Source organism: Streptomyces sp. NPDC089919 (genome assembly GCF_040684615.1).
Lineage (GTDB): Bacteria > Actinomycetota > Actinomycetes > Streptomycetales > Streptomycetaceae > Streptomyces.
Map to the genome: position 1 here is coordinate 55,518 of NZ_JBFBGK010000001.1, position 115,343 is coordinate 170,860.

The window sequence follows — 115,343 nt, forward strand, 5'->3', positions numbered from 1 at the left end:
GCCGACGGGGACGGGCTCGCGGCGGGCTGGGCCGTGGCGTCCTTCTTGTCGAAGACGCCGGCGGCGACGGTCGCCACCACGGCCGCGACCACCACCGCCACGGCCGAGCCGATGACGGCCGCCCGCTTGCGCGCCTCGCGCTGGGCCTTGACCCTGCGCTCCTGCTGGCGCTCGAACTTCTCCCTGGCGTTCTTCCGCCGCTGATCGCTGCTGACCACCGGGTCGTCTCCTTGTGGCTCTCGGGTACCGCTGTCCGGGCTGGGTACGCCGTACCGTATATGGGTTACCTGTGAGATGAGCAGCGCCGGTAGGCTCTGACCTGCTGCCATCACCAGCGCAGGCACCAGCCGATGACGATCTAAGGACGAACGTGCTCATTGCCGGGTTCCCCGCCGGGGCCTGGGGGACCAACTGTTACGTGGTCGCCCCCGCCGCCGGTGAGGAGTGCGTGATCATCGACCCGGGCCACCAGGCCGCCCAGGGCGTCGAGGACACGCTGAAGAAGCATCGGCTCAAGCCCGTCGCGGTCGTCCTCACCCACGGCCACATCGACCACGTGGCCTCGGTGGTCCCGGTCTGCGGGGCGCACGACGTCCCCGCGTGGATCCACCCGGACGACCGCTACATGATGAGCGACCCCGAAAAGGCCCTCGGCCGCTCCATCGGCATGCCGCTGATGGGGGAGCTGACCGTGGGGGAGCCCGACGACGTCCGTGAGCTCACGGACGGCAGCAAGCTGAGCCTCGCCGGTCTGGACTTCTCCGTCGCGCACGCGCCCGGGCATACCAAGGGGTCGGTGACCTTCCGGATGCCGGAGGCCGCGGACGTCCCGTCCGTGTTCTTCTCCGGCGACCTGCTCTTCGCCGGCTCCATCGGACGCACCGACCTGCCCGGCGGCTCCCACGCCGAGATCCTCGAGTCGCTGGCCCGGGTGTGCCTGCCGCTCGACGACTCGACCGTGGTGCTGTCCGGCCACGGTCCCCAGACCACCATCGGCCGTGAGCGCGCGACCAACCCCTACCTGAGGGAAGTCGCCGCCGGCCTCGGAGGCGGCACCGCCGCTCCGCGACGAGGAATGTGACGAGACTTCCGTGAGCACCTTCAAGGCCCCCAAGGGCACGTACGACCTGATCCCGCCGTACTCCGCGAAGTACCTGGCGGTCCGCGAGGCCATCTCCGGCCCGCTGCGCCGGTCCGGGTACGGCTACGTCGAGACGCCCGGCTTCGAGGACGTGGACCTCTTCGCCCGCGGTGTCGGCGAGTCGACCGACATCGTGACCAAGGAGATGTACACCCTCACCACCAAGGGCGGGGCCAGCCTGGCACTGCGCCCGGAGGGCACCGCCTCCGTGCTGCGCGCGGCGCTGGAGGCCAACATGCACAAGGCCGGCGGGCTGCCGGTCAAGCTCTGGTACTCCGGTTCGTACTACCGCTACGAGCGCCCGCAGAAGGGCCGCTACCGCCACTTCTCGCAGGTCGGCGCCGAGGCCATCGGGGCCGAGGACCCGGCGCTGGACGCCGAGCTGATCATCCTGGCCGACCAGGCGTACCGCTCGCTGGGTCTGCGCGACTTCCGCATCCTGCTCAACTCCCTGGGCGACAAGGAGTGCCGGCCGGTCTACCGCGAGGCGCTGCAGGGCTTCCTGCGCGAGCTGGACCTGGACGAGGAGACCGTCCGCCGGATCGAGATCAACCCGCTGCGGGTGCTGGACGACAAGCGCGAGGCGGTGCAGAAGCAGCTGACCGGCGCGCCGATGCTGCGCGACTACCTCTGCGAGGCCTGCAAGGCCTACCACGAGGAGGTCCGCGAGCTGATCACGGCCGCCGGGGTGGTCTTCGAGGACGACCCCAAGCTGGTGCGCGGCCTGGACTACTACACCCGCACCACCTTCGAGTTCGTCCACGACGGCCTGGGCTCGCAGTCCGCGGTCGGCGGCGGCGGCCGCTACGACGGCCTCTCCGAGATGATCGGCGGCCCCGCGCTGCCGTCGGTGGGCTGGGCGCTGGGCGTGGACCGCACGGTCCTGGCCCTGGAGGCCGAGGGCATCGAGCTGGACATCCCGCCGACCACCGAGGTCTTCGCGGTGGCGCTGGGCGACCAGGCGCGCCGGGTGCTCTTCGCCGCCGTCACCGAGCTGCGCAAGGCGGGGGTCGCGGCCGACTTCTCGTACGGCGGCAAGGGCCTCAAGGGCGCCATGAAGGACGCGAACCGGTCGGGGGCGCGGTTCACCGTCGTCGCCGGGGAGCGGGACCTCGCCGAGGGCGTGGTGCAGCTCAAGGACATGGAGTCGGGCGAGCAGGTCTCGGTGCCCGTCGCCGACCTGGTGGCCTCGGTCCGGGCCAGGCTGGTCTGACGCGTCCGGGCCGGCCCCGCGGGGCCGGCCCCGGCCGTCCGACCTCGCCGTACGGCACAATGGCCGTGCCCGGCACGGGCCGGCCACCGATACGGACGGGGAACGACGCACGCCATGAGCACAGCAGGGGTGGAGACCAGAAGGACCGTCGGCGGCAGCAGGGCGCTGGCCGTACTGCTCCTGATCACCGGCGCGGCGGGCCTGCTGGCCGCCTGGGTGATCACGATCGACAAGTTCAAGCTGCTGGAGGACCCGGACTTCGTCCCGGGCTGCAGCCTGAACCCGGTCGTCGCCTGCGGCAACATCATGAAGAGCGACCAGGCCTCCGCCTTCGGCTTCCCGAACCCGATGCTCGGCCTGGTCTCCTACGGCATCGTGATCTGCGTCGGCATGAGCCTGCTGGCGGGGGCCCGCTTCGGGCGCTGGTACTGGCTGACCTTCAACGCCGGCACCCTCTTCGGCGTGGCCTTCTGCACCTGGCTCCAGTACCAGTCGCTGTACAACATCAACTCGCTCTGCCTGTGGTGCTGCCTGGCCTGGGTCGCGACGATCTTCCTCTTCTGGTACGTCACCGCGCACAACGTCCGCCACGGCCTGCTGCCCGCGCCCGGCTGGCTCAGGTCCTTCCTGGACGAGTTCGCCTGGGTGCCTCCGGTGCTGCACGTCGGGATCATCGGCATGCTGATCCTGACCCGCTGGTGGGACTTCTGGACCTCCTGAGCCGGTCCGCCGGGGACGGGCCGGGCGGGGTTGTCGGACCCCTGCAATAGGCTCGTGGGTGTGGAACCCGATCTCTTCACCGCAGCTGCCGAGGACCGCCAGGAGAAGGACCCGGCGAGCTCCCCGCTCGCCGTCCGCATGCGCCCCCGCACCCTCGACGAGGTGGTGGGCCAGCAGCACCTGCTCAAGCCCGGCTCGCCGCTGCGCCGCCTGGTCGGCGACGGCAGCGGCGGTCCGGCCGGCGCCTCCTCGGTGATCCTGTGGGGGCCGCCCGGGATCGGCAAGACCACCTTGGCGTACGTGGTCAGCCAGGCCACCCAGAAGCGGTTCGTGGAGCTGTCCGCGATCACCGCGGGCGTCAAGGAGGTGCGCGCCGTCATCGAGGGCGCCCGCCGGGCGGCCGGCGGGTACGGCAAGGAGACCGTCCTCTTCCTCGACGAGATCCACCGCTTCAGCAAGGCCCAGCAGGACTCCCTGCTGCCGGCCGTGGAGAACCGCTGGGTGACGCTGATCGCGGCCACCACCGAGAACCCGTACTTCTCGGTGATCTCCCCGCTGCTCTCCCGCTCCCTGCTGCTGACGCTGGAGCCGCTGACCGACGAGGACCTGTCGGGGCTGATGCGGCGGGCGCTCACCGAGGAGCGCGGGCTGGGCGGCGCGGTCACCCTCCCCGCGGACGCGGAGGCGCACCTGCTGCGGATCGCCGGCGGGGACGCGCGGCGCGCGCTGACCGCGCTGGAGGCGGGGGCCGGCTCGGCGATCGCCAAGGGCGAGCCCGAGATCACCCTCCAGACGGTGGAGGAGGCGGTGGACCGGGCCGCCGTGAAGTACGACAAGGACGGCGACCAGCACTACGACGTCGCCTCCGCGCTGATCAAGTCCATCCGGGGCTCGGACGTGGACGCCGCGCTGCACTACCTGGCCCGGATGATCGAGGCGGGGGAGGACCCCCGCTTCATCGCGCGCCGGCTGATGATCTCGGCGAGCGAGGACATCGGCCTGGCGGACCCGACCGCCCTGCCGACCGCCGTCGCGGCGGCCCAGGCGGTGGCGCTGATCGGCTTCCCCGAGGCCGCGCTGACCCTCTCGCACGCCACCATCGCGCTGGCGCTGGCGCCCAAGTCCAACACCGCCACGACGGCGATCGGGGCGGCCCTGGCCGATGTCCGGGCCGGGCTGGCGGGGCCGGTACCGGCGCATCTGAGGGACGGGCACTACAAGGGGGCGGCCAAGCTGGGCCACGCCCAGGGGTACGTCTACCCGCACGACGTGCCGGGGGGCATCGCGGCGCAGCAGTACGCGCCCGACGCCGTCCACGGCCGCCGCTACTACGAACCGACCCGCTACGGCGCCGAGGCCCGGTACGCCGACGTGGTGGAGCGCGTCCGCACCCGTCTCCGGGGCGAGACGCCCTAGTCGAGCGCCGGCGGGGCCGGATCTGCCCCCGGTGGGCTGGATGGGGGAGGGCCTGGTTGGGGGGTGGGGGGAGGGGGAAGCGGTGTGCGCATGGGAATCGGGTGCACCCGGTGGCGAGCCGTGGTCGGGGTGGTGGTCGTCGCGGCGACCGCCGGGTGCCAGCACGGCGGCCCCGCGGACGCGGCGCGGGCATCGGCCGCGGCGCTGGTCGGCCGGGTGCCCCTCAAGAGCGCGGGCTTCCCGCCGGACGCCCCCGAGGCCCGGGCCCAGCTGGCCGGGCTCACCGTCGCCTGGGGCAAGAACTGGCAGACGTACCGGCGCGAGGAGTTCGGCCGGACCTGGTCCGACGAGACCGATGCCCCCGGCGGCCGCAACGGCTGCGACACCCGTGACGACGTGCTCCGCCGGGACCTGGCGCAGCTGAAGGTCGGCGACCGCAACCCCTGCGTGGTCCTCTCGGGCGTCCTGCACGACCCGTACACCGGCAAGGAGCTGCCGTACTCCTACCGCCGCGCCTCCCAGATCCAGACCGACCACGTCGTCGCGCTCGGCGCGGCCTGGCGGGCCGGGGCCTACGCGTGGACCCCCGCGCGCCGGCTGACGTACGCCAACGACCTCGACGTCCTGCTCGCCGCCGACAAGCAGACCAACTACGACAAGGGCAGCCTGACCGCGGACAAGTGGCGCCCGCCGCGGCGGGCGTACTGGTGCGAGTACGCCCGCCGGTACACCGGGATCAAGCACAAGTACGCGCTGAGCGTCACGCCCCCGGAGAAGACCGCCCTCGCCGAGCTGCTGGCCACCTGCCCGTAGGGCCCGGGCGGCTCAGGCGGACGCCGCCTCGAAGAGCTGGTGCATGGCCCGGCGCAGGCCGTGCACGTCCCGGACCGGCTCCGGGAAGTCGAAGCGGGCGTCGAAGGGCCGGTCCCCGGTGAGCCGGACCCGCAGTCCGAGGCGGTCCAGGGCCAGCGGCACCGCGCGGCGCCCGCCGCCGTCCGCCCGGCCGCCCAGCAGCGCGCACAGCCCCTGCATCCGGTCGCCGTGCGCCGCGGCCAGGTGCTGGAGCAGCTCCGTCTCGTAGGGGGACAGCGGATCGGGCTCGGCCGCGGCCAGCTCGCCCGGGTCCACCGTCTCGGCGCCCCACAGGTCGTCGACCGTGATCTCGCCGACCTCCAGGCGCAGCAGCCGCCACGGCGGCCGGGGCCCGTCCGGGTCCAGGTCCAGCAGTTCCTCCACCGGGTGCCGGTCGGCCAGCAGCGCGGCGGCCACCGCCCGGTCGTCCCCGCGCACCGGGGTCAGCCATCCGGCGAGCACCGCACGGGCCCGGATACGATGGGGCACGGACACCGGCGCCACGTCCGTGATCTCGATCACGGCCGGGAGGTCGTCGTCCTGGGCGTGAGCGGCCGCCCTGGCAGCCGCGGATTCCCCTGGCACAAGGAGAATCACGTCCCCGTCCGGGGTGACGGTCCGTGTGGCCCGCATCCCTGTCCCGAGGTCTTCCAGCTCACGGGCGCACCGCGCGTCACGAGCACCCGGCAGAGTGAGGGATACTGAGGCGTTGGACTCAACGAGGGTTCGTACGCGCTCGGCTCCGGTGAGCTGTCGAGCGCCTTCCCTGGGACGCGGCTGACCTTGCTTAACGTCGTCGTCAGCGGACGTGGATACAAATTCGTCCGAACTGCGATGCGCACTGGGCAGGGGGATCCCATGTGGTCGAGACATTACGTCCTCCTCGCTAAGGTAAGCCTCACCTAACTTACATGGAGGTAGGTTCCCCGTGAACCAGAAGCGACCCAAGGTCAAGAAGTCTCGCGCCCTCGGTATTGCTCTGACGCCGAAGGCCGTCAAGTACTTCGAGGCTCGCCCCTACCCGCCGGGCGAGCACGGCCGCGGCCGCAAGCAGAACTCGGACTACAAGGTCCGCCTGCTCGAGAAGCAGCGTCTGCGCGCTCAGTACGACATCTCCGAGAAGCAGATGGCCCGCGCGTACGACCGCGCGAAGAAGGCCGAGGGCAAGACGGGCGAGGCGCTGGTCGTCGAGCTCGAGCGCCGTCTCGACGCCCTGGTGCTGCGTTCGGGCATCGCCCGCACCATCTACCAGGCCCGTCAGATGGTCGTCCACGGCCACATCGAGGTCAACGGTGGCAAGGTCGACAAGCCGTCGTTCCGCGTCCGTCCCGACGACATCGTGACGGTCCGCGAGCGCAGCCGCGACAAGCACCCGTTCCAGGTCGCCCGTGAGGGTGGCTACGCGGGTGAGGGCGAGACCCCTCGCTACCTGCAGGTCAACCTGAAGGCCCTGGCCTTCCGCATGGACCGCGACCCGAACCGCAAGGAAATCCCGGTCATCTGCGACGAGCAGCTCGTCGTCGAGTACTACGCCCGCTGATCACCCGCTGATCGAGGGGCACCCCCCGGCTCCGGCCGGGGGAGTAGCACTCACCCGTCAAGCCCGTCGGCTCCCTTCCCGGGAGCCGGCGGGCTTGCCGCTTGTCGGGGCCCCGCCCACCCGTGGCGCCGGCAGCGGCGAGCTCCGCCGGGGCGGGCCGTCCAGGGCCCGCGCCACCAGCGCGTCCAGCCCCAGCCCCCGGCCCTCCCGGGCCAGTGCGGCGTACCGCTGCGCGCCCAGCGCCTCGCCCGCCTGCTCCTCGCAGGCCAGCCGGGGCGCGTTGAAGTACCCCGAGCCGAAGAGCTGGAGCCCCACCGAGCCCCAGACCGGCTCCGCGCCGCCCTGGAGCACCGCGGCCTCCGCCGGATGCCCCTCGGCCACCGTCACCAGGGCCAGCAGCTCGATCGCCAGCACCAGCCCGAGCAGGTCGTGGAAGGCGTGGTTGATGGTCACGCACTCCGCCAGCAGGCTCCGCGCCTCGCGCAGCTCCCCGGCGGTCAGGGCCGCGTACCCCAGCACGTAGAGCGCGTACGCCCGGCTCCACCGCTCCCCGCGGTCCTCGCAGATCTCCCGCACCTCGTGGCACAGCCGCAGCGCCTCGGGCATGTCCCCCTGGAAGGCCAGCGCCATCGCCAGCTCCACCTGGCACATCAGCACGTTGCTGTTGAGCTCGCCGATCTCCCGGTACTGCACCAGCGCCGCACCCAGCAGCTCCCGGGCCCGCTCCATGTCGTCCGAGACCAGTGCCAGGCAGCCCATCCGGTGCACCGCGTACGCCGTCGCCACCCGGCTGCCGCTGCGCGCCGCGCCGTCCCGGCACTCGTGCAGCGCGCTCAGGGATGCCACCGCGTCGCCCTGGAGGGCGGCCACGTACCCCAGCACCCACAGCGCCTTCAGCCGCGAGCCCTCGTGGTCCGCGCCGCACTCCAGCGAGCGCTCCAGCCAGTGCCGGCCCTCGGTCAGCCGCCCGCAGCCGGCCCAGTAGAACCACAGCGTGCCGGCCAGGTACTGGCCGAGGTGGGCCTCCTGCGGATCGTCCAGGCAGTGCTCCAGCGCCAGCCGCAGGTTCGGCAGCTCGGCGTCGACCAGCGCCGCCACCTCCTGCTGCCGGGGGCTGAACCAGTCCAGCTCGCACCAGGTCGCCAGGCCCATGTACCAGTCCCGGTGCCGGCGCCGCAGCCGGTCCGCGTCACCCTGCGCGGCCAGCCAGCCCGCCCCGTACGCGCGTACGGTGTCCAGCATCCGGTAGCGCAGCCCGGCCGGGGTCTCCTCGCGGACCAGCAGGGACTGGGCCAGCAGCTCGGCCAGGACGTCCAGCACCGCGTCCGAGGGCAGGTCCGGGCCGCCGCAGACGTACTCCGCCGCGTCGAGGTCGAAGCGGCCGGCGAAGACCGAGAGCCGGGCCCACAGCAGCCGCTCCTGCGGGGTGCACAGTTCATGGCTCCAGCCCACCGCCGTGCGCAGCGTCCGGTGCCGCTCCGGCCCCCCGCGGGCGCCGCCGGTCAGCAGCTGGAAGCGGTCCTCCAGCCGGACCAGCACCTGCTCCACGGACAGCGCGCGCAGCCGGCCCGCCGCCAGCTCCAGGGCGAGCGGGATCCCGTCCAGCCGGGCGCACACCTCCGCCACCGTGCGTTCGTTCTCCCGGGTCACCGCGAAGCCGGGGGCCGCCGCCGCGGCCCGGGCCGCCAGCAGCTCCACCGCCTCGTCCCGGGCCAGCGGCGGCAGCGGGAAGAGCTGTTCACCGTCCAGGAGCAGCGGGCGCCGGCCGGCGGCCAGCACCCGCAGCCCCGGGGCCCGCAGCAGCAGCTCCCGGACCAGGCCGGCGCAGGGCTCCACCAGCTGCTCGAAGCCGTCCAGCACGAGCAGCAGCTCCTGCCCGGCCAGGTGCTCGGCCAGGACGGTGCGCAGCGGGCGGGTGGTGTGGTCGGTCAGCCCCAGCGCCCCGGCCAGGGCGAGTTCCAGCAGCTCCGGGTCGCGCACCGCCGACAGGTCGGCCAGCCGGGCGCCGTCGCAGTAGCGTTCCTGCACCGCGTGCGCGGCACGCAGCGCGAACCGGGTCTTGCCCACCCCGCCGACACCGGTCACCGTCACCAGCCGCCCGCGCTCCAGCAGCCGTGCGGCCTCGGCGAGTTCGGCACCCCGCCCGACGAACGCGTTGAGCTCCGAGGGAAGATTGCCGTACGTCCTTGCTCGCATGGGACACGGAGCGTACTGCTCCGGATGCGCTGCGTACAAGGCGGGCCCCGCGCCCCCGGAATTCCGGTAGGGCGGCGGACCCCCGGCGCGATAGGGTCGGGGGACGAGTTTTCTTTGATCAGGGAGCGGTGGAACGTGTCCGGTGGAGAGGTGGCCGGGATCCTGGTGGCCGTCTTCTGGGCGATCCTGGTCTCGTTCCTCGCCGTGGTTCTGGTGAGGCTGGCCCAGACGCTCAAGGCGACCACCCGGCTGGTGGCGGACGTGACTGAGCAGGCCGTCCCGCTGCTGGCGGAGGCCTCCACGACCGTCCGCTCCGCGCGCACCCAGCTCGACAAGGTCGACGCCATCGCAAGCGACGTCCAGGAGGTCACCTCCAACGCCTCGGCGCTCTCCTCGACCGTGGCCTCCGCCTTCGGCGGCCCGCTGGTCAAGGTGGCCGCCTTCGGCTACGGGGTGCGCCGGGCACTGGGCCGGACGGATGAGGTGCCCCCGCGGGCATCCCGGCGTACGGTGATCGTCGGACGCACCGTCCCGCCCGCCCGGCGCCGGAAGCAGAAGGACTGAGACCGCGATGTTCCGCCGTACCTTCTGGTTCACCGCAGGCGCCGCCGCGGGCGTGTGGGCCACCACCAAGGTCAACCGCAAGATCAAGGCGCTGACCCCCGAGAGCCTTGCCGCCCAGGCCGCGGACAAGGCGCTCGAGGCGGGCCACCGCCTCAAGGACTTCGCCCTCGACATCAAGGCCGGTATGGCCCAGCGCGAGGACGAGCTGAACGACGCACTCGGCCTGCACCACGACCCGGAGCAGGCCCGGGAGCTCCCCGGCCCGCGGCGACGCGCGGCCATCGATTCGCCCGCGGCCGGGCGCACCGCCCGCCGCGAGGGCGCGCAGTACCCCCGACTGGATTCGTACAACCGGAATGAGGACCACTGATGGAGTCGGCTGAGATTCGCCGCCGCTGGCTGAGCTTCTTCGAGGAGCGCGGTCACACCGTCGTCCCTTCGGCGTCGCTCATCGCGGACGACCCGACTCTGCTGCTGGTCAACGCGGGCATGGTCCCGTTCAAGCCGTACTTCCTCGGTGAGACCAAGCCGCCGGCCCCCCGGGCCACCAGCGTCCAGAAGTGCGTCCGCACCCCGGACATCGAAGAGGTCGGCAAGACCACCCGCCACGGCACGTTCTTCCAGATGTGCGGCAACTTCTCCTTCGGCGACTACTTCAAGGAAGGCGCCATCAAGCTCGCCTGGGAGCTGCTGACCAGCTCCGTGGCGGACGGCGGCTACGGCCTGGAGCCGGAGAAGCTCTGGATCACGGTCTACCTCGACGACGACGAGGCCGAGACGATCTGGCGGGACGTCGTCGGCGTCCCCGCCGAGCGGATCCAGCGCCTGGGCAAGAAGGACAACTTCTGGTCCATGGGCGTCCCGGGCCCCTGCGGCCCCTGCTCCGAGATCAACTACGACCGCGGCCCCGAGTTCGGCGTCGAGGGCGGCCCGGCCGTCAACGACGAGCGGTACGTGGAGATCTGGAACCTGGTCTTCATGCAGTACGAGCGGGGCGCCGGCGACGGCAAGGAGGACTTCCCGATCCTCGGCGACCTGCCGTCCAAGAACATCGACACCGGCCTCGGCCTCGAGCGCCTCGCGATGATCCTGCAGGGCGTGCAGAACATGTACGAGACCGACACCCTGCGCGTGGTCATGGAGAAGGCCACCGAGCTGACCGGGGTCGCCTACGGCGCGGCCAAGGACACGGACGTCTCGATGCGCGTGGTCGCCGACCACATGCGCACCTCCGTGATGCTGATCGGCGACGGCGTCACCCCGGGCAACGAGGGCCGCGGCTACGTGCTGCGCCGCATCATGCGCCGCGCCATCCGCAACATGCGCCTGATGGGCGCCACCGGCCCGGTCGTCCAGGAGCTGCTGGACGTCGTCATCGACACGATGGGGCAGCAGTACCCGGAGCTGGTCACCGACCGCAAGCGCATCGAGACCGTCGCGCTCGCCGAGGAGGCCGCCTTCCTCAAGGCCCTCAAGGGCGGCACGAACATCCTCGACACCGCCGTCACCGAGACCAAGGCCGCCGGCGGCACGGTCCTCTCCGGCGACAAGGCCTTCCTGCTCCACGACACCTGGGGCTTCCCGATCGACCTGACCCTCGAGATGGCCGCCGAGCAGGGGCTGTCCGTGGACGAGCCCGGCTTCCGCCGCCTCATGCAGGAGCAGCGCGACCGGGCCAAGGCCGACGCCAAGGCCAAGAAGACCGGCCACGCCGACGTCTCCGCCTACCGCGAGATCGCCGACGGCTCCGGCGCCACCGAGTTCACCGGCTACGGCACCACCGAGGGCGAGTCCACCGTCGTGGGCCTGCTGGTCAACGGCGTCCCCTCGCCCGCCGCCTCCGAGGGCGACGAGGTCGAGGTCGTCCTCGACCGCACCCCCTTCTACGCCGAGGGCGGCGGCCAGCTCGCCGACCAGGGCCGGATCCGCCTCGACAGCGGCGCGGTCATCGAGGTCCGCGACGTGCAGCAGCCGGTCCCGGGCGTCTCCGTGCACAAGGGCTCGGTCCAGGTCGGCGAGGTGACCGTGGGCGCCGCCGCCCACGCCGCCATCGACGTGCGCCGCCGCCGGGCCATCGCCCGCGCCCACTCGGCCACCCACCTGACCCACCAGGCGCTGCGCGACGCGCTCGGCCCGACCGCCGCCCAGGCCGGTTCGGAGAACTCCCCGGGCCGCTTCCGCTTCGACTTCGGCTCGCCCAACGCCGTGCCCGGCACCGTCCTGACCGACGTCGAGCAGAAGATCAACGAAGTCCTCTCCCGCGAGCTGGACGTCACCGCCGAGATCATGAGCATCGACGAGGCCAAGAAGCAGGGCGCCATCGCCGAGTTCGGCGAGAAGTACGGCGAGCGGGTCCGCGTGGTGACCATCGGCGACTTCTCCAAGGAGCTGTGCGGCGGCACGCACGTCGGCAACACCGCCCAGCTGGGCCTGGTGAAGCTGCTCGGCGAGTCCTCCATCGGCTCCGGCGTGCGCCGCGTCGAGGCCCTGGTCGGCGTGGACGCGTACAACTTCCTCGCCAAGGAGCACACGGTCGTCGCCCAGCTCCAGGAGCTGGTCAAGGGCCGCCCGGAGGAGCTGCCCGAGAAGATCTCCTCGATGCTGTCCAAGCTGAAGGACGCCGAAAAGGAGATCGAGAAGTTCCGCGCGGAGAAGGTCCTGCAGGCCGCCGCCGGGCTCGCCGAGGGCGCCCAGGACATCCGGGGCACCGCCCTGGTCGTCGGCCAGGTCCAGGACGGCACCTCCGCCGACGACCTGCGCAAGCTCGTCCTGGACGTGCGCGGCCGCATCCCGGCCGACCGGCCGGCCGTGGTCGCCCTCTTCACCGTGGCCAACGACCGCCCGCTGACCGTCATCGCCACCAACGAGGCCGCCCGCGAGCGCGGCCTGAAGGCCGGCGACCTGGTCCGTACGGCCGCCAAGACCCTCGGCGGCGGCGGTGGCGGCAAGCCGGACGTGGCCCAGGGCGGCGGCCAGCACGCCGCCGCGGTGCCCGAGGCCATCGCCGCGGTCGAGCGCCTGGTCGTGGAGACGGTCTGAGATGAGTCTGCGCCGCGGTCGACGCCTCGCGATCGACGTCGGTGACGCCCGGATCGGGGTCGCGTCCTGCGACCCCGACGGGGTGCTCGCCACCCCGGTGGAGACCGTGCCGGGACGTGACGTCCCGGCCGCCCACCGGCGGCTGCGCCAGCTGGTCGAGGAGTACGAACCCCTCGAGGTCGTGGTCGGTCTGCCCCGCTCGCTCAGCGGACGGGAAGGGCCGGCCGCGGTGAAGGTCCGCGCCTTCGCCGGCGAACTGGCCAAGGGCATCAAACCGGTGACGGTCCGTCTGGTGGACGAGCGGATGACCACGGTCACCGCCGCCCAGGGCCTGCGGGCCTCCGGCAAGAACGCCAAGAAGGGCCGCTCGGTCATCGACCAGGCAGCCGCTGTGGTGATCCTCCAGAACGCTCTTGAGACCGAACGGGTATCAGGTAATCCGCCCGGCGAGTGCGTCGAAGTGGTCATCTGATCGCGATACGGTAACGTTCCGCGCCATGTGGCGGCTTTCGAACAGCCGTCGCCCATGGATGAGGCGGACCGGAAGCCGCGGCAACCACGCCGCGGCCACCGTCTCGCGGCTCTAGGGGACCGATGACTGAGTATGGCCGGGGCACGGGCCCCGAACCGTGGCACCCTGACGACCCGCTGTACGGGGACCAGGGGTGGACCGGACACCACGCCCAGACCGGACACCACGCGCAGCCCGGGCAGCCGGCGGCCGGCGGCCAGGGCAGCTACCCGCAGCCCCAGCAGCCCCATCCGTATCCGGATCAGCAGCAGTACCCGCAGTACCCGGAGCAGCAGTATCCGGACAGCGGGCAGTACCCGGACCCCGCGCAGTTCCAGGGGTATCCGCAGCAGCCCCAGCACCCGCACCAGCCGCTCCAGCAGCCGGGCCACCCGCAGTACGCCGAGCAGCACCCGACGTACGCGGGCGGCCAGCAGTACCCGCAGGCCGACTGGCAGCAGCAGCACCACCCGGCCGACACCGGCACCGGGGCCTGGCAGGCCGCCGCGGCGGACCCGTACGGGCCGGGCCCGGCCGGGTACCCGGAGGAGACGCCCGACCCGTACGCCACCGACGGGGCCTACCCGCCCCCGCAGCCGCCGGGGCGGCGCCACCTGGTGCCGGAACCGGCGGGGGAGTGGCAGGAGGAGCAGGAACCGGCCACGGACGCGGACGCTCCGGATGCCGCGCAGGACGACCACGCCTTCTTCGCCGGCGGCGGGGACGACGACGGCGACGACGACGCCACGGGCCGCGGCGGCCGCAGCCGCCGCGGCGGCCGGGGTGGCGGTCGCAAACAGAAGAGCCGCAGCGGCGCCGCCTGCCTGATCGTCTCCCTCGTCCTGGTCGGCGGGGTCGGCGGCATCGGCTACTACGGCTACGACTTCCTCAAGACCAAGTTCGGCCCCGCCGGGGACTACGCCGGCGAGGGCAGCGGCTCCGCCGAGGTCGTGGTCAAGCCGGGCTCCGGGCTGGGCGAGATCGGCCGGGCCCTGAAGGCCGCCGGCGTGGTCAAGAGCGCCGAGGCGTTCGTCTCGGCCGCCCAGAACAGCGAGAAGCCCGTCCAGCCGGGCACCTACAGCCTCCGCAAGGAGATGTCGGGCGCCGCCGCCGTCAAGATGATGGTCAGCGGCGAGGCGCAGAACGTCGTCATGGTCAACCCGGGCATGCGCAACGCCGACGTCTACAAGGCCATCGACACGCGCCTCAAGCTCGCCCCGGGCACCACCGCCGGGGTGGCGAAGAAGCAGGTCAAGAACCTGGGCCTGCCGAGCTGGGTGCTGGGCGCCAAGGACCTCAAGGACCCGCTCGAGGGCTTCCTGTACCCGCAGCGCTACGACCTCAGCAGCGAGGAGAGCCCGGAGAAGCTGCTCAAGCAGATGGTCGCGAAGGCCGTCTCCAACTACCAGAGCCTCGGCTACGACGACGCGAAGGCGAAGTCCCTGGGCCTGAAGTCGCCGCTCGAGCTGATCACCGTCGCCAGCCTGGTGCAGGCCGAGGGCAACAACAAGCCGGACTTCGACAAGATCGCCCGGGTCGTCTACAACCGCCTGAAGCCGGGCAACACCGAGACCTACGGGCTGCTCGACTTCGACTCCACGGTCAATTACATCCGCAACTCCAGCACGCTCAACGTCGGTTCCGTGGACGAGATGCGCAAGGTCCACGACCCGTACAACACGTACTGGGTGCACGGCCTGCCGGCCGGCCCGATCGGCAACCCGGGCGAGGAGGCCCTGCACTCCGCCGTCAACCCGGCGACCGGCCCGTGGTACTACTTCGTCTCACTGAAGAACAAGACCCTGTTCGCGGTGACCAACGAAGAGCAGAACCGCAACCGGGCCCAGTACCAGCAAGAGCAGCAAGGCAGCGGAGGTTAGACAGGTGCGGCAGGCAGCCAGGCGGGCGGCGGTTCTCGGATCCCCCATCGAGCACTCCCTCTCACCGGTGCTGCACCGCGCCGCCTACCGGGAGCTCGGCCTCGACGACTGGTCCTACGACCGCTTCGAGGTCGACGAGGCCGCGCTCCCCGCCTTCGTCGGGGAACTGGACGCCAGCTGGGCGGGCCTGTCCCTGACCATGCCGCTCAAGCGGGCGGTCATCCCGCTGCTCGACTCGGTCAGCGACACCGCCGCCTCCGTCGAGGCGGTGAACACCGTCGTGCGCACCGGCGACGGCCGGCTCGTCGGCGACAACACCGACATCCCCGGGATCGTCGCCGCCCTGCACGAGCGGGGCGTCGAGAAGGTGCCGGCCGCGGCGATCCTCGGTGCCGGGGCCACCGCCTCCTCCGCGCTGGCCGCCCTCGCCCGGATCTGCACCGGCGAGGTCACCGCGTACGTCCGCAGCACCGCCCGGGCCGAGGAGATGCGGCAGTGGGGCGACCGGCTCGGGGTGGCCGTCCGGACCGCCGACTGGGCCGACGCCGCCGACGCCCTCGGGGCGCCGCTGGTGATCGCCACCACCCCGGCCGGTACCACCGACGCCCTCGCCGAGCGGGTCCCCGACGCCCCCGGCGTCCTCTTCGACGTGCTCTACGACCCCTGGCCGACGGCGCTGGCGGCCGCCTGGGACCGCCGCGGCGGCCGCCTGGTCGGCGGCCTGGACCTGCTGGTCCACCAGGCCGTGCTCCAGGTCGGGCAGATGACCGGACGGCCCGGCCCGCTGGCCGCGATGCGGGCCGCGGGAGAGCGCGCGCTGGCGGAGCGCTAGGTTCCCCGGCCGGCCCCGCCCGAGACGGGCGTCCGATAGCTGGACCGGTGACCGGTGCCGCACCCGGGACGTGGGAGGATCAGGGGAGGCGGGCCAGGGCCGCGCACCCGGCCGCGCCACAGCAGTTCCAGGCGCGAGCATGAGGAGCATCGTTGAGCAGGTTGCGTTGGCTTACCGCTGGGGAGTCTCACGGACCCGCGCTGGTCGCGACGCTGGAGGGACTTCCCGCCGGCGTCCCGGTCACCACTGAGCTGGTGGCCGACCACCTGGCGCGCCGCCGCCTGGGCTATGGCCGCGGTGCCCGCATGAAGTTCGAGCAGGACGAGATCACCTTCCTCGGCGGGGTCCGGCACGGGCTCTCCCTCGGCTCCCCGATCGCGGTCATGGTGGGCAACACCGAGTGGCCCAAGTGGGAGAAGGTCATGTCGGCCGACCCGGTCGACCCGTCGGAGCTCAAGGAGACCGGCCGCAACGCGCCGCTCACCCGCCCCCGGCCCGGCCACGCCGACCTCGCCGGCATGCAGAAGTACGGCTTCGACGAGGCCCGCCCGATCCTGGAGCGCGCCAGCGCCCGGGAGACCGCCGCGCGCGTGGCGCTCGGCGCGGTGGCCCGCTCCTTCATCAAGGAGGCCGCCGGCATCGAGATCGTCTCGCACGTGGTCGAGCTGGCCGCGGCCAAGGCCCCGTACGGCGTCTACCCCGTCCCGGCCGACGTCGAGAAGCTGGACGCCGACCCGGTGCGCTGCCTCGACGCGGACGCGAGCAAGGCGATGGTCGCGGAGATCGACCAGGCCCACAAGGACGGCGACACCCTGGGCGGCGTCGTCGAGGTGCTGGCCTACGGCGTGCCGGTGGGCCTCGGCTCCCACGTGCACTGGGACCGCCGGCTGGACGCCCGGCTCGCGGCCGCCCTGATGGGCATCCAGGCCATCAAGGGCGTCGAGGTCGGCGACGGCTTCGACCTGGCCCGGGTGCCCGGCTCGAAGGCGCACGACGAGATCGTCTCGACCCCCGAGGGCATCAAGCGCACCTCCGGCCGCTCCGGCGGCACCGAGGGCGGCCTGACCACCGGCGAGCTGCTGCGGGTGCGCGCCGCGATGAAGCCCATCGCGACGGTGCCGCGGGCGCTGGCGACGGTGGACGTCGCCACCGGCGAGGCGACCGTGGCCCACCACCAGCGCTCCGACGTCTGCGCCGTGCCGGCCGCCGGCATCGTCGCCGAGGCGATGGTCGCGCTGGTCCTCGCGGACGCCGTGGTGGAGAAGTTCGGCGGCGACTCGGTCCCCGAGACCCGGCGCAACGTGCAGTCGTACCTCGACAACCTGCAGATCCGGTGACCGGCGCACCACTGGTCGTGCTCGTCGGGCCCATGGGGTCCGGCAAGTCCACGGTGGGCGCGCTGCTGGCCGAGCGGCTGGGCGCGCCCTACCGGGACACCGACGCGGACATCGTCGCCGCGCAGGGCCGGGAGATCTCCGAGATCTTCGTCGACGAGGGCGAGCCGTACTTCCGGGAGCTGGAGCGGGCCGCGGTCGCCGCGGCCGTCGCCGAGCACACCGGGGTCCTCGCCCTCGGCGGCGGGGCGGTCCTCGACGAGGGCACCCGCGCGCTGCTGACCGGCCTGCCGGTGGCCTACCTCTCGATGGACGTCGAGGAGGCGGTCCGCCGGGTCGGTCTCGGCGCCGCCCGGCCGCTGCTGGCAGTCAACCCCCGCCGGCAGTGGCGGGAGCTGATGGACGCCCGGCGCCACCTGTACACAGAAGTCGCGCGCGTGGTGGTGGCCACCGACGAGCGCACCCCCGAAGAGGTCGCCCAGGCGGTCCTCGACGCACTGGAGTTGAAGGACGCATGACGGACGTGACGCGCATTCAGGTCGGCGCGAGCGCAGGGCACGACGCCTATGACGTGCTGGTCGGCGAGCAGCTGCTCGGCGAGCTGGCCGGACTGATCGGTACCAGGGCCCAGCGGGTTGCCGTCATCCACCCCGAGGCGCTGGCCTCGACGGGTGAGGCGCTCCGCGACGACCTGGCCGACCAGGGCTTCCAGGCCGTGGCCATCCAGGTGCCGAACGCCGAGGAGGCCAAGACCGTCGAGGTCGCCGCCTACTGCTGGAAGGCGCTCGGCCAGTCCGGCTTCACCCGTACCGACGTCATCGTCGGCGTGGGCGGCGGCGCCACCACCGACCTCGCGGGCTTCGTCGCGGCCAGCTGGCTGCGCGGGGTGCGCTGGATCGCGGTGCCGACCACCGTGCTGGGCATGGTCGACGCGGCCGTGGGCGGCAAGACCGGGATCAACACCGCCGAGGGCAAGAACCTCGTCGGCGCCTTCCACCCGCCGGCCGGCGTGCTCTGCGACCTGGCGGCGCTGGAGTCGCTGCCGGTGCACGACTACGTCAGCGGCCTGGCCGAGATCATCAAGGCCGGTTTCATCGCCGACCCGGTGATCCTGGACCTGATCGAGGCGGACCCGGAGGCGGCCCGCACCCCGGCCGGCCCGCACACCGCCGAGCTGATCGTGCGCTCCATCAAGGTCAAGGCCGAGGTGGTCTCCGGGGACCTGAAGGAGTCGGGGCTGCGGGAGATCCTGAACTACGGCCACACCCTGGCCCACGCGATCGAGAAGAACGAGCGCTACAAGTGGCGGCACGGCGCGGCCGTCTCGGTGGGCATGGTCTTCGCCGCCGAGCTGGGCCGGCTGGCCGGCCGGCTCGACGACGCCACCGCCGACCGGCACAAGGCCGTGCTGGCCTCGGTCGGGCTGCCGCTGACCTACCGCGGCGACCAGTGGCCCAAGCTGCTGGAGACCATGAAGGTCGACAAGAAGTCCCGCGGCGACCTGCTGCGCTTCATCGTCCTGGACGGCCTGGCCAAGCCCACCGTCCTCGAGGGCCCCGACCCGGCCGTGCTGATGGCCGCCTTCGGCGAGGTCGCGGCGTGAGCCGCCGGGTCCTGGTCCTCAACGGCCCCAACCTCGGCCGGCTGGGCTCGCGCGAGCCCGACGTGTACGGGGCGACCTCGTACGCCGGGCTGGTCGAGAGCTGCGAGGAGCTGGGCGAGGAACTGGGCTTCGCGGTGGAGGTGCGCGAGACCAACGACGAGGGCGAGATGATCCGCTGGCTGCACGAGGCGGCCGACGGCAAGCTCCCCGTGGTGATCAACCCGGGTGCCTTCACGCACTACTCGTACGGCATGCGGGACGCGGCGGCCCAGCGCACCGCCCCGCTGATCGAGGTGCACATCTCGAACCCGTACGCCCGTGAGGAGTTCCGGCACACCTCGGTCATCGCGGCCGTGGCCACCGGGACCGTGGCGGGCTTCGGGCTCGGCTCGTACCGGCTGGCACTGCGGGCACTCGCGGAGGAAGTGGACGCCTGAGTCCCGCCGCCCGCCCGAGCATTCGGGACGTTTCCCTGCGAAGGGGCACTCCCCGCCGTCCCCGGCCGTTCACCGCGTGAGCGCCGGGGACGGTAACGTTTCCGCATCAAGCGGCGCGGTACGGACGGAGTGGCATCGGATGCAGCACGCAGTGGGGGGTTGGGGCCAGGTCCCCGGGGCCCCTCAGGGGTGGACCGAGCCCACCGGGCACGTGGCACTGCCGCCGGTCGCGCCGACACCGGGGGTGCCCGGCGCCGGCGGCCCGCTCGGCCAGGCCCCCGGCCGTCCCGTGGTCCAGCCGACCGGGCACACCACCTTGGCGGTGCTGCTGATCGGCCCGGCCGGGGCGGGCAAGACCACGGTCGCCCGGCACTGGGCGGCCAGCCGGGCCGTCCCCACCGCGCACATCAGCCTCGACGACGTCCGCGAGTGGGTCTGCTCGGGTTTCGCCGACCCCCAGGCCGGCTGGAACGACCACTCCGAGGCGCAGTACCGGCTGGCCCGCCGCACCTGCGGCTTCGCCGCCCGGAACTTCCTGGCCAACGGCATCTCCTGCATCGTCGACGACGCGGTCTTTCCGGACCGGCCGGTGGTCGGGCTGGGCGGCTGGAAGCGGCACGTGGGCCCGGCGCTGCTGCCGGTGGTGCTGCTGCCCGGGCTGGAGATCGTCCTGGAGCGCAACGCCGAGCGGTCGGGCAACCGGCGGCTCTCCGACGAGGAGGTCGCCCGGATCCACGGCCGGATGGCCGGCTGGTACGGCTCGGGGCTGCCGATCATCGACAACTCCCACCTCGACGTCGAGAGCACGGCCCGCGCGCTGGACGAGGCGCTGGCCCGGGCGATCGCCTCGCCGCCCCGCTGGTAGCACGGGTCGTGGTGTGCGGGTCCCCCGCCGCTTGACGGGGGCGGCCTGCAGGCCCTGCGGCAAGCCCACCTCGGGGACGAGCGGCTTCGCCGTCGTCTGCGACGATCCCCGACCCGGGCCTGCCTCCGGTCCAGCCTGCCACCCCCATCAAGCGGCTCCCCCACACACCACGACCTGGGTGGCCGGTGCCCGTCCGGACGCGCTCGACGCGCCGCCCCGGCCCCGCGCTCATAGGCTCGATGCATGTCACAGGCCTACGCGGCGCGACGGAATCTGCTGCGCGAGCGGTTCGCGGCCACCGGGAACGCCGCCGCGCTCGTCTCTCGCCCCGCCAACGTGCGCTACCTCACCGGCGCCGCGCCCCGCGGCGCGGCGCTCCTGCTCGGTCCCGACGAGGACGTGCTGTTCTGCGTCGGGCCACCCAGCGGCGAACCGGAAGAAGGGCGGCTGACCGAGGACCTGCGGGTCACGGTGCTGCCCCTGCTGGGCGGGGACGCCGCGGTCGCCGCGGCCGACCAGGCCCAGGGCGGCAAGGCGGACGCCCTCGCGGTGGAGGAGCACCACCTGACCGTGGCCCGGCACCGGGCCATCGGCTCGGTCGCCCCCCGGCTGCGGCTGTCCGACCTGGGGAACGCCGTGGAGGCGCAGCGGCTGGTCAAGGACGAGGAGGAGATCGCCTGCCTGCGGATCGCCGCCGAGATCGCCGACCAGGCGCTGGGCGAACTGCTGGAGTCCATCCTGGTCGGCCGCACCGAGCGGCACCTGGCGCTGGAGCTGGAGCGCCGGCTGGTGGACCACGGCGCGGACGGGCCGGCCTTCCCCACCTCGGTCGCCACCGGACCGCACTCCGGCCGCTCCCGGCACCGGCCCACCGACCGCCGGGTGGAGGAGGGCGACTTCCTCTCCGTCTGCCTGGGCGCGAACTACCGGGGCTACCGGTGCGAGATCGGCCGGACCTTCGTGATCGGCACCACCCCGGCCGACTGGCAGATCGAGCTGTACGACCTGGTCTTCGCCGCACAGCGGGCCGGCCGGGAGGCCCTGCTGCCGGGGGCCGCCTACCGCGAGGTGGACCGTGCGGCCCGGCAGGTGCTGGACTCCGCCGGCTATGCGGAAGCCCTGCTGCCGTGGACCGGACACGGTGTCGGCCTCGAAATCGACGAGGACCCGCAGCTTGCACCTGCCGCAATGGGTAAACTGGACGCTTGCGTGCCGGTCACCGTCGAACCGGGGGTCCACCTCCCGGGCCGGGGCGGAGTCCGGATCGATGACACGCTCGTCGTACGCCCCGAGGCGGACGGCGGACCCGAGCTACTCACCATTACGACCAAAGAGCTGCTCGCGCTCTAGCTTGTGCTGTGCGCGTGCGCGGGCCCGTTGGTCTTTTCAGTCCAGGAGATTTGGCAACCGTGGCTTCCACGAACGACCTCAAGAACGGCATGGTGCTCAAGCTCGACGGGGGCCAGCTCTGGTCCGTCGTCGAGTTCCAGCACGTCAAGCCCGGCAAGGGCCCGGCCTTCGTGCGCACCAAGCTCAAGAGCGTGATGTCCGGCAAGGTCGTCGACAAGACGTTCAACGCCGGCACCAAGGTCGAGACGGCCACCATCGACCGCCGCGACATGCAGTTCTCGTACATGGACGGCGAGTACTTCGTCTTCATGGACATGAGCACCTACGACCAGCTGATGGTCGACCGCAAGTCCGTCGGCAGCGCCGCGAACTTCCTCATCGAGGGCTTCACCGCCTCGGTCGCGCAGCACGAGGGCGAGGTGCTCTACGTCGAGCTCCCGGCCGCCGTCGAGCTCGTGATCCAGCACACCGACCCGGGCGTGCAGGGCGACCGCTCCACCGGTGGCACCAAGCCCGCCACCCTGGAGACCGGTCACGAGATCCAGGTCCCGCTCTTCGTCACCACCGGTGAGAAGGTCAAGGTCGACACCCGCACCAGCGACTACCTCGGCCGGGTGAACAGCTAACCGTGGCTGCCCGGAGCAACGCCCGTAAGCGCGCCTTCCAGGTCCTCTTCGAGGCCGACCAGCGCGACGAGTCCGTGCTGACCGTGCTTGCGGACTGGGTTCGCCACTCGCGGTCCGACGACCGGCAGCCGCCGGTCGCCGAGTACACGATGCAGCTGGTCGAGGGTTACGCCGAAAAGGTGAACCGGATCGATGATCTGATCGCCACCTACGCGCGTGACTGGGACCTCGACCGGATGCCGGTCGTGGACCGCAACATCGTGCGGCTCGCCACGTACGAGCTGGTGTGGGAGGACGACACTCCCGACGCCGTGGCCATCGACGAGGCGGTACAGCTGGCCAAGGAGTTCTCCACGGACGACTCCCCGGCCTTCGTGAACGGCCTCCTCGGCCGCTTCAAGGAGCTGAAGCCGAACCTGCGCCGCGAGGCCTAGGCCTTCGGCGGTGCGCATACGGAAGGGGCCCGCAGCACAGGCTGCGGGCCCCTTCCGTATGCCGGCCCGGGAGGTCGGGGCCCGGCGGCTCCGGATGCGCCGATGGGCCCGGCCCGGAGCGTGGTGCTCCGGGCCGGGCCCATCGGCGTTACGTTTCTGCGGCTCCCCCGAGGGGCTACGCGTCCTCGTGGGTGACCGCGCGGCGGGCGTCCGCGTCCAGTACACCCCAGCTGATCAGCTGCTCGGTCAGGACCGAGGGGGACTGGTCGTAGATCACGGCCAGGGTGCGCAGGTCGTCCTGGCGGATCGACAGCACCTTGCCGTTGTAGTCGCCGCGCTGGCTCTGGATGGTGGCGGCGTACCGCTGGAGCGGGCCGGCCTTCTCCGCGGGGACGTGGGCCAGGCGCTCCAGGTCCAGGCGCAGCTTCGGCGGCGGCTCGGCGGCCCCGCCGGGGGTCGTGCCCGGCAGCAGCTCCTGCACCGGCACTCCGTAGAAGTCCGCGAGCTCGGCGAGTCGCTGGACGGTCACGGCGCGGTCCCCGCGCTCGTAGGACCCGACCACGACCGCCTTCCAGCGGCCCTGGGACTTCTCCTCGACACCGTGCAGGGAGAGGCCCTGCTGGGTGCGGATCGCGCGGAGCTTTGCCCCGAGCTGTTTGGCGTATTCGCTGGACATAAGGCTCCCGGACGCTGTGACGACGTGCGGCTACGCCGCGCGGCTGGTAACTCACTGTGAGGTTACGCAGCGTTACGTGGATGCGTCAAGCCGAATGGTCCTCCGCGCTCCCCCGCGAGGGTGGCCCGGACCAGTGTCCGAAGGGCCCCCGGGCGCATTCCGCTATCCGGTGCTGGTACCGTGGACGGCGCACATCAAGACGTCCTTTAAGAACCGTCCCGTGAGGCGGAGAAGGAGGTCCTTTTCATGGACACGCAGGTTGACCGGATTCACAGCGATGAGGCCCGGCCCGTTCTCGAGGCCCAGGACATCGCGCGGGTACTGACCCGCATCGCCCACGAGATCGTCGAACGCGCCAAGGGCGCCGACGACGTGGTGCTCCTCGGCATCCCCACGCGCGGCGTCTTCCTCGCCCGCCGGATCGCCGCCAAGCTCGAAGAGATCACCGGCGCGAAGATCCCGGTCGGTTCCCTCGACATCACCATGTACCGCGACGACCTGCGGATGAAGCCGGCCCGCGCCATCGGCCGCACCGAGATCCCCGGCGACGACATCGACGGCCGGCTGGTCGTCCTCGTCGACGACGTGCTCTTCTCCGGCCGCACCATCCGCGCCGCCCTCGACGCCCTGGGCGACCTCGGCCGCCCCCGCGCCGTCCAGCTCGCGGTCCTCGTCGACCGCGGCCACCGCGAACTGCCGATCCGCGCCGACTACGTCGGCAAGAACCTCCCCACGTCGCTGCGGGAGACGGTCAAGGTCCTGCTCCACGAGGAGGACGGCCGCGACGCCGTGCTGCTCGGCCAGCGCACCGCGCCGGCAGGCGGACAGTAGTCCCGATCCGGTGAAGGACCCCTCCCGCGTCCAGAGGACCGGGGGACGGGCGCGAGCCCGGGTCCTGCCTGCGGGCTGCCCGCCCGCCCCCTCGAGCCAGCCCCCTCAGACTCACGAGACCCACGGAGCACCCAGATGAAGCGCCACCTCATCTCGGCCGCCGACCTCACGCGCGACGACGCGGTCCTCATCCTCGACACCGCCGAGGAGATGGCCCGGATCGCCGACCGGCCGATCAAGAAGCTGCCCACCCTGCGCGGCCGCACGATCTGCAACCTCTTCTTCGAGGACTCGACCCGGACCCGGATCTCCTTCGAGGCCGCCGAGAAGCGCCTGTCCGCCGATGTGATCAACTTCGCGGCGAAGGGCTCCAGCGTCTCCAAGGGCGAGTCCCTGAAGGACACCGCCCAGACCCTGGAGGCCATGGGCGTCGACGCCGTGGTCATCCGGCACGGCGCCTCCGGCGCTCCGTACCGCCTGGCCACCTCCGGCTGGATCGACGCCCCCGTCATCAACGCGGGCGACGGCACCCACCAGCACCCCACCCAGGCCCTGCTCGACGCCTTCACCATGCGCCGCCGCCTGGTCGGCAAGGGCGCCCTGGGCCAGGACCTGGCCGGCAAGCGCATCACCCTCGTCGGCGACGTCCTGCACAGCCGCGTGGCCCGCTCCAACGTCGACCTGCTGCACACCCTCGGCGCCGAGGTCACCCTGGTGGCCCCGCCGACCCTGATCCCGGTCGGTGTGGAGAGCTGGCCCTGCGAGATCAGCTACGGCCTGGACGAGGTGCTGCCGAAGTCCGATGCGGTGATGATGCTGCGTGTGCAGCGGGAACGCATGAACGCCGCCTTCTTCCCGACCGAGCGCGAGTACTCGCGCCGGTACGGCCTCGACGGCGCGCGCATGGCCAAGATGCCGGAGCACGCCATCGTGATGCACCCCGGCCCGATGGTCCGCGGCATGGAGATCACCGCCGAGGTCGCCGACTCCGACCGCTGCACGGTCGTCGAGCAGGTCGCCAACGGCGTCTCCATCCGGATGGCCGTCCTCTACCTGCTGCTCGGCGGCTCCGAGCCCGCCGTCACCACCTCCACCGCCCCCGCCCACCCGTCGCCCACCACCACCCTTGCCGGAGACGCTGCGCGTCGCCCCTCCACCCCCGCCACCGAGGAGACCAAGTAATGAGCAAGATCCTGATCCGTGGCGCGAAGGTGCTCGGCGGCGAGGTGCAGGACGTCCTGATCGACGGCGAGACCATCGCCGCGGTCGGCACCGGCCTGTCGGCCGAGGGCGCGCAGATCGTCGAGGCCGAGGGCCAGATCCTGCTGCCCGGCCTGGTCGACCTCCACACCCACCTGCGCGAGCCCGGCCGCGAGGACTCCGAGACCGTCCTGACCGGCACCCGCGCGGCCGCCTCCGGCGGCTACACCGCGGTCTTCGCCATGGCCAACACCTTCCCCGTCGCCGACACCGCCGGCGTGGTCGAGCAGGTCTACCGGCTCGGCCAGGAGGCCGGCTACTGCGACGTGCAGCCCATCGGCGCCGTCACCGTCGGCCTGGAGGGCAAGCAGCTCGCCGAGCTCGGCGCCATGCACGAGTCCGCCGCCGGCGTGAAGGTCTTCTCCGACGACGGCAAGTGCGTGGACGACGCAGTGATCATGCGCCGCGCCCTGGAGTACGTGAAGGCCTTCGGCGGCGTCGTCGCCCAGCACGCCCAGGAGCCCCGGCTGACCGAGGGCGCCCAGATGAACGAGGGCGTCGTCTCCGCCGAGCTCGGCCTGGGCGGCTGGCCGGCCGTCGCCGAGGAGTCGATCATCGCCCGGGACGTGCTGCTCGCCGAGCACGTCGGCTCCCGCGTGCACATCTGCCACCTCTCCACCGCCGGCTCCGTCGAGATCGTCCGCTGGGCCAAGTCCCGCGGCATCGACGTGACCGCCGAGGTCACCCCGCACCACCTGCTCCTCACCGACGAGATGGTCCGCTCGTACAACCCGGTCTACAAGGTGAACCCGCCGCTGCGCACCGAGCGGGACGTCATGGCCCTGCGCGAGGCGCTGGCCGACGGCACCATCGACATCGTCGCCACCGACCACGCCCCGCACCCCCACGAGGACAAGGACTGCGAGTGGGCCGCGGCGGCCATGGGCATGGTGGGCCTGGAGACCGCGCTCTCCGTCGTCCAGGCGACGATGGTGGAGACCGGGCTGCTGGACTGGGCCCAGGTCGCCGACCGGATGTCCGCCGCCCCGGCGCGCATCGGCCGCCTCGACGGCCATGGACGACCCGTCTCGGCAGGTGAACCCGCCAACATCACGCTGGTGGATCCGGCATACCGTGGTGTCGTGGACCCCGCGCACTTCGCCTCCCGCAGCCGCAACACGCCCTACGAGGGCCGCGAGCTGCCGGGTCGCGTCACTCACACCTTCCTGCGGGGCCGGGCAACGGTCGTGGACGGGAATCTGGCGTGACACCTGCAGCAATCCATCTGGCCGCCGAGGCCGCCGGGCGCGAATCGGCGAAGGTGACGGACTGGGGCGCACGCATCGCGTGGGTCATCGGACTGCTCGTCTTCATCGGCTTCGTCTACTGGCTGATGCGCCAGGGCTGGAAATGGCGCGGCGCGCTCCAGGGCGACCTCCCGGAGCTGCCCGCCGCCCCCGACGGCCTACCCGCCCACCGGCTGGCGATGACCGGCCGGTACCACGGCTCCACGACGGCCGGCCAGTGGCTGGACCGGATCGTGGCGCACGGCCTCGGGGTCCGCAGCCGCGTCGAGCTCACCCTCACCGACGCGGGCCTGGACGTGGTCCGTCCGGGTGCCACCGACTTCTTCGTACCGGCCGCGCAGCTGCGCGGCGCCCGCCTCGACAAGGGAATCGCGGGCAAGGTACTCACCGAGGGCGGTCTGCTCGTCGTCACCTGGGCGCACGGTGACCAGCTGATCGACTCGGGCTTCCGCTCCGACCGCGCGGCCGAGCACGCCGCCTGGGTCGAAGCCATCAATGACATGAACCAATCCATCACGACGGAAGGCGCCGAACGATGACGACCTCCACCAGGGGAGCTGTGAAGACTCCCGCCGTACTCGTCCTGGAGGACGGCCGCATCTTCCGCGGACGCGCCTACGGGGCCGTGGGGGAGACCTTCGGCGAGGCCGTGTTCTCCACCGGTATGACCGGCTACCAGGAGACCCTGACCGACCCGTCGTACCACCGCCAGGTCGTCGTGATGACCGCCCCGCACGTGGGCAACACCGGAGTCAACGACGACGACCCCGAGTCCGCGCGCATCTGGGTCTCCGGCTACGTCGTCCGCGACCCCGCCCGGATGCCCTCCAACTGGCGCGCCAAGCGCTCGCTGGACGAGGAGCTGACCGCCCAGGGCGTCGTCGGCATCTCGGGCATCGACACCCGCGCCCTCACCCGCCACCTGCGCGAGCGCGGTGCCATGCGGGTGGGCATCTTCTCCGGCGCCTCGGTCGCCGACGACGCCGCCCTGCTGGCGCGCGTCCAGGAGTCCCCCCAGATGAAGGGCGCGGACCTGTCCGCAGAGGTCGCCACCAAGGAGACGTACGTCGTCCCCGCGATCGGCGAGAAGCGCTTCACGGTCGCCGCGGTGGACCTCGGCATCAAGGGCATGACCCCGCACCGGATGGCCGAGCGCGGCATCGAGGTGCACGTGCTGCCCGCCACCGCCACGGTCGACGACATCTACGCCGTCAACCCGGACGGTGTCTTCTTCTCCAACGGCCCCGGCGACCCGGCCACCGCCGACCACGCCGTCTCCGTCATGCAGGGCGTGCTGGAGCGCAGGACGCCGCTGTTCGGCATCTGCTTCGGCAACCAGATCCTGGGCCGCGCGCTCGGCTTCGGCACCTACAAGCTGAAGTACGGCCACCGCGGCATCAACCAGCCGGTGCAGGACCGCACCACCGGCAAGGTCGAGATCACCGCGCACAACCACGGCTTCGCCGTGGACGCGCCGCTCGACAAGGTCTCCGACACCGCCTACGGCCGCGCCGAGGTCTCCCACGTCTGCCTGAACGACAACGTGGTCGAAGGCCTCCAGCTGCTCGACCAGCCGGCCTTCAGCGTCCAGTACCACCCCGAGGCGGCCGCGGGCCCGCACGACGCCGCGTACCTCTTCGACCGCTTCACGTCTTTGATGAACACCGCCCAGATGGAGGCCGAGCGTGCCTAAGCGCACCGACATCCAGTCCGTCCTGGTCATCGGCTCCGGCCCGATCGTCATCGGCCAGGCCGCGGAGTTCGACTACTCCGGCACCCAGGCCTGCCGCGTCCTCAAGGCCGAGGGCCTGCGCGTCATCCTGGTGAACTCCAACCCGGCGACGATCATGACCGACCCGGAGATCGCCGACGCCACGTACGTCGAGCCGATCACCCCCGAGTTCGTCGAGAAGATCATCGCCAAGGAGCGCCCTGACGCCCTCCTGCCCACCCTGGGCGGCCAGACCGCGCTCAACACCGCGATCTCCATGCACGAGCAGGGCGTGCTGGAGAAGTACGGCGTGGAGCTCATCGGCGCCAACGTCGAGGCCATCAACAAGGGCGAGGACCGCGACCTCTTCAAGGGCGTCGTCGAGGCCGTCAAGCAGAAGATCGGCTACGGCGAGTCCGCCCGCTCGGTCATCTGCCACTCGATGGACGACGTCATCAAGGGCGTCGACACCCTCGGCGGCTACCCGGTCGTCGTGCGCCCCTCCTTCACCATGGGCGGCGCGGGCTCCGGCTTCGCCCACGACGAGGAGGAGCTGCGCCGCATCGCCGGCCAGGGCCTGACGCTCTCCCCGACCACCGAGGTGCTCCTGGAGGAGTCCATCCTCGGCTGGAAGGAGTACGAGCTGGAGCTGATGCGCGACACCAAGGACAACGTCGTCGTCGTCTGCTCCATCGAGAACTTCGACCCGATGGGCGTCCACACCGGCGACTCCATCACCGTCGCCCCGGCGATGACCCTGACCGACCGCGAGTACCAGCGGCTGCGCGACATCGGCATCGCGATCATCCGCGAGGTCGGCGTCGACACCGGCGGCTGCAACATCCAGTTCGCGATCGACCCGACCGACGGCCGGATCATCGTCATCGAGATGAACCCGCGCGTCTCCCGCTCCTCGGCGCTGGCCTCGAAGGCCACCGGCTTCCCGATCGCCAAGATCGCCGCGAAGCTGGCCATCGGCTACACGCTCGACGAGGTGCCGAACGACATCACCGAGAAGACCCCGGCCTCCTTCGAGCCGACCCTCGACTACGTCGTCGTCAAGGCCCCGCGCTTCGCCTTCGAGAAGTTCCCGGCCGCCGACGCCACCCTCACCACCACCATGAAGTCGGTGGGCGAGGCCATGGCCATCGGCCGCAACTTCACCGAGGCCCTGCAGAAGGCCCTGCGCTCCCTGGAGAAGAAGGGCTCGCAGTTCTCCTTCACCGGCGAGGTCGGTGACAAGGCCGAGCTGCTGGCCCTCGCGGTCCGCCCGACCGACGGCCGGATCAACACGGTCATGCAGGCGATCCGGGCCGGCGCGACCCCGGAGGAGGTCTTCGAGTCCACGAAGATCGACCCCTGGTTCGTCGACCAGCTCTTCCTCATCAAGGAGATCGCCGACGAGCTGGCCGCCGCCGAGAAGCTCGACCCCGAGCTGCTGGCCGAGGCCAAGCGGCACGGCTTCTCCGACGCCCAGATCGCCGAGATCCGGGGCCTGCGCGAGGACGTCGTCCGCGAGGTCCGGCACGCCCTCGGCGTCCGCCCGGTCTACAAGACGGTCGACACCTGCGCCGCCGAGTTCGCCGCGAAGACCCCGTACTTCTACTCCTCGTACGACGAGGAGTCCGAGGTCGCGCCCCGCACCAAGCCCGCGGTGATCATCCTGGGCTCCGGCCCGAACCGCATCGGCCAGGGCATCGAGTTCGACTACTCCTGCGTCCACGCCTCCTTCGCCCTGAGCGACGCGGGCTACGAGACCGTGATGGTCAACTGCAACCCCGAGACCGTCTCGACGGACTACGACACCTCCGACCGCCTGTACTTCGAGCCGCTGACGCTCGAGGACGTGCTGGAGATCGTGCACGCCGAGTCGCTGGCCGGCCCGATCGCCGGTGTCGTGGTCCAGCTCGGCGGCCAGACCCCGCTGGGCCTGGCCCAGGCGCTCAAGGACAACGGCGTGCCCGTGGTCGGCACCTCCCCGGAGGCCATCCACGCCGCCGAGGACCGCGGCGCCTTCGGCCAGGTCCTGGCCGACGCCGGGCTGCCGGCCCCCAAGCACGGCACCGCCACCACCTTCGCGGGTGCCAAGGCCATCGCCGACGAGATCGGCTACCCGGTCCTGGTGCGCCCCTCGTACGTGCTCGGCGGCCGCGGCATGGAGATCGTCTACGACGAGGCCCGCCTGGAGGCGTACATCGCCGAGTCCACCGAGATCTCGCCGACCCGCCCGGTGCTGGTCGACCGCTTCCTCGACGACGCGATCGAGATCGACGTGGACGCGCTCTACGACGGCACCGAGCTGTACCTCGGCGGCGTCATGGAGCACATCGAGGAGGCCGGCATCCACTCCGGCGACTCCGCCTGCGCGCTGCCCCCGATCACCCTCGGCGGCCACGACATCAAGCGCCTGCGCGCCTCCACCGAGGCGATCGCCAAGGGCGTCGGCGTCCGCGGTCTGATCAACATCCAGTTCGCGATGGCGGGTGACATCCTCTACGTCCTGGAGGCCAACCCGCGCGCCTCCCGGACCGTGCCCTTCACCTCGAAGGCGACCGCGGTGCCGCTGGCCAAGGCCGCCGCCCGCATCTCGCTCGGCACCACCATCGCCGAGCTGCGCGCCGAGGGCCTGCTGCCCAGGACCGGCGACGGCGGCACCCTGCCGATCGACGCGCCGATCTCCGTCAAGGAGGCCGTCATGCCGTGGTCGCGCTTCCGCGACATCCACGGCCGCGGCGTCGACACCGTGCTCGGCCCGGAGATGCGCTCCACCGGCGAGGTCATGGGCATCGACGCGGTCTTCGGCACCGCCTACGCCAAGTCGCAGGCCGGCGCCTACGGCCCGCTGCCCACCAAGGGCCGTGCCTTCATCTCGGTCGCCAACCGCGACAAGCGTTCGATGATCTTCCCGGCCCGCGAGCTGGTCGCCCACGGCTTCGAGCTGATGGCGACCTCCGGCACGGCGGAGGTGCTGCGCCGCAACGGCATCAGCGTCACCGTGGTCCGCAAGCTCAGCGAGGGCGAGGGCCCGAACGGCGAGAAGACCGTCGTCCAGCTGATCCACGACGGTCAGGTCGACCTCATCGTCAACACCCCGTACGGCACCGGCGGCCGCCTCGACGGCTACGAGATCCGTACGGCGGCCGTGGCGCGCAGCGTCCCCTGCCTGACCACGGTCCAGGCGCTGGCCGCCGCCGTCCAGGGCATCGACGCGCTCAACCGCGGCGACGTGGGCGTGCGCTCGCTCCAGGAGCACGCGGAGCACCTGACCGCGGCCCGCGACTAGCAGCCCGTTCGAGAGGGGGGCACCGGGGAGTTCGACCGGTGTCCCCCTTTCGGGGGTCTGGGGGTGTCCCCCAGAAGACGCAGCATGAGGTCTTTCCGAGCGCACAAGGGATTCAAGGGATAAAACGGACGATGTACAAGCTGTTCTTCAACCTGGTCTTCAAGCGGATGGACCCCGAGCAGGCCCACTACATGGCCTTCCGGTGGATCCGGCTCGCGGCCCGCACCCCGGTCCTGCGCACCTTCGTGGCGGCCTACGTCGCACCGCGGTACGAGGCGCTGCGCACCGAGGCCCTGGGCCTGCGGATGCACGGCCCCTTCGGCCTCGCCGCCGGCTTCGACAAGAACGCCGTGGCCATCGACGGCATGGCGATGCTCGGCTTCGACCACATCGAGATCGGCACGGTCACCGCGCAGGCGCAGCCGGGCAACCCCAAGAAGCGGCTGTTCCGGCTGGTCCCGGACCGGGCGCTGATCAACCGCATGGGCTTCAACAACGAGGGCTCGGCGGCCGTGGCCGACCGGCTGGCCGCCCGCAACCCGGTCTTCAAGACGGTCGTGGGCGTCAACATCGGCAAGACCAAGGTGGTCCCCGAGGAGGAGGCGGTCGGCGACTACGTCGCCTCCACCGAGCGGCTCGCCCGGCACGCCGACTACCTGGTCGTCAACGTCTCCTCGCCGAACACCCCGGGCCTGCGCAACCTCCAGGCCACCGAGTCGCTGCGGCCGCTGCTGACGGCGGTGCGCGAGGCCGCCGACCGGACCGTCACCGACCGGCGGGTCCCGCTGCTCGTCAAGATCGCCCCGGACCTCGCCGACGAGGACGTGGACGCGGTCGCCGACCTGGCGCTCGAGCTGGGCCTGGACGGCATCATCGCCACCAACACCACCATCGCCCGCGAGGGCCTGGGCCTGAAGTCCGCGCCCGAACTGGTGAAGGAGACCGGCGGCCTCTCCGGCGCACCCGTCAAGGAGCGCTCCCTGGAGGTCCTGAGGCGCCTGTACGCCCGTGTGGGCGACCGGATGGTCCTGGTGGGCGTCGGGGGCGTGGAGAGCGCCGAGGACGCCTGGCAGCGCATCCTGGCGGGCGCCACGCTGGTCCAGGGCTACAGCGCCTTCATCTACGAGGGCCCCTGCTACGCCCGCGCCATCCACAAGGGGCTGGCCGCCCGGCTCGCCGCCAGCCCGTACGCCACCCTCGCCGAGGCCGTCGGCGCCGAGACCCGAAAGGCCGCACTGTGACCGTGACCTCCGTGACCCCCTTCGGCACCCGCCTCCGCGAGGCGATGGACGCGCGGGGACCGCTCTGCGTCGGCATCGACCCGCACGCCGCCCTGCTGTCCGCCTGGGGGCTCGGCGACGACATCGCGGGCCTGGAGGCCTTCTCCCGGACCGTCGTGGAGGCGCTGGCCGACACCGTGGCCGTCTTCAAGCCCCAGGCGGCCTTCTTCGAGCGGTTCGGCTCCAAGGGCGTCGCTGTGCTGGAGCGCACCGTGGCCGACGCCCGGGCGGCCGGCACGCTGGTCCTGATGGACGCCAAGCGCGGGGACATCGGCTCGACCATGGCCGCGTACGCCTCGGCCTTCCTCGACCCGGGCTCGCCGCTCTTCTCCGACGCGCTGACGGTCTCCCCGTATCTGGGCTACGGCTCGCTGGAGCCCGCGGTGGCGCTCGCGCGGCAGTCCGGAGCCGGCCTCTTCGTGCTCGCGCTGACCTCGAACCCGGAGGGCGCGGAGGTGCAGCGGGCGGTGCGCGCGGACGGCCGGACCATCGGCGCGACCATGCTGGCCCACCTGGCGGCAGAGAACGCCGGCGCCGAGCCGATGGGCTCCTTCGGGGCCGTGGTCGGCGCGACGCTGGGCGACTTGTCCTCCTTCGACCTGGACATCAACGGCCCGCTGCTGGCCCCCGGCATCGGCGCCCAGGGCGCCACCGCCGCCGACCTCCCCAAGGTCTTCGGCTCCGCGGTCGGCAACGTCGTGCCCAACGTCTCCCGCGCCGTCCTGGCCGAGGGCCCGGACGTGGCGGCCCTGCGCGGGGCCGCGGCCTCCTTCGCGGACGAGATCCGCGCGGCCGTCGCCGCCTAGTCCGCGGCTGCCGGCCACCACCCCCGGGTGGTGGCCGGAAATCGCCGCCCGGAACAGGGTCCGTGCCCGACGGTCGGATGTTCGGTGCCGCGGGGCCTCGCAGGTCTTGGCCGGGGACGCCGGCGGCGACTTCCGGAGGGGGCGGCGACACGTGATTTCGCGCCGAGATCGGTACCGCCCTCGCACGGCTTGACGAAAACCCCACCCAAAACCAGGGTTATATGTCCGTGATGTACGGTTCAGTGGAGGCTGACCAGGACTTTTCGTCCGTTCTCGCTGACTGGAGCGGCGTGGGCCGCTAGTCTCCCGACCAGAGCGAACGCGCAGATCCCTTGTTCGTCGCTCGTTCGGTGTGGTGCCTGGCGGTTCCCCACCGGTCCGTATCCGACAGTTCGACATCCGAGGTGACGTAGGCGTGGCTCTTCCGCCCCTTACCCCTGAACAGCGCGCAGCCGCGCTCGAAAAGGCCGCCGCGGCTCGCCGGGAGCGGGCCGAGGTGAAGAATCGACTCAAGCACTCCGGCGCCTCCCTCCACGAGGTCATCAAGCAGGGCCAGGAGAACGACGTCATCGGCAAGATGAAGGTCTCCGCCCTGCTCGAGTCCCTCCCCGGCGTCGGCAAGGTCCGCGCCAAGCAGCTCATGGAGCGGCTCGGCATCTCCGAGAGCCGCCGTGTCCGAGGTCTCGGTTCCAACCAGATCGCTTCCCTGGAGCGCGAGTTCGGCGGTAGCGGCGCCTGAGGCGTCGCCCGAAGCGCTCGCCGTGTTCTCAGGCATGCCTGAGAACCGGGATAATCGCTCCATGGCAGCAGAGGTTCGTCCGCGGCTGACCGTGCTCTCCGGCCCCTCCGGGGTCGGCAAGAGCACGGTCGTCGCGCATATGCGCAAGGTTCACCCCGAGGTCTGGCTCTCGGTGTCGGCCACCACCCGCAAGCCGCGGCCCGGTGAGCGACACGGCGTCCAGTACTTCTTCGTCAACGACGACGAGTTCGACAAGCTGATCGCCAACGGCGAGCTGCTGGAGTGGGCCGAGTTCGCGGGCAACCGCTACGGCACGCCCCGCGCGGCCGTCCTGGAGCGCATCGACAACGGCGAGCCGGTCCTCCTGGAGATCGACCTCCAGGGCGCCCGGCTGGTCCGCGAGTCGATGCCCGAGGCCCAGCTGGTCTTCCTGGCCCCGCCGAGCTGGGAGGAGCTGGTGCGCCGGCTCACCGGCCGGGGCACCGAGGCCCCCGAGGTCATCGAGCGCCGTCTCGCGGCCGCCAAGGTCGAACTCGCGGCCGAGTCCGAGTTCGACACCACCCTTGTCAACACCTCCGTCGAGGACGTAGCGCGCGAGCTGCTAGCCTTGATGGCAGTTGTCTGATCTTTTATCCATCTTCGGAAGGTAGAGCGTGTCCTCTTCCATCACCGCGCCCGAGGGCATCATCAACCCGCCGATCGACGAGCTGCTCGAGGCCACGGACTCGAAGTACAGCCTCGTGATCTACGCGGCCAAGCGCGCGCGTCAGATCAACGCGTACTACTCGCAGCTCGGTGAGGGCCTGCTGGAGTACGTCGGCCCGCTCGTGGACACCCACGTCCACGAGAAGCCGCTGTCGATCGCGCTGCGCGAGATCAACGCGGGTCTGCTGACCTCCGAGGCCATCGAGGCCCCGGCCCAGTAAGGCACTCAGCGATACCTTCACCACAGGCCCGGCAGAGCACCTGCCGGGCCTGTGGTGTGTCATGGGTGGCACCGTCGTTCGTGGAACATTCGAAGCAGAGCCGGGGAGCGGAGACGTAGTGGACAAGCCGAAGGTCGTCCTGGGGGTCAGTGGCGGCATCGCCGCCTACAAGGCGTGCGAGCTGCTGCGGCGGCTGACCGAGTCGGGACACCAGGTCCGGGTGGTCCCCACCGCCGCGGCGCTGAACTTCGTGGGCGAGGCCACCTGGTCGGCGCTGTCCGGCAACCCCGCCTCCACCGAGGTCTGGGAGTCCGTCCACGAGGTCCCGCACGTCCGCATCGGCCAGGGCGCCGACCTGGTCGTGGTGGCCCCGGCCACCGCCGACATGCTGGCCAAGGCCGCCCACGGGCTCGCCGACGACCTGCTGACCAACACCCTGCTCACGGCCCGCTGCCCGGTGGTCTTCGCGCCCGCCATGCACACCGAGATGTGGGAGCACCCGGCCACCCAGGAGAACGTCGCCACCCTGCGCCGCCGCGGGGCCGTGGTGATCGAGCCGGCGGTCGGCCGGCTCACCGGTAAGGACACCGGCAAGGGCCGGCTGCCCGACCCCGAGGAGATCTTCGAGGTCTGCCGCAGGGTGCTGGCCCGCGGGGTCGAGGAGCCCGACCTGCGCGGCCGGCACGTGGTCGTCAGCGCCGGCGGCACCCGCGAGCCGCTGGACCCGGTCCGCTTCCTCGGCAACCGCTCCTCCGGCAAGCAGGGCTACGCGCTGGCGCGGACCGCGGTGGCCCGCGGCGCCCGGGTCACCCTGATCGCCGCCAACGCCGCCCTGCCGGACCCGGCCGGGGCCGACGTGGTGCGGGTGGGCACGGCCCTGGAGCTGCGGGAGGCGGTGCTCCAGGCCGCCGCGGACGCCGACGCGGTGGTGATGGCGGCGGCCGTGGCCGACTTCCGCCCCGCCGAGTACGTCACCGGGAAGATCAAGAAGAAGGACGGGGAGGAGCCCGCGCCGGTCGCGCTGGTGCGCAACCCCGACGTGCTCGCGGAGATCTCCGCCGACCGGGCCCGGCCCGGTCAGATCATCGTGGGATTCGCGGCGGAGACCGACGACGTCCTCGCTCATGGACTGGTCAAGCTTCGCCGGAAGCGGTGTGATCTTCTCGTCGTGAATGAAGTCGGTACCAACAAGACCTTTGGTTCCGAGGAGAACGAAGCGGTCATCCTCTCATCCGATGGTGAGCAGACGCCCGTGCCCCATGGCCCCAAGGAAGCGCTGGCCGACCGCATTTGGGACCTGGTCGCACCCCGACTCGCCTGAGTGACGGCCCTTGTTCCCTGCGTTCCGAGTGCGCCACAATGGAGTGCCGCAGGTCACAGCCCTCCCATCAGGCGAGACGCGTGGTCCGGGGCGCGGAAGCGCCCGATAAGCTAGAACAGGAACCCGGGTGGGCGCAGCCCCCGCCCGGAGTCCGCGAAACCATTCAGCCAGCAGCCGCTGCAACCCCAGGGAGCGATGTGTCCCGCCGCCTGTTCACCTCGGAGTCCGTCACCGAGGGCCACCCCGACAAGATCGCTGACCAGATCAGCGACACGATCCTCGACGCGCTCCTCACCGAGGACCCGACCTCCCGCGTCGCCGTAGAGACGCTGATCACCACCGGTCTGGTCCACATCGCGGGCGAGGTGACCACCAAGGCCTACGCGCCCATCGCGTCCCTGGTGCGCGACAAGATCCTGGAGATCGGCTACGACTCCTCGAAGAAGGGCTTCGACGGCGCCTCCTGCGGCGTGTCGGTGTCCATCGGCGCGCAGTCCCCGGACATCGCGCAGGGCGTCGACACCGCCTACGAGCAGCGGGTCGAGGGTGACGAGGACGAGCTCGACAAGCAGGGCGCGGGCGACCAGGGCCTGATGTTCGGCTACGCGTGCAGCGAGACGCCGAACCTGATGCCGCTGCCGATCGAGCTGGCCCACCGCCTCTCGCGCCGCCTCTCCGAGGTCCGCAAGAACGGCACCATCCCGTACCTGCGCCCCGACGGCAAGACCCAGGTCACCATCGAGTACGACGGCGACCAGGCCGTCCGCCTCGACACCGTGGTCGTCTCCTCGCAGCACGCCTCGGACATCGACCTCGACTCGCTGCTCGCCCCCGACATCCGCGAGTTCGTCGTCGAGCACGTCCTCAAGGAGCTCGTCGAGGACGGCATCAGCCTCGAGACCGACGGCTACCGGCTGCTGGTCAACCCGACCGGCCGGTTCGAGATCGGCGGTCCGATGGGTGACGCGGGTCTGACGGGTCGCAAGATCATCATCGACACGTACGGGGGCATGGCCCGTCACGGTGGTGGCGCGTTCTCGGGCAAGGACCCGTCGAAGGTGGACCGCAGTGCCGCGTACGCGATGCGCTGGGTGGCCAAGAACGTCGTCGCCGCGGGCCTGGCGGGCCGCTGCGAGGTCCAGGTCGCGTACGCGATCGGCAAGGCCGAGCCGGTCGGTCTCTTCGTGGAGACCTTCGGTACCGCCACGGTCGACGTCGACAAGATCGAGCACGCCATCGGCGAGGTCTTCGACCTGCGCCCGGCCGCGATCATCCGCGACCTCGACCTGCTGCGCCCGATCTACGCCCAGACCGCCGCCTACGGCCATTTCGGCCGCGAGCTGCCGGACTTCACCTGGGAGCGCACCGACCGCGTCGACGCCCTGCGCGCCGCCGCCGGCCTGTAAGCACCCCGGCCGTCCCGACGGCACCGGCCCCCGCGTCCGCACGAGGACGCGGGGGCCGGTGCCGTGGGGATCCCTCAGGCGAAGTACTTCTGGGCCGCGCGCACGCCCGCCGCCAGCGCCTCGACCTCTTCGGCGGTGTTGTAGACGTAGAAGCTGGCCCGGGTGGTCGCCGCCACCGCGAACCGCCGCATCAGCGGCCGGGCGCAGTGGTGGCCGACGCGGACCGCCACCCCCTGGTCGTCCAGGACCTGGCCGACGTCGTGCGGGTGGATGCCCTCCACGGTGAAGGCGACGGTCGCGCCCCGGTCGGCGGTCCCGCCGGGTCCGATGATCCGCACGCCCGGGATCTCGGACAGGAGCGCGAGCGCCTGCTCCGTCAGTTCGTCCTCGTGCCGCTTGACCAGGTCCATGCCGAGGGCGTCGAGGTAGGACACCGCGGCCCCCAGACCCACCGCCTGGGCGGTCATCGGCACGCCGGCCTCGAACCGCTGCGGCGGCGGCAGGTAGGTGGAGCTCGCCATCTCCACCAGCTCGATCATCGAGCCGCCGGTGAGGAAGGGCGGCAGCTCCGCCAGGAGGTCGTAGCGGCCCCAGAGCACGCCGATGCCGCTGGGCGCGAGCATCTTGTGGCCCGAGAAGACCAGGAAGTCCGCGCCGAGCGTGGTGACGTCCACCGGCCGGTGCGGCACCGACTGGGCCCCGTCGACCACGACCAGGGCGCCCACGGCGTGGGCCCGCGCCGCGATCTCCGTCACCGGGTTGACCGTGCCCAGCACGTTCGACTGGTGGGTCAGGGCCACCACGGCCGTGTCCTCGTCGATCAGTTCGTCGATCGTGGACAGGTCCAGCCGGCCCTCCCCGTCCACCGGGAACCACGAGAGGGTGGCGCCGGTCCGGCGGGCCAGCTCCTGCCAGGGCACCAGGTTGGCGTGGTGCTCCATCTCGGTGGTCACGATCCTGCGCCCCGGGCCCAGCCGGCCGGCGTTGCCCAGGGCGTACGCCACGAGGTTGATGCCCTCGGTGGCGTTCTTGGTGAAGACGACCTCCTCCGGGCGCGGGGCGCCGATGAAGCCCGCGATGGTGGCGCGGGCCTGCTCGTACGCCTCGGTCGCCTCCTCGGCGAGCTGGTGGGCCCCGCGGTGCACGGCCGCGTTGTGGTTCAGGTAGAAGTCCCGCTCGGCGTCGAGGACCTGGAGCGGCTTCTGGGTGGTGGCGGCCGAGTCCAGGTAGACCAGCGGCGCGCCGCTGCGCAGCACCCGCTGCAGGATCGGGAAGTCGGCCCGGATCTTCTCGGTGTCGAGCCCGCGGGCCCCTGTTCCTGTCGACGTGCTCACGCGCGTTCCCTCCTCGTTCGGCCAATCCTCACGGCATTATCTCATTTTGCCGTTGTTCATGTGTGGTCGGCAGCCGATGGCGGGCGGCGGCGGACCGGAGCCGTCCGCCCCTCGGACGGGGCGTAGTTGCGCAGGCCGCAGCGCGGTCGTTAGGGTCGCACGCCGGAGTCCGCCGCACGCATGATCGGGAGCACGAGTGAGCGACCAACCCGCACCCCGACCGGTCGAGACGCTGCAGCGCATCCGCGAACTCCTCGAACGCGCCGGGCGGGAGCCCGTCGACGCGCTGCGGGTGGCCGGCGAGGGCGGTCTCGCCTACGCCTCCGGCCTGCCCGAGGCCGACGTCGAGGCGCTGCTGCGCGGCGAACCGGTGCCGCCCGTCCCGGCGTCGGGAGGGACCGCGGACCCGGTGGAGGAGCGGCACCGCCAGGTGGTCGAGCGCATCCTCTTCCTGCGCCGGACCCGGCTGCGCGCGCTGCCCGACGGCCAGGTGCGGGCCTACTCCCTGGCCGAGATAGCCGCCGGGGCGGGCACCAGCGCCCAGTGGCTGGACAAGATGATCAAGACCGGCAAGGCCCCCAACCTCGATCACGCCGCCGGTATCGCCGGCTTCTTCGGCGAGAAGATCGAGTTCCTGGTGGCGCCGCCGGCCGAGGCCCTGGACCGGGTCCTCCAGCGGATCCACAAGGACCTCCTCGAGCAGACCGTCGAGCGCCAGGACGCCGACCTGCGCCGGCTGAAGGCCGCGGGCCCCCAGCCCGACCTCGCCGCGCTCGGCGTGGTCGGCTACGCGGCGCGCGCCCTGGCCGACGTACCCGACGACACCGCGCAGCCGATCATCGCCCTGATCGAGTCGATCGCCCGGCGCTCGCGCGAGGACCGGGCCCGGGAGACCGGGGCGGAGTGAGGGCGCCCGCCGCCACCGGGGGTGTGGCGGCCGCAGCGCAGTGACGGAGTGGAACGTGGTCGGGGGACGCGGTTCCATCGGTACGGACGGGACGGGTGCGGCGCGAGGCCGGTGCGCCCGGCCGGAGAGACGGGTGGCACGGGGTGGGCATCTCCCGCGAAATGAAGCGTCATCGTGACGAGCTGTTCACAGGGCTGCCGCGGCCGGTACCCGAGACCGTGGAGGAACTGCTCCGGGCGATCTGCGGCTATCTGACGGAGACCAGCGGGCGCGAGGTGCGCCTGATGATGGAGCCCTTCCCGGTGGGCACGGTCAGCGGCCTCTGGCTCGACCTGGGCGACCACGACGTGATCGCGGTCGAGGCGAACACCTCGCCGCTGCACCAGCTGGTGATCATGGGTCACGAGCTGTGGCACCGCAAGGAGGGCGCCTGCGGTCACAGCGCGGCCGGCGCCATGGCCGCCGCCCGGATGCTCGGCGACCGCTGGACCCTCTCCGAGGCGGTCGCGCACGTGTCCGCGCGCACCGACGTCGACCTCGACGAGGAGCGGCGGGCCGAGAAGTTCGGCCGGATGCTCGCGAGCAAGTTCCGCCCGTACCTGGAGGGCACCCGCGGCGCGCCCGCCGACGGCATCGCCAGCCGCATCTGGGCATCACTGGAAGGCTGACCGTGCACGAGGGCGTCAATTACTACGTGCCGGCGACCGCCATGGGCATCGCCCTGCTGGCGAAGCTGCCGGCGCTGCTGCGCGGTTGGCGCAACCCGATGGTGCGGACCGTGAACACCGTGCTGCTCACGGCCAGCGCCTGCTTCGCCTTCTCGGCCCCGCCGACCATCACCGTGGTCAACCGCCTCACCGGCGTCAGCAACTTCTCGGCCCCGCTGGTCTACTGCATCCTGTGCGCCTTCTCCTGCGCCTGTCTGGTGCTGATGGAGAACTGGCGGGCGGACTCGCGGGTGGACGCGCGGACCCGGCGCCGGATCCGCATCTGGATGGCCTGCTACTGCCTGGTGATCCTCGCGATCATCGGCTGCTTCACGCTGGGCGAGGCGCCCTCCGAGCGGCTGCGGGACTTCGACACCTACTACGCCGACACGCCCTTCATCCGCGAGATGATCGTCCTCTACCTGCTCGCGCACATCGTGGCGGCCTGCGCGACCACGATCGTCTGCTGCCAGTGGGCCCTGGAGATCAGCCGGGACCTCGGCGGCAAGAAGGCCTCCTCGGTCGGCAACTCCCTCCAGGCGGGCCTGGTGGTGCTCGCGGTCGGCTTCGTCTGCAACCTGATCTTCGGCGTGCTCAAGCTGACCGGGGTGCTGATGCACTCCGCCGCGCTCAACGAGGGCGTGGCCCCCTTCATCTCCCTCGACGGCATGGTGGTCACCTTCGGCTTCCTGCTGCCGGTCTTCGGCCCCTGGCTGACCGAGCGGGTCTGGCGGCCCTGCCGGACCTTCGCCGCGCTGAGCCCGCTGCGGGCCCTGATCCGGCCGCCGGCCGGCGCGGGCTCGGTGCTGCTGACCGCGCCCTGGTACGCGGGCCCCGAGCAGCGGCTGATGTACCGGATGACCACCATCAACGACTGGCTGCTGGAGCTGCGCGGCTACTGTGCGGACGGGGTGCGCGAGGACGCCCGCCGGGCGGCCGAGGCGGGCGGGGCCGGCGAGCGGGAGGCGGCGGTGGTCGGGCTCGCCGCGATGTTCGAGACGGCGGTCCGGGACCGGGACCGGGGCGCCCCGGCGGACCCGGCGCAGAGCGCCGCCGCGATCCGGTCCCTGCGGGCCGCGGAGGCGGAGCACGGGGACCTGCTGGTGCGCATCTCCCGGGCGCTCCCGGCGGCCGCCGGCGCGGCCGTGACCGTGCCGGAATTCAATCAGGGTTGACGAGACATCACCTGTAGTTGATACGATCTCATCGAGCACGCAGCCGCTTCCGGCGTCGCGATTCGTCGCGCCGACGGGGGAGAGGCGTCTGCGGCTCGGGGGGAAAGAAGAAGTGGGCGGTTGGCGGACGGCGGCAAGGTCGTCCGGCAGCCGCCGCTTCGTTTTCCGGGCCGTCGGGCCCACCCCGCACTCGCCGTCGAGTCCGCTCCGGCTCGCGGCTGAGGCCGTTCTCCCGAGGTGCGTTGTTGTCGGGACCCTCTAAGCCCCTCCCGTCGAATCGGTGGACTCACCCGCTGACTGATGGGGTTTCAGCTTGGCAGGATCGAGGTCAGCTGGATCAACGCATTGTGGAATCCCCACTGTTCAGGGTTCTCGAGGAGGCAGAGATGGCGGGAAACGGTGCCGGAGACGGCCGGATCGCGGTCACGGGCATGGGCGCCCTGACGCCCCTGGGCGTCGACGCACCCTCCTCCTGGTCCGCGCTGCTGGCCGGCAAGTCGGGTGTGCGCTTCCTCGACCAGGAATGGGCCGCGGAGCTGCCGGTGCACGTCGCGGCAGGCCTGCCCGAGGACCCCGCCGGGCTGCTGCCCCGGGTCGAAGCCCGCAAGCTCGACCGGGGCGAGCAACTGGCCCTGCTCGCCGCCCGGGAGGCCTGGCGGGACGCCGGCGCCCCCGAGGTCGCGCCGGAGCGGCTGGCCGTGGTCATCGGCACCGGCACCGGCGGGATGCTGACCACCCTGGCCCAGGACGACCTCCTCGAGAGCGCCGGCGCCCGCCGGCTCTCCCCGTTCGCCGTCCCCATGCTGATGCCCAACGGCCCGGCGGCCTGGGTCAGCATGGACCTCGGTGCCCGGGGCGGCGCCCGCACCCCGGTCAGCGCCTGCGCCTCCGGCGCCGAGGCCCTTGCCATGGCGCAGGACCTGATCCGGGCCGGCCGGGCGGACGTGGTGGTGGCCGGCGGCGTGGAGGCCTGCCTGCACCCCTTCACCCTCGCGGCCTTCGCCCAGATGAAGGCGCTCTCCACCGCCGCCGAGGACCCGGAGTCGGTGTCCCGGCCCTTCGACGCGGCCCGGTCCGGCTTCGTCATGGGCGAGGGCGCCGGGATCATGGTCCTGGAGCGGGACGGCTTCGCCCGGGCCCGCGGGGCCCGCACCTACGGCGCGCTGGCCGGCAGCGCCGTGACCTCCAGCGCGCACCACATCACCGCCTCGGACGCCGACGGCCAGGTCGTCGCCATGGAGCTGGCGCTGCGCGACGCCGGCCTGGGCGCCTCGGACATCGGGGTGGTGCACGCCCACGCCACCTCCACCGGGTCCGGGGACCTGGCCGAGGCGCAGGCGATCCGCCGGGCGGTCGGCGGCCACGCGGCGGTCACCGCGACCAAGTCGATGACCGGTCACATGCTGGGTGCCTCCGGGACGGTGGGCGCGATGGTCGCGCTGCTCGCCCTGCACGAGGGGGCGCTCCCCGCCACCCGGAACCTGGAGCGGCTGGACCCGGCGATCGACCTGGACGTGGTCCACGGCGAGGTGCGCACCGGCGACTGGGGGGCCGCCCTGGCCAACTCCTTCGGCTTCGGCGGGCACAACGTCAGCCTGGTCCTGACGCGGTAGCGGGACCGCCCGTCCGGCGGGCGGGCATCGGGGTTGTTCTCCTGCTGCGGGCGGGTGATCCCGGCCCCGCCGGTCGGCCGTCCGGGGAGCGCCGCGCGAGATCGTCTGATGAATCATCAGGTGATCTTGGAAGCGAGGGCGATGAAGGTTCCCCTGAGGGCTCCGCGGCGGCGGAGTCCGAGATGGCTGAGCGGGGCCGCGGTGCTGCTGGCACTGCCCGCCCTCGCCACCGGCCCCGCGCTGGCCACCGGAGCGGCCCCCGCCGCCCGGGCGGCCCGGGCCGACGGATCCGTCACGGTCACCGTCGTACGCGACGTCGACTCGGACGGCAGCTGGACACCGGCGCTGGAGGTGGGCGAGGAGGGCATCCCCGTCACCCTCACCGACCCCTCGGGGAAGTCCGGCCAGGGCGTCACCGGCGCCGACGGCAAGGTCGTGCTCTCCCCGGCCGGACTGGGCCTGAGCGGCGGCCGGTACCGGGTCGAGGCGGTCATCCCGGCGGCCAAGTCCTTCCTGCGCCCGGCGCAGGCGGGCGGGCCCGCGCCGACCCTGTCCTCCCTCGTGGAGTTCGTCGACCTGAGCGGCGGGGACGCCACGGTGGTCACCGGGGTGCACAACCCCGCCGACTACTGCCAGGCCAACCCGGACCTCGCCACCCCCTGCTTCCACCAGGGCTCCCCGGGCGTGGTCGGCACCAAGGCCCTGGTCTCCTGGCCGTACGACCGCACCGGGACCACCCCGCCCCCCACGGACGAGTCGACCTTCGAGCAGATCGGCGCGACCTACGGGCTGGCCCACCGCCGCGACACCGACCAGCTGTTCGTCGGCGCGCTGACCAAGCGGCTGATGCCGTACGGTCCGGCCGGTCCCGGCGGCATCTACGTCGTCGACCGGGGCACCCACACCACCTCGCTCTTCACCACCGTCGCGGACGCCGGCGACGCCGTGCACTCGGCCGACCTGACCCGCGACACCATGGAGATCAACAACGCGGTCGGCAAGGAGGGCCTGGGCGACCTCGACCTCGCGGACGACGGCCGCACCCTCTACGCGGTCGGACTCAAGGCCAAGAGCCTGTACGTCTACGACACCGACGGGGCGGGCCCGGGCAAGCCCGCGGCCACCCCGAAGCAGGTCATCCCGGTGCCGGACCCCGGCTGCCCGGGCGGCCCCGGCGACTGGCGGCCGTACGGCCTCGGGATGCACGACGGCGGCGTCTACGTCGGCGGCACCTGCAGCGCCGAGACCCGCGGCCAGGACGCCGATCTGCGGGCCTTCGTCCTCAAGCTGAACGGCACCGCCTTCGACACGGTGATCGGCCACGACCTCGCCTTCGAGCGGGGCATGGGCTACGCCTCCACCCAGGGCGACACGCACTGGCGGCACTGGCTGGCCACCTGGGACCCGTACGCCTGGTTCCTCCAGGCCAACTTCCCGCAGCCGCTGCTGTCCGACATCGTCTTCGACCGCGACGGCTCGATGATCCTGGGCTTCCGGGACCGCCTCGGCGACCAGGCCGGGTACGAGGCGCTGGCCCCCGAGGGCAGCACCGACACCGCGCAGCGCTCGCTCTTCCCGTCGATGGGCGACATGACCCGGGTCTGCAAGACCTCCGGCGGCTGGGTGTGGGACAGCGAGTCCGACGCCTGCCCGAACCACTTCACCCCCGGCAGCGCACCGCCGCAGCAGGACACGGTGAAGGAGTACTACTACGCGGACTCCACCCTCGGGCAGCTCGCCGAGTCGCTCCAGGGCGGCCTGGCCTTCGCGCCCCGCTTCACCAAGACGGTGGCGACCATCGTCGACCCGCTCGACATCTTCACGGGCGGGGTCCGCAAGTTCGACAACACCACGGGCGCGGGCTCGGAGGACTACCAGGTCGACGGCGGCACCGGCTCCTTCGGCAAGGCCAACGGCCTGGGCGACCTGGAGCTGCTGTGCGACCAAGCGCCGCTCCAGGTCGGCAACCGGGTCTGGTTCGACCGGAACCGGGACGGCGTCCAGGGCGCCGACGAGGAGCCGATCCCCGGTGCGACGGTGCAGCTCAAGGACGAGAACGGCACCGTCCTCAAGACCACCACCACCGACGGCCGGGGCGAGTACTACTTCCAGGTCGACCCGGGCACCGCGTACCGGATCACGTACGACGTGAAGACCGGTGACACCTCGGGCATCCCCGAGAAGCCCGCCCCCGCGGACCTGGTGCCCACGGCGAAGGAGCAGGGCACCAACCGCTCGGTCGACTCCAACCCGGACCCGGCGACCCAGACCGAGTCCTTCACCACCGGCCGGGCGGGCGAGAACGACCACACCCACGACGCCGGCTACTACGTCCCGCCCACCGGCAGCGTGAGCGTCCTCAAGCGCGACGCCACCACCCAGCAGCCGCTGGCCGGCGCGGAGTTCCAGCTCTGGCGCGAGTCCAACGGCCGGCCCGGCCTCCAGACCGACGGGGCGACCCCGGACACCGCGGTGGGCCCGGAGTGCACCACCCCGGCCGACGGCCGCTGCCGCACCGACGACCTGCCGCTCGGCGCGTACTACTGGCAGGAGACCAAGGCCCCGGCGGGCCACGTCCTCCCGGACCCGAGTGTCTTCGGCCCGCTGGGCCTGACGGCGCAGAACGCGGCGGACGGCGTCTCGGTCACCGTCGACAACGCCGCGGTGGTCGGCGAGGTCCGGGTCCTGAAGCGGGACGCGGTCACCGGCGCGCCGCTGGCCGGCGCGGAGTTCCAGCTCTGGCGGGAGACCAACGGCCGGACGGGCCTCCAGACGGAGGGCGCGGACCCGGACACGAAGGTGGACGCGGTCTGCACGACCGGCACGGACGGCGGCTGCCGTCGCACCGGCCTGGCGCTGGGCGCCTACTACTGGCAGGAGACCAAGGCCCCGAGCGGCTACGTCCTGCCCGACCCGAGCGTCTTCGGCCCGCTGGCCCTGACGGCCGAGAACGCCGCGGACGGGGTGTCGGTCACGGTCGACGACCGCCCGGCCGTCGGCGAGGTACGGGTCCTGAAGCGGGACGCGGTCACCGGCGCGCCGCTGGCCGGCGCGGAGTTCCAGCTCTGGCGGGAGACCAACGGCGCCCCCGGCCTCCAGACCGAGGGGGCGGACCCGGACACGAAGGTGGACGTGGTCTGCACGACCGGGATGGCCGGCGGGTGCAGCCGGACCGGGCTGGCGCTCGGTTCGTACTACTGGCAGGAGACCAAGGCTCCGTCCGGTTACCTGCTGCCGGACCCGAGCGTCTTCGGACCGCTGGACCTGACGGCGGAGAACGCCGCTGACGGGGTGTCGGTCACGGTCGACGACCGGCACATGGTCGGTGAGGTGCGGGTGGTCAAGCACGACGCCACCACCGGCGGCCCGCTGGCGGGCGCGGACTTCCAGCTGTGGCGGGACACCAACGGCAGCCCCGGCCTCCAGACCGGTGGCGCCACCCCGGACACGAAGGTCGGGGACCCCTGCACCACCCCGGCCGACGGCGTCTGCCGTACCGAGGGGCTGCCGCTGGGGACGTACTACTGGCAGGAGACCAAGGCCCCGGCCGGTTACCGGCTGCCGGACCCGGGGGTCTTCGGACCGCTGGAACTGACCGAGGGGAACTCCGCCGACGGCGTGTCCGTCACGGCCGACGACCAGCCGGTGCTCGGCGAGCTCCGGATCACCAAGCACGACGTCGACACCGACCGGCCGCTGGCCGGTGCGGAGTTCCAGCTCTGGCGCGAGACCAACGGCACGCCCGGCCTCCAGACCGAGGGTGCGGACGCCGACACGAAGGTGGCCGCGGCCTGCACCACCGGCGCGGACGGCGGCTGTGTCCGCGACGGGCTCCGACTGGGCTCGTACTACTGGCAGGAGACCAAGGCCCCCGACGGCTACCGGCTCCCCGAGCCGAACGTCTCGGGCCCCTTCACCCTGACCGAGCAGAACGCCGACCAGGGCCTCACGGTCAAGATCGTCAACCGGCAGAAGACCGGATCGGTCGCCATCCTCAAGACCGACCGGGCCACCGGCCGGCCGCTGGCCGGTGCGGAGTTCCAGCTCTGGCGCGAGACCAACGGCACCCGCGGCCTCCAGACCGAGGGCGCGACCCCCGACACCAAGGTCGGACCGGCCTGCACCACGGCGGCCGACGGCCTGTGCACCGGCCGCGACCTGCCGCTGGGCGCGTACTACTGGCAGGAGACCAAGGCGCCCGAGGGCTACCGGCTGCCCGACCCGGCGGTCAGCGGACCGCACCTGCTCACCGCCGAGCAGGCGGACCAGGGCATCAGCGTGACCTTCGGCAACGACGAGATCGTCGGGAGCATCAACGTCGTCAAGGAGGACGCCACCACCGGACGTCCGCTGCGCGGCGCGGTCTTCGAGCTCTGGCGCGAGACCAACGGACGCACCGGACTGCAGACCGGGGGCGGCACCGCCGACACCAAGGTCGGCCCGGCCTGCGCCACCGACGCCGACGGCTACTGCGACTTCGGCGCGCTGCCGCTGGGGACGTACTACCTGCGCGAGACCGCGGTCCCCGAGGGGTACCGGCTGCCGGCGAACCCGGTCAGCGGGCCCTACGTCCTGACCAAGGACAACGCCGACGTCGGCATCGTCGTGACCCTGGTCAACAAGCGCGGTGAGCCCCCCAAGGGCAAGCCGCACTGACGGCTCCGGCCAGGAGCGGACGGGCCGGGCCCCGGTGGTGCAGACCGCCGGGGCCCGGCCCGCGTCCGTGCCCGGCCCGCCCCGGTCCGCAACCCGGATGGCCCGTCCGCCCGCGTACCGCCGCGCCGGACGTGCTCGAATGCCAGGCAGGGGGCGGCGAGAGCAGGCAGGAAGCGCGAGCAGGAACAGTACGAGGAAGGGCGGTCCCATGCACCGAACCGGCCCCCGGCACGGCGGCCCCGGTCCGGCCGGCGCCGCGGCCCTCGCCGTCGTGGCCCTGGCGGCGCTGGCGGCCGCGCCGGCCGCCCTGGCCGCGGACGGCCCCGGGGACATATCCCCGGCCCCGGCGGCCACCGCGGCGCGGCCGCCGGACGGCAGTACGCCGGACACGGCCCCGCCGCCCACCGCCACCACCCCGGCCACCGGCACGACCCCGCCGACCGCCGGGACCGCCCCGCCGACCGGCACCACCCCGCCGTCGGCCACCGCCGCGCCGCCCGCCGGGACCGCCCCGCCCGTGGCGGACGCCTGTACCGCGGACACCGGCCCGTACCAGCGGGAGCTGGAGGCCTATCTCGGACGGCCGGTGGACGGCCGGCAGAGCGAGGCGGACTGCCGGGCCGTCCGGGCCTTCCAGGAGGCGCAGGGGCTCGACCCCGCCGACGGCTACCCGGACCTGGCCACGTACCGCACGACCCTGGTCGTCGAGGAGCGCCGGCACCCGAACCGGGACGGCCGGTGCCCGGCGGAGGCCGGCCGGGTGGTCTGCGTGGACCTCACCCGCCAGCTGATGTGGGTCCAGCGCGGCGGCAAGCCCGTCTACCAGGCCGTACCGGTGCGCAGCGGCCGCGAGGGCCAGGAGACCCGCACCGGCCGCCACGAGATCGACGAGCGGGTCATCGACGAGCACTCCGAGCTGTACGACGACGCGCCCATGCCCTACGCCCAGTACTTCGACGGCGGCCAGGCCCTGCACGGCGTGTACGGCGACCTCTTCGAGGGGCCCGGCTCCGCGGGCTGCGTCAACCTGCACTACGAGGACGCCGAGCGGCTCTGGAACACCACCCGCACCGGCGACCCGGTGGTCGTCTGGGGCCGCAAGCCCGCCACCGGCCCGAACTGACCCCGCCCACCCGCCCGGCCGGCGCCGGACGCCCCGGACTCACCGCTCCCGGGCGCCGTCCGGGCGCCGCAGCGCCAGCACCCCGCACACCACCGCCAGCGGCAGCTCGGCACAGAAGGCCATCGTCAGGGCCGTGGCCAGCTCGGCCCCCGGATCGGAGGTGGTGACGTCGAACCACGCGTCGGTGACCAGCAGGGCCGCCGTGGCCGCCGCCAGCGGGGCGGCTCGGGGGTCCGCCCGGCGCAGCAGCAGCCCGGTGCCCAGCAGGCCCGCCGCCATCATGGCGTCCAGGCCGACCCAGGCGGTGTTCCAGTGCGAGACCTGCGTGGTGGCCGGCAGGGTCTTCGCCAGCACCACCATCCACGGCAGCAGCACCAGCCCGCTGCCGGCCAGCAGCGCGGCCGGGCGGCGCAGGACCCCCGGGCCCCGCCGGGCGGTCGCGGCGGCCGTCACCGGGCGGCGACGCGGGTGCGGGGCGATGAGGGTCATGCGGGCGGGCTCCTTCCGGCCCGGCGGCCGTTCCGCCGGGGTGTGACCAAGCCTGGTCGCCGAGCGCGTCGCGGTCAGTAGCGTGGAATTCCGATCATCTGGTGGTGCTAGGTTCACCATGGCGGGGGCACTGGTCGGATGGACCGGGTCTGAACAGCGGTGACAGCGTGGGGGCATGGCGATGGCAGGGCCGCTGCGGCATGCGTACGGGCCGCTGCGGCGCGCGTACGACCGGACCGTGGCACACGCTCCGTGGTCGGCCCGGACCTGGCGGGACACCGCCTTCGCCGCGGCCGCCCTCCCGATGGCGCTGCCCGCCGGCCTGGCCGGGTACGCCGCCGTCGAGGCGCCCGGGAAGCTGGGCCCCGTGCTCCTGTGCCTGCTCGGCCTGAGCCCGCTGCTGACCTCCCTCCAGCGCAGCCGGTTCTGGTCCCTTCTGGGGCTCGATGTTCCTCCGGTCCGCCGTGAGATCCGCTGGTACCTGCCTCGAGGCCTGCTCGAACGGCTGCGCTCCGAGGCGACCTGGCGGCAGTACTGCTACCACCTGGCCCTCGCCCCGCTGTTCGCCGTCGGGGGCGCGGCGGTGGTGCTCTGCTGGGCCGCCGGGGCCGCCGGCAGCGCCGTCTACGGCTGGGACTGGCTGCTGCCCGTCACCACCCGTCGGCCCGGCTGGACCGCCGCGGACGACCTGATCACCACCACCGGCGTCCTGCTGCTGCTCCTGACCCCCTGGCTGGCCGCCGGCCTGGCCCGGCTGGAGGCCGCCGCGGCCACGTCCCTGCTCGGTCCCAACCGGGCCCGGGAGCTGGCCCGCCGGGTCGAGGACCTGGCCGAGAGCCGGGCCGGCGTGCTGGACGCGGCCGACCTCGAGCGCCGACGCATCGAGCGGGACCTGCACGACGGCGCCCAACAGCGGCTGGTGGCCCTGGCGATGAACCTTGGGATCGCCCGCGCCACCCTCACCGACCTGCCGCCCGAGGCCCGGGCCGTCATCGACGAGGCGCACCGGCAGGCCAAGGAGGCCATCGCCGAGCTGAACGACCTCGTCCGGGGGCTGCACCCGGCCGTCCTGGAGGACCGGGGCCTGGACGCGGCGCTGTCCGGGATCGCGGCCCGGGCGCCCTTCCCGGTCACGCTGCGCGTGGACCTGCCCGAGCGGCCGGGCCCGACCGTGGAGGCGGTGGCGTACTTCGTGGTCTCCGAGGCGCTGGCCAACGTCGCCAAGCACGCCCGGGCCGAGGCTTGCACCGTGGAACTGGCCCGGCACGGTGCCGTGTTGCGGATCGAGGTGACCGACGACGGGATCGGCGGCGCCGATCCGGCCGCCGGCACCGGACTGCTGGGCCTGCGCAAACGCGTGGGGTCCGTGGACGGGACCCTCGCCATCGACAGCCCCGCCGGGGGCCCGACCGTCATCACCGTGGAGCTGCCGTGCGTGCCGTGATCGCCGAGGATTCCGTATTGCTGCGGATCGGCCTCGTCAAGGTCCTGGAGATGGCCGGCTTCGAGGTGGCCGCCGAGACCGGGGACGGCGAGGCCCTGCTGGCCGCGGTGGAGGCGCACCGGCCCGCGCTCGCCCTGGTCGACGTCCGGATGCCGCCCGGCTTCACCGACGAGGGCGTGCGGGCGGCGCTGATGATCCGGCAGCAGTGGCCGGACACCGCCGTGCTGCTGCTCTCGCAGTACGTGGAGGAGCGCTACGCCGCGGACCTGCTGTCCGCCCGGGCCGGCGGTGTCGGCTACCTCCTCAAGCAACGGGTCGCCGACGTCGAGGAGTTCATCGACGCGCTGCGCCGGGTCGCGGCCGGCGGCACCGCCCTGGACCCGCAGGTGGTCGCCCAGCTGCTGCTGCGCCGGGGCGGTGGCGGCGATCCGCTGGAGCGGCTGACCCCGCGCGAGCGGGAGGTGCTGGCGCTGATGGCCGAGGGCCGGTCCAACGCGGGCATCGCGGCGGGGCTGGTGGTCGGCGAGAGCGCGGTGGCCAAGCACATCAACAACATCTTCGCCAAGCTCGACCTGCCCCCGGCCGAGGGCGACCACCGCCGGGTGCTCGCCGTACTCCGCTTCCTGGAGGGGGCGTCGTGACGGGTGCCGGGGCGGCGCCGGACGGGCCGTCCCACCGTGAGCGGGGCGCCGCGGACCCGGCCCCCTCGGCACGCCCGCGGCACCGGGGCGGCTGGTACGCCGCCGCCGTCCTCGGGGCCCTGCTGGTGCTCGTCCCGCTGGGGCTCCGGCTCTGGTCGCAGGGCACGGTGCACAGCCGGCCGCTGGCCGGCGGCAGCCTGGGGCACCCGGTCCGGGCCGTGGAGATCGACGCCGGCGGGGCCGAACTGACCGTCGCCCCGGGCCCCGACGGCCGGGTGGACTACCGCGGCACCGTCCGGGCGCCGGCCGGCCGGGCGGCCGTGGTCCGGCAGTGGCGGGGCGACACCCTGCTGCTGGCGGTCCGGTGCGAGGGGCCGCAACTGCCCGGCCTGGGCTGCGCGGTGACGGTGGGCGTGACCGTGCCGGCCGCCCTGCCGCTCCGGCTGGCAGGGGGCTCCGGGACCGCCGTCGTCAGCGGCCTGCGGGGCCCGGTGCGGGTCGCCGGCGGCTCCGGCACGGTCGTGCTGCGCGGCCTGGCGGGCCCGGTGACCGCCGAGGTGGGCTCCGGCACCCTGCGCGGGGTCGCCCTGACCTCGCCGCTCGCCGAGGTCCGGGCCGGCTCCGGGCAGGCCCTGATGGACTTCGCGGCCCCGCCGGACCGGCTGACCGGCGAGGCGGGCTCGGGCACCGTACGGATCGGCCTGCCGCCCGGCACCGGCTACCGGACGCAGTGCTCGGCCCGGTCCGGCAGCTGCGCGGTCGCCGGGGCCCTGACGGACCCCGGGGCCCCGCGCACGCTGCGGCTGACGGCCGGCTCCGGCACCGCGAGCGCCGGTCTGGGCTTCGGGGAGGGATAAGTACAGGTCAGAGGGGCTTGACCGGGGATCCCGACCGGCGTTACAAATGGGGTAAAGGGCACATAAAGCTTCATGGGAGGCGGCCCGACATGACGACCCATCCAAGCATTGAGCAACACCCCGACCTCGCCGAGATGCGCTCCCGGTTCGAGCGGGCGACCACCACCCCCCGGGCACAGGCCGTCGAGACGCTGGCCCTGCTGACCGGCGTGTACCTCGCGGCCTCGGCGTGGATCGTGGGGTTCAACAACCTCGGCCCGCTGACCGTGAGCAACCTGATCACCGGCGTGGCCTACTGCCTGATCATGGGCGGCTTCGGCAACGCGTACGAACGCACCCACTCGATGGCCTGGGCGGCCATCGCGATCGGCGCCTGGACGATCGTGGCGCCGTGGGTCATCGCCGGGAAGATGGACACGACCCGCAGCGTGGTCAGCAACGTCATCTGCGGCGCGGTGGCCCTCCTCCTCGGCCTCGCCATGGCCGGCACCGCCGCGATGGGCGGCGGCACCCGCACCCGCCCCCTGAGGGGCGCCCGCGGGACGAACCTGGACCCGATGGTCTGACCGCCGGGACCTGTTCGGAACATCGGGGACTGCGACCCCCTGCGCCTGTTTCCGGGTGCGGGGGGTCGGCTGCGCGGCCGCTGCTCAGGCGGGCATCGGCAGCCAGCCCCGCTGCACCGCCCGCACCCCCGCCTCGAACCGGCTCCGCGCCCCCAGCCGTTCCATCAGGTCGTTGGCCAGCCGCCGGGACGTGCGCGGCGAAACCCCCAGCCGCTTGGCGATCGCATCATCCGTGTGCCCCTCGGCCAGGAACCGCAGCACCGCCTCGAGCTGCGGGCTGAGCGCGTCCGAGGACGCCCCCGCCCCCGTCGCCGCACCCATCGGCTCGGCCGACTCCCACAGGCTCTCGAAGAGCGCCGTGAGCGCACTGAGCGTGCCCTGGCCGGTCAGGACGACCGCCCCGGCGGCGGTGTCGTGGCTGCTCACCGGGATCACGGCGGTGGCACGGTCCACGATGATCATGCGGGTGGGCAGGGTCGGCACGGTCCGGACCCGGCCGCCCCGCGCCGCCAGCCAGTCCGCGTACTCGACGGTGGGCCGGTCGTTGCGCACGCTGGAGAGGTAGATGGTGCGCATCCGCACGCCCCGGCCCAGCAGTTCCTCGTCGAGGGGCCGGGCCGCGGCCAGGTTGGCGGGGCTCTGGCCGCCGCCCGGGGCCAGGCTCATGACCTCCTCGCGCACCTCGCGGGTGAGCCGGGCCAGCCGGTCGCGGATCTCGTCCAGGCCCAGCAGCTGCTCCACGCCCGGGTGGGCGGTGCCCGGCCGCAGGTCGGCGTACTCGGCGATCAGCTGGGCGGCGGCGGCCCGGGACTCGGCGAGCCGCTGCTGCTGCGCGGCGATCTCCGCCTGCTGGCGGACCATCAGCATTTCCATGCCCACGTCGGGGGAGACGGCGCGCAGCGCGCCGGCGTCGGCGTGCGAGGGGCGGACCAGGGAGAGGGTGCTGAGCTCGTCGAGCGCGGCGCGCACCCGGTCCTCCGGGAGGGCGCATGCGGCGCCCAGCGCGGCCACGCCGTCCATGGGCCGGCGGAGCATGGCCCGGTAGACGACCTCGGCCTCGGCGTCCAATCCCAGTGTAGTGAGCATGACAGCCTCAGCCCCCGTGTGATGCGTGATCTCTCATGATCTTCTCAGAAGCGACCCGGCGGTAACGAAAAACTGACGGAGTGAAAGGTGGACGGTTCCGGCCACCACCGGAACCGTCCGGCCGGTCGGCTGGCCCCGGGCCGCCTCCCCTTCCCACTCTGGGGGGCATGTACCTCGTCCATGTCGCCCTGCGGCCCCCGCCCGGCGGCACCCTCGGTGCGGACCTGCCCGCCCGGCTGCGCGCCCTCGCCCGTCCCGAAGAGGCCCTCGAGCACGTCGTCAACCAGCCCGACGCCCTGCCGTACCCGGTCCTCGGCTGCTATCTGGTGGCCCGCTCCCTCGTCGAGGCCGAGCGCACCGCGCTGGCCCTGCTGCGGCGCGCCACCCTGCTGCTGCCCGCGCTGCGCGGGTGGACGGTGGTGCGCGCCCAAGTGCCGCTGCTCGCGCCGTTCCTGGAGCTCACGGCCGTGTCCGCCGAGGGCCGGGACGGATCCGGTCACGACCGGATCCGTCCAGCCGGAATCCCTTCCGAGCACCCCGGGGCGGCTGAAAACTAATGCCCAGCGGCCGGGACACCGGCCAGGAACCGGAACCGGAAGGCGCCACCGCGGGGCGCCGGAGGACCGGAACCAGCCACCCCGATGCCTTCCCTCCGATTCCCCCCGAGGACCCCTCATGCTCCGCACCCGTACCCTCCTGGCCGCCGCGGTCGCCGCCCTCGCGCTGACCCTGCCGGCCGCCGCCGCGGCCCAGGCCGCCACCCCGGCCGCCGCCCCCGTCACCGCCACCACCGCTTCCATGGGCTGGGAGTAGTACCGGCGGGGGTGTCCAGCCGATCCGGCCGGCCCGGTGACCACCCGTCACCCACCGGCCCGATCGACGCGACACCCCCGGGCGCCCCGCCGCGTCACCCCGCGGCCCGCCACGCCCCGTCCGGCCCCGCCCGCCCGAACTCCCCCCGTTCCGCAGGCCCTCGTGTCCCCTGCGGCCACCCCGTTCCCCCGTGAGGTAGATCCCCCATGCCTTCTGACGAGATACCCGACGCCACCGCCGAGCGAAGAGCACTGCCGGACAACCGCCGCCGGCGGATGTGGCAGGCCGCGGCCATCGCCGTACTGATGGTCGGCGACGGCGGCATCGCCCTCGCCAGCACCCAGCAGAGCGCCCCGGCCAAGCCGCCCCGGACCGCCGCCCAGGGCCGCGGCCAGGCCGCCGCCGAAGCCCCCAACGCGGCCTCCGCCCGCCTGATGGCGAAGGTGCAGAAGCGCCGGATCGAGATCCTCTCGGAGCGCACCGACTCCACCACCAGCTACGCCAACCCGGACGGTACGACCAGCACCGAGACCTTCACCGGTGCCATCCGCGCCAAGGACGAGCACGGCGACTGGGCCCCCATCGACATGACCCTCGTCGCCGAGGACGGGGTGGTCCAGCCCAAGCAGGCCGCCGCCGACGTCGAGCTCTCCGACGGCGGCACGGGCGAGCCGCTGGCCTCCGTCGACAAGGGCAAGCACTCCCTCGGCGTCTCCTGGGAGGGCAAGCTCCCCAAGCCGAAGCTGGACGGCCCCACCGCCACCTACGAGAACGCCGTCCCCGGCGGCGACCTGGTGGTCACCGCCCTCAAGGAGGGCTTCACCCACAACGTCGTCCTGCGCGAACGCCCCAAGGGCCCGGTCGAGTTCCGGCTGCCCGTCGAGGCCGCGGGGCTGACCCTCAAGGAGACCGGCGACAAGCGGCTGCGCTGGGACGACGCGCAGAACAAGGCCAAGGCGACCGCCCCCGCGCCCGTGATGTGGGGCGCCGCGATGGACAAGGCCTCCGGCGAGCCCGAGAAGATCTCCGCGGTCGACGTGGACATCGTCAAGGGCAAGGACGGCAAGCAGGTCCTGGTCCTCAAGCCCAGCGCCGCCTTCCTCAACGACCCGAACCTGAAGTACCCGGTGACGATCGACCCCACCGACTCCCTCATGGGCGCGATCACCGACACCTGGATCCAGTACGACGACTACCTGACCTCGCAGCGCGGTTCCACCGAGCTGAAGGCCGGCACGTACGACGGCGCCGAGAAGGCCCGTTCGTTCCTGCAGTTCAACGTGGACAAGTACAAGGGCAAGCAGATCCTCGACGCGAAGCTGAGGATGTACTCGTACTACGCGTCGACCTGCAACACCGCCAACGCCGGCGTCCAGGTCCGCCGGGTCACCGCCGCCTGGGACCCGTCCGCCATCACCTGGGCCAACCAGCCCGCCACCACCGCCACCGGCGCCGCCGTCAACAAGGACGCCAAGGGCTACAGCTCCGCCTGCCCCGCCGGGCAGTCCACCTGGGAGCTCGACCCGATCGCCCAGTCCTGGGCCGACGGCCAGCCCAACTACGGCATCCGGCTGGCCTCGGCCGACGAGTCCGACCCGCTGACCTGGCGCCGGTACCGCAGCGCCAACTACGTGGACGGCTCGCACAACCCGACGTACGAGCCCTCGCTGACGGTCAACTACAACACCAAGCCGGGCGCGGCCACCCCGGTCTCCCCGCTGTCGGGCACCTCGACCAACGACACCACGCCGACCCTGACGGGCAAGGCCACCGACGCCGACGGCAACACCGTCCAGCTCACCTACGAGATCTGGACCTCCAACGGCACCGCCGCCCTCCAGACCGGCAAGTCGGCCTTCACCGCCTCGGGCAGCAACGCGCCCTGGACGCCCACCACCGCGCTCGCCCCGGGCAGCTACAAGTGGCGGGCCGCCGTCTCCGACGGCAACGTCTTCAACGGCACCTGGTCGGCCTGGCAGACCTTCACGGTCGACACCACCAAGCCCGCCACCAGCGCCGTCTCCTCGACGGCCTTCCCGGCCGGCCAGTGGTCCGGCACCGCCAACTCCAACGGCGACTTCAGCGGCAACTTCACCTTCACCCCGCCCACCGCGGACGTGAAGGACATCCAGTACAAGCTCGACGCGGGCACCTGGACCACCGCCGCCACCACCGGCACCGCGGTCACCAAGGCCCTGACCTTCCGGGCCGGCAAGCACACCCTCAGCGTGCACACCCGTGACGCCGCCGGGAACGTCTCCGCCGACGTCACGTACACCTTCTACGCCGGCTCCGGCGCCGCGCTGCTGGCCCCGGCCGAGGGCGACCGCCCCGCCAGCCGCACCGCGCTGCTGGCCCAGGCCAAGCCCGGCGACACCGGCGTGCGCTACCAGTACCGCCGCGGCGAGACCGACGCGTGGAAGGACGTGCCGGTCGCCGACGTCCGGGTGGCCGCCAACGGCTCCACCCCGGCCGCCTGGCCGGTCGCCATCACCGGCGGCACGGTCCCCGAGCTGAGCTGGAACATCACCCAGACCCTCACCGCCGACGGCCCGGTCGACGTGCGCGCCGTGGTCACCGACGGCACCTCCACCGACTACTCCCCGGCCAACACGGTCACCGTGGACCGCGCCGCGGGCGCCGCCCCCGACCTGCCCGTCGGCCCCGGCAGCCTCAACGCCCTGACCGGCGACTACACCCTGGGCTCGACCGACACCACCGTCTTCGGGATGTCCGTCACCCGCAACGCCTCCTCGCGCCGCCCCGGCCAGGGCGCCGCCACCCTGGGTCAGGCCGCCATCTTCGGTCCGGAGTGGTCCTCCGGCCTGGAGCTCGCGGCCACCGGCAGCAACTGGTCCACGGTCCGCGAGCCCGGCGCGGGCCTCGCCACCGTCACCGACGGCGAGGGCGACCAGACCGGCTTCACCGCCACCACCGGCGGCGGCTGGAAGCCCGAACCCGGCGCGGAGGGCCTGGCCCTCGCCAAGCAGGCCGACGGCAGCTACACGCTGACCGACACCACCGGCGTGGTCAGCACCTTCACCAAGCCGGCCGGCACCGACGCCTGGCAGCTCTCCGGCACCGCCCGCCCCACCGACGACCCGGCCAACCCCTCCACGGTCCTGGTCTCCACGGTCGTCACCGAGAACGGCAAGCAGGTCGCGCGCCCCAAGTACCTGGTGGCCCGCACCGGCGCCGTCTCCGTCGACCTGTGCAAGGCCACCCCGGCCACCAAGGGCTGCCGCGTCCTGGAGTACGTGTACGCCAACTCCACCACCGCCACCGACCTGGCCGTCGGCGACTACGCGGGCCGCGTCTCGGGCATCCGCCTGTGGGCCACCAACCCCGGCGCCGCCGCGGCCACCGCCACCGACGTCGTCTCGTACCTGTACGACAAGGACGGCCGGCTGCGGCAGATGTGGGACCCCCGCATCTCCCCGGCGCTCAAGACGCTGTACGACTACGACACCGCGGGCCGGGTCACCAAGCTGACCCCCGTCGGCGAGCTCGCCTGGACCTTCAGCTACGCCAAGGCCGGCAGCTCCCCGGTGGCCGGTGACGGCATGCTGACCCGGGCCGCCCGCCCCGCCCTCAAGCAGGGCTCGGCCACCGAGACCGACGGCACCGCCGGCACCTCCGTGGTCTACGAGGTCCCGCTGACCGGCGCCAAGGCCCCCTACGGCATGGCCGCCGCCCAGGTCGCGGCCTGGGGCCAGAGCGACGTACCGACCGACGCCACGGCCGTCTTCCCGGCCGACCAGGTGCCGGCCGGCGCCACCGGCGACCAGCTGACCGCCGCCGACTACCGGCGCGCCGCGGTCACCTACACCAACGCCTCCGGCCGCCTGGTCAACACCGCGCAGCCCGGCGCCCACATCGACACCACCGAGTACGACACCTTCGGCAACACCGTCCGCGAACTGAGCGCCGCCAACCGCGAGCTGGCCCTGGGCACCGCCGCCGGCGCCCCGGAGATGCTCGACGCGCTCAACATCTCGGACCTGGCCACCGCCGACCGCGCCGACCTGCTCTCCTCGCGGAGCATCTACGGCAAGGACGGCGTCAGCGAGGTCGAGGCCTACGGCCCGCTCAAGCTGACCGGCGTGGCGGCCCCGCTGCCCGCCACCGGTGACCTGCCCGCCGTCCCGGCCGGCAGCCAGCTGCCCGGCCGCGAGCACACCCGCACCAGCTACGACGAGGGCCGTCCCACCGACGGCAGCGCCAAGGTCAGCCACCAGCAGACCAAGCTGATGACCGGCGTGCTGGTCCCGGGCTACCCCGAGGCCGACGTCCGCACCACCGCGACGGCGTACGACTGGGCCAAGGGCCTGCCGACCGCCAGCACCGAGGACCCGGGCGCCCTGGGCGTCACCCGCACCACCCAGTACGACGCCGCCGGCCGGCCCGTCCTGGCGGCCACCCCTTCCTCCAGCGGTGACGACGCCTCCGCGATGAAGACCGTCTACTGGAGCGCCACCGGCAGCGGCGAGTGCGCGGGCCGTCCCGAATGGGCCGACCTGGTCTGCAAGACCGCCCCGGCCGCCAAGGCCACCGGCACCAACGGCAACCCGGACGAGGGCCTGACCACCGTCACCGAGTACGACCGGCACGGCCAGATCGCCAAGGTCACCGAGTCCGGCAACGGCGTGACCCGCACCAAGACCACCACCTACGACGCGGCCGGCCGGGTCGCGAGCACCGGCTACACCGGCGGCGTGGGCGCCGCGGTCAAGACCAGCCTGACCACCTACGACCCGGCCACCGGCAAGGTCGCCAAGGTCGCCACCGACGACGCCGCCGTCACCAGCGAGTACGACGCGCTGGGCCGCCTCGTCAAGTACACCGACGCCGACGGCGCCACCACCGGCACCGAGTACGACGCGCTGGGCCGCACGGTGAAGACCACCAGCTCCGCCCCCTTCACCATCAGCTACGAGTACGACTCCGCCGCCGAGCCCCGGGGCCTGGCGACCAAGGTGACCGACTCGGTGGCCGGCGTCTTCACCAACGTCTACGACGGCGACGCCAAGACGATCCGCCAGACCCTGCCCGGCGGCGTCACGATGCGCCAGACCAACGCGCCCAACGGCGAGGCGGTCGCCCGCACCTACACCCTCGACGGCCAGAGCGAGCCCTTCTTCGCCAGCAACGGCACCACCTCGGTGCACGGCGAACTGGTCGAGCGGGCCGGCCTGACGGTCGCCGACAACACCTACGACGGTGCCGGGCGCCTGGTGCGCAGCGCCACCGAGGCCCAGGACGGCTCCGGCGCCTGCGCCCTGTACACCTACAGCTACAACCCGAACGGCAGCCGCAAGGGCGAGGCCTCGGCCACCGGCACCACCGAGGCGGGCTGCCCGTCCTCGACCGGCACCGCCACCGCGCACTCCTACGACTCGGCCGGCCGGATCGTCGACGCGGGCTACGCCTACGACGCCCGGGGCCGGGCCACCGCCAGCCCGGACGGACTGGCCACCGAGTACTTCGTCAGCGACCAGCCGCAGCGCCAGACCGCCGGTGACCGCCGGCAGACCTGGACGCTGGACCCGGCGGGCCGCGAGCGCTCCGCGGTGATCGAGACCGGCACGGCCGGCACCTGGGCCACCACCGAGACCCAGCGCTTCCACTACGACGAGGCCGACCAGCTGATCTGGACCTCGAACGGCAGCGGGGTCACCCGCAGCCTGATCACCGACGTGGACGACCTGAACGGCATCGCGGCGGTCGACGCCGACGGCACCGTGACGATCGAGCTGAACGAGGCCACCGACGAGGGCCAGGTCCAGTACACCCCCGGCACCGGAGCCTTCCTGGTGCAGGACGGCGCGGCCGGACTGCCCTCGGGCGCCGCCCTCGCCGGATCGATCAACGGCCAGGACGCGACCGGCGCCGCCGGGATCCTCGCCCAGTGCCCCGACTGCAAGGCCACCCCGCTGGCGGCCTCGGCCATGACGGTCACCGCCTACGGATCCCCGCGCGGTTCGGCCGCCTCGGCCGCCGACTACTGGCTCTTCGACCGCGGCCTGTGGGCCTTCCGGGACGAGAAGAAGCGCCGCGGCCACCGCAACGACCTGGTCTGGTCGGACGACGGCTGCTCCGCCCCCTGGTACGGCTACATCATCATCGGGGCGCCGCTGGCCTACTACTCCAGCCAGTTCTACTGGCCCTGCGCCCGCCACGACTTCGGCTACCGCAACTACCGCAAGCAGAACCGCCGGACCCGTCACAACAAGGACCGCGTGGACTCCCGCTTCAAGTACGACATGAAGAAGCGGATCTGCGAGCCGAAGTTCATCGAGACGGCCTGCAACCTGGCGGCGGACGGCTTCTACTGGGCGGTCCACAAGCACGGCGACTCGTCCTTCTTCAAGAAGTGGTGACGAGCGGCAGGAAGAACACCCCGTGAGACCGGCCGGGCCGGGAGGGGACCCAAGGGTCCTCCTCCCGGCCCGGCCGGCTTTCGCGTTCCGGCGGTTCAGCGCGCCGCCGGGCCGGTCCAGCCGGCCGGCACGTGGGCCAGCCGGACCCGCTGGGGGTGGTCGCCGACCGGGACGGTGACGGTCTTGCGGCCGGTGGCGAAGTCGATGGCGGAGACGGCGTCGGCGCCGCTCTCGGAGATGATGCAGGACTTCCCGTCCCCGCTGACGGTGGCCCAGTACGGCTTCACGGCCGGGACCAGCGGGCCCTCCTCGAGCGTGCCCCGGTCGACGACGGTCGCGTAGTCGTCCATGGTCCCGGCGACGCAGAGCTTGGTGCCCTCGGGGTTCATGGACATGCCGTGGTGGCGCGAGTCGTTGACCCAGGTGGTGCGGTCCTCGCTGGTGGCCGGGTTCTTGGGGAGGGTCTTGACCCGGGTGACCTTGTCGGCCGCCACGTCGTACTCGACCAGGCCGTTGAAGAAGGACACCTGGAAGTACATCTTCGACCCGTCGGGGGTGAAGGCCACCGGCCGGACGGCGTCGGAGAGGTCGGAGCGGCCGAAGGCGTCGAGCCGCTGCCGCATGTCGATGACCTTGACCGTCCTGAACGTGGCGGTGTCCACCACGGTGATCTTCCGGTCGCCCTTCGTCCAGTCCAGCCAGGGCGCGTCCAGTGCGCTGGTGACGTCGCCGATGGCCATGTTCCACAGGTACCGGCCGCCGTCGGTGAAGACGTTCTCGTGCGGCTTGTCGCCGGTGGCGAAGGAACCGAGCTGGCGGCCGGTGGTGATGTCGAGGACGTGCACCGTGTTGGCGGTGGAGGCGGAGACCGCGACCTTGGTGCCGTCGGGGGAGACGGCCATGTGGTCGGCCCGGTAGCCGGCCACCGGGAAGCGCCAGTTGATCCGGCCGGTGGCCAGGTCCAGCGAGACCACGTCGGCGAAGCTGGGCCGGGAGACCACCAGCGCCGAGCCGTCGGGGGTGGTGTACATGTCGTCCACGAACTGGTCGTGGCCCTCGCCCGCGGTGGCGCGGATGCCGAGGAAGTAGCCCAGCTTGATCGGATTGAGGTAGATCTCCGTCAGCCGCTCGGCCTTGTCCGGGACCACGTCGATCCGGCCGATCCGGGCCAGGTCGCCGCCGGACTCGATCGCGTCGGCGGTGCCGTCCCAGTTGTTGCCGACGAACAGGACCTCCCGCAGCCCGCCGGCGGCCCGCGCCGTGCCGTCGGCGTACGAGGGGCCGGGCGCGGTCACGGCGAGCGCGGCGAGCAGCGCGGCGCCGGCCAGCGCGAGCCGGCGGCGGGCGGTGGTGCGGGGCGTACGGGGGTGCGAACCGGTGTTCACGAGCGGCTCCTGGGGCGTGGGGACGTCTCCGTGGTCAAGGCCGTGCGCATTACCAGGCGGTAATCTATCGATCCGTCAGTTTTCTTGCCAGGTCCATGTCTTGATCGTCAAGGGCCGCCCGATCTACCGTTCCCGCCACCGAGGAACGGAGCCCGCAGTGCCCCAGACCCCCGCCACCCGCCGCACCCTCCTGCGCGCCGCCACGGCCCTGGCCGCCGGCGCCGCCCTGCCGCAGCTCACCGCGGCGCCGGCCGCGGCCGCCGCCCCGGCCGCCTTCGTCGACCCGACCAGCCCGGCCGGCGTCCGGCCCCGGCTGGAGACCGCCGCCACCACCGGCCAGCGGCTCGTCTTCAGCGACGAGTTCAACGGCACCGCCCTCGACCCCGCCAAGTGGACCGCCCGCGACCAGCAGCGCTCCGGCGGCAACCAGGGCGTGCAGTGGTGGTACAAGCCGCAGAACGTCCGGCTGACCAACGGCGCCCTCGCCCTGGACCTCGGCTCCCCGGCCCCCGGCGTCTACAGCGGCGCCCGGGTCGACAGCCAGGGGAAGTTCGACCTCACCTACGGCACGGTCGAGTACGGCATCCACGTGCCGCCCACCGAGGGCCACCTCGCGGCCGCCTGGCTCCAGGCGAGCGACGGCACCCTGCCCGGCGGCGCCGCCGACGGCAGTGCCCGAGACGGCTGCGAGATCGACGTCCTGGAGAGCTTCAGCAAGGGCGACGAGTACGGCGTCACCCTCCACTGGGACGGCTACGGCGCCGCCCACCGCTCCTCCAACGCGGTGGCCGCCGCGCCGGGACTGCACTCCGGCGGCTGGTACCACGCGTTCAGCGTCACCTGGACCCCGACGCAGCTGGTCTTCGGCTACGACGGCCGGACCGTGCGGACCGTCACCGACCCGGCGCTCGTCAGCCAGGTCCGGGAGTTCCCCATCGCCTCCCACGAGGTCATCGCCTACGCACAGGGCGACGTCCGGCTCGCCCCGCTGGACTGGCACTCCACGATGTACGTCGACTACGTCCGCATCTGGCAGTGAGCGGGGCCCCGGAGCCCGGCCGGCGGGGGCCCGCGGCGGCGGTTGCGGGCGGTGTCCGATCCGGTCGTGTCGGTGTTGGGCTGATCGGGTGAAACGAGAGAGGATGGGGGGATGCACATGAATGGCGGGGCAAAGGTGGTCCGGTGAGCAGGTACGACGTCACCGACGAACAGTGGGAGGGGCTGGCGCAGGTCGTCCCCCTGCGCAGCCGCAACGAGTGGCCGTCCCGGGTCGATCACCGCACCATCCCGCGCGACCACGCGGCGGAGCAGCGGCGGTTCGTCGTGCTCCGGGTGCAGGTCTTCGCCGACGCGCGCGAGGTCGCGGACTACCTCATCGCCCAGATCCCCGTCCTGCTCGACCTCACCGGGGCCGACAGCGAAGTGGCCAAGCGGATCCTCGACTTCAGCAGCGGCGTGGTCTTCGGGCTCGGCAGCGGGATGCACCGGGTGGACCGCAACGTCTTCCTGCTGGCGCCGGTCGGCACCGAGGTCGAGGGCATCGCAGCGGCGGCCGTCCCCCGATCGTAGGAAGGGCCCGACGGCGTAACGGTTCGGCGGGCGGCGGGCTGCGTACCCTCCCGCCCATGGACCCCACGCACCCCCGCCCGGCCGTCACCGAACTGCGCCTGTCCGCCTTCAAGTCGCACCGCGGCGCGGCCTTCCCGCTCGGCCCCGTCACCCTCTTCGCCGGGGCCAGCGGCAGTGGGAAGTCCAACGCCCTGGAGGCGTACGGCTGCCTGGCCGGACTCGGCGGCGGGCGGGAGCTGGCCGAGGTCTTCCCCGACCCGGTGGCCTGCGTCCCCGAACGGGCCCGGCCCGACGCCCAGGGCCGGCGCGGCTTCCGCATCGGCTGCACCGTCGACGGCCCGGCCGGCCCGGTCGAGCTCGACCTCGCGGTGCAGGCCGAACCGGAACTGCGCATCGTCGGCGAGCGGCTGACCAGCCGTGGCCAGACCCTGCTCACCACCGCCTTACGGGACCCCGGCCGCCGATCCGTCCAGGCCGCCTGGCTCACCGGCGGCTCCGTCGGCGTCACCCGCGCCCCGCTCCCCGACGACCGGCTGGGCACCGCGCTGCTGCCGCTGCGGGTGGCGGGCAGCACCGAAGGGCAGCGGCGGGTGCTGGCCGCCGCCGAGCAAGTGGTGGTCGCGCTGCGGGCGGTGTTCCCCTGCGACCCCCAGCCGCAGCGGATGCGCGGCCCGGTGCCGGCCGGCACCGGCCTGCTGCGCGGCGGTTGCGACAACCTCGCCGAGGTGCTGCGCCGCACCCGCGAGGAGTGCGCCACCCGGCACGCCGCCCTCGTCGAGGCCGCCCGGGCGGGCTGCGCCGGGCCGGTGGCCGACCTCAGCGCCCGGGCGCTGCCCGACGGGCGGATCGGCGCCGAACTGGGCCGGGGCCCGGCCGGGGCCACCCCGCTCGGCCGGCTCGGCGAGGGCGAACTGCGCTTCCTGGCCCTGGCGCTCGTCCTGCTCACCGGCCCCGGGGTGCTGGCCGTGGACCCGGCGGCCGAACTCCTGCCCGCCCAGCAGGCGATGACGGTGCTGGCGGACGGCCTGGACCGGGGGCTCGACGCCCGGCAGACCGGCGAACTCCTGCGGCTGGCCCTGCTGTCCTGCGGACGCGGGCACGTCCGGCTGGCCGCCGCGGTGGGGGAGGGGGCGGGAGGGGCCCGTGGGCTCGCCGGGGTCTCGGTGGTAGACCTGGTGGCGTGAGCACACCGGAGAACCCGCCCGCAGGATCCGCACCCGCCGTACCCGCCGCGCCCGTACCCGCCGGACCCGCGCCCGGCGGGGACCCCACCCTGGCCGCGCTGCGCCGCCGGCTCGTGGAGTTCGCCGCCGCCCGGTCCTGGGAGCCGTACCACACGCCCAAGAACCTGGTGGCGGCCCTCAGCGTCGAGGCCTCCGAACTGCTCGAGATCTTCCAGTGGCTGACGCCCGAGCAGTCCGCCCGGATCATGGAGGACCCGGACTCCGCCCACCGGGTCGCCGACGAGGTCGCCGACGTCCTCGCCTACCTCCTGCAGTTCTGCGAGGTGCTGGGGATCGACCCGCTGACGGCCCTGGCCGCCAAGATCGAACGCAACGAGAAGCGCTTCCCCCGGCCCCCGGAGCCCGGTCCGGGCCCCGATCGTCACTCTTCGGAGTGATGGACTTGTCCGCAACCGTGAGAGTGTCCACAGATTTCCGAATACCCCTAGCTTTACGGGTCCATTGCCCTCACGCTGGGTAGTGGCTAGATAGCAAGAATGTCGTACGGACGGGGGACGGCATATGGATGCGGTACGGCTCATCGCAGCCGGGCGTCATGCCCTGGCGCAGAGCGTGACGACGGGGGACACCGTGGCGGAGGCCTGGCAGGCCCAGGCCCTCGCCCAGGCGATAGGAAGCTGGCTGGCGGTCACCGGACCGCCGGAGTTGAGAACCGAGGCGCGGGGCCTGGGTGAAGCGGGCGGCAGAGGCTGCGGGGTGCTCGACCGGCAGGCGCTGGGGATGGACGGCAAGGCGGAGGCCTCGCCCAGATCCCAGCAGCTCAGCGGGGTCGCGGACATCCGGCAGGCGCTGCTCGGCATGGCCGCGCTGCTGGGGGAGGTGGGCATAGCCCTGGTGTCGGTCGCCTGCGCCACCGACGACGAGGGCCTCTACTGGCACTGCATCGAGGCGATAGACGCCGCCGACGAGTCGAGCGACCGGGTCCGCGCGATACTGCGCAGGCTCACGGACCGGGAGCGGGGCAGCACCTCCGGTGCCGCCCGGGACTCGACGGCGGGCGCGAGCTGAGCGTCCCGGCCGTGGGGGCGTTCGGCGGTCAGTACGAGCGGTAGGAGGGGCGCTCGGTCTCGGGGCGGTAGGAGGGGCGCTCGCTCTCGTGGGTGCGGATCGGCGGCAGCGGCTCGGCGCTCAGGGGCGCGTCGGTGCGGGGGCGCTCCGCGGAGGTCTGGAGGTCGGCGTCGAGCTGCGACAGGTCGGCGTTGAGCGCGGCCATCAGCTCTTCCATCTGCTGGAGCAGGCCCTTGGGGGGTCCGCTCTGGGCGGGCACCACCTGCTCGTACTCGGCCTGTCCGGTGTGCTCGGGCACGAATTCCTGGGACATGGCGGCCTCCTCGGCCCGGCCCTTCCCGGGGGAAGGGGGCGGTGGACGCACCGGTCGGATGCCGCCGGCGCGCGGGCCGGGCGGTCCGGCTCCGTCCGAGCCAACGATCTCCCCGACCCCCGGTCACTGGCCGGGACGGGCACGAAGCGCCTGGTTGACGCAGATTCACCCGGCCGGGGTGCCCTCGGGGCAGGATGGTGGGATGGATCTTCGCATCTTCACCGAACCGCAGCAGGGCGCCGACTACGAGACGTTGCTCCGGGTGGCCCGGGCCACCGAGGACCTCGGTTTCGACGCCTTCTTCCGCTCTGACCACTACCTGCGGATGGGTCCGGAGGCCCACCCCGGCGAGGGCGGGGAGCCGGCCGGGATGCCCGGTCCCACCGACGCGTGGATCACGCTCGCGGGCCTGGCCCGGGAGACCCGCCGGATCCGGCTGGGCACCCTGATGACCGCGGGGACCTTCCGGCTGCCGGGAGTCCTGGCCATCCAGGTGGCCCAGGTCGACCGGATGTCCGGGGGCCGCGTCGAACTGGGCCTGGGTGCGGGCTGGTTCCAGCGGGAGCACGAGGCGTACGGCATCCCCTTCCCCAAGGAGAAGTTCGACCGCCTCGAGGAGCAGCTGGCCATCGTCACGGGCCTGTGGGAGACCAAGGTCGGGGACACCTTCTCCTTCGAGGGGTCCCACTACCGCCTGACGGACTCGCCCGCGCTGCCCAAGCCCGCGCAGGCGAAGGTGCCCGTGCTCATCGGCGGTCACGGCGCCAGCCGCACCCCGCGGCTGGCCGCCCGGTACGCCGACGAGTTCAACATCCCCTTCGCCTCGGTGGCCGACACCGAGCGGCAGTTCGGCCGGGTGCAGGCCGCCGCCGCGGCGGCCGGCCGGGCACCGGGCGCGCTGGTGTACTCCAACGCCCTGGTGGTCTGCGTGGGGAAGGACGACGCGGAGGTGGCCCGCCGGGCCGAGGCCATCGGCCGGGAGGTCGGCGAGCTCAAGGCCAACGGCCTGGCCGGTACCCCGGAGGAGGTGGTCGAGAAGATCGGCGCCTACCAGGCCGTCGGCTCGCAGCGGATCTACCTCCAGCTGCTGGACCTGCACGACCTGGACCACCTGGAGCTGATCTCCGCCCAGGTCATGGCCCGGCTCGGCTGATGGCGCGGGCCCGTACCCCGCTCGCCGACGCCCTGGCGGAGCGGACGCTGCTGCTCGACGGCGGGCTGAGCAACCAGCTCGCGGCCCAGGGCTGCGACCTGACCGGCGGGCTCTGGTCCGGCCGGGTGCTCGCCGAGGCGCCCGAGCAGGTCCTGGCGGCCCACACCGCCTACGTCCGGGCCGGGGCCGAGGTGCTGATCACGGCCAGCTACCAGGTGTCGTACGAGGAGTTCGGGCGCCGGGGGCTGGGCGCCGAGGAGGTCGGCGCCCTGCTGCGGCGCAGCGTGGAGCTGGCCGCGCGCGCCGCCGAGGGGGCCGGTCCGGACCGGGAGGTGTGGGTGGCCGCCTCGGTCGGCCCGTACGGCGCCGCCCTCGCCGACGGCTCGGAGTACCGGGGCCGGTACGGCCGGTCCGCCGGCGAGCTGGCGGCCTTCCACCGGCCGCGGATCGAGGCCCTGTGGTCCGCCGGGCCGGACGTGCTGGCGCTGGAGACGGTCCCGGACACCGAGGAGGCCGAGGTGCTGCTCGGCCTGCTGGCCGGCAGCGGGGCCCGGGCCTGGCTCTCGTACACCGTCGAGGGCGGCCGGACCCGGGCCGGCCAGCCGCTGGACGAGGCCTTCGGGCTGGCCGCGGAGCGGCCCGAGGTGATCGCGGTGGGCGTCAACTGCTGCGATCCGCAGGAGGTGGCGGAGGCCGTCCGGGCCGCCGCCGCGGCGGCCGGCAAGCCGGTCGTGGTGTATCCCAACGACGGCTCGGTGTGGGACGGCACGGCCCAGGAGTGGCACGCCCCGGCCGTCCCGGTGCCGTGGCCGGTGGCCGACTGGCGGCGGGACGGCGCCCGGCTGGTCGGCGGCTGCTGCCGCATCGGCCCGGACCGCGTCGCGGAGCTGGGCGCGGCGGTCCGGGGCTGACCCGCGGAGGCGGCCGGGCCGGTGGGCCCACCGGCCCGGCCGCATCGGTCTCCGGACCGGCGTTCCACCGTTCCACCCGCCCGTGTTAGGCCATCTGAGTGAGTTTTCCGGGGAATCGGCGGGCGGGCTCGTTCTTCCAGAACAGCGGAGTGTCCGCGATCCCTGAAAGAACGGAACGCAGCAATGAAGATGACCGCGCGCGGAAGCATTGCGGCCCTCATGACGTGCATGGCCTCGGCCGCGGCGGTGTCTCCGGCGCTCGCCGCGGACCACGTCCCGGTCGTCGTGCCGCTGGAGGCGCTGGAGGTGCCCCTGGCCATGCACACGCCCCACCTCGCGACCGGTGTGCCGCTGCCCACCCCCGGCGTGCCGCAGGGCCCCGTCCACCACCAGGGCGAGCTGCTCCCCAACCCGATCCTGCCGCCCCTCCCGCTCACGGGCGAGCTGGCCCCCACCCTCGCCAGCACCCCGCTGCCGAGCCTGACCGGCACCGGCAAGGAGGGCACGGCCGCGCTCAGTTCCCAGGCCTCGGACCTGGTCGCCCAGGGCCCGGGCGCGGTGGTCGGCGCCCCGCTGAGCATGCCGGACGCGGACAACTTCGGCCTGCCGCACCTGGTCAAGCCGCAGCTGGGCCTGATCGCGCCGACCCTCCAGGGCGACCCCGGGGCGCTGCTGGGCCTGAGCTGAGCCGGCGGCCGGCCGCCGGACCTTGCCCCGACGCCCGGCCAAAACGCCGCCCGGTCTGCGAACGTGTACACCATGGGATTCCATGTCGATTCCGAGACCGGGCGGCTGCGCCGCGTCATCCTCCACCGGCCCGACCTGGAGCTGAAGCGGCTGACCCCGAGCAACAAGGACGCGCTGCTCTTCGACGACGTGCTCTGGGTGCGCCGGGCCCGTCAGGAGCACGACGGGTTCGCCGACGTGCTGCGGGACCGGGGCGTGGCGGTGCACCTCTTCGGTGACCTGCTGGGCGAGGCGCTGGCCGTGCCGGAGGCCCGGCACCTGGTCCTGGACCGGGTCTTCGACGAGAAGGAGTTCGGCCCGCTGGCCACCGACCACCTGCGGGCCGCCTTCGACGAACTGCCGCCCGCCGAGCTGGTCGAGGCGCTGGTCGGCGGGATGACCAAGCGGGAGTACCTGGAGCGGCACGGCGAGCCGGTCTCGGTCCGCTTCCACGCCCTGGAGCTGGACGACTTCCTGCTCCAGCCGCTGCCCAACCACCTCTTCACCCGCGACACCTCCGCCTGGATCTACGACGGCGTCTCGGTCAACGCCATGCGCTGGCCGGCCCGGCGGCGCGAGACCGTGCACTTCGAGGCCATCTACCGGCACCACCCGGTCTTCACCACCTCCGGGGCCTTCCACTTCTGGTCCCAGGGCCAGGCCGACTACCCGTCCACCATCGAGGGCGGGGACGTGCTGGTCATCGGGAACGGCGCGGTGCTGATCGGGATGAGCGAGCGGACCACCCCGCAGGCCGTGGAGATGCTGGCCCGGGGGCTGTTCGCGGCCGGTTCCGCGCGGACCATCGTGGCGCTGGACATGCCCAAGCGGCGGGCCTTCATGCACCTGGACACCGTCATGACGATGGTGGACGGCGACACCTTCACCCAGTACGCCGGGCTCGGCATGCTCCGCTCGTACACGATCCGGCCGGGGGCGACCGAGCAGGGGCTGGAGGTCACCGACCACCCGCCGGAGCAGATGCACCGGGCGATCGCGGCGGCCCTCGGGCTGGACTCGGTACGGGTGCTGACGGCCACCCAGGACGTGCACTCGGCGGAGCGCGAGCAGTGGGACGACGGCTGCAACGTGCTCGCGGTCGAGCCGGGGGTGGTGGTGGCCTACGAGCGGAACGTCACCACCAACACCCACCTGCGCAAGCAGGGCATCGAGGTGATCGAGATCCCGGGCAGCGAGCTGGGCCGGGGCCGGGGCGGCCCGCGCTGCATGAGCTGCCCGGTGGAGCGGGACGCCGTGTCGTGAGCCGCGGCCCGCGGGGGCGGCCGGCCGCCGGGCAGGCTGTGTCCTGAGTCACGTCGACCGGACTGAATAGTGATGCGGTCGCTCGTATAGACTTCCAGCGTCCCGCCGACTACGACCCAGGAGTGCCCCATGGCGACCGACCTCGTTGGCCGGAGCTTCCTCAAGGAGCTCGACTTCACCGCCGCCGAGTTCCGTGGCCTGGTCGACCTGGCCGCCGAGCTGAAGGCGGCCAAGCGCGCGGGCACCGAGGTGCCCCGGCTGCGGGGCCGCAACATCGCGCTGATCTTCGAGAAGACCTCCACCCGGACCCGCTGCGCCTTCGAGGTGGCCGCCGCCGACCAGGGCGCGCACACCACCTACCTGGACCCCTCCGGCTCGCAGATCGGCCACAAGGAGTCGGTCGAGGACACCGCGCGCGTGCTCGGCCGGATGTTCGATGCGATCGAGTACCGCGGGGATAGCCAGCACGCCGTCGAGGCGCTGGCCGAGCACTCCGGCGTGCCGGTCTACAACGGCCTGACCGACGACTGGCACCCCACCCAGATGCTCGCGGACGTGCTCACCGTCACCGAGCACACCGCCAAGCCGCTGGAGTCCGTCGGCTTCGCCTACCTGGGCGACGCCCGCTTCAACATGGGCAACTCGTACCTGGTCACCGGTGCGCTGCTGGGCATGGACGTGCGCATCGCTGCGCCCCGCGCCTACTGGCCGGCCGAGCAGGTCGTCGAGCGGGCCCGGGCCCTCGCCGAGCTGAGCGGGGCCCGGATCACGCTCACCGAGGACGTCGCGGAGGGCGTCGCGGGCGCCGACTTCGTCGCCACCGACGTGTGGGTCTCGATGGGGGAGCCCAAGGAGGTCTGGGACGAGCGGATCAAGGCCCTGGGGCCGTACGCCGTCACCGCGGACGTACTGCGGGCCACCGGCAACCCGGACGTGAAGTTCCTGCACTGCCTGCCGGCCTTCCACGACCTCGGCACCAGGATCGGGCGGGAGATCTACGAGCGGCACGGCCTGGAGTCCCTGGAGGTGACGGACGAGGTGTTCGAGTCCGCGCACTCCGTCGTCTTCGACCAGGCCGAGAACCGGCTGCACACCATCAAGGCCGTACTGGTCGCCACCCTCGCCGCAGCCGACGCATAGTCATGCGCCGTGAGCGGTGCACCGGCGGGCCCGGGCGGGCAGCGTGAACCAGACCGCCTTGCCGTGCGCGGTGCGCCGGTGCCCGCACGCCGAGCTGAGGGTGCGGACCAGCAGCAGCCCCCGGCCGTGCTCCTGCCAGGGGTCCGGCAGGGCCTCCGGCGCGGCCGGCCCGGCCAGGGTGCCGGGCGCCTGCGGGTCCGCGTCGTGCACCTCCACCTGGCAGCCGTGCGCCAGCAGTTCCACCACCAGCTCGATGGGTCGGTCGCCGTGCGCGGTGTGCTCGACCGCGTTGGCGACCAGTTCGGCCGTCAGCAGCTCCGCGGTGTCGCTGTCCTGCGGCGTCCCGTACCCGGCGAGCGCGGTGCGCACCAGGGCGCGGGCCAGCGGGACGGCCTGCGCGGTGTGCGGCAGGTCCGTCCGCCAGGCCTGACCGGCGGCGGGCCGGGCGAGAACGGCGGGCTCGGACATGGGAGCCGTCCTTTCGCGTGGGGTGCGGGATGACGCGGGAATGCGGCTGAGGGTGCCGCGGGGGAGAAGATCTCGGTTTCAACCATACGGAGCTGCCGCCTCCGGCCGTAGGGCACCCCGGGACGGACCCGGGGGACCTGGGCCACGTCCGGTTCGGGACCTTCGGCACGCGTGGCCGGCGCCCGGGGGCCACTCCAGCGTGTCGCGTTCTCATGACGACAGTCACAAGTCGGTGATACGGTCGAAGAGTGAGCCCCTTCATCGGTTCCGCAGCCGGCACGGAGCGCTGGCGCCACCTGCGCGTGACCCGCCAGGACGGCGTCGCCACCGTCACCCTCGACCGCCCCGACAAACTCAACGCGCTCACCTTCGGCGCCTACGCCGACCTGCGCGACCTGCTCTCCGAACTCTCCCGCGAACGCTCGGTGCGCGCCCTCGTCCTCGGCGGCGAGGGCCGCGGCTTCTGCTCCGGCGGGGACGTGGACGAGATCATCGGCGCCACCCTCGCCATGGACACCGCCCAGCTCCTCGACTTCAACCGGATGACCGGCCAGGTGGTGCGCGCCATCCGGGAGTGCCCCTTCCCGGTGGTCGCCGCCGTCCACGGCGTGGCCGCCGGCGCCGGGGCGGTCCTCGCGCTGGCCGCCGACTTCCGGATCGCCGACCCCACCGCCCGCTTCGCCTTCCTCTTCACCCGGGTCGGCCTCTCCGGCGGCGACATGGGGGCCGCCTACCTGCTGCCCCGGGTCGTCGGGCTCGGCCACGCCACCCGGCTGCTGATGCTCGGCGAGCCGGTCCGCGCGGCCGAGGCCGAGCGGATCGGGCTGCTCAGCGAGCTGACCGACGAGGGCAAGGCGGCGGCCCGGGCCGCCGAACTCGCCGCGCACCTGGCCGCCGGACCGGCCCTCGCCTACGCCCAGACCAAGGCGCTGCTGACGGCCGAGCTGGACATGCCGCTGGCCGCCTCGGTGGAACTGGACGCCGCCACCCAGGCGCTGCTGATGAACGGCGAGGACTACGCCGAGTTCCACGCGGCCTTCACCGGGAAACGGCCGCCCGCCTGGCGGGGGAGGTAGCGATGCGGATCGCGGTCATCGGCGGCGGTCCCGGCGGGCTCTACGCGGCGGCCCTGCTCAAGCGGCTGGACCCGGACCGCCAGGTCGACGTGTGGGAGCGCACCGCCGCGGCCGACACGTTCGGCTTCGGCGTGGTGCTCTCCGACGAGACCCTGGGCGGTATCGAACACGCCGACCCCGAGGTCTACCGCGCGCTGCAACGCGAGTTCGTCCGCTGGGACGACATCGAAGTGGTGCACCGCGGCCGGCTGCTGACCTCCGGCGGCCACGGCTTCGCCGCCCTCGGCCGCCGCCGCCTCCTGGAGATCCTGCAGGACCGCTGCGCCGGCCTCGGCGTCGGCCTGCACACGCAGCGGCAGGCCCCGCCGGTCGAGGAGCTGTCCGCCGGATACGACCTGGTCATCGCCGCGGACGGGGTGCACAGCCGCACGCGGGAGGCTTATCCGGAGGCCTTCGGGACCCGGATCGAGAGCCACCGCTGCCGCTACATCTGGCTCGCCGCCGACTTCGCCTTCGACGCCTTCCGCTTCGAGATCGCCGAGACCGAGCACGGCGTGATGCAACTGCACGCCTACCCGTTCTCCCGCCCCTCTCCCGGCACGAGCCCCCTCGGGGCGCAGCACTCCGCCGGCTCCTCCACCGTCATCGTCGAGATGCGCGAGGAGGTCTGGCGGGCCGCCGGCTTCGACCTGTGCGACGAGGCCGAGTCCGCGCTGCGCTGCGCCAAGATCTTCAGCGAGGCGCTGCGCGGCCGCCCGCTGCGCGGCAACGCCTCCACCTGGACGGTCTTCCGCACGGTGGTCAACGACCGCTGGTCGCACGGCAACGTGGTGCTGCTCGGCGACGCGGCCCACACCGCGCACTTCTCCATCGGCTCCGGCACCAAGCTGGCGGTCGAGGACGCCCTCGGCCTCGCCGCCTGCCTGGAGGAACACCCCGGCGACCTGCCCGGGGCGCTGGCGGCGTACGAGGCCGAGCGGCGGCCGGTGGTCGCCTCCACCCAGCGGGCCGCCGCCGCCAGCCTGCGCTGGTTCGAGGAGCTGGCCGGCTACCTCGACCAGCCGCCCCGGCAGTTCGCCTTCAACCTGCTCACCCGCAGCCGCCGGGTCACCCACGACAACCTCCGGCTGCGCGACCCCCGCTTCACCGGGGCCGTCGAGCGGGAGTTCGGCTGCCCCGAGGGCACCCCGCCGATGTTCACCCCCTTCCGGCTGGGCGGTCTGACCCTGCGCAACCGGGTCGTGGTCTCCCCGATGGACCTGTACTCGGCCGTCGACGGGGTCCCCGGCGACCTGCACCTGGTCCACCTCGGGGCGCGGGCGCTGGGCGGGGCCGGGCTGGTGATGACCGAGATGGTCTGCGTCAGTCCCGAGGGGCGCATCACCCCCGGCTGCGCGGGCCTCTACACCGACGAACAGGCCGCGGCCTGGCGGCGGATCACCGACTTCGCCCACCAGCAGGCGCCCGGCACGGCCCTCGGCGTCCAGCTCGGGCACTCCGGCCGCAAGGGCTCCACCCGCCGCATGTGGGAGGGCATGGACCAGCCCCTGGAGTCCGGCAACTGGCCGCTGGGCGCCGCCTCGGCGCTGCCGTACCTGGCGGGGACGAGTCAGGTGCCGCACGAGCTGGACCCGGCCGGACTGGCTGCGATCCGGGACCAGTTCGTCTCGGCGGCGGTCCGGGCCGCCGACTGCGGCTTCGACCTGCTCGAACTGCACTGCGCGCACGGCTACCTGCTGTCGGGCTTCCTCTCGCCGCTGACCAACCACCGCACCGACGGGTACGGCGGGACGCTCGCCGGGCGGCTCCGCTTCCCGCTGGAGGTCTTCGACGCGGTACGGCAGGTCTGGCCGGCCGACCGGCCGATGACGGTCCGCATCTCCGCCACGGACTGGGCCGAGGGGGGCACCACGGCGGAGGACGCGGTCGCGATCGCGGCGGCCTTCGCGGCGCACGGGACGGCCGCCGTCGACGTCTCCACCGGGCAGGTGGTCGCCGAGGAGCGGCCCGAGTACGGGCGGTCGTACCAGACGCCGTACGCGGACCGGATCCGCAACGAGACGGGGGTGCCGGTGATCGCGGTCGGGGCCATCTCGTCCTGGGAGGACGTGAACTCCCTGCTGCTGGCGGGACGGGCCGACCTGTGCGCGCTGGCGCGGCCCCACCTGTACGACCCCCACTGGACCCTCCACGCGGCCGCCGAGCAGTCCTACACGGGCCCCGCCGCCCCCTGGCCCGCCCCCTACCGAGCCGGCAGCCGCCGCCCCCCCACCCCCCGAACCGACACCCCCAAACCCCGCCTCACCCTCCCCTGACCCCCAGCCCCGCCGCGCTTCAGGGCGTGGGCCGGGCCCATCGCCGGCCGGGTCACGTGGTGGTGAGGTGGAGGCGGTCCATGACGGGGGTGTAGCCGAGGCGTTGGTAGAGGGCGTTGCTCGTGGGGTTCGCGAGGTCCGTGAAGAGGAGGACCTCGCCGGCCGGCGCCAGCCGAGAGGCCTCGGCGGTGGCCCCCGCCGCATACCCCCGCCCCCGATCGGCCCGCGGCGTGTACACCGGCCCGATCCGCGTCGCCCCGCCCAGCCGCCTGGTCCGGCAGGCCAGGGAGACCGGCCGCCCGCCGTCCTCCCACAGCGTGATCCCGCCGTAGGACAGCCGGTCCGCGACCCACGCCTCGTCCGCCAGGGCCGTCATCCCCAGCTCGGTCCGGAACCCCTCCAGCCACTCCAGCACCAGCGGCACGTCCGCCCCGCCCGCCGGCCGTGGGCCCCCCGCCGGGGCCGGGTCCGGCGGGACCAGTCCGGCCAGCCGGTACAGCCGCAGCTCCTCGGCCACCCTGGTCGGCCGCCCCCACGCCCCCGCCAGCAGCTCGGCGTCGGCGCGGGCCGCGTTGACCCCCTCCAGCCCGGCCAGCAGCGGTTCGGCCGTCAGGGCCCGGACGAGGGCGAGGGCAGCCGCCGGCGGTAGTCCGGTGACGACCAAGGGGTGCGGCGGGGTCCACACCGCCGCCGCGACGGCGCCGTCCGGTCCCGCCCACCAGCCGAACCGCGGCGCCCGCGGCCCGTAGGCGTGCAGCCCCCGGCGGGTCAGCCGGTCCAGCGTGCTCAACAGCACGGTATTGGCGGCAGGCCGGGCCGCGACGGCCGGCCCGGCGGCGCTCGCGAAGGCGCCCAGGTCTTCGGTGAAGGTCCAGTCCATGGACGAGTATGCGGCGCCACCCCCCTCCGCCCGCACCCGCTTTTCCCCCGGCGGGGCACCCCCGCCCGACCCGCCCCGGGCGCAACGATGAGTTCCGCCCGGGACGGGAGTCAGTACTCCGTCGGACCCACCACCAGGAGGACCACCATGCCCCAGCTGCTGAGGGTGCAGAACTTCAACGTATCGAGCGACGGCATCGGCGCCGGCGAGGACCAGACCCTGGAGCGGCCCTTCGGGCACGTCGACCCGATGAGCATGTTCGGCTGGGCCACCGCCACCGCCGGCTGGCCCAACCGCACCGATCCCGGCGGCAGCCGGGGCCTGGACGACTACCTGACCCGCGACTTCGCCAACAACATCGGTGCCGAGATCATGGGCCGCAACAAGTTCGGCCCGCAGCGCGGCCCCTGGCAGGACCACGAGTGGCAGGGCTGGTGGGGTGACGAACCGCCCTTCCACACCCCGGTGTTCGTGCTCACCCACCACCCGCGGCCGTCGTTCGCCCTCTCGGACACCACCTTCCACTTCGTCGACGCCGACCCGGCGACCGTGCTGCGCCAGGCCAAGGAGGCCGCACAGGGCAAGGACGTCCGGCTCGGCGGCGGGGTGAGCACCATCCGCCAGTTCCTCGACGCCGACCTGGTCGACACCCTGCACGTGGCGGTCTCCCCGATGAAGTTCGGGACCGGGCTGCGCCTGTGGGACTCCCCGGAGGACCTGTACGACCGCTTCCACTGCGACGTGGTGCCCAGCCCGGGCGGCGGCGTCGTGCACCACCTCTTCTGGCGCAGGTGACTCCCGCCGGCCGGCGCCCGCCACGGCGGGCCCGGCCGGACCGGACCGGCCTCAGCCGCGCACGTACCCCCCGCCCACCGCGTGCAGCCGGGCGTGCAGTTCGGCGAAGACCGCCGCCGAGCGGTCGCCCGGCCAGTCGGAGGGCAGCAGGGCCGCCGGCAGCCCCGGGTCGGCGTACGGCAGCCGCCGCCAGGAGTCCAGGGCCAGCAGGTAGTCGTGGTACGCCTGCTCGGGCTCCGGCTCCCGGCCGGACTGCCAGCCGCGCAGCACCGGTTCGTGCAGGTCCAGGAACTCCTCGTGCTGCTTGGCGATGGCGGTCAGGTCCCACCAGCGGGAGACCGCCTCCGCGGTGGCCGCGAAGCCCAGGTGCTCCCCGCGGAACAGCTCGACGTACGGCCGCAGTTGCAGCCGTTCCAGGGTGTGCCGGGCCTCGTCGTACAGCCGGGCGGGCGCGATCCACACGCCCGGGGCGGCGGTGCCGAAGCCGAGCCGGGCCAGCCGGGAGCGCAGCAGGTGCCGCTTGTTGCGCTCCTGCTCGGGCACCGAGAAGACCGCGAGGACCCAGCCCGGCTCCCCGCCCGCGGGCGGCGGGCCGTAGATCCGCCGGTCGCCGTCGGCCAGCAGCTCGCGGGCCTCGTCCGACAGGCCGTACGCCGCCGCACCCTCGGGCGTCCGCTCGGGGACGAGGAAGCCGCGGCGTTTGAGCCGGGAGACGGAGGACCGCACGGAGGGCGCGTCGACCCCCACGGCGCCGAGCAGCCGGATCAGCGAGGCCACCGGGACGGGGCCCTGCTCCGGCCGCCCGTAGGCGCCGTAGAGGGTGACGATCAGGGATCGGGGGGTGTGCTGCTCGGCCACGGTCTCACTCTAGATCGCGCAGCCGGTACCGCTGGAGTTTGCCGGTGGCGGTGCGCGGCAGTTCCGGGGGGAAGACGAAGACCCGCGGGCACTTGTGCGGGGCCAGCTCGGTCTTCATGAAGGCCCGCAGGTCCTCCGCGGTGAGCCGGGATCCGGCCCGCAGCACGGCGTACGCCACCACCACCTGGCCGCGCCGCTCGTCGGGCCGTCCCACCACCGCCGCCTCGGTCACCTCCGGATGGCGCAGCAGGGCCTCCTCGACCTCCGGTCCGGCGATGTTGTAACCCGACGAGATGATCATGTCGTCGGCCCGGGCGACGTAGCGGAAGTAGCCGTCCGGGTCGCGCACGTACGTGTCCCCGGTGAGGTTCCAGCCGTCCCGGACGTACTCCCGCTGCCGGGCGTCGGCCAGGTACCGGCAGCCCACCGGGCCGCGCACGGCCAGCAGCCCCGGCTCGCCGTCCGGCACCGGGCGGCCGGCCCGGTCCACCACCCGGGCCTGCCAGCCGGGCACCGCGGTCCCGGTGGTGCCCGGGCGGATGTCCCCGTCGGCGGCCGAGATGAAGATGTGCAGCAGCTCGGTGGCGCCGATGCCGTTGATGATCCGCAGGCCGGTGGCCGCGCGCCAGGCCTCCCAGGTGGCGGCGGGCAGGTTCTCGCCCGCCGAGACGCACCGGCGCAGGGCGCTCAGGTCGTGTCCGGCCAGCTCGTCCAGCATCGCCCGGTAGGCGGTGGGCGCGGTGAAGAGCACCGAGACCCGGTGGGCGGCCAGCGCGGGCAGCAGCTGCCGGGGGCCGGCCTGCTCCAGCAGCAGGGTGGAGGCGCCGGCCCGGAGCGGGAAGACCAGCAGTCCGCCGAGGCCGAAGGTGAAGCCGAGCGGGGGACTGCCGGCGAAGACGTCGTCCGGACCGGGCCGCAGCACCTGCCGGGAGAAGGTGTCGGCCACCGCCAGCAGGTCCCGGTGGAAGTGCATGCACCCCTTGGGCCGTCCGGTGGTGCCGGAGGTGAAGGCGATCAGCGCGACGTCGTCGGCCGAGGTCTCCACGGCCGGGTACTTGGCCGGCTTCCCGGCCGTCAGCCGCAGCAGGTCCTCGGGGGCGTCGCCGCCGTACGGGGTGATCCGCAGCCCCGGTACCGCCGCCTTGACCAGGTCGTCCAGGGCGGTCACATGGCACAGGGCGTGGCTGACCCGGGCGATCCCGCACACCGTCGCCAGCTCCTGGGCCCGCTGCTGGGCCAGGACGGTGACGGCCACCGCGCCGGCCTTCATCACGGCCAGCCAGCAGGCCGCCAGCCAGGGGCCGGTGGGCCCGCGCAGCAGCACCCGGTTGCCGGGCACCACGCCCAGGTCGAAGGTGAGCACATGGGCGATCCGGTCCACCTCCTCCCGCACCTGCCCGTACGACCAGACGCCGCCGTCCGCGGTGCGGAAGGCCGGCCGGTCGGGCCCGAGCCGTTCGATGGTGGCGTCCAGCAGCTCGGCACCGCAGTTCAGCCGGTCGGGATAGGCCGGCCCGGCCGGCGGAAGGAGCTCCGGCCACTGGTCCGGGGGCGGCAGGTGGTCCCGGGTGAAGGTGTCGGCATGGGCCGACGGCATGAGCTCCAAGGCGGGTTCGCCTCCTGGCAACGGTCCGGAAAAGGGGTGGTGCCGGGTGCCGCGCGACTGCCACTCGAGCGTATCGTGATGGTGACGGCAGTCAACTGAACGCGATAGAAATGAGGCGGCGGATGCCGAGTTTCGCGCTGGACCAGCAGCAGGAGGAGTGGTGCCGCCAGGTGCGGGACCAGGCCGCGGCCCGGCTGCGCCCGCTCGCCGAGAAGGGGGAGCCGGGCCGGGTCAACCGCCCGCTGCTGGCCGCACTCGGCGAACTGGGCCTGCTGGACCGGCTCTTCACCTCCGGGGCGCTGGAGCTCTGCCTGCTGCGGGAATCCCTCGCGCAGGAGTGCACCGAGGCGGAGACGGCCCTCGCCCTCCAGGGGCTCGGCGGGCACCCCGTCCTGCGCTTCGGCACACCCTCACAGCGTGACCGCTGGATTCCCGGGGTGCGCGCCGGACGCGCGGTGGCGGCCTTCGCGCTGAGCGAGCCGGGGGCCGGCTCGGACGCGGCCGCGCTCGCCCTGGACGCCGTACCGGACGGCGCCGGCTGGCGGCTGACCGGTGAGAAGAAGTGGATCTCCAACGCCCCGGAGGCGGATTTCTACACCGTCTTCGCCCGGACGGGGGAAGCGCCGGGGGCGCGCGGGGTCAGCGCCTTCCTCGTACCGGCCGACCGCCCCGGGCTCGCGGGCCGGGCCCTGGACATGCTCTCCCCGCACCCGATCGGCGCACTGGCCTTCGACGGGGTCCCGGTCGGGCCCGAGGACCGGCTCGGGGAGGCCGGCGGCGGCTTCCGGGTCGCCATGGACACCCTCAACCTCTTCCGGCCCAGCGTCGGCGCCTTCGCCGTCGGGATGGCGCAGGCCGCCCTGGACGCCACCCTCGCGCACACCGCCGGGCGGACCGCCTTCGGCGGGGTGCTGGCCGACCTCCAGGCGGTCGCCCACCGGGTCGCCGAGATGGCCACCCGCACCGAGGCGGCCCGGCTGCTGGTCTACGCGGCGGCCGGGGCGTACGACGGTGGCGCACCGGACGTGCCCCGGCGCGCGGCCATGGCGAAGCTGCTGGCCACCGAGACCGCGCAGTACGTCGTCGACCACGCGGTCCAACTGCACGGCGCCGTCGCCCTGGAGCGGGGCCACCTGCTCGAACACCTCTACCGGGAGGTGCGCGCGCCGCGGATCTACGAGGGCGCCAGCGAGGTGCAACGCACCATCATCGCGAAGGAGTTGTACCGATGAGCCTGGAGCGCGTGAACCCGCCCGGCCTCTCGCCGGCCACCGGCTTCTCGCACGCGGTGGTGGCCACCGGCGGCCGCCTGGTGATGCTGGCCGGCCAGACCGCGCTGGACGGGGCGGGCAAGGTGGTCGGCGACACCCTGCCCGCCCAGTTCGAGACGGCCCTGACCAACCTCCTCGCCGCCCTGCACGCCGCGGGCGGCACCCCCGACCGGCTGGCCCGGGTCACCGTGTACGCGGTGGACGTGGCCGACTACCGCGCCCACGCCCCCGAACTGGGCCGCATCTGGCGCCGGCTGGCCGGCCGCGACTACCCCGCGATGGCGGTCATCGGCACGGTCCGCCTCTGGGACGAGGAAGCCCTGGTCGAACTCGACGGAATCGCCGTCCTCGACTGAGACCCGCCGTGCGGTCCCGCGCTCCCGGACCCCGGCCTCACCCCTCCAGCAACCCGCCCATCCACTCCTCGATCCCCTCCGGGGTCCGGGGCAGGGCTCCCGACATCAGGCGGGCGCCGTCGGCGGTGATGACCAGGTCGTCCTCGATGCGGACGCCGAGGCCGCGCAGTTCCGCCGGCAGGGTCTCGTCATCGGGCTGGAGGTAGAGGCCGGGCTCCACGGTGAGCACCTGGCCCTCCTCCAGCACGCCGTCCAGGTACGTCTCGGCGCGCGCCTTGCCGCAGTCGTGGACGTCCAGGCCGAGCATGTGGCCGCTGCTGCAGAGGGTGTAGCGGCGGTGCAGGTCGCCCTCGGCGTTCTTCAGGACGCCCCACTCGGCCAGTCCCTCGGCGATCACCTTCATGCCCGCCCGGTGGAAGTCCCGGAAGCTGGCGCCGGGGCGCAGCGCGGCGATGCCCGCGTCCTGGGCGGCCAGTACCAGCTCGTACACCTGCCGCTGGACCGGTGAGAAGCGCCCGGACAGCGGCAGGGTGCGGGTGATGTCGGCGGTGTAGAGGCTGTCGGTCTCCACGCCCGCGTCGAGCAGCAGCAGGTCCTTCGCGTCCAGCCGGCCGTCGTTGCGGATCCAGTGCAGCACGCAGGCGTGCGCGCCGGAGGCGGCGATGGTCTCGTAGCCGGTGCCGTTGCCCTCGGCGCGGGCCCGCCGGCCGAAGACGCCCTCGATCCAGCGCTCCCCGCGCGGGTGCGCCAGCGCCCGGGGGAGCTCCCGGACCACGTCCTCGAAGCCGGCGGTGGTGATGTCCACCGCGAGCTGCAGCTGCTCGACCTCCCAGGCGTCCTTGAGCAGGCGCAACTCGGAGAGGGCGGAGGCCAGTTCGATGTCGGTGGTGAGCTCGCGGCCGGTGACGGCGGCCAGGTCGCCCAGGTCGTCCAGATGGGCGCAGCGCAGCCCGGTCAGCCGCTCGGCCTCGGCGAGGTCGGGGCGGCGGCCCACCCAGAACTCGCCGTAGCGGCGGTCGCGGTAGAACTCCTCGTTGCCGCCCGCGCGCGGGGAGCGGGGGCGCAGGTAGAGGACCGCCTCGTGGCCGTGCGGGCCCTGCGGCTCCATCACCAGCACGTGGCCGACCTGGTCCTCGCCGGTCAGCCCGGTGAGCCAGGCGTACGCGCTGTGCGGCCGGAAGCGGTAGTCGCAGTCGTAGGAGCGGACCTTCAGCTCGCCGGCCGGGACGACCAGCCGCTCGCCGGGGAAGCGGGCGGAGAGCTTGGCCCGGCGGGCCGGGGTGACGGCGTGGCCCGGGACGCGGACCTCGGCGGGCAGCGGCGAGGGGGCCCAGCCGCCCGCCATGAAGCGGGTCAACTCGGCTGATGCCGGCAGGTCGTGGCTACCGATGTGGAGGCGGGAGGGGGTGTCGGTCACGGGTGCTCCCTGGCGTGGCGGGCGGTCGGAAGGTGTACCTCCGGAAAACGGGAGGTGCACACCCCTTGTCAGTGCAATTTCACATTACTATGTTACAGCTCACATGGCACGGGGTCATCATCCGTCAACACCCGCTCCACGCAGGTGATTTGACGGTGGCGGCCCCATATTTCGGCACATTTTCGTGCCGCCCCCACTTCTCCCCACCCAGGAGTCCTTGGTGACCACGTTGAGCACCGTGCGCAGGCCCTTCCTTGCCGCCGCCATCACCGCCACCCTCCTCGCCACGGCGGGCCAGACCATGGTCCAGGCCGCCGAGACCACGCCTGCCACGGCCCCCACCGCCTTCACCGCGGCGCGCCCCGCCCCCACCGCGGCGCCCAACCCCTTCGACGAGGTGCAGCACCTGGGCGCGGCCCCCAAGATCACCCGCGCCGCCGCCCCCGCCCCCGGCGGCCTGGCGGCCGGCCGGGTGGCCGGCGCCGCGACCGCCGCCAAGAAGGCCAAGGCCCCCGCCCTGTCCCGCGCCGCGCAGGCGCCCGCCACCACCGCGGCCGGCGTCCCCTGCACCCTGGACGGCATCACCGGACTGAGCCCCGAGCGGTTCGCCGACTTCCTCGGGGACCCCGCGGTCAAGGCCGACGGCTGTCTGAGAGACCTGATCTGGACCTGGGACTACCGCCTGGCGCCCGTCATGTCCGATGCCCACGTCCAGGCCGTCTCCCGCCGGATAGCCCAGCTGGCCGCCGGCCACGACGGGAAGAACGGCAGCAACCTGGAGGAGATGTTCACCTACCTCCACGCCGTCGCCTACCACGACTACTCGCGCTCCGAGATCGACGTCACCGACGCCCCCACCGTCGACGCCATGCGGGGTGCGATAGCCGCCTTCGGGACCGCCGCCCGTACCTTCGACGTCACCCGCAGCAACGCCAACACCCTGCGCGAGGCGCTGTACGCGGGCAGCGCCCCGGGCCTGCGCCAGCACCAGATCGACCTCATCCCGCGGGTGCTGGCCACCATGGACCCCGACCACCCGGCCACCAACCTGGACACCGCCTGGGCCGGCGCCGCGCTCGCCGCCCTGTCCGTCAACTACCTGGGCGTCTACCCGGGCAACAACGACGCCGCCTTCCACGCCGCGGTGGCCCAGAACCCCGGCTACCGCGCCGTCTTCCGGGCCTTCGCCGAGTACACCCACCTCAAGGGCACCGCGAACGCCTGGGTGGCGCGCGACGCGATCAGCGAGTACGCCCGCTTCGGCCAGATCGACGGCCTCAAGGACGCGGTGGTCGCCGACCTGGGCCAGATCCTCGCCTCGGTCGTGCGGATCTACGGCACCGGCAGCGAGCAGTGGGCCAAGGTCGTCTCCTGGCTCAACACCTACGGCGCCTGCAAGCAGTACGGCGTCTGCAAGGAGGACGTCGAGGCCAGGCTCTTCCCGAACACGTACACCTACGACAACGGCGGCATCAAGGTCCGCACCGCCCTCGACCGGGCCACCGTCGACCAGCTCTACTACGCCAGCAAGCGCGTCAAGTCGCAGTTCTTCCGGGTGATCGGCACCGACCAGCCGCTGGCCGGGGACGTCAACACCACCCTCAACATCGTCCTGTACGCCTCCCGCGCGGACTACGAGATGTACCACCCGCTCCTGACGGGCATGGGCACCAACAACGGCGGCGTGTACATCGAGAGCGGCGCGACCTTCTACACGTACCAGCGCCGGGTCCCCCAGGACTCCACGCTGACGCTCGAGGAGCTCTTCCGCCACGAGTACACGCACTACCTCAACGGCCGCTGGGCGGTGCCCGGTTCCTTCGGCCAGGGCGCCTGGTACCAGGGGGACCGCACCACCGCGATGGACGAGGGCACCGCGGAGTTCTTCGACGGGGCCACCCGCGACGACGGCATCGCGGTGCGCAAGTCCCTGGTCCGGGGCATCATCGCCGACACCGCCGGCGGCGGCCCCCGGATGAGCGTCGAGCAGCTGCTCAACGCGACGTACGACGGCGACGGCTTCCGCTTCTACAACTACGCCGGCACGTTCTTCGAGTTCCTGTGGAACGAGCAGCCCTCGCTGCTGCGCGAGATGTACGGCTACCTGCGCGCCGACGACCCGGCGGGCTTCGACGCCTGGCGCAACCGGATGGGCGGCGACGCCTACCTCCAGCGGGCCTACGACAAGTTCCTGGACGCGCAGATCGCCAAGCTCGACCAGCTCTTCGTGCCCAACACCGTCTTCACCGCCAACGACCAGCTGCGGGACGCCTCGCTGGCCGCGGTGAAGTCCTCCTTCGCCACCGCCACCTACAACAACCCCGACTGCGTGGAGAACGGCGACACCGGCAAGCGCCGCTTCGTCTGCACCGGCCGGATCACGGCCAACCTGAAGAACTTCCGCAGCCCGGACCAGGTCTTCAAGGACATGTCCGAGACGGTGGACTACTTCATCCTCGACCGGGCCGGCGCCGCCTCCAACAACCTGGCCGACATGAACTGCTCCTTCGGCCCGGTGGAGATCTGGAGCACCAACAAGGCCGGTACCTCCGCCTACTCCTGCGAGGGCCCGCTGCGCAGCTAGCGGCGAGCCGCCGCGGCGGTCGGCCCCGTCCACGGGGGGCCGGGCCGGCCGTCGCGGAGCGCGCGGGAACCGCTGCCGGGACCCTTGGCCGCCACTGAGTTATGTGACATATTACTGTCGTGCCCAACAGACACCTCCCGGACGCCGTCATCATCGGCGCGGGCGTCGTGGGAGCGGCCTGCGCGTACTACGCCAGCCGCTCCGGTCTCTCCGTCACCGTGCTCGACCGCGGTCCCGTCGCGGGCGGCACCACCGGTGCCGGAGAGGGAAACCTGCTCGTCTCCGACAAGGAGGCGGGACCGGAGCTCGACCTCGCCCTGCTGTCCACCCGACTCTGGCGCGAGCTGACCGACGTCCTGCCCCCGGAAACCGAGTACGAGCCCAAGGGCGGTCTCGTCGTGGCGCCCGACGAGACCACCCTGAAGGCCCTGCGCGCCTTCGCCGACGGCCAGCGGGCCGCCGGGGTCACCTCCCAGGAGGTCCCCGCCGACCGGCTGGCCGACCTGGAGCCGCACCTGGCCCCCGGCTTCGCCGGCGGCTTCCACTACCCGCAGGACGCCCAGGTGCAGCCGGCCCAGGCCGCCGCCCAACTCCTGCGCGCCGCCCGCCGGGCCGGCGCCCGGGTGCACCTCGGCACCGAGGTCACCGGGCTGCTGACCGGCCCCGGCGGCACCGTCACCGGGGTGCGCACCAGCACGGGCGACATCCCGGCCGCCCACGTGGTCAACGCCGCCGGCACCTGGAGCGGCCGGATCGCGGAGTTCGCCGGGGTCCGCCTGCCCGTGCTGCCCCGCCGCGGCTTCGTGCTCGTCACCGAGCCGCTGCCCCGACTGGTCCGGCACAAGGTCTACGCCGCCGACTACATCGCCGACGTGGCCAGCGGCTCCGCCGCGCTCCAGTCCTCCGGCGTGGTCGAGGGCACCCCCGCCGGTCCCGTGCTGATCGGCGCCACCCGCGAACGCGTCGGCTTCGACCGCACCCTGTCCACCGAGGCGCTGCGCCGGCTCGCCGGCCAGGCCGCCGCGCTCTTCCCGGCCCTGGCCGACGTCAAGGTCCTGCGCACCTACCACGGCTTCCGCCCCTACCTGCCCGACCACCTGCCGGCCATCGGCCGGGACCCGCGGGCCCCCGGCCTGCTGCACGCCTGCGGCCACGAGGGCGCCGGCATCGGCCTCGCCCCGGCCACCGGCCTGCTGATCGCCGAGGCCCTGGCCGGCGGCCCGGCCACCGTGGACCCGGCCCCCTTCCGACCCGAGCGATTCGACGACACCCCCGCCCCCGGAGCCGACCGATGACCCGAGACCGGCAGCCCGCCCGGACCCCCCGCGCCCTGGTGGGCGGGGCGCCCGCGACCTCGTACACCCTCGAGTTCGACGGCCGGGCCATCGAGGTCCAGGAGGGCCAGAGCATCGCGGCGGCCCTGTGGGGCGCCGGCGTCCTGTCCTGGCGCACCACCCGCGGCGGCGGCGCCCCGCGCGGCGTCTTCTGCGGCATCGGCGCCTGCTACGACTGCCTGGTCACGGTCAACGGCCGGGCCAACCAGCGGGCCTGCCTGGTGCCCGCCCGCCCCGGCGACACCGTCACCACCCAGGAAGGGACCGGCCATGCCGAACTCGGCGACTGACCCGGCGGCCGCCGGCCACCCCGAGCCCGTGCACCTCGCGGTGGTCGGCGCCGGTCCCGCGGGGCTGGCCGCGGCCGTCACGGCCGCGGACCTCGGCCTGCGGGTGGTCCTGCTGGACGCGGCCGACCGCCCCGGCGGGCAGTTCTACCGGCACCCCGCCCCCGGCCTCGGCGCCGAGCGGCCCGAGGCCCTGCACCACGACTGGCGCCCCTTCGCCGACCGGCTCGCCGCGCTGCGCGCCCACGAGGCCGCCGGGCGCATCGACTACCGGCCCGGGCACCACGTGTGGGGCGTCACCGGCGCCGCGCCGCGGTGGACCCTGCACGCCGTGGCCGGCCCCGAGGAGCGCCCGCTCGCGCTGACCGCCCGGGCGGTGCTGCTGGCCACCGGGGCCTACGAGCGCCAACTGCCCTTCCCCGGCTGGACGCTGCCCGGTGTGATCGGCGCGGGCGGTGCCCAGGCCATGCTCAAGGCCGGCCTGGTGCTGCCCGGCCGCCGGGTGGTGGTGGCGGGCAGCGGCCCGCTGCTGCTCGCGGTGGCCGGCTCGCTGGCCGCCGCCGGGGCGCGGGTCCCCGCGGTGGTCGAGGCCGCCTCCTACACCGGGTACGCCGGCCGGCTGGCGGCGCTGGCCCGCAACCCCGGCAAGCTCGCCGAAGGCGCCCTGTACGGCGGCGGGTTGCTGCGCCACCGGGTCCGGCTGCTGACCCGGCACGCGGTCACCGAGGCGCACGGCACCGACCGGGTGGCGGCCGTCACGGTCAGCAAGCTGGACCGCGACTGGCGGCCGGTCCCCGGCACCGGCCGCCGGATCCCCTGCGACGCCCTGGCCGTCGGCCATGGCCTGGTCCCGCAGCTCGAACTGGCCACCGCCCTGGGCTGCGCCACCCACCACACCCCCGACGGCACCCCGGCGCTCACCCTCGACGCGAGCCAGCGCACCTCGGTACCGGGGCTGTGGGCCGCGGGGGAGACCGGTGGCATCGGCGGTGCGCAACTGGCGCTCACCGAGGGGGAGCTGGCGGCCCACGCGGTGGTCCGCGAGCTGTCCGGCGGGCCGGTCGCGGGCACCACGGCGCCCCTGGTGCGGCGGCGCGCGAGACTGCGGGCCTTCGCCGACGCCATGGCCGCGGCCCACCGCCCGGGGAGCGGCTGGACCGGCTGGCTGTCCGACGACACGGACGTGTGCCGCTGCGAGGAGGTACCGGCCGGCCGGGTCCGCGAGGCCGTGCAGGACCTCGGCGCCCGGGACGCCCGGACCGTCAAACTCCTCACCCGCGCCGGGATGGGCTGGTGCCAGGGCCGGATGTGCGGCTCGGCCGTGGCCGCCCTGACCGGTGCCGACCCGGCCGCCGACCGCCGGCCCTTCTCCTGCCCGGTGCCGCTGCGCAACCTCGCCGCGCTGCCCGCCGAGCACCCGGACGGGGACCCGGCGGCGGCCGGCGGCTTGGACTGAACCATCCCGCAAGGCCCTTGTGGCCTCTCACAGCTGTCAGTACAATGTCACACACCACACTAGGGAGCCCCTGCCATGACCCTCGCGTCCACCCCGCCCCGTACCCGTCCGTGGCACGGAATCATGGTCGCCACCGCGCTGCCGCTGCGGGAAGACCTCTCCATCGACTACGACGCCTACGGCGAGCACGTGGCCTGGCTGATCGCCAACGGCTGCGACGGGGTCGTCCCCAACGGCTCGCTCGGCGAGTACCAGACCCTGACCGACGAGGAGCGCGCCCGCGTCGTGCGCACCGCGGTCGAGGCCGCCGGTGACGGCGACCGCGTGATGCCCGGCGTCGCCGCGTACGGCAGCGCCGAGGCCCGCCGCTGGACCGACCAGGCCGCCGAGGCCGGCGCCGGCTCCGTCCTGCTGCTGCCCCCCAACGCCTTCCGCGCCGACGAGGACACCGTCCGCGCCCACTACGCCGAGGTCGCCAAGGCCGGCCTGCCGGTGGTCGCGTACAACAACCCGTACGACACCAAGGTCGACCTGACCCCCGCGCTGCTCGCGAAGATCCACGCCGAGGGCAGCATCGTGGCCGTCAAGGAGTTCAGCGGCGACGTCCGCCGCGCCTACGAGATCGCCGAACTCGCCCCGGGCCTGGACCTGCTGATCGGTGCCGACGACGTGCTCCTGGAGCTGGCGCTGGCCGGCGCGGTCGGCTGGATCGCCGGCTACCCCAACGCCCTGCCGCGCTCCAGCGCCGCGCTCTACCGGGCCGCCGTCGCCGGCGACCTGGAGACCGCGCTGCCGCTCTACAAGTCCCTGCACCCGCTCTTCCGCTGGGACTCCAAGACCGAGTTCGTCCAGGCCATCAAGCTCTCCATGGACATCGCCGGCCGCCCCGGCGGCGCCACCCGGCCGCCCCGCTTCCCGCTCACCGGCGAGATCGAGGCCGCCGTCCGCGCCGCCACCGAGAAGGTCATCGCAGAGGGTCTCGACTAGTCATGCGGACGAAGAACGTCTACCACGCGGTCGACAGCCACACCGAGGGCATGCCCACCCGGGTGATCACCGGCGGCGTCGGGGTGATCCCCGGCGCCACCATGGCCGAGCGCCGGCTCCACTTCATCGAGCACCTGGACGACCTGCGCACCCTGCTCATGTACGAGCCGCGCGGCCACGCCGCGATGAGCGGCGCGATCCTCCAGCCGCCCACCCGGCCCGACGCCGACTACGGGGTCCTCTACATCGAGGTCTCCGGCCTGCTGCCGATGTGCGGCCACGGCACCATCGGGGTGGCCACCGTCCTGGTCGAGACCGGCATGGTCCCGGTCGTCGAACCGGTCACCACGGTCCGCCTCGACACCCCGGCCGGACTGGTCAGCGTCGACGTCCAGGTCGAGGACGGCCGCGCGAAGTCGGTCACCCTCACCAACGTGGCCTCCTTCTGCGTCGGCCTGGACCGCAAGGTCGAGGTGCCCGGTCTCGGCACGGTCACCTACGACCTGGCCTACGGCGGAAACTTCTACGCCTTCGTCGAACTCGACGCGCTGGGGCTGCCGTTCGACCGGGAGCGCAAGCAGGAGCTGATCGAGGCGGGACTGGCCGTGATGGCCGCGATCAACGCCTCGCCGGAGCGCCCGGTGCACCCCGAGAACCCGTCCATCGCCGGGGTCAAGCACGTCTACCTCGCCGCCCCCGGCTCGGACGCGGTGCGCTCGCGGCACGCCATGGCCATCCACCCCGGCTGGTTCGACCGCTCCCCGTGCGGCACCGGCACCTCCGCCCGGATGGCCCAGCTGCACGCCCGCGGCGCGCTCCCGATCGGCCGGGACTTCGTCAACGAGTCCTTCATCGGCACGGAGTTCACCGGCCGGCTGGTCGAGGAGACCACCGTCGGCGGCCTGCCGGCCGTCGTCCCGACGGTCACCGGACGGGCCTGGATCACCGGCACGGCCCAGTACTTCCTGGACCCGACCGACCCGTTCCCCGCCGGATTCCTGCTGTGAGCGCGGCGGACGGGGTCCGGGAGGTCCGCACCACGGACTACCACACCGCCGGGGAGCCCTTCCGGATCGTGACCGGCGGGCTGCCGCCGGTCCCGGGCGACACGGTCGCCGAGCGCTGCGCCACCGCCATCGGCGCCGGCGGCTCCGGCACCGCGCCCCGGCCCGGCCCGCTGGACGACGTACGCCGGCTGCTGGTCCGGGAGCCGCGCGGACACGCCGGGATGTACGGCGGGTTCGTGGTCCCCCCGGACGACGACGGTGCCCACCTGGGCGTCCTCTTCTGGCACAAGGACGGGTTCTCCACCGCCTGCGGCCACGGCACCATGGCGCTGGGCGCCTGGGCCGTGGACAGCGGGCTGGTGGCGGCCCCCGAAGAGGGCTCGGTGCCGGTGCGGATCGACGTGCCCTCGGGCCGGGTCACCGCCACCGTGCACCGCACCGCCGGCCGCACCACCGGCGTCACCTTCCGGAACGTGCCCGCCAGGGTCACCGCCCGGAAGGTGCCGGTGGCCACCGGACGGGGCGTCGCCGAGGTGGACGTCGCCCACGCCGGCGCCTGCTACGCGGCCCTGCCCGCCCGGCAGTTGGGCCTGGAGGTGACCCTCGCGGACCTGCCGGAGCTGGTCCGGGCCGGCCGGGAGATCCGGACGGCGCTGGCCACCCACCCGGCCACCTGGCACCCGGAGAGCCCGCTGCTGTCCGGGGTCTACGGGGTCATCCTGTACGACGAGATGCCGGACACGCCCTTCGGGCCGCACCAGCGCAACGTCACCGTGTTCGCGGACGGCCAGATCGACCGCTCGCCCTGCGGTTCGGGGACCTCGGCCCGGCTGGCGCTGCTGGCCGAGGACGGGCTGCTGGCCCCCGGCGACGACCTCCTCCACGAGTCGGTGGCCGGCACGGTCTTCACCGGCCGTACGGTCGGGACGCCGGGGGAGCGGGGCATCGTCACGGAGGTGACCGGCACGGCCTACCGCACCGGTGAGCACACCTTCGTGCTGGACCCGCACGACGGCCTCGGCACGGGCTTCCTGCTGTGACCGGGCCGCTGCTGCACCTGGACGCGGCGCAGACGGCGGGGCTGCTCGGCCCCGCCGAGGCGGCCGAGGCGCTGGCCGAGGTGCTGCGGGCGGGCCTGGACCCCGAGTCCTGCCCGCACCGCAGCAGCCTGGCCGCCCCCGGCGGCGAGCTGCTGCTGATGCCCGCGGCCACCGGCTCCTGGGCCGGGGTCAAGGTCGCCGGGGTGGCGCCCGGCAACCCGGCCCGGGGCCTGCCCCGGATCACCGGCAGCTACCTGCTGCTGGACGGTCCGACGCTGACCCCGGTGGCCCTGCTGGACGGCGCCGCGCTGACCGCGCTGCGCACCCCGGCCGTCTCCGCGCTCGCGCTGCGCCACCTGGTGGCGCCGGGGCCGCTGCGGATGGTGCTCTTCGGCACCGGCCCGCAGGCCCGGGGCCACCTGGAGGCGGCGCTCGCGCTGCGGGACCTGACCGACCTCACGGTCGTCGGCCGGCGCCCGGAGGCGGTGGCGGCCCTGGTCGCGCACGCCCGGGCGCTGGGGGTGCCGCGGGCCGCAGCCGGGGGCCCGGAGGCCGTGGCCGGGGCCGACCTGGTCGTCTGCGCCACCACGGCCCGCGAGCCCCTGTTCGACGGGGAGCTGGTGGCGCCGGGCGCGACGGTGGTGGCGGTGGGCTCGCACGAGCCGGACGCCCGGGAACTGGACACGGCGCTGATCAGACGGGCCGCGGTGTACGTCGAGGCCCGTTCGGCGGCGCTGCGCGAGGCCGGCGACCTGCTCGTCCCGGAGGCGGAGGGGGCCATCGGGCCCGGGCACGTCGCCGGCACCCTCGCGGACCTGGTGTCCGGCCGGTGCGGCCGGCGGGATACGCATCCCCAGGTCTTCAAGAGCGTCGGGATGGCCTGGGAGGATCTGGCCGTGGCGAAGGACTTGTACCTCGCCGCCAGGGCGAACAGCGAAACGTGACATTGTACGCTGTTCCTCTGCTTATTCACGGAGGAAAAGCGATGGGTGACCTGAAGCAGCACAATCTCATCACGGCCCAGGAACGGCTGCGCGATCAGGTGGCCCACGCCCTTCGTGCCGCTCTGATAGCGGGTGAACTGCGGCCCGGGCAGGTCTACTCGGCCCCGGGCCTGGCGGCCGAGTACGGCGTCTCGGCGACGCCGGTGCGCGAGGCCATGCTCGACCTGGCCCGCGAGGGCCTGGTCGAGCCGGTCCGCAACAAGGGCTTCCGGGTGACCGAGGTCAGCGAGCGGGACCTGGACCAGTACACCGAGCTGCGCGCCATGATCGAGGTGCCGACCATCGGCCGGGTGACCGCGCTGGCCACCGCCGAGCAGCTGGAGGCCCTGCGGCCGGTGGCGGAGGAGATCGTCACCACCGCCCGCAACCACGACCTGATCGGCTACCTCGAGGCCGACCGCAGGTTCCACCTCGGGCTGCTCGGGCTCGCGGGCAACGAACGCCTGGTGGAGACCGTGGGCGACCTGCGCAAGCGGTCCCGCCTGTACGGGCTGACCGGGCTGGACCGGGCCGGCCTGTTGGTGCCCTCCGCGGAGGAGCACCACGAACTCCTCGACGTGATGCTCTCCGGCGACGCGGCGGCGGCCGAGGCGCTCATGGAGCGGCACCTCGGTCACGTCCGCTCGCTGTGGGCGCAGAGCCGTGACGAACCGGTGGAGCCGCGCCAGAAGCGGCGGCTCGGGGACGCGCGCAGCGCCTCGTAACCTCCCGGCACACCGCTGAACCAGGCCCCGACCTTCCAGGTCGGGGCCTGACTGCGTGGTACCCGGGGGGATTTGGACACGGCTGGATAACGACCCCGCACACCCCTTGTCAGTACAATTTCACATTACTATGTTACCGGTCACACCTTAGAGCGCGGCCCTTCCCTGGAGTGACCATGACCAAGCGCACCCAACTCGCCCTCGCCACCGCCCTGGTGGCCGCCGTCGCACTCGGCGCCGCAGGCTGCTCCGACACCGACAAGAAGGCCTCCGGCTCCGCGGGCAAGGGCGCGGTCAACCCGGCCGCCGCCAACGACGGCAAGATCCTCGGGGGCACTCCGGCCAAGGGCGGCACCCTGACGGTCCTGTCCAACCAGGACTTCGGCCATCTCGACCCGGCCCGCAACTGGGTGATGCCGACCATGGACTTCGGCACCCGGCTGCTCTACCGCACGCTGGTCACCTTCAAGGCCGAACCCGGTGCCGCCGGCAGCGAGCTGGTGCCCGACCTCGCCACCGACCTGGGCAAGTCCTCCAACGGCGGCCGCACCTGGACCTTCCAGCTCAAGGAAGGCCTCAAGTACGAGGACGGCTCGCCCATCAAGGCCGCGGACGTCAAGTACAACGTCGAGCGCTCCTTCTCCCCGGACTTGACCGGCGGCCCCGACTACGCGGCCCGCTACCTGGCGAACACCAAGGGCTACACCGGCCCCCTCAAGGGCAAGCACCTGGACTCGATCAAGACCCCCGACGACCGGACCATCGTCTTCGAACTGAACCGCCCGGTCGCCGAGTTCGCGGCCACCGCCACGCTGCCGACCTTCTCGCCGGTCCCGCAGTCGAAGGAGACGGGCACCCAGTACGACGCCCGGGTCTTCTCCTCGGGCCCGTACAAGATCGAGTCCTACGAGCGGGACAAGAAGCTCGTGCTGGTCCGCAACGAGCACTGGGACGCGGCCACCGACCCGGTCCGCAAGGCCTACCCGGACAAGTTCGTCGTGGTGATGGGCCTCAAGGGCGGCCAGATCGACGACCGGATCATCGCCTCCGCCGGCGCCGACGCCTCCACCGTCGAGTGGGCCAACATGCGCCCCGAGAGCGCCCCGAAGGTGCTCCCCAAGCCCGAGGTGAAGGCCCGCCTGCTGGCCGAGTCCCAGGGCTGCACCACCATGCTCCAGCTCAACACCTCCCGCGCCCCCTTCAACGACCTGAAGGTCCGCCAGGCCTTCCAGTACGCCGTCGACAAGGACTCCCTGCTGACCGCGGGCGGCGGCCCGGCCTTCAACGAGATCGCCACCGCCTACCTGCCGGCCGCGCTCTCCGGCGGCAAGCAGGCCGACACCCTCAAGATCGCCCCCGGTGGCGACCCGGCCAAGGCCAAGGAGCTCCTGAAGGCCGCCGGCAAGGACAAGCTGAAGGTCTCCCTCACCGTCTCCACCGGTGACAAGACCAAGGCCGAGGCCATCCAGCAGGCGCTGTCCCGGGTCGGCGTCGAGACCGTCATCGACGCGGTCGACCCCGGCGCCTTCTACGACGTGGTCGGCGACACCACCACCGCCCCCGACATGACCCTCTCCGGCTGGTGCCCGGACTACCCCTCCGGCTCGACCTTCCTGCCCTTCGTCTTCGACGGCCGGACCATCAAGGTCAAGGGCAACAGCGGCAACTACGCCCAGTTCAAGGACGAGGCGACGATGAAGCGGATCGACGAGATCAACGCGATGACCGACGCCGCCGCGGCCAACAAGGCCTGGATCGCCCTCGACGCCGAGATCATGGCCAAGGCCCCGGCCGTCCCGGTCACCCTCGAGCGCAAGCCGCTGCTGATCGGCACCAACATCGCGGGCGCCTTCGGCCACCCCGTCTGGGTCGGCCAGATCGACTACGCGACGGTCGGCCTCAAGGACGCGTCCAAGGGCCAGGGCTGAGCACCGGACCCCGAGGCCACCCACCCATGACCGCCACCGCCCCGGCTCCCGGCACCGCGCCGGCCGCGGCCGTCCCTCCGGGCAGCAGCCCCTGGCAGCTCGCCCGGAGGGAACTCCGCCGCCGCCCCGCCGTCCGCGTCAGCCTCGCCGTCGTCGTCCTCTTCGTCCTCATGGCCGTCGCCGCCCCCTGGCTGGGCGCGCTCGGCGGCTGGTCGCCGGACGAGTTCGACAAGTCCGCCATCGACCCGTACCTCGGAGGCCTGCCGCTCGGCTCCTTCGGCGGGATCAGCCCCGAGCACTGGCTCGGGGTCGAACCCGTCACCGGCCGCGACCTGTTCGCCCGCGTGGTGAACGGCGCCCAGGTCTCCCTCCTGATCGCCTTCACCGCCACCTTCATCGTGGTCCTGGTCGGCACCGCCGCCGGGATCGCCGCCGGCTACTTCGGCGGCCGCACCGACGCGGTGCTCTCCCGCCTGATGGACCTGACCATGTCCTTCCCCTCGCTGATCTTCATGATCGCGATGCTGTCCGTCGCCAAGGACGTCAACCGGATCGTCCTGATGACCTCCGTCATCGGCCTCTTCGGCTGGCCCGGCGTGGCCCGCGTGGTGCGCGGCCAGACCCTCTCCCTCAAGCACCGCGAGTACGTCGACGCCGCCCGCGTCAGCGGCTCGCCGCCCTGGCGGATCCTGACCCGCGACATCCTGCCCGGGGTCTCCGGGCCGGTCATCGCGTACACCACGCTGCTCATCCCCGGGATGATCAGCACCGAGGCCGCGCTCAGCTACCTCGGCGTGGGCGTCCGCCCGCCCACCCCGTCCTGGGGCCAGATGATCGCGGAGTCCGTCGCGTACTACGAGACCGACCCCATGTACTTCGTCATCCCCAGCGTCTTCCTCTTCCTCGCGGTGCTCGCGTTCACCCTGCTCGGTGACGCCCTGCGCGACATCCTCGACCCGAGGGGCGGCCGTACGTGATCCTCTACCTGCTGCGCAGACTCGTCGGGGTCGTCGGGGTGCTGCTGGCCATCGCGGCCGTCACCTTCGTCATCTTCTACGTGCTGCCCTCCGACCCGGCCGCCGCGGCCTGCGGCAAGACCTGCAGCCCCGAACGGCTCCAGTCGGTCCGCGAGTACCTGGGACTGGACCAGCCCCTGTGGGAGCAGTTCACCCACTTCGTGACCGGCATCTTCACCGGCCGCACCCTGGGCACCGGCCAGTTCGCGGTCTCCTGCGACTTCCCGTGCCTGGGCTACAGCTACGAGAACTCCCTGCCGGTCTGGGACCTGCTGATGGACCGGCTGCCGGTCTCGGCCTCCCTCGCCGTCGGCGCCGCCGCCCTGTGGCTGGTGCTGGGCCTGGGCGCGGGCGTCACCGCCGCCCTGCGCAAGGACACCCTCACCGACCGGGCGCTGATGGTCGGCGCGGTCGCCGCGGCCTCGCTGCCGGTGTACTTCACCTCCGTGATGCTGATCTACGGGGTGATCCGGATCGCCGGCCTGCTGCCCTACCCGAGCTACCACGCCTTCACGGACGACCCGGCGGGCTGGGCCTCCAACCTGCTGCTGCCCTGGATCGCGCTCGCCCTGCTCTACGCGGCCATGTACGCCCGCCAGAGCCGGGGTTCGATGATCGAGGCGATGGCGGAGCCGTACATCCGCACCGCCCGCGCCAAGGGCATGCCCGAGCGCGCCGTCGTCCTCAAGCACGGCCTGCGCTCGGGGATGACGCCCATCCTGACCATCTTCGGCATGGACCTGGGCGGGCTGCTGGCCGGCGCCGTGATCACCGAGTCCATCTTCGGACTCCCCGGCATCGGGCGGCTGTTCTACGGCGCGCTGGTCAGCGCGGACCAGCCGGTGGTCCTCGGCGTCACCTTGCTCGCCGCCTTCTTCATCGTCGTCGCCAATCTCGTCGTCGACCTCCTGTACGCCGTCGTCGACCCGAGGGTGAGGTACTGATGGCGCCCCTGCTCGAAGTGCGCGACCTGCACGTCACGTTCAGCACCCCCCGGGGCCCGGTGCGGGCCGTGGACTCGCTCGGCTTCACCGTCGAGCCCGGCCGCACCCTGGGCATCGTCGGCGAGTCCGGCTCCGGCAAGTCCGTCACCTCGCTGGCCGTCATGGGACTGCACCGCGGCGCCGAGGTCACCGGCTCCATCGCCTTCGACGGCCGGGAGCTGACCGGAATGCCGGAGAAGGAGCTGGCCACCCTCCGCGGGCGCCGGATGGCCATGATCTTCCAGGACCCGCTCTCCAGCCTGCACCCGTACTACACCGTCGGCGAGCAGATCGCCGAGCACTTCCGGGTGCACTTCCGGGCCTCCCGGGCGGCCGCCCGCAAGCGCGCGGTGGACATGCTCGGCGAGGTCGGCATCCCCGAACCGGCCCGCCGGGCGGGGGAGTACCCGCACCAGTTCTCCGGCGGCATGCGCCAGCGCGCCATGATCGCGATGGCGCTGGCCTGCGAGCCGGACCTGCTGATCGCCGACGAGCCGACCACCGCCCTGGACGTCACCGTCCAGGCGCAGATCCTCGAACTGATCGCCCGCCTCCAGCAGGAGCGGGGGCTCGGCGTCATCATGATCACCCACGATCTGGGGGTGGTGGCCCGGGTCGCCCACGACGTGCTGGTGATGTACGGCGGCCGGGCCGCCGAACAGGCCACCGTGGACGAGCTGTTCGCCGACCCCGCGCACCCCTACACCCGGGGCCTGCTGGAGTCGCTGCCCCGGCTGGACGACGAGGACGACGCCCCGCTGCGGGCCATCCCCGGCTCCCCGCCCTCGCTGCTCGCCCCCGCCCCCGGCTGCGCCTTCGAGCCCCGCTGCGCGCGGGCCGCGGCCGCCCCGGCGGACCAGCGGGCGCGGTGCGCCGAGGAGCGCCCGGCCCTCATCCCGTACGGCGACGCCGCCCGGCTGGCGGCCTGCCACCTGGTCGGCGCCGTCCCCGCCCAGGAGGTGGCCCGATGACCGCCGGACCCCTGACCGCACCCGCCGACGGCGCGGCCCCGGACGGCGCCGCGGCCGGCGCCGCCCCGCTGCTGTCCGTCCGCGACCTCACGATGACCTTCCCGGGCCGGCGCAGCGCCACCGGCCGCCGCGGCTCCCCGATCCGCGCCGTGGACGGGGTCGGCTTCGACCTCTCGCCCGGCGAGACCCTGGGCCTGGTGGGCGAGTCGGGCTGCGGCAAGTCCACCACCGGCCGGATGCTGGTGCGGCTGCTGGAGCCCACCGGGGGCAGCATCTCCTTCGAGGGCACGGACATCACCCACCTCTCGCAGGGGGCGCTGCGCCCGCTGCGGACCCGGCTCCAGATGGTCTTCCAGGACCCGCACTCCTCGCTCAACCCGCGCCAGACGGTCGCCCGGATCATCTCCGACCCGCTGCTGGTCCAGGGCAGCAGCGCGGCCGACGCCCGCCGCCGCGCCGCGGAGCTGATGGAACTGGTCGGCCTCATCCCCGAGCACATCGACCGCTACCCGCACGAGTTCTCCGGCGGCCAGGCCCAGCGCATCGGCATCGCCCGCTCGCTGGCCACCGACCCGCGGCTGGTCATCGCCGATGAGCCGGTCTCCGCGCTCGACGTCTCCGTCCAGGCGCAGATCGTCAACCTGATGGAGCGGCTGCGCCGGGAGCTGGGGCTGGCGTACGTCTTCATCGCGCACGACCTCTCGGTGGTCAAGAAGGTCAGCGACCGGGTGGCCGTCATGTACCTGGGCCGGATCGTCGAGATCGGCGACAAGCGCTCCCTGTACGAGGACCCGCAGCACCCCTACACCCGGGCGCTGCTGTCCGCCGTACCGCTGCCGGACCCGGCGGCCGAGCGGCGGCGGGAGCGGATCACCCTGCTCGGCGACCCGCCGAGCCCGGCCTCGCCGCCGCCGGGCTGCACCTTCCACCCGCGCTGCCCCAAGGCGCAGGAGGTCTGCCGCACCGAACGCCCCCTGCTGCGCATCGCCGCCCCCGGCGAGCGCCGCGAGGTGGCCTGTCACTTCCCGGGGGACTGAGCGGGGACCCCGGGAACGAGGAGGGGCCCGGAGCGCGGGTGAGCGCTCCGGGCCCCTTCGCCCTGTCCCGGGCCGCCGGCTCAGGCTCCGGGCATCGGGCCGTGGTCGCCCTTGAGGCGTTCGATGTCGTCGGGGCGCACCTGGATGACGAAGAAGGCGACCAGGGCGCCCAGGATCGCGAAGGCCGCGGCGGCGATGAAGGAGCGGGTGACGCCGTAGGTGAGGACCTGGTCGCCCCAGGGATCGGGGAGCTGGCCGGTGCGCCGGAAGAACAGCTTCTCGGCCGGACCCGACTGGACCATGAACTGAGGGACGACCTCGCGGGCCTCGTTGCGGCTGGCCGTGCCGAAGACGGTGACCAGGATGGACAGGCCCAGCGAACCGCCCACCTGCTGCATCGCGTTGAGCAGGCCGGAGGCGGCGCCGGACTCGCGGTCGGGCACCCGGGACAGTGCCATCAGGGTCAGCGAGACGAACTGCAGGCCCATGCCGAGGCCGAAGACGAGCATCGGTCCCAGGATGCTGCCCAGGTACGTGGAGTGGATGTCGGTCAGGGTCAGCCAGGCCAGGCCGGCGGCGGAGAAGAGGGCGCCGGCCACCATGAAGGGTTTGGGCCCGAACCGGGGCAGCAGCTGCGAGGTGAAGCCGGCGCCCACCGCGATGACCGCGCTGATCGGCAGGAAGGCCAGGCCGGCCCGGAGCGGGCTGAAGTCCAGGACGTTCTGCACGAAGAGGGTCAGGAAGAAGAACATGCCGAAGATCGCGCAGGCCAGGAAGAGCATCATGGCGTAGGTGCCGGCCCGGTTGCGGTCCGCGAACATGTGCAGCGGGGTGATGGGCTGGGCGGAGCGCCGCTCGATGATGACGAAGGCGGTCAGCAGCACCACCGCGACCCCGAAGGAGCCGAGGGTGAGGGGATCGCGCCAGCCCTCCTGGGCGGCTCTGATGAAGCCGTAGACCAGGGCGACCATGCCCACCGTGGCCGCGATGGCGCCGGTGAAGTCGAAGTGGCCGGGGTGGCGTTCGGACTCCTTGATGACCCGGGGCGTGGCGAAGGCGATCAGCAGCGCGATGGGGACGTTGACGAAGAAGATCCACCGCCAGTTGAGCCATTCGACGAGGATGCCGCCGAGCAGCAGGCCGATGGCGCCGCCGCCGGCCGAGACGCCGGCGAAGACGCCGAAGGCCCGGTTGCGGGCTGGTCCTTCGGCGAAGGTGGTGGTGATCAGGGCCAGCGAGGTCGGCGAGGCGATCGCGCCGCCGACGCCCTGGAGGGCGCGTGCGGCGAGGAGTTGGCCGGAGGTCTGGGCGAGTCCGCCGAGCAGCGAGGCGAGCCCGAAGAGCAGCACGCCGAACATGAAGACGCGCCGGCGCCCGAGGATGTCGCCGGTCCGGCCGCCGAGGAGCAGCAGGCCGCCGAACGTCAGGGTGTAGGCGTTCACCACCCAGGACAGGCTCGTGGTGGAGAAGTTCAGCGCGCTCTGGATGTGCGGCAGCGCGATGTTCACGATCGTGATGTCGAGAACGATCATCAGCTGGCAGGAGGCGATGACGAACAGGGCGAGCCCGTTCCCGTCTCCGCGGACCTTGCCATCGGTCCCGGTGGTGGTCGGCAGGGCACTCGGTTCCACCCTTTCGACGGTATGCCCCGTGCGCGGGGGTCACCACTCGGGGATACTGCGCGGACGCACGGGACCGGGGCGCACGAGGCTGGGTCTGTGTAATTTCACATGTCACACTGTCATACCATGGACTCCTATCTCCGGCTCTCCGCCCGCACCGGCCGCTTCGCCTACGGCGCCCCCCGCGCCGCCGCCTTCGGCTCGGACGGCCGGCTGCTCTACTTCCTGCGCTCCTCGGGACCGGCCGACCCGGTCGAGAGCCTGTGGGTGCTCGACACCGCCGACGGCGCCGAGCGGCTGCTCGCCGACCCGGCGCTGCTGGTCCCGGACCCCCGCGAACTCCCGGTGCTCGAGCGGCGGCTGCGCGAGCGGATCCGGCTGTGGGCGCCGGGCATCGGCTCCTACGCCCTGACCGGCGACGGCGCCGGTGCCGTCTTCGCCCTGTACGGCCGGCTCTTCCAGGCCTCCGCCGACGGCGCCGGGCCCAAGGAACTGCCCACCGCCGGCCCGGTCTTCGACCCCCGCCCCAACGCCGACGGCTCCCGGGTCGCGTACGTCGTCCAGGACGCGCTGTACACCACCCCCGGCGGCCGGGTCTCCCCGGCGGACGGGGCCCGCTGGGGCGTGGCCGAGTTCGCCGCCGCCGAGGAGCTGGGCCGCTCCCGGGGCCACTGGTGGTCCCCCGACGGCGTGACCCTGCTGGCCGCCCGGGTCGCCGAGGGCGCGCTGGAGCGCCGCTGGTTCGCCGACCCCGCCCACCCCGAGCGGGCGCCCGAGGACTTCGCCTACCCGCAGGCCGGCGGACCCAACGCGGACGTCCAGCTGTGGGTGTTCGGGCCGGACGGGCGCCGGGTGCGCCTCGCGTGGGACGCGCAGGAGTTCCCGTACGTCTCCGAGGCGGGCTGGGAGTGCTCCGACGAGATCCTGCTGACCGTCCAGGACCGGCTCCAGCAGACGGTCCTGCTGCTCAGCGCCGACCCGGCCACCGGGCAGACCCGCGAGCTGTCCCGCACCACCCACCCCCAGTGGGTGGACCAGCTCCCCGGCACCCCGGCCCGGCTGGCCGGCGGCGGCCTGCTGACCGCCGCCGACACCGCGGACGGCGGCGCCCGCGGGCTGGCCCTGGACGGCCGGCCGCTCACCGGCGAGGGGGTCCAGGTCCGCCGGGTGGCGGGCGAACACGAGGGCGCCCTGCTGCTGGAGGCCGGTACCCGCGACCCCGCCGAGCAGCAGGTGCTCCTGCTCGACCCGGCCACCGGCGCGCTGCGCCCGCTGGCCGACGGGCCCGGGGTGCACTCCGTGCTCGCAGCCGCGGGCGCCCTGCTGCTGACCGGGGCCGGCCCGGACGGGGTGGTGCGGGTGCTGCGGACCGCCGACGGGCGGGAGTTCACCCCGCGCGACCTGTCCGAGCCGCTGCCCTACCGGGTCCGGCCGCGGCTGGCCAGGGTCACCGAGCGGGGGCTCCCCACGGCCGTGGTCTACCCCCGCGGGCACGTCACCGGCCGGCGGCTGCCGGTCCTGCTCGACGTGTACGGCGGCCCCGGCTACCAGGCCGTCGCCGCCGAACCGCGCCGCTGGCAGGCCCGCCAGTGGTGGGCCGACCAGGGCTTCGCGGTGGTCACCACCGACAACCGGGGCACCCCCCACGTCTCACCCGCCTTCACCCACGCCATGTACCGCGGCTTCTCGGACGTGACCCTCGAGGACCAGGTCGACGCCCTCCAGGCACTGGCCCTGCGGGAGGCCGACCTCGACCTCGGCCGGGTGGGCGTACGCGGCTGGTCGTACGGCGGCTACCTGGCCGCCATGGCGGTGCTGCGCCGCCCGGACGTCTTCCACGCGGCGGTGGCCGGCGCCGCGCCCACCGACTTCCGGCACTACGACACGGCCTACACGGAGCGGTACCTGGGCCTGCCCCAGGACCACCCGGAGGTCTACGAGCGCGACTGCCTGATCGGCGACGCCCCGAACCTCACCCGCCCGCTCCTCCTCATCCACGGCCTGGCCGACGACAACGTCCACCCCTCCCACACCCTGCGCCTGTCCCGCGCCCTCACCGACGCCGGCCGCCCCCACCAGCTCCTGACCCTCCCCGGCCTCACCCACATGACCCCCGACGGCGCGAACGAACGCATCACCACGATGGAACGCGCCTTCCTCCTCCGCGAACTGACCCCCTGACCCGAAAACGCCGGAGCCCCCACCACAGGGCGGGGGCTCCGGCGTGGGACAGGACGGCTAGATGTCCCGGAAGATCTCGATCTGGGCGCCTACCGAGTTGAGGCGTTCGGCGAGTTCTTCGTAGCCGCGGTTGATGACGTAGACGTTGCGCAGGACGGAGGTGCCCTCGGCGGCCATCATGGCGAGGAGGACGACGACGGCGGGGCGCAGGGCCGGGGGGCACATCATCTCGGCGGCGCGCCAGCGGGTGGGGCCCTCGACCAGGACGCGGTGCGGGTCCAGGAGCTGGAGCCGGCCGCCGAGGCGGTTGAGGTCCGTGAGGTAGATGGCGCGGTTGTCGTAGACCCAGTCGTGGATCAGGGTCTGGCCCTGGGCCACCGCGGCGATGGCCGCGAAGAAGGGGACGTTGTCGATGTTCAGCCCCGGGAACGGCATCGGGTGGATCTTGTCGATCGGGGCTTCGAGCTTGGACGGGCGGACCGTGAGGTCGACCAGGCGGGTGCGGCCGTTGTCGGCCGTGTACTCCGTCGAGCGGTCGTGGTCCAGGCCCATCTCCTCCAGGACGGCCAGCTCGATCTCCATGAACTCGATCGGCACCCGGCGGATCGTCAGCTCGGACTCCGTCACCACCGCCGCGGCCAGCAGGCTCATCGCCTCGACCGGGTCCTCGGAGGGGGAGTAGTCCACGTCCACGTCGATGTTCGGCACGCCGTGGACGGTGAGCGTGGTGGTGCCGATGCCCTCCACCTGGACGCCCAGGGCCTCCAGGAAGAAGCACAGGTCCTGGACCATGTAGTTGGAGGAGGCGTTGCGGATCACGGTCACGCCGTCGTGCCGGGCCGCGGCCAGCAGGGCGTTCTCGGTGACGGTGTCGCCGCGCTCGGTCAGGACGATCGGGCGCTCGGGGGAGACCCCGGCCTCGACCTCCGCGTGGTAGATGCCCTCGGTGGCCGTGATGTCCAGGCCGAACCGGCGCAGCGCGATCATGTGCGGCTCGATGGTGCGGGTGCCGAGGTCGCACCCGCCGGCGTACGGCAGCCGGAAGCGGTCCATCCGGTGCAGCAGCGGGCCGAGGAACATGATGATGCTGCGGGTGCGGCGGGCCGCGTCCGCGTCCATCGCGTCCATGTCGAGCTTGGCCGGCGGGACGAGTTCGAGGTCGACGCCGTCGTTGATCCAGCGGCTGCGGACGCCGATGGAGTTCAGCACCTCGAGGAGCCGGTAGACCTCCTCGATGCGGGCGACCCGGCGCAGGACCGTGCGGCCCTTGTTGAGCAGCGAGGCGCACAGCAGCGCGACGCAGGCGTTCTTGCTGGTCTTGACGTCGATGGCGCCGGAGAGCCGGCGTCGGCCGACGACGCGCAGGTGCATCGGACCGGCGTACCCGAGCGAGACGATTTCGCTGTCGAGCGCCTCGCCGATCCGGGCGATCATCTCAAGGCTGATGTTCTGGTTGCCGCGCTCGATGCGGTTGACGGCGCTCTGGCTGGTGCCGAGCGCATCGGCGAGCTGACTCTGCGTCCAGCCACGGTGCTGCCGGGCGTCACGGATGAGCTTGCCGATGCGTACGAGGTAGTCGTCTGCCATGGCTGCACCGTATCTCAGATATGAGATGACGCTCGCGCTGGGTGTGGCATCCGGGTGGTGGCGGCCCGTCAGGGCGCTGCCGGGCCGCCGACCGGATGCCCGGAGGGGCTGCCGGTCCGTCAGCTCCCGCAGCCACAGGCGTGGTGGCGCCCGCCGTGCACCGACGCGTAGGACGCCGGGCGCGGCGCCGCGGCCGCCCGGGCCAGGCGCGCGGCAGCGGCCCGTCCCGTAGCGGAATGCCCATCATGCACCGCTTTGCCCCGAATCAGCGTGAGGTCGACCTTCGTGTCGCTGATGTCCTTGACCGGGCAGCGCGTCACATCGCGGTCCAGCAGCACCAGATCGGCCGCCTTGCCCCGCTCGACGGTGCCGGTCAGGTGGTCCTGGTGGAGCTGCCAGGCGGTGCCCGCGGTGTGCATGCGCAGGGACGAGGTCCGGCTCAGGCCCTCCAGCTCGCGGTAGAGCGGCCCGTCGCCCTCCGCGCCCTGGCGGTCGATCGCGGTACGGATCTGGTTCCACGTCTGGAGGGCGTCCACCGGCCAGTCCGAGCCGCCGGTCAGCCGCGCGCCGGCCTTCTCCAGGCTCCGCGCCGGGTACATCCAGCGGTGCCGCCGCTTGCCGATGTAGGGCAGCAGCGCGTCCATGGTCCAGGTGTCCTGCGCGGCCCACTGGAGCTGCATGCAGGCGGCCACGCCCAGTTGCGCGAAGCGCGGCAGGTCGGCCGGGTCCACGATCTGCAGGTGCGCGATCGTGTTGCGCATGTCCCGCAGGCCGGTGGCGCGCAGCGCGTGCGCGTAGCCGTCCAGGGCGGTGCGGGCCGCCCGGTCGCCCAGGCCGTGCGCGTGCATCTGCCAGCCGGCCGTGTTGAAGGCCGCGGTCAGCCGTCCGTAGTCCCGCGCCGATACGTAGAGTTCGCCCCGGTTCTTGGTGGGATGTCCGTGCCCGTCCAGGTAGGGCTCCAGGAGCGCCGCGGTCTGCGCCGGGTACTCGATGACCCCGTCCAGGAAGACCTTGATCGTCCCGAACCGCAGCCCCCGCACCCCGGCGAACTCCGAGCGCAGCCCCTTGGCGAAGGCCAGCGCCGCCGCCGGGTCCTTGGCCTGGGTGGCGTCCACCCGGATCGCCGGGACGATCCGCTGCGGCAGCTTCCCGCCCGCCGACAGCGCCTTGTAGAGCTCCAGCTCCTCCCGGCCGGCCCAGGCGTCCATCATCGTGGTCACGCCCGCCGCCGCCGCGGTGGCCAGCACCTGGGCGCAGGCGGCCACCACCGCCGCCTTGGTCGGCTGGGGCAGGTGCCGGGTCATCAGGTCCTGCGCGTCGTCCTTGAGCAGACCGGTGGGGCGGCCGTCGGAGCCCTTGACGACCTCGCCGCCGACCGGGTCCGGGGTCGAGGCGGTGATGCCCGCGATGTCCAGCGCGCGCTGGTTGGCCCACAGGTTGTGGCCGTCGCCGCCCACCAGCGCGATCGGCCGCCGGGTGGCCAGCCGGTCCAGGATCGAGTGGTGGGTCTCGGTGCCCTGGGGCAGCAGGCCCACCGGGTTCCAGTCCTCCACCACCAGCCAGCCGTCCGGCTCGGCCCCCGCGCCCCCGGTGTCGGCCAGGAAGCCGGTCAGGATCTCCAGCAGCTCCGGCACGGTCGTCTCGGCGCCCGCCAGGGAGGGCCGCAGCGAGCGCTTGCCGGCGCCGAGCGGGTGCACGTGCCCGTCGTGCACCCCGCTCATCACGGTCCCGCCGCGGGCGTTGACCACCTCGGTGTCCCGGCCGATCAGCCGGCGCAGGGCGCGGTCGGCGCCGACGGCCAGGATCCGGCCGTCCCGGCCCACCGCCACCGCCTCCGCGATCCGGTCGCCGGCGCGGCCGGTGAAGACCCGGGCGTTGTGGATGATCACCGACGCGGTGCCCGCCGCCGAGCAGGCCGGCCGCACCGGCCGCCCCGGCGGCGGCGAGCAGCCCCCGGCGGGAGAGGGCGGCGGAGGCGTCCGGTGCGCCGGCGGCGGAGCCGGCGCCCGGGGGAGTCGAGGCAGTCATGACCACTCCAAATCGTTGGGCTGTGGCCGGGACACTCTGTGATTAACGCCTTAACCAAAAGCCTCGCCCCACGACGGATTCCGCAGCCGGGCCCGGTCCGTACGATGAGCCGCGTGTCAGGTCCCGGCCCCACCATCGCCGACATCGCGCGCGCCGCAGAGGTGTCCACCGCGACGGTCTCGCACGCCCTGAACGGCACCGGCCGGCTGGCGGACGCCACCCGCCGCCGGGTCCGCGAGGTCGCGGCCGTGCTGGGCTACGGACCGCCCCGGGCGCCGCGCACCCGCACCCTGGGCCTGGCCGTCACCACCTTCGCCGGGCACGCCTGGGACTTCGTCGAGATCGCCTACTACAAGCGGTGGGTCACCGCGGCCACCTCCGCCGCGCACGCCCGCGGGTACGCCCTGACCACGCTGCCGGCCGCGCGCGGGGCCGAGCCGCTGTGGCACACCCTGGCGGTGGACGGGATGCTGCTGCTGGACAGCCCCGAGGGCGACACCGTGCTGCGGGCGCTGCGGGCCCGGGGCGTGCCGGTGGTCTTCGACGGCAAGCCCGCCGTGCCGCGGCCCGGGGACGTCTGGGTGGACAACGACCACGCCGCGACCACCCGGGAGGTGCTGGACCACCTCGCCGCGGCCGGCGCCCGCCGGATCGCCCTGCAGGCCGGGTACGGGGGCGAGTCCTACACGCAGGAGGTCACCGGGGCCTACCGGGCCTGGTGCGCCGAGCGCGGCGCGGTCCCGCTGGTCGTCCCCTTCAACCCGATCGACACGGTGGGCCACGCCTTCGACGGGTACTTCGCGGCGGGCCCGCGGGCCGCGGCCGGCGCGGAGCCGGTCGACGCGGTCTACGCGGTCTACGACCCCGGCGGCGCCCAGGTCCTGGCGGCCGCGGCCCGGCACGGCCTGCGGGTGCCGGGGGACCTGCTGCTGGTGTGCGCCAGCGAGGACCCCTCCTACGCGCAGCACGATCCGCCGGTGAGCACGGTGACCTTCCACCCGGAGGTGCTGGCGGAGGCGGCGGTGGGGGCGCTGGCCGACCTGGTCGCGTCCCCGGCGCCGCCGGCCCCGGAGCTGCCCGGCGGGCGCACGGTGGCGGCCGGCCTGCTGGTCCGCGCCTCCTCGCGGCCCTGACCGGTCCGGGGCGCACCGGCCCGCGGGCGCGACGTCGCAGGTGGGCGCCACGATGTCGGAGGTCACATGACGATGTCGCCCCTGCCGTGCATGACCTCGGCGCGGCAATGCACTAGAGTTATCTCGACATCGAGATATCTGCCGAAGGCGTACCGCAGCCGCGCCCCAGGTAAGGGTTACCTAACTTAGCCCTACCTTAGCGGGTTGGCCAGAGTGCCACGCGGCAGGATTGCGGTAGAACGCGCGAATTCATGCATGAAGGAGACTGTCGTGTCGGCGAACAGCTTCGACGCCCGCACCACCCTGAAGGTGGGCGACGAGTCGTACGAGATCTTCAAGCTGGACAAGGTGGAGGGCTCCGCCCGCCTGCCCTACAGCCTGAAGGTGCTGCTGGAGAACCTGCTCCGCACCGAGGACGGCGCGAACATCACCGCCGACCACATCCGCGCGCTCGGCAACTGGGACTCGCAGGCCCAGCCGAGCCAGGAGATCCAGTTCACGCCGGCCCGCGTGATCATGCAGGACTTCACCGGTGTGCCCTGCGTCGTCGACCTCGCCACCATGCGTGAGGCCGTCAAGGCCCTGGGCGGCGACCCGGCGAAGATCAACCCGCTCTCGCCCGCCGAGATGGTCATCGACCACTCGGTCATCGCCGACAAGTTCGGCACGAAGGACGCCTTCGCGCAGAACGTCGAGCTGGAGTACGGCCGCAACAAGGAGCGCTACCAGTTCCTGCGCTGGGGCCAGACCGCCTTCGACGACTTCAAGGTCGTCCCGCCGGGCACCGGCATCGTCCACCAGGTCAACATCGAGCACCTGGCCCGCACGGTCATGGTCCGCAACGGCCAGGCCTACCCCGACACCCTCGTCGGCACCGACTCCCACACCACCATGGTCAACGGCCTCGGTGTGCTCGGCTGGGGCGTCGGCGGCATCGAGGCCGAGGCCGCGATGCTCGGCCAGCCGGTCTCCATGCTGATCCCGCGCGTCGTCGGCTTCAAGCTGACCGGCGAGCTGCCCACCGGCACCACCGCCACCGACCTGGTGCTCACCATCACCGAGATGCTGCGCAAGCACGGCGTGGTCGGCAAGTTCGTCGAGTTCTACGGTGAGGGCGTCGCCGCCACCTCCCTCGCGAACCGCGCCACCATCGGCAACATGTCGCCCGAGTTCGGCTCCACCGCCGCGATCTTCCCGATCGACGGCGAGACCCTGAACTACCTGCGCCTGACCGGCCGCGACGCCCAGCAGGTCGCGCTCGTCGAGGCGTACGCCAAGGAGCAGGGCCTCTGGCTCGACCCGGCCGCCGAGCCCGACTTCTCCGAGAAGCTCGAGCTGGACCTCTCCACGGTCGTCCCGTCCATCGCCGGCCCCAAGCGCCCGCAGGACCGCATCGTCCTCGCGAACGCCGCCGAGCAGTTCGCCGTGGACGTGCGCAACTACGTCAGCGACGACGAGGAGGCCGGCAAGGAGTCCTTCCCGGCGTCCGACGCCCCGGCGTCCTCCAACGGTGTGCCCACCAAGCCCACCCTGGTGACCCTGGCCGACGGCACCTCCTTCGAGATCGACCACGGCGCCGTCACCGTCGCCGCGATCACCTCCTGCACCAACACCTCGAACCCCTACGTCATGGTCGCCGCGGCGCTCGTGGCCAAGAAGGCGGCCGAGAAGGGCCTGACCCGCAAGCCCTGGGTCAAGACCACCCTCGCCCCGGGCTCGAAGGTCGTCACCGACTACTTCGACAAGGCCGGCCTGACCCCGTACCTGGACAAGCTGGGCTTCAACCTGGTCGGCTACGGCTGCACCACCTGCATCGGCAACTCCGGTCCGCTGGACGAGGAGATCTCGAAGGCGATCAACGAGGCCGACCTCGCGGTCACCTCGGTGCTCTCCGGCAACCGCAACTTCGAGGGCCGGATCAACCCCGACGTCAAGATGAACTACCTGGCCTCCCCGCCGCTGGTCGTCGCGTACGCCATCGCGGGCTCCATGAAGGTGGACATCACCAAGGACGCCCTGGGCACCGACACCGACGGCAACCCGGTCTTCCTCAAGGACATCTGGCCCTCCGAGGCCGAGGTCAACGACGTCGTCGCCAACGCCATCGGCGAGGACATGTTCAGCAAGTCCTACCAGGACGTCTTCGCGGGCGACGCGCAGTGGCAGGCGCTCCAGGTCCCGACCGGCAACACCTTCGAGTGGGACCCGCAGTCCACCTACGTGCGCAAGCCCCCGTACTTCGAGGGCATGACCATGGAGACCACCCCGGTCTCCGACATCGCCGGCGCCCGCGTGCTGGCGAAGCTGGGCGACTCGGTCACCACCGACCACATCTCCCCGGCCGGTGCGATCAAGGCCGACACCCCGGCCGGCAAGTACCTCACCGAGCACGGCGTCGAGCGCCGCGACTTCAACTCGTACGGTTCCCGCCGCGGCAACCACGAGGTCATGATCCGCGGTACCTTCGCCAACATCCGCCTGCGCAACCAGATCGCGCCGGGCACCGAGGGCGGCTTCACCCGCGACTTCACCGTCGCGGACGGCCCGGTCTCCTTCATCTACGACGCCTCGCAGAACTACCAGGCCGCCGGCATCCCGCTGGTCATCCTGGCGGGCAAGGAGTACGGCTCGGGCTCGTCCCGCGACTGGGCGGCCAAGGGCACCGCGCTGCTCGGCGTCAAGGCCGTCATCGCCGAGTCCTACGAGCGCATCCACCGCTCGAACCTGATCGGCATGGGCGTCCTGCCGCTGCAGTTCCCGGAGGGCGCCTCGGCCGCCTCCCTGGGCCTGACCGGCGAGGAGACCTTCGCCTTCACCGGCGTGGAGGAGCTGAACAACGGCACCACCCCGCGCACGGTCAAGGTCACCACCGACACCGGTGTGGAGTTCGACGCGGTCGTCCGCATCGACACCCCCGGCGAGGCGGACTACTACCGCAACGGCGGCATCATGCAGTACGTGCTGCGCAACCTCATCCGCGGCTAGTCCCGGACGGCTCCCAGGTGGCGCCGGTGAATGAGGCATAAGGGTGCCTGATGGCACCAAAGGGCCGTATCCCCCGTTAGGGGGGTACGGTCCTTCCGCTTTTCCGGGGAAGGGATTCCCGTGTGACGGACAGGTCTCAACTCGGAAAAGCCGGGGGTCTAACTTGTGCTCGATCTTGCTCAGCCGAGCGGAAGTGGACTATACCTGTGCCCGTCCGGGCCACCGCGGTACGAGCGGCCCCGGACCGGGGGACGGCGGGCGACCTGCGGCGATGCCCAGATTCACAACTGCCCGGTTTTTCCGGCGTCCTTCACACATCTGACGAAGGCGAGGACTTGAGCATGGGATCCACCTCCGCCCACGGCGAGCGCAGCACCGGCGCGGACCTCGGCCGCCGCGACCTGATCAAGCGGTCCGCAGCACTCGGCCTGATCACCGTGCCGACGATGAGCTTCCTGTCCGCGTGCGCCTCTGGCGGCGAAGAAGAGAAGCCCGCCGGCGGTAACTCCGCGACCAAGGCCACCAAGGAGAACCCCTTCGGCGTGGCCAAGGGCAGCAAGCTCGACGTCGTCGTCTTCAAGGGCGGCTACGGCGACGACTACGCCAAGGCGTGGGAGCAGTCCTTCGACAAGAAGTGGGGCACGAAGACCTCGCACCTGGGCACCCAGGAGATCGCGGGCAAGCTCCAGCCGCGCTTCAACGGCGGCAACCCGCCGGACGTGGTCGACGACTCCGGCGCCCAGCAGATCAAGCTGGACGTGCTCCACAAGGGCGGCCAGCTGGCCGACCTCACCGCGGTCCTGGACGCCCCCTCGCTGGACGACCCGAGCAAGAAGGTCCGGGACATGCTCATCCCCGGCACCGTCGAACAGGGCATGCTGGGCGGCAAGTTCGTCTACGTGAACTACGTCTACACGGTCTGGGGCCTGTGGTACTCCGGCAAGCTCTTCAAGGAGAAGGGCTGGACGCCGCCGAAGACCTGGGACGAGTTCATGGACGTCTGCGGCAAGGCCAAGGCGGCCGGCCTCGGCGGCCTCGCCCACCAGGGCAAGTACCCGTACTACATCAACGTCGCCATCATGGACCTGATCGCCAAGAAGGGCGGTCTGGAGGCCATGAAGGCGATCGACAACCTCGAGCCCAACGCCTTCGAGGGCAGCGCGGTCGCGCTGGAGGCGGTCGAGGCCGTCTACGAGCTGGTCGAGAAGGGCCTGCTCATGCCGGGCACCAACGGCCTGACCCACACCGAGTCGCAGACCCGCTGGAACCAGGGCAAGGCCGCCTTCATCACCTGCGGCTCCTGGCTGGAGAACGAGCAGCTCAAGCAGACCCCGGCCGACTTCGACATGCGCTTCCTGCCCATGCCGGTGCTGGCGGGCAGCAAGCTGCCCTTCGAGGCCATCCGGGCCGGCGCCGGCGAGCCCTTCATCGTCCCCGAGAAGGCCGCGAACAAGGCCGGCGGCATGGAGTTCGTCCGCTCGATGCTCTCCCGCGAGTGGTCCACCCTCTTCGCCCAGCAGGCCAACTCGCTCACCATCGTCAAGGACGGCGTGGACCCGAGCGTGCAGCTGCGGCCGGGCACCAAGTCGGCGGTGGACGCCCTCAAGGCGGCCGGTGACAACACCTTCAACTACCGCTACCCGGACTGGTACAGCCAGATGGACCTGGACATCCAGGACGCGTCCAACGGGCTGATGGCCAAGCGCATCCAGCCCAAGGAGTGGATCAAGCGGGCCCAGGCGGCGGTCAACAAGGCCACCAAGGACCCCAACGCCAAGAACAACCACCGCGACTGACCAGCGGACCGGCCGCGGTGCACCGAGCACCGCGGCCGGTCGCAGCGACTGACCACCGCGACCGACCAGCGGGACGGACCCCATGAGCAACGTAGCCAGGAGCAGAGGGCGGGGCGGCTTCATCGCCGGCTTCCTCGTCGCACCGCTCGCGCTGTACCTGATCTTCGTCATCTGGCCGTATGTGCAGACATTCGGTTATTCGTTCACCAACTGGACCGGACAGTCGCCGACCTTCGACTTCGTCGGCCTGGACAACTACAAGGCGCTGGTCCACGACGAAGTCTTCCTCGGCGCCATCTGGCACAACCTGCTGCTCCTGGTGTTCGTCCCGGTGGTCACCATCCTGATCGCCCTCTTCTTCGCCTTCATGCTCAACGCGGGCGGCCGCAGCGGGGCCGGCGGGGTGCAGGGCGTGGCGGGCTCCAAGGTCTACAAGATCGTCTACTTCTTCCCGCAGGTGCTCTCGCTGGCGATCCTCGCGGTGCTCTTCGGGGCCGTGTACCGCAGCGACGAGGGCGGCCTGCTCAACGGCGTGCTGATGAAGCTCGGCCTGGTCGACGCCCAGTCGCCGATCGAATGGCTGAACGAACCGAAGTTCGTGCTCTGGTGCCTGCTGCTGATCGTGGTCTGGCACGGGGTCGGCTTCTACCTGGTGCTCTTCTCCGCGGCCATGCAGTCCGTACCGCGGGACATCTACGAGGCGGCCCTGCTGGACGGCGCCGGGCGGGCCCAGACCTTCTTCCGGGTCACCCTGCCGCTGCTGTGGGACTCGGTGCAGACCTCCGCGGTCTACCTCGGCATCGCGGCCATGGACATGTTCGTGCTGGTCTCGACGATGACCTCGGGACAGTTCGGCGGCGGTCCCGACCACCACAGCGAGGTCATGGCGACCGTGCTGATGCGCAACTTCCTCTACTTCGGCAAGAGCGGCTACGCCTGCGCCATGGGCGTGGTCATGCTGGTCCTGACCATGATTCTGTCCGTCATCACGCTGCGGGCCACCCGCCGCGAGCGCATCGAGTTCTGAGCGGAGTCCACGATGACCGCAGAGTCCACCGTGATCAAGGCCCCCGGCGAGGCCGCGGCCGAGCGGTCCGCCGGCACCGGGCGCCCGGGGCAGCGGCCCGGCAAGGGCGGCTCGGAGGGGATGGTCCTCAACGTCTTCTCGCACGGCTTCCTCGTGCTCTGGGCCATACTGATCATCCTGCCGCTGGTCTGGCTGATGCTCGGCTCCTTCAAGACGGACGCCCAGATCGGCGGGTCGGCCCTGAGCTGGCCCAGCAACTGGCACTTCGACGCCTTCGGGCGGGCCTGGGACAAGGGCATCGGCGACTACTTCGCCAACACCTTCATCGTCCTGGTCTTCTCCGTCCCGCTGACCATGCTGTTGGGCTCGATGGCGGCGTACGTGCTGGCCCGGTACCCCTTCAAGGGCAACCGGATCATCTACTACTTCTTCGTCAGCGGGGCGATGTTCCCGGTCTTCCTGGCGCTGGTGCCGCTCTTCTTCATGGTGAAGCGGTTCGACATGCTCAACACGTACCAGGGGCTGATCCTCGTGTACGTGGCGTACTCGATGCCCTTCACCGTCTTCTTCATGCACTCCTTCTTCCGCACCCTGCCCAGCGCGGTGCACGAGGCGGCGGTCATCGACGGGGCCTCGGACACCCGGATCTTCTTCCAGGTGATGCTGCCGATGGCCAAGCCCGGACTGATCAGCGTCGGCATCTTCAACGTCCTGGGCCAGTGGAACCAGTACATCCTGCCCTCGGTGCTGATGCAGCCCACCAGCAGCAGCGATCCCGAGCGGTACCTGCTCACCCAGGGCCTGATCCAGCTCCAGCAGCAGCAGGGCTACGCGACGGACCTGCCGGTGCTCTTCGCCGGCGTGACCATCGCGATGATCCCGATGCTGGTGGTCTACCTGTCCTTCCAGCGGCAGATCCAGGCCGGACTGACCTCGGCCACGCTCAAGTAGCGCGGCCGGGCGGCCGGCCGGCGGTGCAGGCCGGCCGGCCCGGGACGGTGCCGGACCCCCACGCGGCGGCGGGGTCCGGCACCGTCGTACGTCCGGCCCCGAGGGCCCCGC

General features: G+C 72.9%; 98 protein-coding genes (1 of these 98 only partly in view). 81 read left to right on the forward strand and 17 right to left on the reverse strand.

The genetic code is table 11. The features are described from left to right. Window positions 1-218 carry the 5' portion of a peptidylprolyl isomerase gene (locus AB0O40_RS00300; protein ID WP_365034022.1) on the reverse strand. The gene continues 568 nt to the left of window position 1, outside the view, so only the first 218 of its 786 coding nucleotides appear in the window; the start codon lies at window positions 216-218; the stop codon falls past the left edge of the window. A 152-nt stretch (window positions 219-370) separates the two neighbouring features. On the opposite strand from AB0O40_RS00300, the gene AB0O40_RS00305 reads away from it, so the two are divergent. The 5 genes from AB0O40_RS00305 to AB0O40_RS00325 all read left to right on the forward strand — a co-directional run bounded on the left by AB0O40_RS00305 (window position 371) and on the right by AB0O40_RS00325 (window position 5,303). Next, entirely contained in the window at window positions 371-1,081 is a 711-nt protein-coding gene (locus AB0O40_RS00305) for an MBL fold metallo-hydrolase (RefSeq protein WP_365034024.1), read from the forward strand. A gap of 10 nt (window positions 1,082-1,091) precedes the next feature. Continuing rightward, window positions 1,092-2,354 carry a histidine--tRNA ligase gene (hisS, locus tag AB0O40_RS00310; protein WP_365034026.1) on the forward strand — a complete coding sequence of 421 codons (1,263 nt, stop codon included), beginning with the start codon at window positions 1,092-1,094 and terminating at the stop codon, window positions 2,352-2,354. Window positions 2,355-2,468: 114 nt separating this feature from the next. Continuing rightward, window positions 2,469-3,074: a vitamin K epoxide reductase family protein gene (locus AB0O40_RS00315; RefSeq protein WP_365034027.1), complete on the forward strand. Its 606-nt coding sequence runs from the start codon at window positions 2,469-2,471 to the stop codon at window positions 3,072-3,074. A gap of 60 nt (window positions 3,075-3,134) precedes the next feature. Beyond that, window positions 3,135-4,490, forward strand: coding sequence for a replication-associated recombination protein A (locus AB0O40_RS00320; protein ID WP_365034029.1), 1,356 nt, complete (start codon window positions 3,135-3,137; stop codon window positions 4,488-4,490). Window positions 4,491-4,580: 90 nt separating this feature from the next. Further along, the gene (locus tag AB0O40_RS00325) at window positions 4,581-5,303 is read left to right on the forward strand and encodes an HNH endonuclease family protein (protein ID WP_365034031.1); all 723 of its coding nucleotides are present in this window, start codon (window positions 4,581-4,583) and stop codon (window positions 5,301-5,303) included. A gap of 12 nt (window positions 5,304-5,315) precedes the next feature. On the opposite strand, the gene AB0O40_RS00330 is transcribed toward AB0O40_RS00325, so the two are convergent. Further along, window positions 5,316-6,215 (reverse strand): DUF2470 domain-containing protein, encoded by a 900-nt coding sequence (locus AB0O40_RS00330; RefSeq protein ID WP_365034033.1) that lies wholly within the window; start codon window positions 6,213-6,215, stop codon window positions 5,316-5,318. A 55-nt stretch (window positions 6,216-6,270) separates the two neighbouring features. On the opposite strand from AB0O40_RS00330, the gene rpsD reads away from it, so the two are divergent. Beyond that, window positions 6,271-6,882: a 30S ribosomal protein S4 gene (gene rpsD / locus AB0O40_RS00335; RefSeq protein WP_365034035.1), complete on the forward strand. Its 612-nt coding sequence runs from the start codon at window positions 6,271-6,273 to the stop codon at window positions 6,880-6,882. Window positions 6,883-6,939: 57 nt separating this feature from the next. Here the strand turns inward: rpsD and AB0O40_RS00340 are convergent, their stop codons facing one another. Continuing rightward, window positions 6,940-9,078, reverse strand: coding sequence for a tetratricopeptide repeat protein (locus tag AB0O40_RS00340; protein ID WP_365034036.1), 2,139 nt, complete (start codon window positions 9,076-9,078; stop codon window positions 6,940-6,942). A 135-nt stretch (window positions 9,079-9,213) separates the two neighbouring features. Here AB0O40_RS00340 and AB0O40_RS00345 point away from each other — a divergent pair, with 135 nt between their 5' ends. From AB0O40_RS00345 to nusB, 14 genes are all read left to right on the forward strand, one after another. Then, entirely contained in the window at window positions 9,214-9,642 is a 429-nt protein-coding gene (locus tag AB0O40_RS00345) for a DUF948 domain-containing protein (RefSeq protein WP_365034038.1), read from the forward strand. Between the two features lie 7 nt (window positions 9,643-9,649). Continuing rightward, window positions 9,650-10,012, forward strand: a complete 363-nt coding sequence (locus tag AB0O40_RS00350) for a DUF6167 family protein (RefSeq protein ID WP_365034040.1) — start codon at window positions 9,650-9,652, stop codon at window positions 10,010-10,012. After that, window positions 10,012-12,681 (forward strand): alanine--tRNA ligase, encoded by a 2,670-nt coding sequence (gene alaS / locus AB0O40_RS00355; protein WP_365034042.1) that lies wholly within the window; start codon window positions 10,012-10,014, stop codon window positions 12,679-12,681. The genes AB0O40_RS00350 and alaS overlap by 1 nt, the downstream gene beginning before the upstream one ends. Window position 12,682: 1 nt before the next feature. Next, the gene (ruvX, locus tag AB0O40_RS00360) at window positions 12,683-13,153 is read left to right on the forward strand and encodes a Holliday junction resolvase RuvX (protein WP_365034044.1); all 471 of its coding nucleotides are present in this window, start codon (window positions 12,683-12,685) and stop codon (window positions 13,151-13,153) included. 122 nt (window positions 13,154-13,275) lie between these two features. Continuing rightward, complete coding sequence (mltG, locus tag AB0O40_RS00365) at window positions 13,276-15,072, forward strand: endolytic transglycosylase MltG (RefSeq protein WP_365034046.1); 1,797 nt, start codon at window positions 13,276-13,278, stop codon at window positions 15,070-15,072. Between the two features lie 4 nt (window positions 15,073-15,076). Beyond that, window positions 15,077-15,904 carry a shikimate dehydrogenase gene (locus AB0O40_RS00370; protein ID WP_365034048.1) on the forward strand — a complete coding sequence of 276 codons (828 nt, stop codon included), beginning with the start codon at window positions 15,077-15,079 and terminating at the stop codon, window positions 15,902-15,904. A 152-nt stretch (window positions 15,905-16,056) separates the two neighbouring features. Further along, window positions 16,057-17,241 carry a chorismate synthase gene (gene aroC, locus AB0O40_RS00375; RefSeq protein WP_365034050.1) on the forward strand — a complete coding sequence of 395 codons (1,185 nt, stop codon included), beginning with the start codon at window positions 16,057-16,059 and terminating at the stop codon, window positions 17,239-17,241. Further along, window positions 17,238-17,756, forward strand: a complete 519-nt coding sequence (locus AB0O40_RS00380; RefSeq protein ID WP_365034051.1) for a shikimate kinase — start codon at window positions 17,238-17,240, stop codon at window positions 17,754-17,756. Before aroC ends, AB0O40_RS00380 begins: the two co-directional genes overlap by 4 nt. Continuing rightward, complete coding sequence (gene aroB / locus AB0O40_RS00385; RefSeq protein ID WP_365034053.1) at window positions 17,753-18,841, forward strand: 3-dehydroquinate synthase; 1,089 nt, start codon at window positions 17,753-17,755, stop codon at window positions 18,839-18,841. Before AB0O40_RS00380 ends, aroB begins: the two co-directional genes overlap by 4 nt. After that, a complete protein-coding gene (aroQ, locus tag AB0O40_RS00390) occupies window positions 18,838-19,278 on the forward strand; it encodes a type II 3-dehydroquinate dehydratase (protein ID WP_365034055.1) in 441 nt (146 codons plus the stop codon). The genes aroB and aroQ overlap by 4 nt, the downstream gene beginning before the upstream one ends. Before the next feature lie 139 nt (window positions 19,279-19,417). Further along, complete coding sequence (locus AB0O40_RS00395) at window positions 19,418-20,143, forward strand: AAA family ATPase (RefSeq protein ID WP_365034057.1); 726 nt, start codon at window positions 19,418-19,420, stop codon at window positions 20,141-20,143. A gap of 243 nt (window positions 20,144-20,386) precedes the next feature. Continuing rightward, window positions 20,387-21,493: an aminopeptidase P family protein gene (locus AB0O40_RS00400; RefSeq protein ID WP_365034059.1), complete on the forward strand. Its 1,107-nt coding sequence runs from the start codon at window positions 20,387-20,389 to the stop codon at window positions 21,491-21,493. Window positions 21,494-21,552: 59 nt separating this feature from the next. Then, complete coding sequence (gene efp, locus AB0O40_RS00405; protein ID WP_365034060.1) at window positions 21,553-22,119, forward strand: elongation factor P; 567 nt, start codon at window positions 21,553-21,555, stop codon at window positions 22,117-22,119. A gap of 2 nt (window positions 22,120-22,121) precedes the next feature. Next, window positions 22,122-22,553: a transcription antitermination factor NusB gene (gene nusB, locus AB0O40_RS00410; protein ID WP_365034062.1), complete on the forward strand. Its 432-nt coding sequence runs from the start codon at window positions 22,122-22,124 to the stop codon at window positions 22,551-22,553. A gap of 175 nt (window positions 22,554-22,728) precedes the next feature. On the opposite strand, the gene bldD is transcribed toward nusB, so the two are convergent. After that, window positions 22,729-23,229 carry a transcriptional regulator BldD gene (bldD, locus tag AB0O40_RS00415; RefSeq protein ID WP_365034064.1) on the reverse strand — a complete coding sequence of 167 codons (501 nt, stop codon included), beginning with the start codon at window positions 23,227-23,229 and terminating at the stop codon, window positions 22,729-22,731. Window positions 23,230-23,475: 246 nt separating this feature from the next. Between bldD and pyrR the strand changes: the two genes are divergently transcribed. The 13 genes from pyrR to metK all read left to right on the forward strand — a co-directional run bounded on the left by pyrR (window position 23,476) and on the right by metK (window position 38,039). Next, window positions 23,476-24,060, forward strand: a complete 585-nt coding sequence (pyrR, locus tag AB0O40_RS00420; protein ID WP_365034066.1) for a bifunctional pyr operon transcriptional regulator/uracil phosphoribosyltransferase PyrR — start codon at window positions 23,476-23,478, stop codon at window positions 24,058-24,060. A gap of 135 nt (window positions 24,061-24,195) precedes the next feature. Then, the gene (locus tag AB0O40_RS00425; RefSeq protein ID WP_365034068.1) at window positions 24,196-25,242 is read left to right on the forward strand and encodes an aspartate carbamoyltransferase catalytic subunit; all 1,047 of its coding nucleotides are present in this window, start codon (window positions 24,196-24,198) and stop codon (window positions 25,240-25,242) included. After that, on the forward strand, window positions 25,242-26,528 hold the full coding sequence (locus AB0O40_RS00430) for a dihydroorotase (RefSeq protein WP_365034070.1): 1,287 nt from the start codon (window positions 25,242-25,244) through the stop codon (window positions 26,526-26,528). The genes AB0O40_RS00425 and AB0O40_RS00430 overlap by 1 nt, the downstream gene beginning before the upstream one ends. Next, window positions 26,525-27,106 carry a hypothetical protein gene (locus AB0O40_RS00435; protein WP_365034072.1) on the forward strand — a complete coding sequence of 194 codons (582 nt, stop codon included), beginning with the start codon at window positions 26,525-26,527 and terminating at the stop codon, window positions 27,104-27,106. Before AB0O40_RS00430 ends, AB0O40_RS00435 begins: the two co-directional genes overlap by 4 nt. Beyond that, complete coding sequence (gene carA / locus AB0O40_RS00440; RefSeq protein ID WP_365034074.1) at window positions 27,103-28,260, forward strand: glutamine-hydrolyzing carbamoyl-phosphate synthase small subunit; 1,158 nt, start codon at window positions 27,103-27,105, stop codon at window positions 28,258-28,260. The genes AB0O40_RS00435 and carA overlap by 4 nt, the downstream gene beginning before the upstream one ends. Continuing rightward, window positions 28,253-31,561 (forward strand): carbamoyl-phosphate synthase large subunit, encoded by a 3,309-nt coding sequence (carB, locus tag AB0O40_RS00445; RefSeq protein WP_365034076.1) that lies wholly within the window; start codon window positions 28,253-28,255, stop codon window positions 31,559-31,561. The genes carA and carB overlap by 8 nt, the downstream gene beginning before the upstream one ends. A gap of 131 nt (window positions 31,562-31,692) precedes the next feature. Next, window positions 31,693-32,802, forward strand: coding sequence for a quinone-dependent dihydroorotate dehydrogenase (locus AB0O40_RS00450; protein WP_365034078.1), 1,110 nt, complete (start codon window positions 31,693-31,695; stop codon window positions 32,800-32,802). Window positions 32,803-32,804: 2 nt separating this feature from the next. Beyond that, window positions 32,805-33,647 (forward strand): orotidine-5'-phosphate decarboxylase, encoded by an 843-nt coding sequence (pyrF, locus tag AB0O40_RS00455; RefSeq protein ID WP_365034080.1) that lies wholly within the window; start codon window positions 32,805-32,807, stop codon window positions 33,645-33,647. 415 nt (window positions 33,648-34,062) lie between these two features. Beyond that, window positions 34,063-34,386, forward strand: coding sequence for an integration host factor (locus AB0O40_RS00460; protein WP_330329439.1), 324 nt, complete (start codon window positions 34,063-34,065; stop codon window positions 34,384-34,386). Between the two features lie 61 nt (window positions 34,387-34,447). After that, window positions 34,448-35,011 (forward strand): guanylate kinase, encoded by a 564-nt coding sequence (gmk, locus tag AB0O40_RS00465; protein WP_365034082.1) that lies wholly within the window; start codon window positions 34,448-34,450, stop codon window positions 35,009-35,011. 28 nt (window positions 35,012-35,039) lie between these two features. Next, window positions 35,040-35,312 carry a DNA-directed RNA polymerase subunit omega gene (rpoZ, locus tag AB0O40_RS00470; protein WP_004948662.1) on the forward strand — a complete coding sequence of 91 codons (273 nt, stop codon included), beginning with the start codon at window positions 35,040-35,042 and terminating at the stop codon, window positions 35,310-35,312. 118 nt (window positions 35,313-35,430) lie between these two features. Next, entirely contained in the window at window positions 35,431-36,633 is a 1,203-nt protein-coding gene (gene coaBC, locus AB0O40_RS00475) for a bifunctional phosphopantothenoylcysteine decarboxylase/phosphopantothenate--cysteine ligase CoaBC (protein WP_365034084.1), read from the forward strand. Window positions 36,634-36,830: 197 nt separating this feature from the next. Beyond that, on the forward strand, window positions 36,831-38,039 hold the full coding sequence (metK, locus tag AB0O40_RS00480) for a methionine adenosyltransferase (protein WP_365034086.1): 1,209 nt from the start codon (window positions 36,831-36,833) through the stop codon (window positions 38,037-38,039). A 74-nt stretch (window positions 38,040-38,113) separates the two neighbouring features. On the opposite strand, the gene AB0O40_RS00485 is transcribed toward metK, so the two are convergent. Next, complete coding sequence (locus AB0O40_RS00485) at window positions 38,114-39,373, reverse strand: cysteine desulfurase (protein WP_365034088.1); 1,260 nt, start codon at window positions 39,371-39,373, stop codon at window positions 38,114-38,116. 196 nt (window positions 39,374-39,569) lie between these two features. On the opposite strand from AB0O40_RS00485, the gene AB0O40_RS00490 reads away from it, so the two are divergent. From AB0O40_RS00490 to AB0O40_RS00515, 6 genes are all read left to right on the forward strand, one after another. Beyond that, window positions 39,570-40,280 carry a hypothetical protein gene (locus AB0O40_RS00490; RefSeq protein ID WP_365034090.1) on the forward strand — a complete coding sequence of 237 codons (711 nt, stop codon included), beginning with the start codon at window positions 39,570-39,572 and terminating at the stop codon, window positions 40,278-40,280. A gap of 161 nt (window positions 40,281-40,441) precedes the next feature. Continuing rightward, window positions 40,442-40,948 (forward strand): toxin-antitoxin system, toxin component, encoded by a 507-nt coding sequence (locus tag AB0O40_RS00495; RefSeq protein ID WP_365034092.1) that lies wholly within the window; start codon window positions 40,442-40,444, stop codon window positions 40,946-40,948. A gap of 2 nt (window positions 40,949-40,950) precedes the next feature. Then, a complete protein-coding gene (locus AB0O40_RS00500) occupies window positions 40,951-42,162 on the forward strand; it encodes a DUF6545 domain-containing protein (protein ID WP_365034094.1) in 1,212 nt (403 codons plus the stop codon). Window positions 42,163-42,548: 386 nt separating this feature from the next. Beyond that, entirely contained in the window at window positions 42,549-43,775 is a 1,227-nt protein-coding gene (locus AB0O40_RS00505; RefSeq protein ID WP_365034095.1) for a beta-ketoacyl-[acyl-carrier-protein] synthase family protein, read from the forward strand. A gap of 201 nt (window positions 43,776-43,976) precedes the next feature. After that, window positions 43,977-48,431: a SpaA isopeptide-forming pilin-related protein gene (locus AB0O40_RS00510; RefSeq protein WP_365034097.1), complete on the forward strand. Its 4,455-nt coding sequence runs from the start codon at window positions 43,977-43,979 to the stop codon at window positions 48,429-48,431. Between the two features lie 208 nt (window positions 48,432-48,639). Beyond that, window positions 48,640-49,554 (forward strand): L,D-transpeptidase family protein, encoded by a 915-nt coding sequence (locus AB0O40_RS00515; protein WP_365034099.1) that lies wholly within the window; start codon window positions 48,640-48,642, stop codon window positions 49,552-49,554. A 39-nt stretch (window positions 49,555-49,593) separates the two neighbouring features. Here AB0O40_RS00515 and AB0O40_RS00520 read toward each other — a convergent pair whose 3' ends face one another. Next, window positions 49,594-50,043 carry a hypothetical protein gene (locus AB0O40_RS00520; protein ID WP_365034101.1) on the reverse strand — a complete coding sequence of 150 codons (450 nt, stop codon included), beginning with the start codon at window positions 50,041-50,043 and terminating at the stop codon, window positions 49,594-49,596. Window positions 50,044-50,218: 175 nt separating this feature from the next. On the opposite strand from AB0O40_RS00520, the gene AB0O40_RS00525 reads away from it, so the two are divergent. The 4 genes from AB0O40_RS00525 (at window position 50,219) to AB0O40_RS00540 (ending at window position 53,551) form a co-directional block, all read left to right on the forward strand. Next, window positions 50,219-51,487, forward strand: a complete 1,269-nt coding sequence (locus AB0O40_RS00525; RefSeq protein ID WP_365034102.1) for a histidine kinase — start codon at window positions 50,219-50,221, stop codon at window positions 51,485-51,487. Next, window positions 51,475-52,128, forward strand: coding sequence for a response regulator transcription factor (locus AB0O40_RS00530; protein ID WP_365034104.1), 654 nt, complete (start codon window positions 51,475-51,477; stop codon window positions 52,126-52,128). The genes AB0O40_RS00525 and AB0O40_RS00530 overlap by 13 nt, the downstream gene beginning before the upstream one ends. Then, window positions 52,125-52,985 carry a hypothetical protein gene (locus tag AB0O40_RS00535; RefSeq protein WP_365034105.1) on the forward strand — a complete coding sequence of 287 codons (861 nt, stop codon included), beginning with the start codon at window positions 52,125-52,127 and terminating at the stop codon, window positions 52,983-52,985. Before AB0O40_RS00530 ends, AB0O40_RS00535 begins: the two co-directional genes overlap by 4 nt. A gap of 89 nt (window positions 52,986-53,074) precedes the next feature. After that, complete coding sequence (locus AB0O40_RS00540) at window positions 53,075-53,551, forward strand: SPW repeat protein (RefSeq protein ID WP_365034107.1); 477 nt, start codon at window positions 53,075-53,077, stop codon at window positions 53,549-53,551. 84 nt (window positions 53,552-53,635) lie between these two features. Here the strand turns inward: AB0O40_RS00540 and AB0O40_RS00545 are convergent, their stop codons facing one another. Next, window positions 53,636-54,637, reverse strand: a complete 1,002-nt coding sequence (locus AB0O40_RS00545; protein WP_365034109.1) for a LuxR C-terminal-related transcriptional regulator — start codon at window positions 54,635-54,637, stop codon at window positions 53,636-53,638. Between the two features lie 167 nt (window positions 54,638-54,804). On the opposite strand from AB0O40_RS00545, the gene AB0O40_RS00550 reads away from it, so the two are divergent. The 3 genes from AB0O40_RS00550 to AB0O40_RS00560 all read left to right on the forward strand — a co-directional run bounded on the left by AB0O40_RS00550 (window position 54,805) and on the right by AB0O40_RS00560 (window position 61,830). Next, entirely contained in the window at window positions 54,805-55,194 is a 390-nt protein-coding gene (locus AB0O40_RS00550) for a hypothetical protein (protein WP_365034110.1), read from the forward strand. Window positions 55,195-55,312: 118 nt separating this feature from the next. Next, window positions 55,313-55,450, forward strand: a complete 138-nt coding sequence (locus AB0O40_RS00555) for a hypothetical protein (protein ID WP_365034112.1) — start codon at window positions 55,313-55,315, stop codon at window positions 55,448-55,450. 206 nt (window positions 55,451-55,656) lie between these two features. Next, entirely contained in the window at window positions 55,657-61,830 is a 6,174-nt protein-coding gene (locus AB0O40_RS00560; protein WP_365034114.1) for a phospholipase A2, read from the forward strand. Between the two features lie 95 nt (window positions 61,831-61,925). Here the strand turns inward: AB0O40_RS00560 and AB0O40_RS00565 are convergent, their stop codons facing one another. Beyond that, window positions 61,926-63,125 carry a YncE family protein gene (locus tag AB0O40_RS00565; protein WP_365034310.1) on the reverse strand — a complete coding sequence of 400 codons (1,200 nt, stop codon included), beginning with the start codon at window positions 63,123-63,125 and terminating at the stop codon, window positions 61,926-61,928. A gap of 247 nt (window positions 63,126-63,372) precedes the next feature. Between AB0O40_RS00565 and AB0O40_RS00570 the strand changes: the two genes are divergently transcribed. The 5 genes from AB0O40_RS00570 (at window position 63,373) to AB0O40_RS00590 (ending at window position 67,036) form a co-directional block, all read left to right on the forward strand. Further along, window positions 63,373-64,254, forward strand: a complete 882-nt coding sequence (locus tag AB0O40_RS00570; RefSeq protein ID WP_365034116.1) for a glycoside hydrolase family 16 protein — start codon at window positions 63,373-63,375, stop codon at window positions 64,252-64,254. 143 nt (window positions 64,255-64,397) lie between these two features. Continuing rightward, a complete protein-coding gene (locus AB0O40_RS00575; RefSeq protein ID WP_365034117.1) occupies window positions 64,398-64,784 on the forward strand; it encodes a cell division protein SepF in 387 nt (128 codons plus the stop codon). Between the two features lie 56 nt (window positions 64,785-64,840). Then, window positions 64,841-65,968, forward strand: coding sequence for an ATP-binding protein (locus AB0O40_RS00580; RefSeq protein WP_365034119.1), 1,128 nt, complete (start codon window positions 64,841-64,843; stop codon window positions 65,966-65,968). A gap of 89 nt (window positions 65,969-66,057) precedes the next feature. Further along, complete coding sequence (locus AB0O40_RS00585; protein WP_365034311.1) at window positions 66,058-66,405, forward strand: nucleotide pyrophosphohydrolase; 348 nt, start codon at window positions 66,058-66,060, stop codon at window positions 66,403-66,405. A gap of 124 nt (window positions 66,406-66,529) precedes the next feature. After that, window positions 66,530-67,036, forward strand: coding sequence for a DUF6099 family protein (locus AB0O40_RS00590; RefSeq protein WP_365034120.1), 507 nt, complete (start codon window positions 66,530-66,532; stop codon window positions 67,034-67,036). A 28-nt stretch (window positions 67,037-67,064) separates the two neighbouring features. Here AB0O40_RS00590 and AB0O40_RS00595 read toward each other — a convergent pair whose 3' ends face one another. Then, window positions 67,065-67,349, reverse strand: coding sequence for a hypothetical protein (locus AB0O40_RS00595; protein ID WP_365034322.1), 285 nt, complete (start codon window positions 67,347-67,349; stop codon window positions 67,065-67,067). Between the two features lie 202 nt (window positions 67,350-67,551). Here AB0O40_RS00595 and AB0O40_RS00600 point away from each other — a divergent pair, with 202 nt between their 5' ends. From AB0O40_RS00600 to argF, 5 genes are all read left to right on the forward strand, one after another. Next, window positions 67,552-68,502 (forward strand): LLM class F420-dependent oxidoreductase, encoded by a 951-nt coding sequence (locus tag AB0O40_RS00600; protein ID WP_365034122.1) that lies wholly within the window; start codon window positions 67,552-67,554, stop codon window positions 68,500-68,502. Next, window positions 68,502-69,413: a homocysteine S-methyltransferase gene (gene mmuM, locus AB0O40_RS00605; RefSeq protein ID WP_365034124.1), complete on the forward strand. Its 912-nt coding sequence runs from the start codon at window positions 68,502-68,504 to the stop codon at window positions 69,411-69,413. The genes AB0O40_RS00600 and mmuM overlap by 1 nt, the downstream gene beginning before the upstream one ends. Window positions 69,414-69,641: 228 nt before the next feature. Beyond that, entirely contained in the window at window positions 69,642-70,100 is a 459-nt protein-coding gene (locus tag AB0O40_RS00610) for a hypothetical protein (protein ID WP_365034126.1), read from the forward strand. A 72-nt stretch (window positions 70,101-70,172) separates the two neighbouring features. After that, window positions 70,173-71,402, forward strand: a complete 1,230-nt coding sequence (locus AB0O40_RS00615) for an arginine deiminase (RefSeq protein WP_365034128.1) — start codon at window positions 70,173-70,175, stop codon at window positions 71,400-71,402. A 129-nt stretch (window positions 71,403-71,531) separates the two neighbouring features. Continuing rightward, on the forward strand, window positions 71,532-72,542 hold the full coding sequence (gene argF, locus AB0O40_RS00620; RefSeq protein WP_365034130.1) for an ornithine carbamoyltransferase: 1,011 nt from the start codon (window positions 71,532-71,534) through the stop codon (window positions 72,540-72,542). Here the strand turns inward: argF and AB0O40_RS00625 are convergent, their stop codons facing one another. After that, window positions 72,543-73,010: an ATP-binding protein gene (locus tag AB0O40_RS00625; protein WP_365034132.1), complete on the reverse strand. Its 468-nt coding sequence runs from the start codon at window positions 73,008-73,010 to the stop codon at window positions 72,543-72,545. Window positions 73,011-73,258: 248 nt separating this feature from the next. On the opposite strand from AB0O40_RS00625, the gene AB0O40_RS00630 reads away from it, so the two are divergent. Further along, window positions 73,259-74,086: an enoyl-CoA hydratase family protein gene (locus tag AB0O40_RS00630; RefSeq protein WP_365034134.1), complete on the forward strand. Its 828-nt coding sequence runs from the start codon at window positions 73,259-73,261 to the stop codon at window positions 74,084-74,086. A 2-nt stretch (window positions 74,087-74,088) separates the two neighbouring features. Continuing rightward, entirely contained in the window at window positions 74,089-76,401 is a 2,313-nt protein-coding gene (locus AB0O40_RS00635) for a bifunctional salicylyl-CoA 5-hydroxylase/oxidoreductase (protein WP_365034135.1), read from the forward strand. Window positions 76,402-76,453: 52 nt separating this feature from the next. Here the strand turns inward: AB0O40_RS00635 and AB0O40_RS00640 are convergent, their stop codons facing one another. After that, window positions 76,454-77,281 carry a GNAT family N-acetyltransferase gene (locus tag AB0O40_RS00640; RefSeq protein WP_365034137.1) on the reverse strand — a complete coding sequence of 276 codons (828 nt, stop codon included), beginning with the start codon at window positions 77,279-77,281 and terminating at the stop codon, window positions 76,454-76,456. Between the two features lie 147 nt (window positions 77,282-77,428). Here AB0O40_RS00640 and AB0O40_RS00645 point away from each other — a divergent pair, with 147 nt between their 5' ends. Next, entirely contained in the window at window positions 77,429-78,076 is a 648-nt protein-coding gene (locus AB0O40_RS00645) for a dihydrofolate reductase family protein (protein WP_365034139.1), read from the forward strand. A 51-nt stretch (window positions 78,077-78,127) separates the two neighbouring features. Here AB0O40_RS00645 and AB0O40_RS00650 read toward each other — a convergent pair whose 3' ends face one another. Together AB0O40_RS00650 and AB0O40_RS00655 are read right to left on the reverse strand one after the other, a co-directional pair. Continuing rightward, a complete protein-coding gene (locus tag AB0O40_RS00650; protein ID WP_365034141.1) occupies window positions 78,128-78,934 on the reverse strand; it encodes a PaaX family transcriptional regulator C-terminal domain-containing protein in 807 nt (268 codons plus the stop codon). 4 nt (window positions 78,935-78,938) lie between these two features. Beyond that, the gene (locus AB0O40_RS00655; RefSeq protein WP_365034313.1) at window positions 78,939-80,531 is read right to left on the reverse strand and encodes an AMP-binding protein; all 1,593 of its coding nucleotides are present in this window, start codon (window positions 80,529-80,531) and stop codon (window positions 78,939-78,941) included. Between the two features lie 131 nt (window positions 80,532-80,662). Here AB0O40_RS00655 and AB0O40_RS00660 point away from each other — a divergent pair, with 131 nt between their 5' ends. Further along, window positions 80,663-81,772: an acyl-CoA dehydrogenase family protein gene (locus AB0O40_RS00660; protein ID WP_365034142.1), complete on the forward strand. Its 1,110-nt coding sequence runs from the start codon at window positions 80,663-80,665 to the stop codon at window positions 81,770-81,772. Beyond that, window positions 81,769-82,167 (forward strand): RidA family protein, encoded by a 399-nt coding sequence (locus tag AB0O40_RS00665; protein WP_365034144.1) that lies wholly within the window; start codon window positions 81,769-81,771, stop codon window positions 82,165-82,167. The genes AB0O40_RS00660 and AB0O40_RS00665 overlap by 4 nt, the downstream gene beginning before the upstream one ends. Before the next feature lie 37 nt (window positions 82,168-82,204). On the opposite strand, the gene AB0O40_RS00670 is transcribed toward AB0O40_RS00665, so the two are convergent. Next, the gene (locus AB0O40_RS00670; RefSeq protein WP_365034146.1) at window positions 82,205-83,584 is read right to left on the reverse strand and encodes an aminopeptidase P family protein; all 1,380 of its coding nucleotides are present in this window, start codon (window positions 83,582-83,584) and stop codon (window positions 82,205-82,207) included. Window positions 83,585-83,804: 220 nt separating this feature from the next. Between AB0O40_RS00670 and AB0O40_RS00675 the strand changes: the two genes are divergently transcribed. The 14 genes from AB0O40_RS00675 (at window position 83,805) to AB0O40_RS00740 (ending at window position 99,922) form a co-directional block, all read left to right on the forward strand. Continuing rightward, on the forward strand, window positions 83,805-86,168 hold the full coding sequence (locus tag AB0O40_RS00675) for a collagenase (protein ID WP_365034148.1): 2,364 nt from the start codon (window positions 83,805-83,807) through the stop codon (window positions 86,166-86,168). 119 nt (window positions 86,169-86,287) lie between these two features. Then, the gene (locus AB0O40_RS00680; protein WP_365034150.1) at window positions 86,288-87,463 is read left to right on the forward strand and encodes an FAD-binding oxidoreductase; all 1,176 of its coding nucleotides are present in this window, start codon (window positions 86,288-86,290) and stop codon (window positions 87,461-87,463) included. Further along, window positions 87,460-87,792, forward strand: coding sequence for a (2Fe-2S)-binding protein (locus AB0O40_RS00685; RefSeq protein WP_365034152.1), 333 nt, complete (start codon window positions 87,460-87,462; stop codon window positions 87,790-87,792). The genes AB0O40_RS00680 and AB0O40_RS00685 overlap by 4 nt, the downstream gene beginning before the upstream one ends. Continuing rightward, window positions 87,773-89,245 carry an NAD(P)/FAD-dependent oxidoreductase gene (locus tag AB0O40_RS00690; protein ID WP_365034154.1) on the forward strand — a complete coding sequence of 491 codons (1,473 nt, stop codon included), beginning with the start codon at window positions 87,773-87,775 and terminating at the stop codon, window positions 89,243-89,245. The genes AB0O40_RS00685 and AB0O40_RS00690 overlap by 20 nt, the downstream gene beginning before the upstream one ends. Before the next feature lie 75 nt (window positions 89,246-89,320). Then, window positions 89,321-90,232, forward strand: coding sequence for a dihydrodipicolinate synthase family protein (locus tag AB0O40_RS00695; RefSeq protein ID WP_365034156.1), 912 nt, complete (start codon window positions 89,321-89,323; stop codon window positions 90,230-90,232). A gap of 2 nt (window positions 90,233-90,234) precedes the next feature. Further along, window positions 90,235-91,239 (forward strand): proline racemase family protein, encoded by a 1,005-nt coding sequence (locus tag AB0O40_RS00700; protein ID WP_365034157.1) that lies wholly within the window; start codon window positions 90,235-90,237, stop codon window positions 91,237-91,239. Continuing rightward, window positions 91,227-92,279: a proline racemase family protein gene (locus AB0O40_RS00705; RefSeq protein ID WP_365034315.1), complete on the forward strand. Its 1,053-nt coding sequence runs from the start codon at window positions 91,227-91,229 to the stop codon at window positions 92,277-92,279. Before AB0O40_RS00700 ends, AB0O40_RS00705 begins: the two co-directional genes overlap by 13 nt. Continuing rightward, window positions 92,276-93,223 carry an ornithine cyclodeaminase family protein gene (locus AB0O40_RS00710; protein ID WP_365034159.1) on the forward strand — a complete coding sequence of 316 codons (948 nt, stop codon included), beginning with the start codon at window positions 92,276-92,278 and terminating at the stop codon, window positions 93,221-93,223. Before AB0O40_RS00705 ends, AB0O40_RS00710 begins: the two co-directional genes overlap by 4 nt. 41 nt (window positions 93,224-93,264) lie before the next feature. Then, window positions 93,265-93,987, forward strand: a complete 723-nt coding sequence (locus AB0O40_RS00715) for a GntR family transcriptional regulator (RefSeq protein ID WP_365034161.1) — start codon at window positions 93,265-93,267, stop codon at window positions 93,985-93,987. Window positions 93,988-94,163: 176 nt separating this feature from the next. Further along, window positions 94,164-95,915, forward strand: coding sequence for an ABC transporter substrate-binding protein (locus tag AB0O40_RS00720; RefSeq protein WP_365034163.1), 1,752 nt, complete (start codon window positions 94,164-94,166; stop codon window positions 95,913-95,915). Between the two features lie 26 nt (window positions 95,916-95,941). After that, the gene (locus tag AB0O40_RS00725; RefSeq protein ID WP_365034165.1) at window positions 95,942-96,892 is read left to right on the forward strand and encodes an ABC transporter permease; all 951 of its coding nucleotides are present in this window, start codon (window positions 95,942-95,944) and stop codon (window positions 96,890-96,892) included. After that, the gene (locus tag AB0O40_RS00730; protein ID WP_365034167.1) at window positions 96,889-97,875 is read left to right on the forward strand and encodes an ABC transporter permease; all 987 of its coding nucleotides are present in this window, start codon (window positions 96,889-96,891) and stop codon (window positions 97,873-97,875) included. Before AB0O40_RS00725 ends, AB0O40_RS00730 begins: the two co-directional genes overlap by 4 nt. Next, window positions 97,875-98,885, forward strand: a complete 1,011-nt coding sequence (locus AB0O40_RS00735; protein WP_365034169.1) for an ABC transporter ATP-binding protein — start codon at window positions 97,875-97,877, stop codon at window positions 98,883-98,885. Before AB0O40_RS00730 ends, AB0O40_RS00735 begins: the two co-directional genes overlap by 1 nt. Window positions 98,886-98,977: 92 nt before the next feature. Beyond that, window positions 98,978-99,922, forward strand: a complete 945-nt coding sequence (locus AB0O40_RS00740) for an oligopeptide/dipeptide ABC transporter ATP-binding protein (RefSeq protein WP_365034317.1) — start codon at window positions 98,978-98,980, stop codon at window positions 99,920-99,922. Window positions 99,923-100,002: 80 nt separating this feature from the next. Here the strand turns inward: AB0O40_RS00740 and AB0O40_RS00745 are convergent, their stop codons facing one another. Further along, window positions 100,003-101,553 carry an MFS transporter gene (locus AB0O40_RS00745; RefSeq protein WP_365034171.1) on the reverse strand — a complete coding sequence of 517 codons (1,551 nt, stop codon included), beginning with the start codon at window positions 101,551-101,553 and terminating at the stop codon, window positions 100,003-100,005. Between the two features lie 117 nt (window positions 101,554-101,670). Between AB0O40_RS00745 and AB0O40_RS00750 the strand changes: the two genes are divergently transcribed. Beyond that, window positions 101,671-103,725: a prolyl oligopeptidase family serine peptidase gene (locus AB0O40_RS00750; protein ID WP_365034173.1), complete on the forward strand. Its 2,055-nt coding sequence runs from the start codon at window positions 101,671-101,673 to the stop codon at window positions 103,723-103,725. 57 nt (window positions 103,726-103,782) lie between these two features. Here AB0O40_RS00750 and AB0O40_RS00755 read toward each other — a convergent pair whose 3' ends face one another. After that, entirely contained in the window at window positions 103,783-105,312 is a 1,530-nt protein-coding gene (locus AB0O40_RS00755; RefSeq protein WP_365034175.1) for a UDP-N-acetylglucosamine 1-carboxyvinyltransferase, read from the reverse strand. Between the two features lie 119 nt (window positions 105,313-105,431). Beyond that, on the reverse strand, window positions 105,432-107,201 hold the full coding sequence (locus tag AB0O40_RS00760) for an amidohydrolase (protein ID WP_365034177.1): 1,770 nt from the start codon (window positions 107,199-107,201) through the stop codon (window positions 105,432-105,434). 243 nt (window positions 107,202-107,444) lie between these two features. On the opposite strand from AB0O40_RS00760, the gene AB0O40_RS00765 reads away from it, so the two are divergent. From AB0O40_RS00765 to AB0O40_RS00785, 5 genes are all read left to right on the forward strand, one after another. Further along, entirely contained in the window at window positions 107,445-108,473 is a 1,029-nt protein-coding gene (locus AB0O40_RS00765) for a LacI family DNA-binding transcriptional regulator (RefSeq protein WP_365034179.1), read from the forward strand. 270 nt (window positions 108,474-108,743) lie between these two features. Next, entirely contained in the window at window positions 108,744-111,458 is a 2,715-nt protein-coding gene (acnA, locus tag AB0O40_RS00770) for an aconitate hydratase AcnA (RefSeq protein ID WP_365034181.1), read from the forward strand. A 341-nt stretch (window positions 111,459-111,799) separates the two neighbouring features. Next, window positions 111,800-113,254 carry an N-acetylglucosamine/diacetylchitobiose ABC transporter substrate-binding protein gene (gene ngcE / locus AB0O40_RS00775; protein WP_365034183.1) on the forward strand — a complete coding sequence of 485 codons (1,455 nt, stop codon included), beginning with the start codon at window positions 111,800-111,802 and terminating at the stop codon, window positions 113,252-113,254. Window positions 113,255-113,336: 82 nt separating this feature from the next. Beyond that, window positions 113,337-114,281 (forward strand): sugar ABC transporter permease, encoded by a 945-nt coding sequence (locus AB0O40_RS00780; protein WP_365034185.1) that lies wholly within the window; start codon window positions 113,337-113,339, stop codon window positions 114,279-114,281. Between the two features lie 12 nt (window positions 114,282-114,293). Beyond that, the gene (locus AB0O40_RS00785) at window positions 114,294-115,232 is read left to right on the forward strand and encodes a carbohydrate ABC transporter permease (RefSeq protein ID WP_365034187.1); all 939 of its coding nucleotides are present in this window, start codon (window positions 114,294-114,296) and stop codon (window positions 115,230-115,232) included. Window positions 115,233-115,343 lie beyond the last annotated feature (111 nt).

Coding starts and splice junctions, on each gene's coding strand:
- AB0O40_RS00785 (WP_365034187.1), top strand. CDS start 114,294: ATGACCGCAGAGTCCACCGTGATCAAGGCCCCCGGCGAGGCCGCGGCC.
- AB0O40_RS00690 (WP_365034154.1), top strand. CDS start 87,773: ATGCCGAACTCGGCGACTGACCCGGCGGCCGCCGGCCACCCCGAGCCC.
- AB0O40_RS00515 (WP_365034099.1), top strand. CDS start 48,640: ATGCACCGAACCGGCCCCCGGCACGGCGGCCCCGGTCCGGCCGGCGCC.
- AB0O40_RS00430 (WP_365034070.1), top strand. CDS start 25,242: ATGAGCAAGATCCTGATCCGTGGCGCGAAGGTGCTCGGCGGCGAGGTG.
- bldD (WP_365034064.1), bottom strand. CDS start 23,229: ATGTCCAGCGAATACGCCAAACAGCTCGGGGCAAAGCTCCGCGCGATC.
- ruvX (WP_365034044.1), top strand. CDS start 12,683: ATGAGTCTGCGCCGCGGTCGACGCCTCGCGATCGACGTCGGTGACGCC.
- AB0O40_RS00610 (WP_365034126.1), top strand. CDS start 69,642: ATGGCCTCGGCCGCGGCGGTGTCTCCGGCGCTCGCCGCGGACCACGTC.
- carA (WP_365034074.1), top strand. CDS start 27,103: ATGACGACCTCCACCAGGGGAGCTGTGAAGACTCCCGCCGTACTCGTC.
- AB0O40_RS00400 (WP_365034059.1), top strand. CDS start 20,387: ATGTCACAGGCCTACGCGGCGCGACGGAATCTGCTGCGCGAGCGGTTC.
- AB0O40_RS00560 (WP_365034114.1), top strand. CDS start 55,657: ATGCCTTCTGACGAGATACCCGACGCCACCGCCGAGCGAAGAGCACTG.
- AB0O40_RS00735 (WP_365034169.1), top strand. CDS start 97,875: ATGGCGCCCCTGCTCGAAGTGCGCGACCTGCACGTCACGTTCAGCACC.
- AB0O40_RS00740 (WP_365034317.1), top strand. CDS start 98,978: ATGACCTTCCCGGGCCGGCGCAGCGCCACCGGCCGCCGCGGCTCCCCG.
- AB0O40_RS00580 (WP_365034119.1), top strand. CDS start 64,841: ATGGACCCCACGCACCCCCGCCCGGCCGTCACCGAACTGCGCCTGTCC.
- gmk (WP_365034082.1), top strand. CDS start 34,448: ATGGCAGCAGAGGTTCGTCCGCGGCTGACCGTGCTCTCCGGCCCCTCC.
- argF (WP_365034130.1), top strand. CDS start 71,532: ATGGCGACCGACCTCGTTGGCCGGAGCTTCCTCAAGGAGCTCGACTTC.
- AB0O40_RS00555 (WP_365034112.1), top strand. CDS start 55,313: ATGCTCCGCACCCGTACCCTCCTGGCCGCCGCGGTCGCCGCCCTCGCG.
- AB0O40_RS00330 (WP_365034033.1), bottom strand. CDS start 6,215: ATGTCTCGACCACATGGGATCCCCCTGCCCAGTGCGCATCGCAGTTCG.
- AB0O40_RS00695 (WP_365034156.1), top strand. CDS start 89,321: ATGACCCTCGCGTCCACCCCGCCCCGTACCCGTCCGTGGCACGGAATC.
- AB0O40_RS00590 (WP_365034120.1), top strand. CDS start 66,530: ATGGATGCGGTACGGCTCATCGCAGCCGGGCGTCATGCCCTGGCGCAG.
- AB0O40_RS00315 (WP_365034027.1), top strand. CDS start 2,469: ATGAGCACAGCAGGGGTGGAGACCAGAAGGACCGTCGGCGGCAGCAGG.
- AB0O40_RS00635 (WP_365034135.1), top strand. CDS start 74,089: ATGCGGATCGCGGTCATCGGCGGCGGTCCCGGCGGGCTCTACGCGGCG.
- AB0O40_RS00520 (WP_365034101.1), bottom strand. CDS start 50,043: ATGACCCTCATCGCCCCGCACCCGCGTCGCCGCCCGGTGACGGCCGCC.
- AB0O40_RS00325 (WP_365034031.1), top strand. CDS start 4,581: ATGGGAATCGGGTGCACCCGGTGGCGAGCCGTGGTCGGGGTGGTGGTC.
- AB0O40_RS00495 (WP_365034092.1), top strand. CDS start 40,442: ATGAAGCGTCATCGTGACGAGCTGTTCACAGGGCTGCCGCGGCCGGTA.
- AB0O40_RS00660 (WP_365034142.1), top strand. CDS start 80,663: ATGCCGAGTTTCGCGCTGGACCAGCAGCAGGAGGAGTGGTGCCGCCAG.
- mltG (WP_365034046.1), top strand. CDS start 13,276: ATGACTGAGTATGGCCGGGGCACGGGCCCCGAACCGTGGCACCCTGAC.
- AB0O40_RS00525 (WP_365034102.1), top strand. CDS start 50,219: ATGGCGATGGCAGGGCCGCTGCGGCATGCGTACGGGCCGCTGCGGCGC.
- AB0O40_RS00340 (WP_365034036.1), bottom strand. CDS start 9,078: ATGCGAGCAAGGACGTACGGCAATCTTCCCTCGGAGCTCAACGCGTTC.
- AB0O40_RS00765 (WP_365034179.1), top strand. CDS start 107,445: ATGAGCCGCGTGTCAGGTCCCGGCCCCACCATCGCCGACATCGCGCGC.
- AB0O40_RS00545 (WP_365034109.1), bottom strand. CDS start 54,637: ATGCTCACTACACTGGGATTGGACGCCGAGGCCGAGGTCGTCTACCGG.
- ngcE (WP_365034183.1), top strand. CDS start 111,800: ATGGGATCCACCTCCGCCCACGGCGAGCGCAGCACCGGCGCGGACCTC.
- mmuM (WP_365034124.1), top strand. CDS start 68,502: ATGGCGCGGGCCCGTACCCCGCTCGCCGACGCCCTGGCGGAGCGGACG.
- AB0O40_RS00665 (WP_365034144.1), top strand. CDS start 81,769: ATGAGCCTGGAGCGCGTGAACCCGCCCGGCCTCTCGCCGGCCACCGGC.
- AB0O40_RS00655 (WP_365034313.1), bottom strand. CDS start 80,531: ATGCCGTCGGCCCATGCCGACACCTTCACCCGGGACCACCTGCCGCCC.
- alaS (WP_365034042.1), top strand. CDS start 10,012: ATGGAGTCGGCTGAGATTCGCCGCCGCTGGCTGAGCTTCTTCGAGGAG.
- AB0O40_RS00505 (WP_365034095.1), top strand. CDS start 42,549: ATGGCGGGAAACGGTGCCGGAGACGGCCGGATCGCGGTCACGGGCATG.
- AB0O40_RS00450 (WP_365034078.1), top strand. CDS start 31,693: ATGTACAAGCTGTTCTTCAACCTGGTCTTCAAGCGGATGGACCCCGAG.
- AB0O40_RS00600 (WP_365034122.1), top strand. CDS start 67,552: ATGGATCTTCGCATCTTCACCGAACCGCAGCAGGGCGCCGACTACGAG.
- AB0O40_RS00685 (WP_365034152.1), top strand. CDS start 87,460: ATGACCCGAGACCGGCAGCCCGCCCGGACCCCCCGCGCCCTGGTGGGC.
- AB0O40_RS00640 (WP_365034137.1), bottom strand. CDS start 77,281: ATGGACTGGACCTTCACCGAAGACCTGGGCGCCTTCGCGAGCGCCGCC.
- AB0O40_RS00780 (WP_365034185.1), top strand. CDS start 113,337: ATGAGCAACGTAGCCAGGAGCAGAGGGCGGGGCGGCTTCATCGCCGGC.
- AB0O40_RS00755 (WP_365034175.1), bottom strand. CDS start 105,312: ATGGCAGACGACTACCTCGTACGCATCGGCAAGCTCATCCGTGACGCC.
- AB0O40_RS00750 (WP_365034173.1), top strand. CDS start 101,671: ATGGACTCCTATCTCCGGCTCTCCGCCCGCACCGGCCGCTTCGCCTAC.
- AB0O40_RS00625 (WP_365034132.1), bottom strand. CDS start 73,010: ATGTCCGAGCCCGCCGTTCTCGCCCGGCCCGCCGCCGGTCAGGCCTGG.
- AB0O40_RS00550 (WP_365034110.1), top strand. CDS start 54,805: ATGTACCTCGTCCATGTCGCCCTGCGGCCCCCGCCCGGCGGCACCCTC.
- AB0O40_RS00700 (WP_365034157.1), top strand. CDS start 90,235: ATGCGGACGAAGAACGTCTACCACGCGGTCGACAGCCACACCGAGGGC.
- AB0O40_RS00540 (WP_365034107.1), top strand. CDS start 53,075: ATGACGACCCATCCAAGCATTGAGCAACACCCCGACCTCGCCGAGATG.
- AB0O40_RS00725 (WP_365034165.1), top strand. CDS start 95,942: ATGACCGCCACCGCCCCGGCTCCCGGCACCGCGCCGGCCGCGGCCGTC.
- AB0O40_RS00715 (WP_365034161.1), top strand. CDS start 93,265: ATGGGTGACCTGAAGCAGCACAATCTCATCACGGCCCAGGAACGGCTG.
- AB0O40_RS00615 (WP_365034128.1), top strand. CDS start 70,173: ATGGGATTCCATGTCGATTCCGAGACCGGGCGGCTGCGCCGCGTCATC.
- AB0O40_RS00425 (WP_365034068.1), top strand. CDS start 24,196: ATGAAGCGCCACCTCATCTCGGCCGCCGACCTCACGCGCGACGACGCG.
- AB0O40_RS00350 (WP_365034040.1), top strand. CDS start 9,650: ATGTTCCGCCGTACCTTCTGGTTCACCGCAGGCGCCGCCGCGGGCGTG.
- AB0O40_RS00595 (WP_365034322.1), bottom strand. CDS start 67,349: ATGTCCCAGGAATTCGTGCCCGAGCACACCGGACAGGCCGAGTACGAG.
- AB0O40_RS00395 (WP_365034057.1), top strand. CDS start 19,418: ATGCAGCACGCAGTGGGGGGTTGGGGCCAGGTCCCCGGGGCCCCTCAG.
- pyrR (WP_365034066.1), top strand. CDS start 23,476: ATGGACACGCAGGTTGACCGGATTCACAGCGATGAGGCCCGGCCCGTT.
- aroB (WP_365034053.1), top strand. CDS start 17,753: ATGACGGACGTGACGCGCATTCAGGTCGGCGCGAGCGCAGGGCACGAC.
- AB0O40_RS00720 (WP_365034163.1), top strand. CDS start 94,164: ATGACCAAGCGCACCCAACTCGCCCTCGCCACCGCCCTGGTGGCCGCC.
- AB0O40_RS00645 (WP_365034139.1), top strand. CDS start 77,429: ATGCCCCAGCTGCTGAGGGTGCAGAACTTCAACGTATCGAGCGACGGC.